At 62.7% G+C, this 115343-nt stretch carries 104 protein-coding genes, 2 tRNA genes, 1 pseudogene and 1 riboswitch (2 of these 108 running past the window's edge); of the genes and pseudogenes, 63 read left to right on the top strand and 44 right to left on the bottom strand.

What is annotated here, in order from left to right:
* Positions 1-245, top strand: the 3' portion of a protein-coding gene (locus GBB14_RS02980) for a cold-shock protein (RefSeq protein ID WP_151530450.1). 145 nt of this gene lie to the left of the window's left edge; the window shows 245 of its 390 coding nt (coding positions 146-390); the start codon falls outside the window, past its left edge; it ends in the stop codon at positions 243-245.
* Here the strand turns inward: GBB14_RS02980 and GBB14_RS02975 are convergent.
* Together GBB14_RS02975 and GBB14_RS02970 are read right to left on the bottom strand one after the other, a co-directional pair.
* A complete protein-coding gene (locus GBB14_RS02975) occupies positions 242-775 on the bottom strand; it encodes a DUF2771 domain-containing protein (RefSeq protein WP_151530449.1) in 534 nt (177 codons plus the stop codon). The two genes, GBB14_RS02980 and GBB14_RS02975, sit on opposite strands and share 4 nt — an antisense overlap.
* 11 nt (positions 776-786) lie before the next feature.
* Positions 787-1638 (bottom strand): glutaminyl-peptide cyclotransferase, encoded by an 852-nt coding sequence (locus GBB14_RS02970; RefSeq protein WP_192796235.1) that lies wholly within the window; start codon positions 1636-1638, stop codon positions 787-789.
* 197 nt (positions 1639-1835) lie between these two features.
* On the opposite strand from GBB14_RS02970, the gene GBB14_RS02965 reads away from it, so the two are divergent.
* Positions 1836-2477 carry a DUF3027 domain-containing protein gene (locus tag GBB14_RS02965; protein WP_370451584.1) on the top strand — a complete coding sequence of 214 codons (642 nt, stop codon included), beginning with the start codon at positions 1836-1838 and terminating at the stop codon, positions 2475-2477.
* A gap of 27 nt (positions 2478-2504) precedes the next feature.
* Here the strand turns inward: GBB14_RS02965 and GBB14_RS02960 are convergent, their stop codons facing one another.
* Positions 2505-3122: a hypothetical protein gene (locus tag GBB14_RS02960; RefSeq protein ID WP_151530447.1), complete on the bottom strand. Its 618-nt coding sequence runs from the start codon at positions 3120-3122 to the stop codon at positions 2505-2507.
* A gap of 540 nt (positions 3123-3662) precedes the next feature.
* Here GBB14_RS02960 and GBB14_RS02955 point away from each other — a divergent pair.
* From GBB14_RS02955 to GBB14_RS02945, 3 genes are read left to right on the top strand one after another with little or no spacing between them, the layout of a single operon-like run.
* Positions 3663-5156, top strand: a complete 1494-nt coding sequence (locus GBB14_RS02955; RefSeq protein ID WP_151530446.1) for an NCS2 family permease — start codon at positions 3663-3665, stop codon at positions 5154-5156.
* A 6-nt stretch (positions 5157-5162) separates the two neighbouring features.
* Positions 5163-5816, top strand: coding sequence for a LysE family translocator (locus tag GBB14_RS02950; RefSeq protein WP_151530445.1), 654 nt, complete (start codon positions 5163-5165; stop codon positions 5814-5816).
* 19 nt (positions 5817-5835) lie between these two features.
* A complete protein-coding gene (locus GBB14_RS02945; protein ID WP_151530444.1) occupies positions 5836-6684 on the top strand; it encodes an RNA methyltransferase in 849 nt (282 codons plus the stop codon).
* Here GBB14_RS02945 and GBB14_RS02940 read toward each other — a convergent pair.
* The 3 genes from GBB14_RS02940 to serC all read right to left on the bottom strand — a co-directional run bounded on the left by GBB14_RS02940 (position 6681) and on the right by serC (position 9869).
* Positions 6681-7694, bottom strand: a complete 1014-nt coding sequence (locus tag GBB14_RS02940) for a hypothetical protein (RefSeq protein ID WP_192796234.1) — start codon at positions 7692-7694, stop codon at positions 6681-6683. The two genes, GBB14_RS02945 and GBB14_RS02940, sit on opposite strands and share 4 nt — an antisense overlap.
* Positions 7695-7718: 24 nt before the next feature.
* A complete protein-coding gene (gene sepH / locus GBB14_RS02935) occupies positions 7719-8624 on the bottom strand; it encodes a septation protein SepH (RefSeq protein ID WP_151588404.1) in 906 nt (301 codons plus the stop codon).
* 129 nt (positions 8625-8753) lie between these two features.
* Positions 8754-9869, bottom strand: a complete 1116-nt coding sequence (serC, locus tag GBB14_RS02930) for a phosphoserine transaminase (RefSeq protein ID WP_151530010.1) — start codon at positions 9867-9869, stop codon at positions 8754-8756.
* A gap of 946 nt (positions 9870-10815) precedes the next feature.
* Here serC and GBB14_RS02925 point away from each other — a divergent pair.
* Both GBB14_RS02925 and fkpA read left to right on the top strand, forming a co-directional pair.
* Positions 10816-12117: a citrate synthase gene (locus tag GBB14_RS02925; protein WP_192796203.1), complete on the top strand. Its 1302-nt coding sequence runs from the start codon at positions 10816-10818 to the stop codon at positions 12115-12117.
* A 335-nt stretch (positions 12118-12452) separates the two neighbouring features.
* On the top strand, positions 12453-12812 hold the full coding sequence (gene fkpA, locus GBB14_RS02920) for an FKBP-type peptidyl-prolyl cis-trans isomerase FkpA (RefSeq protein WP_151530011.1): 360 nt from the start codon (positions 12453-12455) through the stop codon (positions 12810-12812).
* Positions 12813-12919: 107 nt separating this feature from the next.
* Here the strand turns inward: fkpA and GBB14_RS02915 are convergent, their stop codons facing one another.
* From GBB14_RS02915 to GBB14_RS02905, 3 genes are all read right to left on the bottom strand, one after another.
* The gene (locus GBB14_RS02915) at positions 12920-14455 is read right to left on the bottom strand and encodes a carboxyl transferase domain-containing protein (RefSeq protein ID WP_151530012.1); all 1536 of its coding nucleotides are present in this window, start codon (positions 14453-14455) and stop codon (positions 12920-12922) included.
* A gap of 282 nt (positions 14456-14737) precedes the next feature.
* Complete coding sequence (locus tag GBB14_RS02910; RefSeq protein ID WP_151530013.1) at positions 14738-15904, bottom strand: ABC transporter permease; 1167 nt, start codon at positions 15902-15904, stop codon at positions 14738-14740.
* Positions 15901-16818, bottom strand: a complete 918-nt coding sequence (locus GBB14_RS02905) for an ABC transporter ATP-binding protein (protein WP_151530014.1) — start codon at positions 16816-16818, stop codon at positions 15901-15903. Before GBB14_RS02905 ends, GBB14_RS02910 begins: the two co-directional genes overlap by 4 nt.
* Positions 16819-16980: 162 nt before the next feature.
* Here GBB14_RS02905 and GBB14_RS02900 point away from each other — a divergent pair, with 162 nt between their 5' ends.
* The 7 genes from GBB14_RS02900 to GBB14_RS02870 all read left to right on the top strand — a co-directional run bounded on the left by GBB14_RS02900 (position 16981) and on the right by GBB14_RS02870 (position 25439).
* A complete protein-coding gene (locus GBB14_RS02900; protein WP_151530015.1) occupies positions 16981-17829 on the top strand; it encodes an aldo/keto reductase in 849 nt (282 codons plus the stop codon).
* 101 nt (positions 17830-17930) lie between these two features.
* Positions 17931-20312: an HAD-IC family P-type ATPase gene (locus GBB14_RS02895; RefSeq protein ID WP_151530016.1), complete on the top strand. Its 2382-nt coding sequence runs from the start codon at positions 17931-17933 to the stop codon at positions 20310-20312.
* A gap of 365 nt (positions 20313-20677) precedes the next feature.
* The gene (locus GBB14_RS02890; protein WP_151530017.1) at positions 20678-21040 is read left to right on the top strand and encodes a DUF485 domain-containing protein; all 363 of its coding nucleotides are present in this window, start codon (positions 20678-20680) and stop codon (positions 21038-21040) included.
* Between the two features lie 15 nt (positions 21041-21055).
* On the top strand, positions 21056-22720 hold the full coding sequence (locus GBB14_RS02885; protein WP_151530018.1) for a cation acetate symporter: 1665 nt from the start codon (positions 21056-21058) through the stop codon (positions 22718-22720).
* 149 nt (positions 22721-22869) lie between these two features.
* A complete protein-coding gene (locus GBB14_RS02880) occupies positions 22870-23715 on the top strand; it encodes a hypothetical protein (RefSeq protein WP_151530019.1) in 846 nt (281 codons plus the stop codon).
* Positions 23716-23872: 157 nt separating this feature from the next.
* On the top strand, positions 23873-25231 hold the full coding sequence (locus GBB14_RS02875) for a cation:proton antiporter (RefSeq protein WP_151530020.1): 1359 nt from the start codon (positions 23873-23875) through the stop codon (positions 25229-25231).
* Positions 25232-25366: 135 nt separating this feature from the next.
* Positions 25367-25439, top strand: a tRNA-Arg gene (locus tag GBB14_RS02870).
* A gap of 113 nt (positions 25440-25552) precedes the next feature.
* Here GBB14_RS02870 and GBB14_RS02865 read toward each other — a convergent pair.
* Positions 25553-26371 (bottom strand): hypothetical protein, encoded by an 819-nt coding sequence (locus tag GBB14_RS02865; protein WP_151530021.1) that lies wholly within the window; start codon positions 26369-26371, stop codon positions 25553-25555.
* Positions 26372-26756: 385 nt separating this feature from the next.
* On the opposite strand from GBB14_RS02865, the gene GBB14_RS02860 reads away from it, so the two are divergent.
* Together GBB14_RS02860 and cobF are read left to right on the top strand one after the other, a co-directional pair.
* Entirely contained in the window at positions 26757-27038 is a 282-nt protein-coding gene (locus GBB14_RS02860; protein ID WP_151530022.1) for a hypothetical protein, read from the top strand.
* A gap of 14 nt (positions 27039-27052) precedes the next feature.
* Entirely contained in the window at positions 27053-27805 is a 753-nt protein-coding gene (gene cobF / locus GBB14_RS02855; protein ID WP_151530023.1) for a precorrin-6A synthase (deacetylating), read from the top strand.
* A gap of 75 nt (positions 27806-27880) precedes the next feature.
* Here cobF and GBB14_RS02850 read toward each other — a convergent pair whose 3' ends face one another.
* The 4 genes from GBB14_RS02850 to GBB14_RS02835 form a co-directional block, all read right to left on the bottom strand.
* On the bottom strand, positions 27881-28126 hold the full coding sequence (locus GBB14_RS02850; RefSeq protein ID WP_151530024.1) for a mycoredoxin: 246 nt from the start codon (positions 28124-28126) through the stop codon (positions 27881-27883).
* A 46-nt stretch (positions 28127-28172) separates the two neighbouring features.
* Positions 28173-28676 carry a dihydrofolate reductase gene (locus GBB14_RS02845; protein WP_151530025.1) on the bottom strand — a complete coding sequence of 168 codons (504 nt, stop codon included), beginning with the start codon at positions 28674-28676 and terminating at the stop codon, positions 28173-28175.
* A 24-nt stretch (positions 28677-28700) separates the two neighbouring features.
* The gene (locus tag GBB14_RS02840; protein ID WP_151530026.1) at positions 28701-29501 is read right to left on the bottom strand and encodes a thymidylate synthase; all 801 of its coding nucleotides are present in this window, start codon (positions 29499-29501) and stop codon (positions 28701-28703) included.
* Positions 29502-29606: 105 nt separating this feature from the next.
* Positions 29607-30365 carry a 3'(2'),5'-bisphosphate nucleotidase CysQ gene (locus GBB14_RS02835; protein ID WP_151530027.1) on the bottom strand — a complete coding sequence of 253 codons (759 nt, stop codon included), beginning with the start codon at positions 30363-30365 and terminating at the stop codon, positions 29607-29609.
* Between the two features lie 34 nt (positions 30366-30399).
* Here GBB14_RS02835 and GBB14_RS02830 point away from each other — a divergent pair, with 34 nt between their 5' ends.
* The gene (locus tag GBB14_RS02830) at positions 30400-35286 is read left to right on the top strand and encodes a DEAD/DEAH box helicase (RefSeq protein WP_151530028.1); all 4887 of its coding nucleotides are present in this window, start codon (positions 30400-30402) and stop codon (positions 35284-35286) included.
* A 112-nt stretch (positions 35287-35398) separates the two neighbouring features.
* Complete coding sequence (locus GBB14_RS02825; RefSeq protein WP_151530029.1) at positions 35399-36226, top strand: DNA-formamidopyrimidine glycosylase family protein; 828 nt, start codon at positions 35399-35401, stop codon at positions 36224-36226.
* Here GBB14_RS02825 and GBB14_RS02820 read toward each other — a convergent pair.
* The 4 genes from GBB14_RS02820 to GBB14_RS02805 all read right to left on the bottom strand — a co-directional run bounded on the left by GBB14_RS02820 (position 36223) and on the right by GBB14_RS02805 (position 42463).
* Positions 36223-37455, bottom strand: coding sequence for an MFS transporter (locus GBB14_RS02820; protein ID WP_192796204.1), 1233 nt, complete (start codon positions 37453-37455; stop codon positions 36223-36225). The two genes, GBB14_RS02825 and GBB14_RS02820, sit on opposite strands and share 4 nt — an antisense overlap.
* 168 nt (positions 37456-37623) lie before the next feature.
* Positions 37624-39264 (bottom strand): glucose-6-phosphate isomerase, encoded by a 1641-nt coding sequence (gene pgi / locus GBB14_RS02815; protein ID WP_192796247.1) that lies wholly within the window; start codon positions 39262-39264, stop codon positions 37624-37626.
* 257 nt (positions 39265-39521) lie between these two features.
* Positions 39522-40244 (bottom strand): DUF1707 domain-containing protein, encoded by a 723-nt coding sequence (locus GBB14_RS02810; RefSeq protein WP_151530032.1) that lies wholly within the window; start codon positions 40242-40244, stop codon positions 39522-39524.
* 170 nt (positions 40245-40414) lie between these two features.
* Positions 40415-42463 (bottom strand): fructose-specific PTS transporter subunit EIIC, encoded by a 2049-nt coding sequence (locus tag GBB14_RS02805; RefSeq protein WP_151530033.1) that lies wholly within the window; start codon positions 42461-42463, stop codon positions 40415-40417.
* Between the two features lie 238 nt (positions 42464-42701).
* On the opposite strand from GBB14_RS02805, the gene GBB14_RS02800 reads away from it, so the two are divergent.
* On the top strand, positions 42702-44183 hold the full coding sequence (locus tag GBB14_RS02800) for an NAD-dependent succinate-semialdehyde dehydrogenase (RefSeq protein ID WP_151530034.1): 1482 nt from the start codon (positions 42702-42704) through the stop codon (positions 44181-44183).
* 82 nt (positions 44184-44265) lie between these two features.
* On the opposite strand, the gene GBB14_RS02795 is transcribed toward GBB14_RS02800, so the two are convergent.
* Positions 44266-44565, bottom strand: coding sequence for a chorismate mutase (locus tag GBB14_RS02795; protein WP_151530035.1), 300 nt, complete (start codon positions 44563-44565; stop codon positions 44266-44268).
* A 134-nt stretch (positions 44566-44699) separates the two neighbouring features.
* Here GBB14_RS02795 and pcrA point away from each other — a divergent pair, with 134 nt between their 5' ends.
* Complete coding sequence (gene pcrA / locus GBB14_RS02790) at positions 44700-47195, top strand: DNA helicase PcrA (protein WP_225976671.1); 2496 nt, start codon at positions 44700-44702, stop codon at positions 47193-47195.
* Positions 47196-47308: 113 nt separating this feature from the next.
* Here the strand turns inward: pcrA and GBB14_RS02785 are convergent, their stop codons facing one another.
* Positions 47309-48025 (bottom strand): M23 family metallopeptidase, encoded by a 717-nt coding sequence (locus GBB14_RS02785; protein ID WP_151530036.1) that lies wholly within the window; start codon positions 48023-48025, stop codon positions 47309-47311.
* A gap of 468 nt (positions 48026-48493) precedes the next feature.
* Between GBB14_RS02785 and GBB14_RS02780 the strand changes: the two genes are divergently transcribed.
* The 4 genes from GBB14_RS02780 to GBB14_RS02765 all read left to right on the top strand — a co-directional run bounded on the left by GBB14_RS02780 (position 48494) and on the right by GBB14_RS02765 (position 53222).
* Complete coding sequence (locus GBB14_RS02780; protein WP_151530037.1) at positions 48494-50032, top strand: DUF6350 family protein; 1539 nt, start codon at positions 48494-48496, stop codon at positions 50030-50032.
* Between the two features lie 60 nt (positions 50033-50092).
* Positions 50093-50644: a phosphoribosylglycinamide formyltransferase gene (gene purN / locus GBB14_RS02775; RefSeq protein ID WP_151530124.1), complete on the top strand. Its 552-nt coding sequence runs from the start codon at positions 50093-50095 to the stop codon at positions 50642-50644.
* An 82-nt stretch (positions 50645-50726) separates the two neighbouring features.
* Positions 50727-52313, top strand: coding sequence for a bifunctional phosphoribosylaminoimidazolecarboxamide formyltransferase/IMP cyclohydrolase (gene purH / locus GBB14_RS02770; protein ID WP_151530038.1), 1587 nt, complete (start codon positions 50727-50729; stop codon positions 52311-52313).
* A 60-nt stretch (positions 52314-52373) separates the two neighbouring features.
* Entirely contained in the window at positions 52374-53222 is an 849-nt protein-coding gene (locus GBB14_RS02765; protein ID WP_151530039.1) for a CoA ester lyase, read from the top strand.
* Here the strand turns inward: GBB14_RS02765 and GBB14_RS02760 are convergent.
* The 6 genes from GBB14_RS02760 to rpmB form a co-directional block, all read right to left on the bottom strand.
* Positions 53219-53890: a TetR/AcrR family transcriptional regulator gene (locus GBB14_RS02760; RefSeq protein ID WP_151530040.1), complete on the bottom strand. Its 672-nt coding sequence runs from the start codon at positions 53888-53890 to the stop codon at positions 53219-53221. The genes GBB14_RS02765 and GBB14_RS02760 overlap by 4 nt on opposite strands.
* Positions 53890-54852: a putative nucleotidyltransferase substrate binding domain-containing protein gene (locus GBB14_RS02755; protein WP_192796206.1), complete on the bottom strand. Its 963-nt coding sequence runs from the start codon at positions 54850-54852 to the stop codon at positions 53890-53892. The genes GBB14_RS02760 and GBB14_RS02755 overlap by 1 nt, the downstream gene beginning before the upstream one ends.
* A 190-nt stretch (positions 54853-55042) precedes the next feature.
* Positions 55043-55288: a 30S ribosomal protein S18 gene (gene rpsR / locus GBB14_RS02750; protein WP_026161376.1), complete on the bottom strand. Its 246-nt coding sequence runs from the start codon at positions 55286-55288 to the stop codon at positions 55043-55045.
* Between the two features lie 13 nt (positions 55289-55301).
* Positions 55302-55607 carry a 30S ribosomal protein S14 gene (gene rpsN / locus GBB14_RS02745; protein ID WP_151530042.1) on the bottom strand — a complete coding sequence of 102 codons (306 nt, stop codon included), beginning with the start codon at positions 55605-55607 and terminating at the stop codon, positions 55302-55304.
* Positions 55608-55610: 3 nt separating this feature from the next.
* On the bottom strand, positions 55611-55775 hold the full coding sequence (gene rpmG / locus GBB14_RS02740; RefSeq protein WP_151530043.1) for a 50S ribosomal protein L33: 165 nt from the start codon (positions 55773-55775) through the stop codon (positions 55611-55613).
* A gap of 3 nt (positions 55776-55778) precedes the next feature.
* A complete protein-coding gene (rpmB, locus tag GBB14_RS02735; protein WP_151530044.1) occupies positions 55779-56015 on the bottom strand; it encodes a 50S ribosomal protein L28 in 237 nt (78 codons plus the stop codon).
* A 645-nt stretch (positions 56016-56660) separates the two neighbouring features.
* Between rpmB and GBB14_RS02730 the strand changes: the two genes are divergently transcribed.
* The 7 genes from GBB14_RS02730 (at position 56661) to GBB14_RS02700 (ending at position 62039) form a co-directional block, all read left to right on the top strand.
* Entirely contained in the window at positions 56661-56927 is a 267-nt protein-coding gene (locus tag GBB14_RS02730; protein ID WP_018019288.1) for a type B 50S ribosomal protein L31, read from the top strand.
* A 15-nt stretch (positions 56928-56942) separates the two neighbouring features.
* A complete protein-coding gene (gene rpmF / locus GBB14_RS02725) occupies positions 56943-57116 on the top strand; it encodes a 50S ribosomal protein L32 (protein ID WP_151530045.1) in 174 nt (57 codons plus the stop codon).
* A 288-nt stretch (positions 57117-57404) separates the two neighbouring features.
* The gene (locus tag GBB14_RS02720) at positions 57405-58097 is read left to right on the top strand and encodes a response regulator transcription factor (protein WP_151530046.1); all 693 of its coding nucleotides are present in this window, start codon (positions 57405-57407) and stop codon (positions 58095-58097) included.
* Positions 58094-59671 (top strand): HAMP domain-containing sensor histidine kinase, encoded by a 1578-nt coding sequence (locus GBB14_RS02715; RefSeq protein WP_225976670.1) that lies wholly within the window; start codon positions 58094-58096, stop codon positions 59669-59671. Before GBB14_RS02720 ends, GBB14_RS02715 begins: the two co-directional genes overlap by 4 nt.
* A gap of 95 nt (positions 59672-59766) precedes the next feature.
* Complete coding sequence (locus tag GBB14_RS02710) at positions 59767-61134, top strand: S1C family serine protease (RefSeq protein WP_151530047.1); 1368 nt, start codon at positions 59767-59769, stop codon at positions 61132-61134.
* Between the two features lie 45 nt (positions 61135-61179).
* Positions 61180-61779 carry a molybdenum cofactor biosynthesis protein B gene (locus GBB14_RS02705; protein ID WP_151530048.1) on the top strand — a complete coding sequence of 200 codons (600 nt, stop codon included), beginning with the start codon at positions 61180-61182 and terminating at the stop codon, positions 61777-61779.
* Positions 61779-62039, top strand: a complete 261-nt coding sequence (locus GBB14_RS02700) for a hypothetical protein (protein ID WP_151530049.1) — start codon at positions 61779-61781, stop codon at positions 62037-62039. The genes GBB14_RS02705 and GBB14_RS02700 overlap by 1 nt, the downstream gene beginning before the upstream one ends.
* Before the next feature lie 107 nt (positions 62040-62146).
* On the opposite strand, the gene mscL is transcribed toward GBB14_RS02700, so the two are convergent.
* From mscL to GBB14_RS02685, 3 genes are all read right to left on the bottom strand, one after another.
* On the bottom strand, positions 62147-62614 hold the full coding sequence (gene mscL, locus GBB14_RS02695; protein WP_151530050.1) for a large conductance mechanosensitive channel protein MscL: 468 nt from the start codon (positions 62612-62614) through the stop codon (positions 62147-62149).
* A gap of 255 nt (positions 62615-62869) precedes the next feature.
* A complete protein-coding gene (locus tag GBB14_RS02690) occupies positions 62870-63556 on the bottom strand; it encodes an SAF domain-containing protein (RefSeq protein ID WP_151530051.1) in 687 nt (228 codons plus the stop codon).
* Positions 63557-63624: 68 nt separating this feature from the next.
* Positions 63625-64227 (bottom strand): 5-formyltetrahydrofolate cyclo-ligase, encoded by a 603-nt coding sequence (locus GBB14_RS02685; RefSeq protein ID WP_151530052.1) that lies wholly within the window; start codon positions 64225-64227, stop codon positions 63625-63627.
* Between the two features lie 69 nt (positions 64228-64296).
* Between GBB14_RS02685 and GBB14_RS02680 the strand changes: the two genes are divergently transcribed.
* The 12 genes from GBB14_RS02680 (at position 64297) to GBB14_RS02620 (ending at position 74547) form a co-directional block, all read left to right on the top strand.
* Positions 64297-65223 carry a UTP--glucose-1-phosphate uridylyltransferase gene (locus tag GBB14_RS02680; RefSeq protein ID WP_151530053.1) on the top strand — a complete coding sequence of 309 codons (927 nt, stop codon included), beginning with the start codon at positions 64297-64299 and terminating at the stop codon, positions 65221-65223.
* Positions 65224-65303: 80 nt separating this feature from the next.
* Entirely contained in the window at positions 65304-66596 is a 1293-nt protein-coding gene (gene glp, locus GBB14_RS02675; protein WP_151530054.1) for a gephyrin-like molybdotransferase Glp, read from the top strand.
* A gap of 145 nt (positions 66597-66741) precedes the next feature.
* Positions 66742-67335, top strand: coding sequence for a GNAT family N-acetyltransferase (locus GBB14_RS02670; RefSeq protein ID WP_225976669.1), 594 nt, complete (start codon positions 66742-66744; stop codon positions 67333-67335).
* Positions 67336-67543: 208 nt separating this feature from the next.
* Positions 67544-68725 (top strand): gephyrin-like molybdotransferase receptor GlpR, encoded by a 1182-nt coding sequence (gene glpR, locus GBB14_RS02665; RefSeq protein WP_151530055.1) that lies wholly within the window; start codon positions 67544-67546, stop codon positions 68723-68725.
* Between the two features lie 34 nt (positions 68726-68759).
* A tRNA-Ala gene (locus tag GBB14_RS02660) sits at positions 68760-68832 on the top strand.
* 214 nt (positions 68833-69046) lie between these two features.
* Positions 69047-69331 carry a hypothetical protein gene (locus GBB14_RS02655; protein WP_151530056.1) on the top strand — a complete coding sequence of 95 codons (285 nt, stop codon included), beginning with the start codon at positions 69047-69049 and terminating at the stop codon, positions 69329-69331.
* 765 nt (positions 69332-70096) lie between these two features.
* Complete coding sequence (locus tag GBB14_RS02645) at positions 70097-71338, top strand: Na/Pi symporter (RefSeq protein WP_225976668.1); 1242 nt, start codon at positions 70097-70099, stop codon at positions 71336-71338.
* 11 nt (positions 71339-71349) lie between these two features.
* Positions 71350-71763 carry a hypothetical protein gene (locus GBB14_RS02640; protein ID WP_151588403.1) on the top strand — a complete coding sequence of 138 codons (414 nt, stop codon included), beginning with the start codon at positions 71350-71352 and terminating at the stop codon, positions 71761-71763.
* A gap of 320 nt (positions 71764-72083) precedes the next feature.
* Positions 72084-72470, top strand: a complete 387-nt coding sequence (locus tag GBB14_RS02635; RefSeq protein WP_151530059.1) for a hypothetical protein — start codon at positions 72084-72086, stop codon at positions 72468-72470.
* A 75-nt stretch (positions 72471-72545) separates the two neighbouring features.
* On the top strand, positions 72546-73325 hold the full coding sequence (locus tag GBB14_RS02630) for a fructosamine kinase family protein (RefSeq protein WP_151530060.1): 780 nt from the start codon (positions 72546-72548) through the stop codon (positions 73323-73325).
* A 107-nt stretch (positions 73326-73432) separates the two neighbouring features.
* Positions 73433-73837, top strand: coding sequence for a DoxX family protein (locus GBB14_RS02625; protein ID WP_151530061.1), 405 nt, complete (start codon positions 73433-73435; stop codon positions 73835-73837).
* On the top strand, positions 73834-74547 hold the full coding sequence (locus GBB14_RS02620) for a zf-HC2 domain-containing protein (RefSeq protein ID WP_225976667.1): 714 nt from the start codon (positions 73834-73836) through the stop codon (positions 74545-74547). Before GBB14_RS02625 ends, GBB14_RS02620 begins: the two co-directional genes overlap by 4 nt.
* Here the strand turns inward: GBB14_RS02620 and GBB14_RS02615 are convergent.
* Positions 74544-76214 (bottom strand): dolichyl-phosphate-mannose--protein mannosyltransferase, encoded by a 1671-nt coding sequence (locus GBB14_RS02615; RefSeq protein ID WP_151530062.1) that lies wholly within the window; start codon positions 76212-76214, stop codon positions 74544-74546. The genes GBB14_RS02620 and GBB14_RS02615 overlap by 4 nt on opposite strands.
* Positions 76215-76354: 140 nt before the next feature.
* On the opposite strand from GBB14_RS02615, the pseudogene rsmI reads away from it, so the two are divergent.
* From rsmI to GBB14_RS02590, 5 genes and pseudogenes are all read left to right on the top strand, one after another.
* Positions 76355-77230, top strand: a pseudogene (gene rsmI / locus GBB14_RS02610) (16S rRNA (cytidine(1402)-2'-O)-methyltransferase); the annotation flags it as partial.
* A 321-nt stretch (positions 77231-77551) separates the two neighbouring features.
* A complete protein-coding gene (locus tag GBB14_RS02605) occupies positions 77552-79432 on the top strand; it encodes a BCCT family transporter (RefSeq protein WP_151530064.1) in 1881 nt (626 codons plus the stop codon).
* Positions 79433-79555: 123 nt separating this feature from the next.
* Positions 79556-80818 carry an alpha/beta fold hydrolase gene (locus GBB14_RS02600; protein ID WP_151530065.1) on the top strand — a complete coding sequence of 421 codons (1263 nt, stop codon included), beginning with the start codon at positions 79556-79558 and terminating at the stop codon, positions 80816-80818.
* A gap of 95 nt (positions 80819-80913) precedes the next feature.
* Entirely contained in the window at positions 80914-82746 is a 1833-nt protein-coding gene (gene metG, locus GBB14_RS02595; protein ID WP_151530066.1) for a methionine--tRNA ligase, read from the top strand.
* A gap of 4 nt (positions 82747-82750) precedes the next feature.
* Positions 82751-83575 carry a TatD family hydrolase gene (locus GBB14_RS02590; protein ID WP_151530067.1) on the top strand — a complete coding sequence of 275 codons (825 nt, stop codon included), beginning with the start codon at positions 82751-82753 and terminating at the stop codon, positions 83573-83575.
* On the opposite strand, the gene GBB14_RS02585 is transcribed toward GBB14_RS02590, so the two are convergent.
* Positions 83560-84432 (bottom strand): HAD family hydrolase, encoded by an 873-nt coding sequence (locus GBB14_RS02585; RefSeq protein ID WP_151530068.1) that lies wholly within the window; start codon positions 84430-84432, stop codon positions 83560-83562. The genes GBB14_RS02590 and GBB14_RS02585 overlap by 16 nt on opposite strands.
* A gap of 458 nt (positions 84433-84890) precedes the next feature.
* Here GBB14_RS02585 and GBB14_RS02580 point away from each other — a divergent pair, with 458 nt between their 5' ends.
* The 7 genes from GBB14_RS02580 (at position 84891) to GBB14_RS02550 (ending at position 92544) form a co-directional block, all read left to right on the top strand.
* Positions 84891-86030 carry a resuscitation-promoting factor gene (locus GBB14_RS02580; protein WP_151530069.1) on the top strand — a complete coding sequence of 380 codons (1140 nt, stop codon included), beginning with the start codon at positions 84891-84893 and terminating at the stop codon, positions 86028-86030.
* A 143-nt stretch (positions 86031-86173) separates the two neighbouring features.
* On the top strand, positions 86174-87094 hold the full coding sequence (rsmA, locus tag GBB14_RS02575; protein ID WP_151530070.1) for a 16S rRNA (adenine(1518)-N(6)/adenine(1519)-N(6))-dimethyltransferase RsmA: 921 nt from the start codon (positions 86174-86176) through the stop codon (positions 87092-87094).
* Positions 87091-88038: a 4-(cytidine 5'-diphospho)-2-C-methyl-D-erythritol kinase gene (locus GBB14_RS02570; RefSeq protein ID WP_151530071.1), complete on the top strand. Its 948-nt coding sequence runs from the start codon at positions 87091-87093 to the stop codon at positions 88036-88038. Before rsmA ends, GBB14_RS02570 begins: the two co-directional genes overlap by 4 nt.
* A 64-nt stretch (positions 88039-88102) precedes the next feature.
* Positions 88103-89899 carry an ABC-F family ATP-binding cassette domain-containing protein gene (locus GBB14_RS02565; protein ID WP_151530072.1) on the top strand — a complete coding sequence of 599 codons (1797 nt, stop codon included), beginning with the start codon at positions 88103-88105 and terminating at the stop codon, positions 89897-89899.
* A gap of 41 nt (positions 89900-89940) precedes the next feature.
* Positions 89941-90267 (top strand): putative quinol monooxygenase, encoded by a 327-nt coding sequence (locus GBB14_RS02560; RefSeq protein WP_151530073.1) that lies wholly within the window; start codon positions 89941-89943, stop codon positions 90265-90267.
* A gap of 106 nt (positions 90268-90373) precedes the next feature.
* A complete protein-coding gene (ppk2, locus tag GBB14_RS02555; protein WP_151530074.1) occupies positions 90374-91276 on the top strand; it encodes a polyphosphate kinase 2 in 903 nt (300 codons plus the stop codon).
* A 179-nt stretch (positions 91277-91455) separates the two neighbouring features.
* Entirely contained in the window at positions 91456-92544 is a 1089-nt protein-coding gene (locus GBB14_RS02550) for a 3-hydroxyisobutyryl-CoA hydrolase (RefSeq protein ID WP_151530075.1), read from the top strand.
* Positions 92545-92653: 109 nt separating this feature from the next.
* Here GBB14_RS02550 and pnuC read toward each other — a convergent pair whose 3' ends face one another.
* Positions 92654-93361, bottom strand: a complete 708-nt coding sequence (gene pnuC / locus GBB14_RS02545) for a nicotinamide riboside transporter PnuC (protein WP_151530076.1) — start codon at positions 93359-93361, stop codon at positions 92654-92656.
* Between the two features lie 148 nt (positions 93362-93509).
* Positions 93510-93635: riboswitch (FMN riboswitch) on the bottom strand.
* A gap of 36 nt (positions 93636-93671) precedes the next feature.
* On the bottom strand, positions 93672-94775 hold the full coding sequence (locus GBB14_RS02540) for a hypothetical protein (protein WP_151588402.1): 1104 nt from the start codon (positions 94773-94775) through the stop codon (positions 93672-93674).
* Positions 94776-95219: 444 nt separating this feature from the next.
* Here GBB14_RS02540 and GBB14_RS02535 point away from each other — a divergent pair, with 444 nt between their 5' ends.
* Complete coding sequence (locus GBB14_RS02535; protein ID WP_151530078.1) at positions 95220-95603, top strand: DUF4282 domain-containing protein; 384 nt, start codon at positions 95220-95222, stop codon at positions 95601-95603.
* A 308-nt stretch (positions 95604-95911) separates the two neighbouring features.
* Here GBB14_RS02535 and GBB14_RS02530 read toward each other — a convergent pair whose 3' ends face one another.
* Positions 95912-97546, bottom strand: coding sequence for a peptide chain release factor 3 (locus GBB14_RS02530; protein ID WP_151530079.1), 1635 nt, complete (start codon positions 97544-97546; stop codon positions 95912-95914).
* On the opposite strand from GBB14_RS02530, the gene GBB14_RS02525 reads away from it, so the two are divergent.
* A complete protein-coding gene (locus tag GBB14_RS02525) occupies positions 97545-98495 on the top strand; it encodes a Sir2 family NAD-dependent protein deacetylase (protein ID WP_192796208.1) in 951 nt (316 codons plus the stop codon). The two genes, GBB14_RS02530 and GBB14_RS02525, sit on opposite strands and share 2 nt — an antisense overlap.
* Positions 98496-98528: 33 nt before the next feature.
* On the opposite strand, the gene GBB14_RS02520 is transcribed toward GBB14_RS02525, so the two are convergent.
* Together GBB14_RS02520 and GBB14_RS10565 are read right to left on the bottom strand one after the other, a co-directional pair.
* A complete protein-coding gene (locus GBB14_RS02520; protein WP_225976666.1) occupies positions 98529-99083 on the bottom strand; it encodes an excalibur calcium-binding domain-containing protein in 555 nt (184 codons plus the stop codon).
* 1157 nt (positions 99084-100240) lie between these two features.
* On the bottom strand, positions 100241-100381 hold the full coding sequence (locus GBB14_RS10565; RefSeq protein WP_192796209.1) for a hypothetical protein: 141 nt from the start codon (positions 100379-100381) through the stop codon (positions 100241-100243).
* A gap of 1534 nt (positions 100382-101915) precedes the next feature.
* Between GBB14_RS10565 and GBB14_RS02515 the strand changes: the two genes are divergently transcribed.
* Positions 101916-103304: an anaerobic C4-dicarboxylate transporter gene (locus tag GBB14_RS02515; RefSeq protein WP_151530081.1), complete on the top strand. Its 1389-nt coding sequence runs from the start codon at positions 101916-101918 to the stop codon at positions 103302-103304.
* Positions 103305-103320: 16 nt separating this feature from the next.
* On the opposite strand, the gene pth (GBB14_RS02510) is transcribed toward GBB14_RS02515, so the two are convergent.
* A complete protein-coding gene (gene pth, locus GBB14_RS02510; protein ID WP_225976665.1) occupies positions 103321-103986 on the bottom strand; it encodes an aminoacyl-tRNA hydrolase in 666 nt (221 codons plus the stop codon).
* A 31-nt stretch (positions 103987-104017) separates the two neighbouring features.
* On the opposite strand from pth (GBB14_RS02510), the gene GBB14_RS02505 reads away from it, so the two are divergent.
* The 3 genes from GBB14_RS02505 to GBB14_RS02495 all read left to right on the top strand — a co-directional run bounded on the left by GBB14_RS02505 (position 104018) and on the right by GBB14_RS02495 (position 106973).
* Entirely contained in the window at positions 104018-105019 is a 1002-nt protein-coding gene (locus GBB14_RS02505; RefSeq protein ID WP_151530083.1) for a nitronate monooxygenase, read from the top strand.
* Between the two features lie 131 nt (positions 105020-105150).
* On the top strand, positions 105151-105330 hold the full coding sequence (locus GBB14_RS02500; protein WP_151530084.1) for a hypothetical protein: 180 nt from the start codon (positions 105151-105153) through the stop codon (positions 105328-105330).
* A 188-nt stretch (positions 105331-105518) separates the two neighbouring features.
* Positions 105519-106973 (top strand): glyceraldehyde-3-phosphate dehydrogenase, encoded by a 1455-nt coding sequence (locus tag GBB14_RS02495; RefSeq protein ID WP_151530085.1) that lies wholly within the window; start codon positions 105519-105521, stop codon positions 106971-106973.
* Between the two features lie 100 nt (positions 106974-107073).
* Here the strand turns inward: GBB14_RS02495 and GBB14_RS02490 are convergent, their stop codons facing one another.
* The 4 genes from GBB14_RS02490 to GBB14_RS02475 form a co-directional block, all read right to left on the bottom strand.
* Positions 107074-108555: a sodium/glutamate symporter gene (locus GBB14_RS02490; protein WP_151530086.1), complete on the bottom strand. Its 1482-nt coding sequence runs from the start codon at positions 108553-108555 to the stop codon at positions 107074-107076.
* A 364-nt stretch (positions 108556-108919) separates the two neighbouring features.
* Positions 108920-109420: a thiol peroxidase gene (tpx, locus tag GBB14_RS02485; protein WP_151530087.1), complete on the bottom strand. Its 501-nt coding sequence runs from the start codon at positions 109418-109420 to the stop codon at positions 108920-108922.
* 22 nt (positions 109421-109442) lie between these two features.
* Positions 109443-110096 carry a response regulator transcription factor gene (locus tag GBB14_RS02480; protein WP_151530088.1) on the bottom strand — a complete coding sequence of 218 codons (654 nt, stop codon included), beginning with the start codon at positions 110094-110096 and terminating at the stop codon, positions 109443-109445.
* Positions 110093-110857 (bottom strand): sensor histidine kinase, encoded by a 765-nt coding sequence (locus GBB14_RS02475; RefSeq protein ID WP_151530089.1) that lies wholly within the window; start codon positions 110855-110857, stop codon positions 110093-110095. The genes GBB14_RS02480 and GBB14_RS02475 overlap by 4 nt, the downstream gene beginning before the upstream one ends.
* A 130-nt stretch (positions 110858-110987) precedes the next feature.
* Between GBB14_RS02475 and GBB14_RS02470 the strand changes: the two genes are divergently transcribed.
* Together GBB14_RS02470 and GBB14_RS02465 are read left to right on the top strand one after the other, a co-directional pair.
* The gene (locus GBB14_RS02470) at positions 110988-111734 is read left to right on the top strand and encodes an ABC transporter ATP-binding protein (RefSeq protein WP_151530090.1); all 747 of its coding nucleotides are present in this window, start codon (positions 110988-110990) and stop codon (positions 111732-111734) included.
* Positions 111731-113227: an FtsX-like permease family protein gene (locus GBB14_RS02465; protein ID WP_151530091.1), complete on the top strand. Its 1497-nt coding sequence runs from the start codon at positions 111731-111733 to the stop codon at positions 113225-113227. The genes GBB14_RS02470 and GBB14_RS02465 overlap by 4 nt, the downstream gene beginning before the upstream one ends.
* On the opposite strand, the gene pth (GBB14_RS02460) is transcribed toward GBB14_RS02465, so the two are convergent.
* The 3 genes from pth (GBB14_RS02460) to GBB14_RS02450 form a co-directional block, all read right to left on the bottom strand.
* Positions 113224-113766, bottom strand: coding sequence for an aminoacyl-tRNA hydrolase (gene pth, locus GBB14_RS02460; protein WP_151530092.1), 543 nt, complete (start codon positions 113764-113766; stop codon positions 113224-113226). The genes GBB14_RS02465 and pth (GBB14_RS02460) overlap by 4 nt on opposite strands.
* Before the next feature lie 66 nt (positions 113767-113832).
* Positions 113833-114828 carry a LacI family DNA-binding transcriptional regulator gene (locus GBB14_RS02455; RefSeq protein WP_151547681.1) on the bottom strand — a complete coding sequence of 332 codons (996 nt, stop codon included), beginning with the start codon at positions 114826-114828 and terminating at the stop codon, positions 113833-113835.
* Between the two features lie 99 nt (positions 114829-114927).
* Positions 114928-115343: the 3' portion of an RbsD/FucU family protein gene (locus tag GBB14_RS02450; protein ID WP_151530094.1), read on the bottom strand. It continues 13 nt past the right edge of the window; the window shows 416 of its 429 coding nt (coding positions 14-429); its start codon lies beyond the right edge, outside the window; its stop codon occupies positions 114928-114930.

Here is a 115343-nt window from a genome sequence, read left to right as displayed (position 1 = left end):
ATTTTGCCGCTGGTCGCCGCGGCCCCCAGGCGCTGCGGGTGAAGGTACTCGATAGCCCGCGCGCCCGCCGCCGGCCGAGCCGCACCTATTCGCCAGAGCAGCTCAACTCCATGATCTCCGATGCGATGACGGTCCTCGAAACCGAGGTACAGCCCGGGCTGACCGCCGGCCGCTACCCGGAGCGCAAAACCGGCCGCCAGATCGCGGCGATCCTGCGTGCCATCGCCAAGGAGCTCGATACCTAGGATTCAGGCTGGGTCGTGATGGACCATGTGACGTTGTAGGGGGTTTCTTCGCCGGCGTCATTGTGGCCGATGAGAACGGACTTCACCTCCACAACCACGAGGCGTGGTTGGTCGGTGGAGTCCTTTTCTTTGCTCTCTACCGAGCCGGGGATCTCCACCTCGGTGCGCTCATTGGCGGTGAAGTACTTCTCGTCGTTATAGGCCGGATCATCGTAGATGGTTAAGAGCGCCCAGTCGTGGTCGTGCACCACCTCGGGGATGGCGAGCGAGAGCGTGTCCTCGGGGCCCACCTCGATGGCGGCGATCTCACCCTCCTCCGGTTGCTCGCCTACTTCGGCGATCACATAGGGGGCGACCTCCACCGTGGTGTCATTAACGCTGGCATTAATCCGCACCGTCTCCGGCTCGGGATCGGGCCGGTTATTGAGCAGCTTCGTCAGCACCATGGTCACACCGAGAACGGCGAGCACCGCCACGATGAGGAGGAGCACGGTGCGGAATTGGGCACGACGTTGTTTGCGGGTAGCCATGGACATCGATTCTAGCTGTCGCGCCACTCCACCTCGTAGAGCACTGGCCAGTTCTTGCCAGTGAGATAGAAGCGCCCATTGTCTCCGGCGGCGATACCGTTGAGCACGGTATTGGGATCCTCGGGCGCGCGGGAATCCAGCGCGGAGGCGTCGATGCGCGCGAGCAGCTCGCCGTCGCGGGGGCTAAAGACCACAATCTCATCCGTGGTGAAAATATTGGCGTAGATGGCGGGCTGTCCATGAAACTCCGCGCACTCGAGCTCATTGAGGCGGGAGATGGGCTGGCCCTCGGCGTCGCGGATGGTGAAGTTGCCGAGGGATTGAAAGTCGGCAGTATTCATCGCGCGAATCGTGGCACTGCCATCGGAGAGGTAGAGCGGCCCCGTGCCATCAAACGCACATAGGCCCCACCCCTCGCCGTCATAGGTGAAGCGGGCGCGTTCTTCTAAGGTGTCGGGATCGCGCTGGAAGGCCACCCCGGCTTTCCACGTCAGCTGCCACACAGAGCCGTCGGCAAGGGTTGCTCCTTCCCCGAAGAAAGCGTCGTCAAGCGGCAAAGATGTCTGCTCCGCATAGGTCTCGCGATCGCGGTATTGGATGGTGGATTCCCCATTCAGCCCCGTAGAGAGCAGGAAGGAATCGCCGATCACCTGCAGGCCTTGGACGAAGGTGGGTGCAATATCGTGCGTGGCGAGCACCGTGGGTACCAAGGTAGGCACCTCGGGAGCGGCGGGGGTATCGACAGCGCTGCCGTTCTGGGAGACCGTGTAGGTCGGGCCCTTGTGCTCAGACGCGCATCCGCCGAGCGCACACGCTCCGAGGGCCGCGATGACAAGGGTAGATGTGAACGAAGCAAACCTCATACCTCGTATTCTGCACCACGTTGGGGATAATAGTAATCGTGACACAGTCAGACTCTTCCCGATCCTCGCGCCCATCCGCCCGTAGCGGCGCGCGGCGTCGCCGCCGCAGCCGTCGTCCCCGCGTTGCCGCCAGCGCCCCGAGCAGCACGAGCTCGAACGGCAGCACGCACGTGCTGTTGAGTTCACAGGCTCGCAGCATCGCACTCAGTGCCGCCGCTGAGATGGATGAGGGACCGGTGGGGCAGCATATCGGGGCGCAGCTTATCGACGACACACTGGCCGTGCATCGCTTCGGTGCAGAGGTGCCGGGCTATCGAGGCTGGCAATGGCATGTGAGTGTCACGGCCGCGCCCGGCTCGGACCATATCACCGTGAATGATGTCTCCCTCATCGCCGGCCGCAGCGCCCTGACCGCGCCCGAATGGGTGCCCTATTCCGAGCGCATCCGGCCCGGCGATCTGGACCCGGAGACGCAGCTGCCACTCGAGGAGGGCGATCCCCGCGTGGTGGACACCACCGACGAGGACGGCACCACTCATCTCGAGATCTCCGCGGCGGGGCTATCCGAGGCGCGGCAGCGCTGGGGGCGCGGGTCCTTTGGCCCGGGCAGCGAGTTTGCCCAAAAGGCGAGCCTAGAATGCGGCAGCTGTGCCTTCTACCTGCAGCTCCCCGAGGAGGTGGGGCGCAACTTCGGCGTGTGCGCCAATGAATACTCCGCCGATGGGCACGTGGTGCACACCGCCTATGGCTGCGGGGCGCATTCGCTGACCCCGCCGAAGGAACAGCTCGGCGCGCCGGTGGCCACGCCCTATGACGATGAAAAAGCCATCGAGCTCTAAGCCAGCGGCGCCGCGGGGCAGGTGACGCTAGACGGAATCTGCGGTGGCCCACAGCCAGCTATTGGCGTCTGCGACATCAATATGCGGCGAGCTGTGGGTGCGCGCCGTGCGGGTGGTGCCATATTCCATCCAGTGCTCCACCTTGCGCACCCCAGACAGCGAGTCCACGAACCACACTTCGCCGCGCCCCAAAAGATAGGGTGGCAGTCCTTTCACGTGAGGGTGCACCTCCACACCGAGGGAGATGAGATAGTCCAATACGGGTTCGCGCAGCACCGAGGCGTGCGAGCTCGGGTGGGTGGAAATATGCGCGGTGGCCCCGGTGATCACGATGATCGTGGCGAAAATGCCCTGCAGCACGCGGCCGTAACCGTCGCTGAGCAGCCCCTCATCGGCGCCCTCCTGCTGGAGCCGATCGAGGTGATGCTTCAGCCAAGGGTAATCCACCCCATAGCTGGCAGGGGCGCGGCGTTGATCGCGCAGCAGCTGGGTGGAGACGCAGATGTGATCGCTGGTGGGCACATCGGGGCGCAGCCGCACATTCCAATAGGAGCGTTCCGCCTCAATGAGGGGAAAGAAGCTGCCCTTGCCGGCACTACGGAGCCGGGCGCGGATGGCCTCATGATCGCTTGCACTGAGATGCATACCCAGACGGTTGAGGTGTTCCCCTAAATGTCGGACGCGCCCATCGACCTGCCTAAAACTAGTCCTGTACACCGCGGGTGACATGCTCCTTTGTGCTACTAGGGTGAACCGGTTTTCTCGCATGCGGCGTCGCACGCATCGCACGCGCGCGGCATCGACAGTTGGGCGCGGCGCACGGGGCTGACGTATGCGCACCCAGCCTCATCCGGGCGAGGGTGATGCGTGATAAACACCAGTGCTTTTTAGCTTAACCCACGGCGACGCCATCTTCGGTGCCGCTAGGTGGTGGCTCTGGGGCCGCTGCGGGCGGCGCTGCGGGGAGTTGTTTCTCCTTTAGCAAGCAGCTGAGAGTAACATAAACGCGGCTGTTGAAGAGCGGCGTCTAGCTACCCGCCTTCAACGCTGCTGTGCACGACACCACGTCGCCACGCGTGCTCGCCGCTGGAAAGTGCGCGCCGTTATCAACGGCCACCACTCACGGGGCAAAGCCGCGCTGAGGCGCCGTGCCAACGGAAAGCGCAACTTAAGAAAAGGCAGGCCATGACAGCCCCGCAACACTCTGAGGTCGCCGAGCAGAAGCCTCGCGCCGCCCGCGAGCCGAAAAACCGGCTCGATTCCTTCTTCTCTATTTCTCAACGCGGTTCGAGCGTGGGCACTGAGGTCCGCGCCGGCCTGGTCACCTTCTTGGCCATGGCCTATATCGTGCTGCTGAACCCGCTGATCCTCGGCGGTATCGAAGACCGCAACGGGGTATCCCTCGGGATCCCGCAGGTCGCCGCCGTCACCGCCCTCGCCGCGGGCGTGATGTCCATCGCCTTCGGCGTCTTCGCCCGCTATCCCTTCGGCATCGCCACCGGCCTCGGAATCAACACCCTGGTGGCCGTGACCCTCGTCTCCGCCGAGGGGCTGACCTGGCCGGAGGCCATGGGGCTGGTGGTGATCGACGGCATCATCATCGTGGTGCTCGCCGTCTCTGGCTTCCGCGTTGCCGTCTTCCGCGCCATCCCGCATTCGCTCAAAGCCGCGATGGGCGTGGGCATTGGCATGTTCATCGCCATGATTGGCCTGGTGGACGCCGGCTTCGTTCGCCGTATCCCCGATGCCGCGGGAACGACCGTGCCGGTGACCCTCGGCATCGACGGCTCGATTGCGTCTTGGCCCACCTTCGTCTTTGTCCTCGGCTTGCTCATCTGTGGCGTGCTGGTGGCGCGAAATGTGCGCGGCGGGCTGTTTATCGGCATCGTCTCCACCACGATCATCGCCATGATTGTGGAGTCTCTCACCGGCTCCGGCCCCTCATTCGTGGACGGCAAGCCCAATCCCACCGGCTGGTCGCTGGCCGTGCCCACCCTGCCGGAATCCATCGGCTCCACCCCGGATCTGTCCCTGGTGGGCGCCGTGGATCTCTTCGGCGCCTTCGCCCAGATTGGCGCGCTCTCGGCGTCCCTGCTGGTGTTCACCCTGGTGCTGGCGAACTTCTTCGACGCCATGGGCACCATGACGGCACTCGGCCGCCAAGCGGGCCTGAGCGATGAGAACGGCAACCTGCCCGATATGAAGCGGGCGCTGGTGGTGGAGGGCGTCGGCGCCGTCGTGGGCGGCGGCTGCTCCGCCTCCTCGAATACCGTCTACATCGACTCCGCCGCCGGTATCGCCGATGGCGCCCGCACCGGGCTGGCCAATGTGGTCACCGGCATCATGTTCCTGCTGGCGATGTTTCTTACCCCGCTCTATGAGGTCGTGCCGATCGAGGCCGCCGCGCCCGTGCTGGTGATCGTCGGCGCCCTGATGATGGGACAGATTCGCGAGATCGACTTCACCGAGTTCCATATCGCACTGCCGGCCTTCCTCACCATCGTGGCCATGCCCTTTACCTACTCGATCGCCAACGGCATTGGCGTGGGCTTTGTGGCCTATACCGCCATGGCCGTGGCCTCCGGCAGGGCTAAGCAGGTGCACTGGCTGCTGTGGCTGATCTCCGCGCTGTTCTTGGTCTACTTCGCCATCGATCCCATCCTGGCGGCCGTACACTAGCGGGTCATGCTTGGATCGCTTCTTCCCTTCTTGGTGGCCAACACCATCGGCATGGTCTCGCCGGGGCCGGACACGCTGCTGATCCTGCGCCTGGCGAGTCGCAGCCGGCAGCGGGCGCTGGCCGCAGCACTGGGTATTGTCACCGGCGCCACCTTCTGGACGGCTCTGACAGTCGCCGGCATGGCGCAGCTGCTGCAGCGCTTCCCCGATCTGCTCGAAGCGCTGCAGCTCGTGGGTGGCGGCTATCTCATGTATCTGGGCGCCACCATTGCCCGCGCCGGGTGGCTAGCACGTGGCACCGCGCCCCAGCCGCCCGAGCTCGTGGTAGCTCCGGTGAAGATGCGCCGCACCTATCTCACGGGGCTGGCCACCAACCTCTCCAACCCGAAGATTGTGCTCTTCATGGCCGCCGTGCTCAGCCAGTTTTTGCCGGTGGGCGCCAGCATGGGAGTGCAGCTCATCTACATCGGGGCGGTGGGGCTATCGGCCCTACTCTGGTTCCTCAGCATCGCCTTCGTGCTCTCCACGCCGCGAATCAGTCGCTCCATGCTGGGCTATAGTCCCCAGATCGATATGGTCTCCGGCACCGTCTTCGTGCTCATCGGTGCCAGCGTCGCCCTGCCGGCGCTGTATGAGCTGCTGACTATCGGCGGCGCCTAGGCCACTAGGATGGGACAGCGTGGCCATTTTTCTCGATTCCAGCGCAGATCCCCGTTTCGCTGACTACCGCGATCTCAATTCCTCCGACCGCCGCCCCGATGCGCGCGGCGGCAAGGGATTGGTGATCGCCGAAGGCAATCTCGTGAGCGAGCGGCTGCTGCATTCACGCTTCCCCGTGCGCTCCATTGTGGGCTTCGAGCCCAAGCTATCGAACTTCCTCGCTCTCCCCGGGGTACAGGAGGAGATCGCGCGCCGGGATATTCCGGTCTACGCCACCACCCGCGACACCCTCGCCGAGGTGGCGGGCTTTGATCTCCACCGCGGGCTATTGGCAGCCGCGGACCGGCCCGAGCCTCTGGCCGTGGAGCAGGTGATCGACAGCGCTCGCACCCTCGTCATCGCCGAGGGAGTGGGGGACCACGAAAATATCGGCTCCCTCTTCCGCAATGCTGCCGGGCTCGGTGTGGATGGGGTGCTCTTTGGCGCCGGCTGTGCCGATCCGCTCTACCGGCGCGTGGTGCGCGTCTCCATGGGACATGTGCTGCGCCTGCCCTTCGCTCATCTCGAGGGCGGCTACACCACGTGGCAGCGCAGCCTCGAGCAGGTGCGCGCGGCCGGATTCCACATTGTTTCGCTCACCCCCAACCCGGAGGCGGCGTTGCTCAAGGACGCCCTCGTGGACGAGACGGGCCAAGCCTATGAGAAGGTGGCGCTACTCATCGGCGCCGAGGGCCCGGGGCTGACAGAACACGCGATGCGCGCCACCGATATCCGTGCCCGTATTCCCATGGCTGCGGGCACGGACTCGCTCAACGTGGCCACCGCCGCAGCCGTGGCACTCTACGAGCGGGCCCGCAGCCTGTCTTAGGATTCGTCCTCGATGAGGGGACTATCGGAGGCCTCGGTATCCTCGGCCGGTGGCCGGGTGCGCTCATCGCGGCGTGGCGGCGGGGTGGACTCGATGTCGTGTGTCCGTCGCGTCGCCGTCGAGCGGGAGCGGGGCAGCTGCGATGTTCCGCTGCTGCGGGGCCGGTCGGTGTGGCGCAGTTTATCCGAGAGCTGTTCGCCCACCGTCCCGGCAACATCGCGCACCGTGGAGCCGGCCTTGCGCATCCACGACCAGCCAGAGCGCACGACCGCGCCCAGCTCTTCGCCGGTGGAGCGCTCCTCGGTCTGGGTGGAATCGAGAGCATAGTCGTCATAATCCCGATCGGCAGCGCCCAGCCCCAGCTTCGACGACGCCGCCGAGACAATATCGGCGATGCTGCGGGAGCTCGGCGGAGCGGGCTCCACCTTGGGCTCGGGCCGGCCATCGGTGGCATAGCCCACCACATTCACATCCGGCCCGCCCGTGTAGATGCCGAGCCACTCGCGGGTGGCTGCCGCCACCAGATCGATCGGCTCGAAGGGCAAAGCGATACCGCCCACGTTCTCGCTACGCTCGCCCGCCCAGAAGGGGCGTTCGAAGGGCTGGGGGATGCCCTCGTCCTCGTAGACGCGGTCGCGCCGGGCAGCAAACGCCCGGAGCAGTGTATCGCCGCGCCAGTAGGCGAAAGCGCCATAGCCGCGCTCGCGGCTATAAGCAGTGACGATCAGGTCTCGGGCCGGCAGCGAGGAGCGCAGAGCGGGGTCGATATCGGAGATCGTGCGCACATCGGGCAGATAGGTTTGTACCAGCGACAACCCGGGGAAGCCGGCGATATAAAACTCGTTTTCGGACACATCCGTGGAGCGGTTCAAGGAGAACTGCCCGATCGGGGTGATGGGCCAGCGGGGATTCATCTGGGCGAGGTATTTGCGGCCGAAGCCGCGATTCGCCCGAGGCTCGGTGGCGATGACCTCGGCGGGGGTATCGGTGTTGACGAAGAAAAACGTCACTACTGCGGGCCGCTCCATGGCGCCTTAGCTCCTCGGTCGTTTCGTATTCGAGCGCACACCCAAAAGGACGTCTTCCCAATGAGGTGTCTTGGCCTTGCGGCGGCGCCGCTTCGGGGCCTGCTCCTCCGGCGGGTGCTGCAAGAAATCCTCGCCCTCGCCGTCGCTGCTGCGCTCGGGGCCGCGGAACTCTTCGGCATCAGCGAAGTCGGCGGGATCATCGTAGTCCGCGTCCTCCTCCGTATCGCGCACCGAGCTCAGGGCGCGGTTGGGCTGCGAAAATTCCGGATTAATCAGCTCCGAGGCCAGCTGATTGCGCGCCACCGCGGTAGGCGAGGAGGTCATGTGATTGAGATAGGAGTACTCGGCCACATTGGTGCTGCGGCCTACCGTCCACGTCACGGTGATAATCCACTGCCCAGAGGGGTCGCGATAGGCGTCCCAGGCGGCGTCGCTGACATTGTTGCCGCGGGCCGCGAAGGCGGTGGCCAGCACTTCCCACAGGGTGAGTTTGGCGGGGCCATCATCGCGCACTGGGTGCGCCTGCTTGGACATCTCCGCGATCCGGCCGCGCTCGAGCAGCACGGGGTGCGCATAGGGCTCGATGCGGGATTCGGTGACATCATTTTCTTCCGCGAGCTGCGCTATCGTCGCCCCAGCGCGCACCCGTTCCTGAATTTCCCGCGGTCGCATGCGCAGCGGGGTAGTCAAACGGGGATCGACGCTTGTCGACGCCGACTCCTCGGGCGCCTCCGCTGGCGGGGCGGGAGCGGGAGCGGGAGGGGCAGCTGGGGTGGGCTCGGACGAGGAGAGGGCGTCGATAAGCTGTGTGCGCAGCTCATCGCTCACGGCCAAGAACACCTGTTCCTCGTCGAGGTGAAAAACGAGCGAGTTCCGATTGGACTCCGCTGCGTTGAGTTCTAGCTCGCGCATGCACGCTCCCTGCGTCGTTGTGGGACTAACTAACACGTCCAACCTTAATGGAAAACGCGCACGTGGTGGATCACTCACGTGCGCGTGTTCTCTAGCTTTATGCGCTGCTAGAGGGGATTAGTTGAGCGGCTAGCGGGCATCGAGGACATAATCGATGGCCTTGGTCAGCAGCGTGATGTCTGCCGAGTCGATGGCGGGGAACATGCCGATGCGCAGCTGATTGCGTCCCAGCTTGCGGTAGGGCTCCACATCCACGATGCCATTAGCGCGCAGCGTCTTTGCCAGCTGGGCGGCGTCCACACTCTCATCGAAGTCGATGGTGCCGACCACCAACGAGCGCTTCTCCGGGGTAGCGACATACGGGGTGGCTTCGGGGCGGGACTCGGCCCAGTCATAGAGGATGTGGGAGCTGGCGGTGGTGCGCGCCACCATGGCGTCCAAGCCGCCTTGTTCATTCATCCACTGCACCTGGTCGCGCAGCATGAGCAAGCTGGCCACGGCTGGGGTGTTATAGGTCTGGTTCTTGCGCGAATTGTTCACCGCGGTCTGCAGATTCAAAAAGGCGGGGATGAAGCGATCGGAGGCGTTGATCTTCTCGATGCGCTCCAGCGCGCGGGGGCTCATGGCGGCCAGCCACAGCCCGCCGTCGGAGGCGAAGCACTTCTGCGGGGAGAAGTAGTAGACATCGGCCTCGGCGATATCCACGGGCAAGCCGCCGGCGCCGGAGGTGGCGTCGATGGCAATGAGGGCGTCGGTATCGGGGCGGGTCACCGGCATCATCGCGCCAGTGGAGGTTTCGTTGTGTGCCCAGGCCAGCACGTCGACGCCGTCGATGGCCTGCACCTCCGGGGTATCGCCCGGCTCGGATTCCACGATGGCGGGCTGCTCCAGCCACGGCGCGGCCGCAGCAGCGGCGGCAAACTTGCCGGAGAACTCGCCGCAGGTGAAGTGTCCCGAGCGCTGTTCGATGAGGCCGAAGGTGGCGGCATCCCAGAAGGCGGTGGCGCCGCCGAGGGAGAGCACAATCTCATAGCCCTCCGGAAGGGAGAACAGCTCCGCCAAACCGGTGCGGACATCACCCACCACGTCCTTCACGCCGGGCTGGCGGTGGGACGTACCCACAATGCTGCTGCCGCCATCGACGATGGCGCGCAGTTGCTCGGGGCGCACCTTGGAGGGGCCACAGCCAAAACGGCCATCGGCGGGGATCAGTTCAGCGGGAAGAGTAGGAAAGGCCTCAGACATAAATATTTTGATCCTTAAATGACTGCCACGATGGGCACCGGGAAAACACAATAAAACTGCAGCGCGGGGCGCGCTCTGCCTGTTTAGATTAACCAACCAGTGACGGCGGCGGGCAGGGCTTTCACAAAAGGGGGTGACGTGCAGACACCTGTGGCGGGGGTGTTCTATCGGGCAGAGAACGAGGGGCACCCGATGCGCGCTCCCCACGGCCTGTAGTACGAGATCACGCTGCGCGGGGGTAGCGCTAGGGGGAGGCGTCGGTGGATGATTCAGCTGAGAAAAGGGGGGGTGCCGCATGCTAGGACGGCCATCTGCCCAGTACGGCGCGGGTGTGTCGGGGTGGCGGCGCGGCTGCTGCGAGGGAGAATTTGTTGTCCGCGTCACAGACGCTGGTAGACTGTTGCCGTCGGTGCAAGAAATAGCTGCTGAACAGCGGCTATGGGCCAGTACCGGACATGTGTGTCAGCGACGCTTCCCAATAGTGAGAGCGCTGCCCCCAGCTCTCTGCGGGGTCATAAATGCCGACCTAGCAGCGCCATGAGAGCAGCACGCCGGCCCAGGGGGAGTCCCTTGGGTGGCCCATGCGATTCGGGCGAGGCTATGGTCCTCGCCGCGGATGCGTGATTATGTGGGTCGATCCCCACGGCTGCTCGGTCTCTGCCCCTATGCGGAGGTGGGGCGGGTGTGAGGGATGGGCAAGCGCGGGCGCGCATGCAGTCAAAAACGTATAGTGTGACGTACAGGAGCACTTTCGGCCGTGGGTAGTAAAGCTCACGTGTCGATGTGGTCGCGGTCTCGCATGAGGCGGAGGATGCTCGGTTCCGAGCGTCGACAATTATCCGCACACGCCGAGCATCACTCTTTAACCTCCTAATATGAGGAGAGAGCCAGCGCCCATTATCGATCGCGGCCGGTGCGATATATCAACTTAATTGAAAGGGATACTGTGGCTACAGAAAACAAGGAAAAGGCCGTTCTTCACTACCCCGGTGGTGAATTCGAGATGGACATCATCAAGGCCACCGAGGGCAACGACGGTGTTGTTCTCGGTAAGATGCTGCAGGAGACCGGCCTGGTCACCTATGACCCGGGCTATGTGTCTACCGGTTCCACCGCCTCTGACATCACCTACATCGATGGCGCCGAGGGCATTCTGCGCTACCGCGGCTACGCCATCGAGGATCTGGCCGCCAAGGCCACCTTCAACGAGGTGTCCTACCTGCTGATTCACGGCGAGCTTCCCACCCGGGAGCAGCTGGCTAAGTTCAATGACGACATTCGTCACCACACCCTGCTGGACGAGGACTTCAAGGCGCAATTTAACGTCTTCCCGCGCAACGCCCACCCGATGGCAGTGCTGGCCTCCTCCCTTAACATCCTCTCCACCTATTACCAGGATGAGCTCGACCCGCTGAACGAGGATCACCTCGATAAGGCCACCGTGCGCCTCATGGCTAAGGTGCCGATGCTGGCTGCCTATGCTCACCGCGCCCGCCACGGTCAGCCGTATATGTACCCGGACAACTCGCTCAACGCCCGCGCTAACTTCCTGCGCATGATGTTCGGCTTCCCCACCGAGCCCTACGAGATCGACCCGCTCATGGTCAAGGCCCTGGATCAGCTGCTGATCCTGCACGCCGATCACGAGCAGAACTGCTCCACCTCCACCGTGCGTATGGTGGCCTCCGCGCAGTCCAATATGTTCGTCTCCGTGGCCGCTGGTATCAACGCTCTGTCCGGCCCGCTGCACGGCGGCGCCAACCAGGCTGTTCTCGAGATGCTCGATGACATCAAGGAGAACAATGGCGGCGACGCTACCGACTTCATGAACCGCGTGAAGAACAAGGAAAAGGGCGTCCGCCTGATGGGCTTCGGCCACCGCGTGTACAAGAACTACGACCCGCGCGCCGCCATCATCAAGGACACCGCCCACGAGCTGCTGGAGAAGACCGGCGGAGACGAGGCACTTGAGCTGGCCATGAAGCTGGAGGAGATCGCCCTCAACGACGATTACTTCATCTCCCGCAAGCTCTACCCGAACGTGGACTTCTACACCGGCCTCATCTACCGCGCCATGGGCTTCCCGACGGACTTCTTCACCGTCCTCTTCGCCATGGGCCGTCTGCCCGGCTGGATCGCCCAGTACCGCGAGCTCGTGGAGAACCCGGCCTCCAAGATCTACCGCCCGCGTCAGGTCTACACCGGCCAGCCGCTGCGTGAGTTCGTGCCCCGCTCTGAGCGCGGCTAATAACCCGCATTACCGCGCTATTTAAGCGCCAGTCACCGCCGTCCTTCACCCGAAGGGCGGCGGTTTCTCATGCTCGCGGGAGGGCGCCGCGGGGCGCCTCCACGGCAAGAAATTATTCGGGGTTGAGTTATTTCTTAGGTACACTGGGTGCGTAACCCAGCCCGAGAGGCTGCCATCAGGCGTGCGGTCATCCGCTCGCTGCTGGCATGCAAGCGGGGGCGAGGCCACTCATTGTGCGCGGCCTGCCGCCCCACCGCTCACGCGGGCACGCACCGTCGGGTGCGGCACGTGTGTCTGGGCGCGAGTGCACATACATATGTAACAGGAGTGAATTCATGGACAAGCCACAGATTGACGTTCAACAGGGGCCTGCACCTGAGGACATCGTGATCGAGGACCTCGTGGTCGGCGATGGCGAAGAGGCTCAGCCGGGCGGCCTGGTGGAGGTTCACTACGTGGGCGTCGATTTCGAGACCGGTGAGGAGTTCGACTCCTCGTGGGATCGTGGCCAGGCTATCGAATTTCCGCTGTCCGGCCTCATCGCCGGCTGGCAGGAGGGCATCCCCGGGATGAAGGTGGGCGGCCGTCGCCAGCTCACCATCCCGCCGGAGGCCGCCTATGGCCCCGCCGGTGGCGGTCACCCGCTCTCCGGCCGAACCTTGGTGTTCGTGATTGACCTGCTCTCTGTCGGCTAATCACCACCACGGCACGAAAGAGTACAACACCGCCGCGGATACTGTTCTCTCCTCGCGGGGCGAGAGTATCCGCGGCGGTGTTTATGTGCGATCGGGGTGCGCCGAGCTTAAGGCTGCATCTCGGCGAGCTTCTCATAGCCTTGGAAGCGGTGCTCGCGGCCGACCAGCTTCACGTTGTGCTCTAGGTTCCACAGCGTGTAATCGACCGCCTCCAAGATGCGGGTGATGAACTCCTCGGGGTTGTCGGCGGCGTCCCCGCCCGCAGCACCATCTGGCCCCTCGGGAACAATGCCGGAGACAATACCGGCGTTCATGAGACACACCGCGCTGACGTCCTGGGCATCCATCATCTCGGCCGCGTGGTGCACATCGCGGTAGATGATCGCCGAGGCTCCTTCGGGCGGCAGCGGGGAGAGCCAGCCATGCTCGGCGCTGATCACCGCATCAGAGGGCAGCATCGCCAGCGCGCCGCCGCCACAACCCTGGCCCAGAATCACGGACACCGTGGGCACGTCCACGCTGACCAGCTCATTCAAGGTTCGGGAGATGGAACCAGCCATACCCGCCTCCTCGGCTTCGCGGGAGAGCTCCGCGCCGGGAGTGTCGATGAAGGAAATCAAAGGAATATTGAGCTCATGCGCCAGCTGGATGCCGCGGCGGGCGAAGCGCAGCGCTGCGGGGCCGAGCTCGCTGACGGCGTGCGGCGGCTGGGCGTGCCGGTCTTGGCCCATGATCACCACGGGGCGGCCGCCGAGCGTGGCGATGCCTACCTGCACGGCAGGGGAGTGGCGGCCATCGCCGGTGCCATTGAGCTCGATATAGCTATCGGCGAGCACCGCGAGCACATCCCGCAGGCCGGGGCGATCGCTGCGGCGGGTAGCCACAATCGAATCCCAAGCCGAATGCTCCGGTTCATAGCCCTGCTCGGCGGTGATGAGATACTCCGGGCGGGCGGGGGCGTGCTGCTGCGGATCAGGGGTGAGGGTGGTGACGAGCTTGATCACGCTCGCGCGGAGCTCCGCGGGGTTAATCACGCCGTCGATCACGCCGTGGGTGGCGAGGTTCTCCCCAGTCTGCACCCCAGGCGGCATGGGCTTGCCGGTGGTCAGCTCGACCACGCGCGGGCCTAAGAAACCGAGGAGTGCCCCTGGCTCGGCGAAGGTGAGGTTACCGGCCGACCCCCAGGAGGCCATCACGCCGCCAGTGGTGGGATTGCGCAGATACACCAAGAAGGGCAGGTGCTTGTCCTTGTGGCGATACACAGCGGTGGTGATGGAGACCATCAAAGAGAATGCAGGGGTGCCTTCCTGCATGCGGGTGCCACCGGAGGAAGGGGAGATCAGTAGCGGCAGATTTTCCGCGGTGGCGCGGTGGATGCCGTCGATGATGCGGCGAGCCGTGGCGGCGCCGATCGAGCCGCCGAGGAAACGGAACTCTCCGAGCACGCAGGCCACGCGGTGACCGGCGACCCTGCCCTCCCCGATGATCACGGCCTCGTCTACCCCGGATTTCTCGCGGGCCCGCGCTAGCGAATCCTTATAGGCATCGTCGATATCGCCGTAGTTCGGCGTGGTGCCCCAATTCTGGAAAGAATCGGGATCGAGTACTTCATCAATCAGCTGCTGCGCGCTCGTATGTCCCATACTGGGTGAGCTTATCCGCACGCACCCCAAAGCGGGGTCCAATGAAGCAAAAAATCCTGCGCTAGGCCGCCGAGTTACACCCACGTGCGGGTGTGGTGGCAGCAGGCTGCGCGGGACTGCGATGGCAGCATCGAGGCTGTGCACGCAGTATCAGCGGGGCGCTGAGAGGGCCGTAGCTGGAGGCCACAATGATCACACCGCAAGGTGTGCCCGCCGCATGCGGACGACGCCGACCGCCACCGCGACGAGGCGGGGAGGTCGGCGTCGATAAGCGTGTGCCGGCTAGGCCGAACGCACGTTTTTGACTGCGCTGAGCCACGAGATGGCGCTGCCGGAGTGCAGCACCGAGTTGCGGTAGATCCGGGAGGTGAGCCAGCTGACGGCGAAGGTGGTGAGCACCAGCACTAGGGCACTGGCCGCCAGCTGCAGCGCGGAAAGGTTACCCGCGGCGTATTGCAGTGGGGCGAGGCCCACCGAGAAGGGCGGAATCCAGGTCGCGATCTCCATGAACGTGCTGTCCAGCTTGGAAAAGCCGAACATGGGGGTGTACGTCATAGCCAAGGCCAGCAGCAGCGCGGGTAGCTGGGCCGACTGGTAGTCCTCCATGCTCGATACCAGCGATCCTGCGGCGGCGTAGACCAGGCCGAAGAAGATGAAACCGAGGATGAAGAAGAGCACGAGAATGGGAATGATCGAGGGGTCGAAGTCGAGGTCATCCGTCAGCCCCGCGGCCCACACGGCGCCGATACCGGCGGAAAAGAGCACCGTGACCATGCCTAAGGCGACGAGCCCGATACCCAGCACCTTGCCCCAGAGGAAATCGAGGGGGCGCACCGTGGCCAGAATAATCTCGATGACGCGCGAGCTTTTTTCTTCCATCACGGCGGTGCCGATCATGGCGGCAAACATCAAAATAGCGAGGACGAGAAGAAAAACGCCTACGAGCGCGACCACTCGGTTACCCAAGGTGTCGGGATCGCCAAAAAATCCCGCGTCGCCGTCGCCGACCTGCACCGGGATGAGCTGGGTGGCGGCCATGGCTGCGGGGTCGATGCCTTGGGATTCTAAAAACGCCTCGGCGCGAGTGGCGTTGAGCTGCTCCAGCAGCCCGGTGGGAAGCTCCCCGGTGTAGAGCAGCTCCGAGCCGGACTCCGCGGGAACCACCACGGCATCAAGACGCGGGGCATTGTCCTCTTCATCGGAGGCCCGCAGTGCCTCCTCGGCGCTGGCGCGGTCAGGGATACTGGGATCTTCGCCCAACACGGCAACTACCGGAGAATCAGAGGCGGTGTCCTCATCGTCGGAATTGATATAACCCACAACTCCGCCCACCACCGAAATGGCGAGCATCAAGCCGAGCATGACCCACAGGCTCTTTGATTTCAGCAGTTTCGCTGCCTCGCGCCTGATCACGAGTCCGATCGTGGAGAAAGCGGAATAGGAATTCATTGCGACACAACCTCCTGGAAGAGCGCGGTGAGTGAGGGCAGGCGACGGCCAAAGTGGTGCACGGGGCCGGCGGCCAGCGCCGCACGGAGCAGCTCCTGATCATCGAAGCCGCCAGTGCTGTGTGTGGTCTCTTCGGAGATCGACAGCACAACCGTCTCATGGTGGCGTTCCACGAGCTCCACACCGGCGAGCCCCTCCCACCACGCGGTGGTGGACGGGCTGGTGATCTCATAGAGCACCGGCCCAGAATGCCGCAGCTCATCGACGCTACCTTGAGCCATCATGCGGCCACCGCTGATGATGCCCACGCGATCACACAAACGCTGCACCAGATCCAGCTGGTGCGAAGAAAACACCACCGGAATGCCCTGCTGGGCGCGTTCCCGCAGCGAGTTGGACATCACCTCAACGGCCACGGGGTCGAGGCCGCTAAAAGGCTCGTCGAGGATCAGCACCTGCGGATCAAAGACCAGCGCCGCGGCGAGCTGCACCCGCTGCTGATTACCCAAAGACAGCTGCTCCAATTTGTCCTTCGCGCGATCACTGAGACCCAGCCGCTCGAGCAGCTCGGCGGTATTGCGTTTGGCGGCGGCAGCATCGAGCCCGTGCAGTCGTGCGAAATAGTGCAGCTGCTCTGCCACCTTTTGCTTGGGGTAGAGCCCGCGTTCCTCGGGCATGTAGCCAAAGCTGCGGCGCAGGGCGTCGTCGACGGTCCGTGAACCCAAGCGCACCTCGCCAGAATCGGCGGTGAGCACGCCAAGAGCGATGCGCATCGTGGTGGTCTTGCCAGCGCCGTTGGAGCCGACAAAGCCGTAGATCTCGCCTGGGGCGACGGAAAAACTCATGTCCTGCAGCGCTACGACATCGCCATAGCGCTTGGTCAATCCATCTATGTGGAGTGTGGTGTCGTGCATACTCTGGTGTTCTTCCCTCATAGCCGTGGTGTGAACTCACGCATGGACATTTTTTCAACAATCACGTAGGTATACCTTAAATGACGGGTTGGAAACCTGCCATGGTGGACGACTAGGTAGTGGCTATAGCCCTTGGCGCGGGACAGGGGCACAATGGAAACTATGTCTACTTGCGTTCCCGCCATCACTCTCAACGACGCCACCCCTATCCCGCAGCTCGGTCTGGGCTTGTGGAAGATCGACCCGGATGAATGCGACACAGTCATCCGCACTGCTATCGAGGCAGGGTATCGCCACTTTGATTGTGCGGCGATCTATAAGAATGAGGAGGCGGTAGGTGCGGCCCTACGCGCAGCGATTGCCGCCGGTGATGTGGAACGCGATGAGCTCTTCGTGGTGTCGAAGGTGTGGAATAACCAGCAGGGCTTTGAGGAAACAGGGGAGGCCTTCAACCAAAGTCTGCAGCGACTCGGCCTCGACTATCTCGATATGTACATGGTGCACTGGCCCTGCGCCGATAAAGACACCTACCGCGCCAGCTTCGAGGCGATTGCCCAGCTCCAAGGGCTGGGGAGGGTACAGACCGTGGGCGTCTGCAACTTCTATGAGGAGACTCTCGACAGCATCATCGCCGATACCGGCATTACTCCCGCGATCAATCAGATCGAGCTCCACCCCGGGTTCTCGCAGCACCAGCTCGTGGACTATCACCACCACCACGGCATCGTTACTGAGTGCTGGTCGCCGCTGGGCCAGGGCGAGATCCTCAGTCATCCCATCTTGGGAGAGATCGCCGAGCACCATGGGGTCAGCCCTGCCCAGGTGGCGCTGCGCTGGAGCCTGCAGCAGGACCGCATCGTGATTCCGCGCTCGCGCACGCCCGAGCGGATTTGGGAGAATATCGATGTCTTCTCCTTCACCCTCAGCGGGGAGGAACTGCGGCGGATCACCGCCATGGATCAGGGCGAGGGCGCCGGCCGTGTGGGGCCCGATCCCCGCGAGTTCAGCTAAGCGCCTCCAGCTGGGCGCAGCTGGGAAAGCGCTGTGAATCCCCGTCTTGGGCCCTCACGCAGAGCAGTTACGCTGAGCACAGGGGGTAGACTACGGAGCTCATGGAGGTAGACACCACACGGGCAATCACTCCCGCCGCAGGCTTGACCTCGGCGCAGGTGGTCGAGCGGTGCGAGCGCGGCCAGGTGAACGTGACGCTGCGGCGCACCGGCCGGCGCACCCGCGACATTATTTATTCCAATGTGTTCACCCGGATCAACGCCATCCTCGGGGTGCTCTTCGTTATTGTGGCGACCACGGGTTCCTTTATTAATGGCGCCTTCGGTCTGCTCATTATCGCCAACTCGAGCATTGGCATCATTCAGGAGCTGCGGGCCAAGCGCACCTTGGACCGGCTGACGATCCTCGGCGAAGAGGATCCGAAGGTGATCCGCGATGGGGCCACGGCCGAGATCCCGCGCGATTCTATTGTGCTCGACGATCTCATCGATATTGGTGCCGGCGATCAGCTGGTGGTGGACGGCGTGGTGCGCAGCTCTGAGGGGCTGGAGATCAATGAATCGATGCTCACCGGCGAGTCCGAGCCGATCAAGAAATCCGTGGGCGATCCGCTCTACTCCGGTTCCTTTGTGGCCGCAGGCTTTGGCACCTTCCAGGCCACCGGCATCGGCGAGGATGCCTATGCCACCAAGCTGATACGCGACGCTGGGCGTTTCACCCTCACCGACTCCGAGCTGCAAAACGGGATCAACAAGATCCTGCGGATCATCACGTGGCTGCTTATTCCCACGGGGCTGCTCGCGATCTACACCCAGCTGGTGCGTACCGGCAATCCATTGCGCGAGTCCCTGCTGGCGATGGTGGCGGCGTTGGTGCCGATGGTGCCCGAGGGGCTCGTGCTGATGACCTCGATTGCCTTTGCCGTCGGCGTGGTGCGCTTAGGCAAGCGCCAAGCGCTGGTGAATGAGCTGCCCGCCATCGAAGGTTTGGCGCGGGTGGATGTGGTGTGCGCGGATAAAACCGGCACGCTCACGGAAAACCGCATGGGCTATACCGGCCTTGATGTGGTGGCGGATGCTAGACGACGCCGCCCCGCGGCCGAGTATGAGGCCACGATGCTCGCGATGGCCAAGGCCGATAAACGCCCCAATGACACCATGCAGGCCATCGCCGAGGCGCTGCAGCACTCCCGCGCCGACGCGCCGGGAGAGCCCAGCCCGCTGCCGCAGGTGAGTGAGCATATCGCTTTCGATTCCACCAAGAAGTACTCGGGTGTGGAGCTGGCCTCCGGCGAGTGCTGGCTGCTGGGAGCACCCGATGTGCTGGCTCCCGAGTCGCGCGCAGCCGATGAGCATATGCAGCTCGGCCAGCGCGTGCTCTTGCTCGGGAGGAAAACAGAGGCGGAGTTCGAGCCTCATGCCTTGGTGATTCTGGAGCAGGTGATTCGCCCCGAGGCCCGCGCCACCCTCGATTACTTCGCCAAAGAAAAGGTGCAGCTGAAGATCATCTCGGGCGATAACGCGGTATCGGTGGGGGCGGTGGCCCGGTCCCTGGGTATCTCGACCGAGGCAATCGATGCCCGCGAGCTTCCCACTGACCCCGAGGAGTTTCGGGCGGCCGTGGAGCGCGGCCGCGTGTTCGGCCGCGTGACTCCAGAGATGAAAAAGCAGATGGTGCTCGCGCTCAAGGAATCCGGGCACACGGTCGCGATGACGGGCGATGGCGTGAACGATGTGCTGGCGTTGAAGGAAGCCTCCATTGGTATCGCCATGGGGTCGGGATCGCCGGCGGCCCGCTCGGTGGCCCAGCTGGTATTGCTGGATAATCGCTTTTCCACGCTGCCGCATGTGGTGGCCGAGGGGCGCCGGGTGATTGGCAATATCGAGCGCGTGGCCAATCTCTTCCTCACAAAGACGGTCTACTCCGTAATCTTGGCGCTGGTCACCGGCATATTCGGCGTTGTGTACCCCTTCCAACCCATCCATGTGACCATGATCGGCTGGTTCACCATTGGTATTCCCGCCTTCATCCTCTCCCTGGCGCCCAACCACGAGCGCGCCCGGCCCGGCTTCGTAAGCCGAGTGCTGCGTCTGGCCATGCCCTCCGGGGTGGTCATCGGGCTCGGAGTGTCCTTGTGGTGGATGCTGATTTCTTCTTCGCCGCATGGCTCTGGGGTGGATCAGCACGAGGCCACCGCGGCGCTGGCCGCTCTGCTCATCATGGCCTGGTGGGTGCTCGTGGTGGTTTCACGCCCGCTGAACTGGTGGAAGATGCTGCTCATCGGGGTCTCCGGCTTGGCCTATGTGGCGCTTTTTGCCGTGCCCTTCAGCGCCCATATTTTGCTTCTCGACGCCCATCTCTCGCCACTATTCCTGCAATCCGTGGCGGTCGGCGTTGCTGGGGCCGTGCTGGTGGAGCTGCTGTGGCGGGTGAATCAGGCGGCCTCGCGGCGTGAGGCACAGCGTGATCGCGAGCGTCACTGACCTCCGGAACTCCAGAAAACCGGCTTAAGCTGAAGAAACATCACATTTACCTGAGGCTGTCGCGGCGCGGCAGCCTCTCTGTGTGCGCGTGAAAAGCTAGCGAAGCTCGCAATCTAAAGGTTCGCAAACTTAACAGAAGGATCCTGTCCGCCTTATCGGGGGTGGTGGTAGGACCTTTCTTGGTGCAGGTAATTCGGTAGTGGGGGCAGTGATTCAGCGCTCTGTAGATAAAAAATGATTCGTAGATCACACATTGCAATGTGAGCTAGGTAATTTGTTTGCTAGGGCGTTCAAATCTGAGAGAGCGCTGAAAGAAAGCATCGAGCTTCATCATCGCTTGCGCTAGACGCTAGATAGGAAAAAGCATGACTAATACTGCACCACCACCACCGGAGGCTCAACAGCCTCGGAGAAAGCACGAACCCACCGCGCAGGAGTTCCGCGAGATGCAGAAGAACCCGGAGTTTCAAGAGCTGCGCTCTACCTTCCGGTCCTTCGCTTTCCCCATGTCCGTAGCCTTCCTCGTGTGGTACGTCGCCTTTGTGCTGCTGGCCACCTATGCTCCCAGTCTCTTGGCCGTGAAGGTGTATGGAGCGGTGAATCTCGGCATCGTTCTCGGCGCACTTCAGTTCTTCACCACGTTCTTGATCACGTGGATCTACGTGCGCTACGCGAATAAGAACATCGAGCCGAAGGCCGCTCATATTCGTCAACTCATGGAAGGCTAAGGAGGCGAAGATTAAATGAACATCACTTATTTAGCGAGCGAGTCCAATCTCGCAGCAGAAGCAACTAGTACTGGCAACCCGATTCTGAACATCGGAATCTTCGCACTCTTCATCGTGGTCACCATGACCGTGGTGGTGAAGGCCGGTCGAACCACGAAGGAAGCCAGCGACTTCTACACCGGTGGCGCGAGCTTCTCCGGTACCCAGAATGGTCTCGCCATCGCCGGCGATTACCTCTCCGCCGCATCCTTCCTCGGTATCGTGGGCGCGATTGCGATCTCCGGCTACGACGGCTTCCTCTATTCCATCGGCTTCTTCGTGGCATGGCTGATCGCCCTGCTGCTGGTGGCCGAGCCACTGCGTAACACCGGCCGCTTCACCATGGCCGATGTGCTCTCTTTCCGTCTGCGTCAGCGCCCCGTGCGCCTCGCCGCGGCCTTCGGCACCATGTTCGTGTCGCTGTTTTATCTCATCGCTCAGATGGCAGGCGCCGGCTCTCTGGTGTCCGTCCTTCTCGATATCCATGACCCCACGGCCCAGGCCGTTGTGGTTGCCGTGGTGGGCATCATCATGATCGCCTACGTGCTTATCGGCGGTATGAAGGGCACCACCTACGTGCAGATGATTAAGGCCGTGCTGCTGGTGAGCGGCGTGGGCATCATGACGGTGCTCATCTTCTTCAACATCAAGGGCGGCCTGTCCGACCTCTTCGATTCCGCTGTTGCGGCCCACGCCAGCTCGGATCTTCTCGCCTCGAAGGGCTATGAAGCCAGCGCGATCTTGGATCCGGGTCTGAAGTACGGTGGCTCCATCACCACCAAGCTGGACTTCCTCTCCTTGGGCTTGGCGCTGGTGCTGGGTACCGCTGGTCTACCGCACGTGCTCATGCGCTTCTACACCGTGCCGACCGCACGGGAAGCTCGTAAGTCCGTGACCTGGGCTATCGTGCTCATCGGTTCCTTCTACCTGATGACTCTGGTGCTCGGCTACGCCGCTGCCGCACTGGTGGGCCCGGACCGGATCCTCAATGCCCCGGGTGGCGCCAATGCCGCCGCACCGCTGCTGGCGCTGGAGTTGGCTGGACCGCTGTTCATGGCAGCCATCGCCGCTGTGGCCTTCGCTACCGTGTTGGCTGTGGTCGCTGGTCTGGCTATTACCGCCTCCGCTTCGGTGGCGCACGACATCTATCACTCGGTGATCCGCAATGGTGAATCCACCGAGGCCGAGCAGGTGCGCGTCTCTCGTATCACCGTGGTGGTCATCGGTGCCCTGTCCATCGTGCTGGGTATCCTCGCGATGAACCAGAACGTGGCCTTCCTGGTCTCCCTGGCCTTCGCGGTCGCCGCCTCGGCGAACCTGCCGACCATTCTGTACTCGCTGTACTGGAAGCGCTTCAACACCGTGGGCGCCTGCGCCTCCATCTACACCGGTCTGATTGCTACGCTGGTACTGATCTTCTTCTCCCCAGCGGTCTCCGGTGCCCCGAGCGCAATGTTCCCCGATGCAGACTGGTCGTGGTTCCCGCTGACGAGCCCGGGTCTGGTCTCCATCCCGGCCGCCTTCCTTGCCGGCATCATCGGCACCTACTTGGGTAAGTCGGACAATATGGAAGACCTCCAGGCAGAGATGGAAGTTCGTTCCCTCACCGGTGTGGGCGTCGAAGCCCCAGTGGATCACTAAGATTCCTACCGCAGCCTCTGTGAAACGAGGCCTGCCGGCACACCGCTGATTTGCAGCCCCGCGCTGAGCACAGTCCGTGCTCGGTGTGGGGCTGTCGTCGTGTCAGCAGTATTTGTAGGTATGCGCTGGGGTTTCTTAGAATGGCCCCCATGTCGTCGACTTCCCACGGCTCACGCCCCGCATCGTGGTCTCGAGCGCTGGTGCTTGCACCAGCGTTCTTTCTCGTCGGCGCCCTCTTCCTGCTTCCCTCGGTGGGGGTGGCACGCAGCCCAGAGCCGCTGCACTATGCCACCGAGCCCACCGCTCCAGCTGCGCCTACGGCGCCTATCTATCGCTACCCCGTGGAGCCGGCGCCACTGCCGCTGGACAATGATGTCTTTGGCACCCATGCGGCCGGTTCGCAGGTGAGCTTCGTGCGGCTCTCCGATGGCGAGCACCACGGCACCGCCAATGAGCGCTTCGCGCGCCCCGCGCTCAGCCTGATCAAGCTCTACATCGCGGATTATGTGCTCGACCACGGTAGCGCCACGGAAAGAAAGCAGGCGCTGACCATGGTGCGCGATTCCAGCGATAGCATCGCCGCCGCGCTCTATGAGTCCTATCCGGAGGCCATCGACACAACCGCCACCCGCTATGACTTGCAGTCCACCCGCGCAAACTCCAAGTGGGGCTACAGCGTGACCTCCACCTATGACATGTGTTTCTTCCTCGCCCAGAAACTCGAGGAGGATCCGAACTCGCCGCTTCTGCGCGCCATGCGCACAGCGAAGCCGGTGGCCGCGGATGGCTATAAGCAGAACTTCGGCACCAGCACCCTCCCCGGTGCGGAGGGATCGAAGTGGGGATGGTCGAATAGCCGCACGCTACACTCCTCCGTTACCTTCGGTGCGGACTATGTGGCTGCCGCGGCCATTGCCGGCTCCGCCGAGGATCTCACCGACCTCGCCAACCAGCAGCTCGCGGAGCTCGTTCCCGAGCAATCCGCGGATACCTAGCAGGGCGGGGGAAAGGCAGGGGAAAGCGTCGATAAGCGAAAACCCCTGTCGGTTGTATATCCTGTGACATTCGCATGCGGATACCGCAGCCTATAGCCTTAGAGCTGTCGGCACGTCCGCGCATCACCGTTGAAGAAACAATTCTGGAGTAAAGCCCATGACCACAATCATTGTGTCGACGATGTGGATCACGCTCGCCGCACTGGCGTCGCAGTTCCTCGCGTTTACGACGAAGAACCACATCCCCGCCGTGGTGTTCATGTTGGGATTCGGCGTGATTATCGGTCCAGAGGTGCTGGAGTTCGCTGTCGACGATGGCGGCGTGAGCATGCTGCGTGAGCTTGGCCTCGGGCTGCTCTTCCTGCTCGCCGGCTGGGAGATCGATCCGAAAACGATGAAGGGGCGCACCGGCCGGTGGGCGCTGCGAACGTGGCTGATCAGCATCACCGTGGCGTTCGTGGTGGTCTACTTTATTGCACAACCCGAAAACCCGCTGTGGGCGGTTACGATCGCGATTGCGGTGTCCTCGACGGCGCTCGGCACGCTGCTGCCCATTCTGAAGTCCGTGGGCATGGACTCCTCCAAAGTGGGCAAAACCGTATTCGTGCACGGCGCAGTGGGCGAGATGGCCCCCATCTTCGCGATGTCGCTGCTGCTCTCGGCGCGTTCGATGGGCCTGACCCTGATCATTCTCCTCATCTTCATGACGATCGCGCTGATCACCGCCTTCATCCCGCGCACCGTGAAAACCCTGGTGCCGCGGGTGGGGTCGCTGATCCACGAGAGCGCCGGCAACACCTCGCAGACGGTGATGCGTTCGGTGATGGCTCTATTGACCATGCTCATGGCAGCGGCCGCGGTATTCGAGCTCGACGTGGTGCTTGGCGCCTTCTCCGCGGGTATCATCCTGCGCTCGCTGGTGCCGGAGAAATTCCACAAGACCGTGGAAGCCCGCCTCAACGTGATGGGCTATGGCTTCTTCATCCCCGTGTTCTTCATTACCTCCGGCATGGCCATCAATATCTCCGCTGTGGCCGGCCGGTGGTGGCTGATCTTCCTCTTCGTCGCCGTGATCCTCGTGGCCCGCGGTATCCCGGTGTTCCTCACCGAGGTGTTCACCGATACCGACTCCGGGTTGAAGGAGCCCCGCGACAAGGTGGAACTGGGGCTCTACGCGGCCACGGGTCTGCCCATCATCGTTGCCGTCACCGAGGTGGCCGCGCACCGCGATCTCATCGACGAAGAGCTCGCATCCATTCTGGTCTGTGCCGGCGCGATCACGGTGCTCGCCTTCCCGCTCGCCGCCTATCTGGTGCACCAGTACTGGCCGGAGATGGATTCCCCGAAGGAGCCGAAGGAACAAAAGACCAAGCGGGCCGCCGCCGAGGACGAGCACCGCGAATATCTTGAGTCCAAGAAGCAGCAGGAGGAAAAGGCCCGCCAGGGTGCTCCCGCCGCCCGCAAGCCGCAGTCCCGCACGGTCGCCGAGGAGGAAGTGACCATCGACACCGACTAGCCGCCGCCCGCTTATCGACGTATCACTGCTGCATAACCCCAAATTTCACCGCTAGCCCGCGGCTACGGTAGCCTAATCACGACACGCCCCACACGCTGTGGCCACCCCGCCAAAGAATGTGCGCGTCGTGTAGCAGCCCTAGTAGCTCAGTGGATAGAGCACGGCTCTCCTAAAGCCGGTGTCGGAGGTTCGATTCCTCTCTGGGGCACATAAAAACGGTGCCGCGCTTGGCACATGAGGGTCCTCTTTTCAGACCCTCAACGCACTATCCCCGATTCGGAAGAGGAATCGGGGATAGTGCTGTGTTTGGGGCTTCGCTAGCTAGTCGAACCTGCAGCGCAAGGCCCATCCTGGAGGGTTCGGATCGCTAGGCCACCAGCACTGGCTCGGGGAGACATCCTCGGTGATGTGTTCGCCATCCCTGCCGGCCAACCTGCTATCGGCCGAATCCTCGGGGGTCGAGCCGATGGCTACACGGTATGTCTGATCCTCCCGAGTCTTGCCTTCGCTGTAGGGGTAGGTGCCGCGCAGCACTGTGGGCTCGTCCAATTCCACATAGCGCACTCGGCCGGTGACTTGGGTTTTAAAGGGGTAGAGCTCCCCGTATTTCTCCAGGAACTCATTGCCCGAGAGATCGCGGATCACGCCGCTCACAGTCTGGGCTTCGTTGTCGTCTAACTCGGGGTATGCGGGCGCGCCCTCTTCACCGGCGGGCACCGTCTTGTCGTAGAGATACACGTGCGCATTATTGCCGCCGGTGCAGTGAACAATGTGCTCGCCACTGCACTTCATGGTGTAGGTGTCTCCGGTGACGAAGGAGTTGGCTTCCACGCTCACATCTGTGTTGCCCGTACGCACCCATTGGGCAGCGAAGGCATCGCGCACGCTTTTAGCAAAGAGCTCAGAGGTGTGGGGGCCCGCCTCATAGCGCAGGTAGGCATCTTCGGTGCGCGGTGTCGGCTCCGTATCAGCGCTAGTCTCGTCCGCGATTTCGGTTTCGATTTCGGTCACCGTGGTGGTGCTCGTGGAGCCGCTGGGCGCGGCATCATCCGCGCCGCCGCACCCTGCGAGCACCAGGGCCGCAGTTCCGAGAATGACTGTGATGGCTGCCCCTCTATTGAGGCGGGACGGAGAACGCACGTGTGCTCCCTTCGTGGCGACTACCTCGGACCAGCTCCCGCTGGGATTCTCAGGCCTATTTTAATCGCTGCCAGGTGCTCATTTCGGGAGAATAGGGCGCTAGTTCTCCCCGCTTAGTGGCTGTGTTGCCACCTCGATATAGCGCGGTAGCCGCTTGTGCCGCATGTTGGGCTGGACGCATTCTGGATTGCTAGGGCTGCCTGCGGGGTCCGTCGACAGCGGGGAAAACGCTGTTCCTGCGCACTTTTGGGGGTGAATATATCCTTGTCCCGGCACCCTGTACGGCCCATAGCGGGGGTGTATTGCACTAAAGACGCGCATAAGTACAAGCGAACGCCTACTGTTGTATGTATTCAGATTTTCTTGACTGTATAGGTAGGTTCCCATGTCTGCACGACCGACGTTTACCGACGTTCAGCGCCGCGATATTCGTGTGCACACTGTCATTGATCACGATGTTCCGGTTCTCGCCGTAGATCAGATTCTTGAGGATGGCTCCTCTAAGCGTCTCTTGCTGCTGAACAAGTTTGACTCTAAGCAGCTCGCCGCTGCGTGTGAGTTGTACCTGCAGCAGATTTTCTCGGCTTCCTTCTCCGAGCTGCACACCGGCTTGGACCCGCAGGAGATGGCTGATCTCTTCGGCTCCCACGACGAAGAAGACGAGTAAAGAGCACTGCCACCATGAACGACACACATATTTGTGTGATCGGGATAGGGGCCGGTAGCCCTGGGCATATCACTCAAGACGCAATCGCGGCGCTGGCTAGCGCAGATTGCGTCTTCAGTCTTGATAAGGGGGAGGACAAGGTGGAGCTTTTGGCCGTCCGTGAGCGCATTATTGCGGCTCACGCGCCGCAGGTGAAGCTCGTCGCTATCCCCGATCCGCCCCGCGCCCGTCATCCCGAGAACTACGCAGCAGAGGTACAACGCTGGCACCAGGCGCGCGCGCAGCGTATCGACGCTGCCTTGGGCGAGCATCTCCCCAACGGCGGAACAGCCGCCTTCCTCGTCTGGGGCGATCCCTCGCTCTATGATTCCACGCTGCGGATCTTGGACCGGCTGCACACACCCCATACCCGATCGATCTACCCAGGTATCACCGCTATTCAGGCCCTCACCGCGGCCCACGGGATGCTGCTGAACCGCATCGGTGAAGCCATCCACGTCACCACCGCCCGCAAGCTGCCAGAGACCAGCGAGGCAGACCGCGCGAACTGTGTGGTGATGCTCGATGGGGGAGCGGCCTGGATGGAGAACTACACGGAGAACACCGTGATATATTGGGGCGCGTATCTCTCCACGGACTGGCAGGTGCTGCGTCGCGGAAAGGTCTGCGAGATCGGTGCCGAGATTGCGGAGCTGAAAAAGCAGCTCCGCGCCGAACACGGTTGGATTATGGATATCTACCTGCTGCGTGAGGAGCCCGCCTCCTAATACAGGGCAGAGAACACAAAAAGGGGCTCTCACCAGATCACTGGTGGGAGCCCCTTGCTCGTGCTGAGTGGGTAGTTAGCTAAGCTCCTCGAGCTTCGCGCGCACCTCGGATGCAGCCGGGTTGGTGGCAGTAGAGCCATCGGAATACTTCACGGTGGGAACCACGCGGTTGCCATCGTTGACTGACTCCACCCACGCGGCGGCTTCGGTATCCTGCTCCACATCGATCTCATCGAAAGGAGTCTCGGTACGGTTCAAAGCCTTCTTCAGACGCTGACAAAAGGGGCACCACGACGTGGTGTACAAAGTTACGTTAGCCATAGCCTCCACTGTGCCACACCCGTGGCTCTCAGCGCACCCAGAAAACTCAAGCGCGCGGCTCGCGCCGGCGATAGCTGCGGAAGCAGTAGCGGGTGCCCGTGCGGGAGGTGTGCCAGTCGCTTTCTGAGACGAGTTCGACATTTGCGGGCAGCGTGGGCGCATATACGGCGGCGTCGCCGAGCTCGGCGGCGAGAGTGGCGTCGACAAGCGTCATCTCAATCCGCTCACAGCGATCAAGAAGAGCCTCGTAGATGCTGCCGCCGCCCATCACCCACAAGGTGTCGCACTCGGGCAGAGTATGCAGATCGGGCAGCACCTCGGCCCCAGCGGACCACGGCCCGGGCGCGCGGGTGGATACCACGAGATTGCGGCGGCCCGGCAGGGGGCGCACCGCCGGCGGCAGGGACTCCCAGGTGGCGCGCCCCATGAGCACGGGGTGGCCGGAGGTGATCTCCTTGAAATGCGCGAGATCCTCGGGAATATGCCACGGCATGGTGTGGCCATCGCCGATCACGCCGTCGCGGGTCTGCGCCCAGATAGCGCCGATCATCCACCTACTCCTTTCCCCAGCGGGCTAGACCGCCACCTGGCCACGAATAGCCGGGTGCGGATCGTATCCGGTGATTTCGATATCGGAGAAGTCATAGTCAAACATCGACTCCGCCTTGCGTAGCGATAACTGCGGGTAGGGGCGGGGTTCGCGTTCTAGCTGGGTGCGCACCTGCTCGAGGTGATTGGTGTAGATGTGGCAGTCGCCGCCAGTCCACACGAACTCGCCCACCTCGAGTCCCGCCTGCTGGGCGAACATGTGGGTGAGCAGGGAATAGGAGGCGATATTAAAGGGCACGCCGAGGAACATGTCGGCGCTGCGCTGATAGAGCTGGCAGGACAGCCGGCCCTCGGCCACATAGAGCTGGAAGAGCAGGTGGCAGGGCGGCAGGGCCATGGAATCGAGCTCCGAGACATTCCACGCGCTGACGATGGTGCGGCGGGAATCCGGGTTGGTGCGCAGCGTCTCGAGAGCGCGCGAGATCTGATCGATGTGCTGGCCATCGGGGGTGGGCCAGCTGCGCCACTGCACGCCGTAGATGGGGCCGAGATCGCCGTTCTCATCGGCCCACTCATCCCAGATGCTCACCCCGTGCTCGTGCAAGAAGCCCACATTGGAATCGCCGCGCAAGAACCACAGCAGCTCCCCAATGATGGATTTCATATGCACTTTTTTCGTGGTGATCAGCGGAAAGGACTCCGCCAGATTAAACCGCATCTGCTGGGCAAAAAGGCTGATCGTGCCCGTGCCCGTGCGGTCATCCTTGCGGGTTCCCTGCTGCAGAATAGTGCGCAGAAGATCTTCATAAGGCGTCTCGATACTCACAGACGCTAAGCATACCTAGGGCGGTAGACAACGCCGACGGGGAGCTAGAGAAAAAGACACACCCCGCGCGGCCTAAGAACGCCGGCGGCGCGGGGTGGGGCGGTGTTAGTAGGAGCCGTTCTCCTCGAGGTACTGCGCGGCGAGCTGCAGAATCTCATCCTTGACGTCCGGACGGCAGATCACCATGTCCGGCATGTAGGTGTCGCGGTTGTTGTAGGTGGGCTCGGAACCATCGAGGCGCGAGCAGTGCAGCCCCGCAGCCTTGGCCACACCCACCGGCGCGGCCGAGTCCCACTCGTACTGGCCGCCGGCGTGAATATAGGCGTCGGCATCGCCGAGCAGCACAGACATCGCCTTCGCGCCGGCAGAACCCATCGGGGTGATCGTGCAGTCCATCTTCTCGGCCACAAAGGTGCCTACCTTCGGCGGGCGGTTCTTCGACAGCACGATGTTGTAGGGGCGCGGGCCCATCACGGCCTTGACATCGGAGGAGTCGAAGACCACGCCCAGATCGGGCAGGCCTACGGCGGCGTGGATGGGGGTGCCGTTTTCCACTAGCGCGATGTGTACCGCCCAGTCCTGGCGGCCGGTGGCGAACTCCTTGGTGCCGTCGAGCGGATCGATGATCCACACGCGGTCCTTACCGAGACGGGCGGGGTTATCCGCGGCCTCTTCGGAGAGGACTCCATCCTCGGGGCGGTGCTGCTCGAGCACACGCGCGATCCAGTTCTGGGCAAGTTCATCGCCGGCATCGCCGAGGTTGCGGCCTCGCAGCACGCCGACATTACGGACGCCCTTGAGGATCTCTCCGGTTCCTTGGGCGAGACGGTGGGTCAAAATGGCATCATCAATGTGCGCAGTCATGCCCTTTAGCTTAATGGTTTGGTTTGATGGTTACATGACCGCTCAGATCCTGCAGAAGTTCCACCCAGTGGTGGCGCGCTGGTTTACTGATGTCTTCGCCGCTCCCACCGCCGTGCAGGCCGCCGCGTGGGAGTCCATTTCCGCAGGACACCATGCGCTCGTGGTGGCGCCCACCGGTTCGGGTAAAACACTTTCTGCCTTCTTATGGGCACTGAACACGCTGGTGAGCCAGCAGGATAGCGTCGATAAGCGCAGCGAAGACGCGCTGCCTCTGCAGGGGGTGCCCGCGCCGGGCCGGGTGGAGGTCAGCGAGACGGGCGTGCGCGTGCTCTATATCTCCCCGCTGAAGGCGCTGGGAGTGGACGTGCAGAACAATCTGCGGGCGCCCTTGACGGGAATTGAAACGACCGCCGAGCGCGACGGGGTGCGGCTGCACGGAGTGAGCGTGGGCGTGCGCTCGGGCGATACCCCGCAGGCCGAGCGGGCGCGGCAGGTACGTAACGCCCCGGATGTGTTAATCACCACGCCCGAGAGCCTGTATCTAATGCTCACCTCGAAGGCGGCGTCAATTCTCAGCGATGTCGAGACCGTCATCATCGACGAGATCCACGCCCTCGCCGGCACGAAACGCGGCAGCCATCTGGCGCTCTCCCTCGAGCGGCTGGAGGCCGTGAGCGAGCGCCCAGTGCAGCGCATCGGCTTATCGGCCACGGTGCGCCCCATCGCGACCGTCGCCCAGTTCCTCGGAGGCGACCGTGACGTGGATATTGTGGCACCGCACAGCAGCAAGGAATGGGATCTGAGCGTGCGGGTGCCGGTGCCCGATATGTCGGATCTGCCTGTGCCGGAGCGCGGCTCAAGCATCGGGGAGGCCACCATCGACGATCCCTTGGGGATCGCCTCTCCGCTTATCGACGATCACAGCCAGCGCAGCGACAACGATGAACAGTCCGCGCCGGGCCTGCCCAGCTTCGACGACGCCGCCGTGGAATCGGCCTTGCCGCAGCAGGGAAGCATTTGGCCCTTCATCGAGGAACAACTCTATGAGCAGGTGATGACCGCCCGCTCCACCTTGGTATTCGTCAATTCTCGGCGCAGCGCGGAGCGGCTGACCTCCCGCATTAATGAGCTCTATGCCGCCCAGCACCAGCCCGAGGCGCTCAGCGCCGCCCGCCGGCGTGATCCCGCCCAGTTGATGAAGTCCACGGATATCGCCGGTGAGGCCGAGGCGATCATCGCCCGCGCCCACCACGGTTCGGTGAGCAAGGATGAACGCGCCCACACCGAGGCGGCGTTGAAAAGCGGCGAGCTGCGCTGCGTGGTGGCCACCTCCTCGCTGGAACTCGGCATCGATATGGGCGCGGTGGATCTCGTGATCCAGGTGCAATCCCCGCCCTCTGTGGCCTCGGGGCTGCAGCGCGTCGGCCGGGCCGGGCACCGCGTCAACGCGGTATCCCGCGCCACCTTCTATCCCACGCATCGCAGCGATCTGGTGGACTCCGCCGTGGTGGTAGACAAGATGCGCGCCGGGTTTATCGAGGCGCTGAGCGTGCCGCAGAATCCCCTCGACGTGCTGGCACAGCAGACCATTGCGGTCACGGTAAACGGCGATATTCACGTGGATGAGTGGTATGAGATGGTGCGCCGCGCCTATCCCTATCACCATCTCGCCCGCACCGTCTTCGACTCCGTGGTGGATTTGGTCAGCGGGGTCTATCCCTCCACGGATTTCGCCGAGCTCAAACCGAGGGTGAACTTTGATCGCGTCAGCGGCCTGCTCTCCGCCCGGCAAGGGGCACAGCGGGTGGCGGTGACCAGCGGCGGCACCATTCCTGACCGCGGCATGTTTGGGGTGTTTTTGGCCGGCGGCGGCGAGCACGGGCCGCGGCGTGTGGGGGAGCTCGATGAGGAGATGGTCTACGAGTCCCGCGTGGGCGATGTATTCACCCTGGGAGCATCGAGCTGGCGCATCGAGGAGATCACCCGCGATCAGGTGCTGGTGACCCCCGCCCCCGGCCACACCGGCCGGCTGCCCTTCTGGGGCGGCGATAGCCCCGGCCGGCCCGCGGAGCTCGGGGTGATGATCGGCGAATTTCTGCGCCGCGTCGCCGATGACCCGCAGGTGCTGGAGAACTCGGATCTCGACCAGTGGGCCCGCGATAATGTGCGCGCGTTTGTGCTCGAGCAGCAGCAGGCCACCGGCATGGTTCCCGATGAACGCACACTGCTGGTGGAACGCTTCACAGACGAGCTCGGGGACTGGCGCGTGGTGCTGCACTCGCCCTACGGTCGCGGTGTCAATGCCGCGTGGGCGTTGGCCGTCGGGGCGCGCATCGCCGAGCACAGCGGCATCGACGCCCAGGCCGTGGCCGGCGATAACGGCATTGTGCTGCGCCTGCCCGCCATGGACACCGATCCCGGGCCGGAGCTTTTTCGCTTCGATAAGGACGAGATCAGCGATCTGGTCACCGAACAGGTGGGCAACTCGGCGCTCTTCGCCTCCCGCTTCCGCGAATGCGCGGCCCGGGCGTTGCTGCTGCCGCGCCGCAATCCCGGCAAGCGCGCCCCCTTGTGGCAGCAGCGTCAACGCGCCGCCCAGCTGCTCGACGTGGCCCGTAAATACCCCTCCTTTCCGATCATCTTGGAGACGGTGCGCGAATGCCTGCAGGATGTCTATGACCTCGACGCGCTCACCGCGTTAATGGGCGATATAGAGCAGCACCGGGTGCACATCGCCGAGGTCACCGTGGAGCAGCCCAGCCCCTTCGCCTCCTCGCTCATGTTCAACTACACCGGCGCGTTCATGTACGAAGGCGATACTCCACTCGCCGAGAAACGCGCCGCCGCTCTATCCCTCGACCCCGAGCTGCTGGCCAGCCTCCTCGGCACAGTGGAGCTGCGGGAGCTGCTGGATCAAGACATCATTTCCGAGGTCCACGCCCAGCTGCAGCACACCGCCGAGGGTTGGCGGGCTCGCACCCCCGATGCGCTTATCGACGTGCTCCGCGAAACCGGCCCCATCCCGCTGGCGGAGCTGCAGCACCACGCCGATTTCCCCGAGCCGTGGGCCCAGCTCGCCCGCAGCCAGCAGGTGATGGAGGTGCGCATCCAGGGGCAGGCCCATGCGGCGCTGGCGCTCGACGCCGCGCTATTGCGCGATGGCCTCGGCATCCCCGTCCCGCCTGGGATCGGCGCGGATCCGGACACCATCGACGACGCCCTCGATCAGCTGGTGCGCCGCTACGCCCGCAGCCGCGGCCCCTTCACCGCCCGGGAACTCGCCACAGCCTTAGGCATCGGGATCAGCGTGGCCGCCACTGCCGCCAGCCGCAATGGCGCGGTGGAAGGACGCTACCGCGCCGAGATCGAGGAGCGTGAATACGTCGATCGCGGGGTATTGAAAAAACTCCGCACCCGCACCCTGGCGAAGGTGCAGAGCCAGATCGAGCCGGTGAGCCAGCAGGCCTATGCCGCCTTCCTTCCCGAGTGGCATAACCTCGCCGCCTGCGGCGACTATCCGGCGCTGCGCGGCGCCGATGGCGTGTTCGCTGTGTGCGAGCAACTGGCAGGGGTGTTTCTTCCCGCCAGCGCCTGGGAGTCCCTCGTCTTTCCACTGCGGGTGAGCAACTACACCCCCACGGACCTCGACGAGCTCACCCAAAACGGCGAGGTCCTCGTGGTATGCCGCGGCCTCGCCGGCGCCCGCGACCCGTGGGTGAGCCTTACCCCCGCCGACTACGCACCACAACTGCTAGAGGAGGGTGCCGAGCACACCCTCTCCACCACGGAGACAGCGCTGCTACAGGCCCTCGACACCGGCGGTGCCTTCCTCTTCAGCGAACTCCAGAGCTACCTTGAGAGCTACACCGATGAACTCGGAGTGCCGCTGCCCCCAGCCGAGCACAGCCCCGAGGTGGTGCGCGATAGCTTATGGTCGCTGATGGAGAAAACACTGGTGAGCCCCGAGAGCTTCGCCCCGCTGCGGGCCCGGCTCGCCGGCACCTCTACGAAAGGCGCGACCGCGCACCGCGCCACCCGCCGCCCCAATCGTTCGCGCCTGCGCATGGGGCGCACCAGCTTCGCCCAGAGCGCCAACGCCCGGCGCGCCGGGCACGCCAGCCAGCCGGTGGATGTGCCGGGTCGTTTCTCCCGTGCCGTCCGGCCCGCTGATCCGATGGCGGAGGCCACGGCCCGCGCCGTGGCGCATGGCGAGGCGTGGCTGGATCGCTATGGGGTGGTCACCCGCGGCTCGATCCAGGCGGAAAATGTTCTCGGCGGTTTCGCGCTGGCCTATAAGGTGCTGCGTTCTTTTGCAGAAACCGGAAAGGCCACCCGCGGCTACATCATCGATGGTCTGGGTGGGGCGCAGTTTTCTACCGCTGCGGTGGTGGATCGCGTGCGCGCCACCCGGGAGGATGCCCTCTATCTTGTGGCTGCCGCGGATCCCGCCAATCCCTATGGGGCCGCCCTCGAGTGGCCGAGTAGTGGTTACTCGCGCGCGGCGGGGGCCATGGTGGTGCTGCGGGGCGGGGTCCTGTTGGGATATCTCAGCCGCGGCGGCAAGACCCTCCGGATTCCCGAGGAGGTGGCGGATGTGGAGTCCGCGCTGCGGGATATCGACGCCGCCGTGCAGCACGCCACCCAGCTGACCTCGGTGACACCCGTGGTGGTGGAAAAGATCAATGCGGTCTCGGTATGGGAGTCGCCGCTGCTGCCGGCGGTGCGCGCACTGGGGCTGAGCATCACGCCCAAGGGGGTGCGCGTCGGCTCCAGCCGCAGCAGCGCCGAGGAGACGAAGCGGCGGGGCAGGGGGTTGGCCGATGCCGTGGAGGCGGTGGACAAGAATGCTTTTCGACGCCCCTCTGCGGGCCCTGGGGGCGAGCGTCGAGGCCCCTTCGGAGCCGGCGGTCGGCGGCGCTAGGGGCACCGGTTTCACTGGCTGGGGTTGCTACACTGCCACGCAGCGCACTACGCATCCGAGGTGCCTAGTGGGGAGCCGTCGCCGCCGAGCGATACGAGGAAGAGAGCACAGCATGCCTGAGGGCGATTCAGTATTTCAGCTCAGCCGCCGCTTGCAGTTTATGACGGGGCGGAAGGTCGTGGGCTCCTCGCTGCGGGTGCCGCGCTGGGCCACCACCGATTTCAGCGGCTCGAACGTGCAGCAGGTGTGGCCCTATGGCAAGTATCTCTTCATGGATTTCGGCCACCAGATCCTGCAGACCCACCTGAAAATGGAGGGCACGTGGAGCATCACCCTCAGCGGGGATCGCTGGTCCAAGCCGGGCTGGAAAGCGCGGGTGGTGCTGCAGCTCGACGGCGCGCCCGAGTATCCCCGCCCCATCGAGGTGGTGGGCTTCGAGCTGGGACTGGTGCACGTCCTACGCAGCGCCGAGTACCCGCAGGCCATCGCGCATCTAGGGCCCGATGTGCTGGGGGAGAATTGGGATGAGGCTGAGGCCTGCGCGAGGATTCTGCGCCGCCCCGAGCGCGCCATCGGCGCGGCCCTGCTGGATCAACGCAATCTCGCGGGCGTGGGCAACGAGTACCGGGCCGAAATCTGCTACCTCGCCGGCCTCCATCCCGCCACGCCCGTGGCGGAGGTGGATGTGTCCACCGTGGTGCGCATAACCCGTCGCCTCATGTGGGCCAATCGCCTCGCCACCAAGCGAGTGAGCACAGGGATCAACCGGGTTGGCGAGACCACCTATGTGTTTGGCCGCTATGCCCGCCCCTGCCGCCGCTGTGGCAGCCGCATTGAGAAGGGCTTTCTTGGCGGGGTGGACCAGGGCGGCGATGCAGGAGAGCTGGAGCGTGTCATCTGGTGGTGCCCCCGCTGCCAGCCACTGCTGGGGGCGGATTAGGCGGCGTCGCCGAGCTGTTCCTCCACATAGGTGGGGCGGGTGGCGAAGAAGGCGCCGATAGCGACCAGCACCGTCGCGATCACGGTCATGCCCACGGGCACGATCCAGCTTGAGGTGGCGTCGTGAAGCGTGCCGAATAATAGCGGGCCCACGGCGGCGATGGTGTAGCCGCCGCCTTGGCCGAAACTCGACAGCGCGGTGGCGCCGGCGGTGGTGCGGGCGCGCAGGTTCACCAGTGTGAGTGCGGTGGGGAAGGACAGCGGCCCGATCCCAGACAGCGTAATCCACAGCCACGGCGCCGACATGGGGTTCAGCGCCATGCCCACATTGCCCACGATGAAGCAGAGCAGGAAAAGCGCCAGCACGGGGAAGGGATCGCGGAGGCGGGCGGCGATCCACGGTCCGGCGATAGAAAGCACGAGGCCCAAGCCGGACCAATACGAGAGCATCAGCGCGGCGAAGTGCACGCTGGCGCCGCCGTCCAGATACATCTGGGGGATGAAGAGCATATAGGAGAAGGTGGAGAAGCTCGTCATGCCGAACATCACCACCAGCCCGCGGCCCACGGCGGTGCGATGCACCGGCAGGGAGCTGCGCCGCGCGGCCGCCTGAGCAGCGGCGCGGCTACGGGCCAAGCCCCACAGCGGAGACCACGCGGCGGCGGCGATCAGCGCGGGTATGATCCACACGCCGAGCGCGAACTGCCAGCCCGCGACGCCACCGCGGCCATCGAGAGACTCGGCCAACGGCTCAGAGAGCAAGGGGGCGCTCATCATGCCGATCTGCATGCACACCATGTAGACGATCGATAGCTGCGGCACGCGCCGCGGGAAGAAGGCGCGAAGCGCCACCGGGATCACCGCGTTGGTGAGGCCGATGGCGAAGAGCGCGAAAAACGTTCCCGCCAGTAGCAGCAGGGTAGACGGCCCCAGCACGCGCAGTAGCTGGCCACAGGCCGTGGCGAGCATCGCGATACACAAGGTCTGCGCGGAGGTGAAGCGGCGCAACATACGCGGTGTGGACAACGCTGCCAGCGCGAAGGTGACGGTGGGGGCCATGCCGATAACACCGAGAATCACGCCGCTGAGGCCTAAGCTGGCGTCGATACGCGGCAGCAGCGGCGGCAGGGCGGTGACGAGGGCGCGAAGGTTGAGAGAGCTCAACACAATAGCCGTTGCAGCGATGAACGCTATCCGGCGATTCGGCTGGGATGTCGTGGTGTCAGTCACGGCAGACACACTACGCCAGTGCGTCACCGCGCGGGAATCTAGGCCCAGAGCGCATCCCACCTAGTGGTATATCGCCTGCGTGCTGCGGGTACTGAAGACACCGCTGCCCAGCGCGTGTGCAGCACGAGGCCGCACACGGGCTGGGCGAAAAGGCGGTGGGAGGAAGCGCTAGCGCTTGGAGCGGTAGAAGGCGATCAGGGCGTCGGTGGAGGCATCGCCCGAGTTGGGCTCCTGCTCACCGGACACGGCCGGGGCAAGGTCATTAGCCTGCTGCTTACCCAGCTCCACGCCCCACTGGTCAAAGGAGTTGATGTCCCAGATCACGCCTTGAGTGAACACGATGTGCTCGTAGAGCGCGATGAGGGCGCCAAGGGTGAAGGGGGTGAGCTCCTCCGCCAGAATGGTGGTGGTGGGGCGGTTACCCGGCATGAGCTTGTGGGTGATGAGCTCGGTGGGCACGCCTTCTTCGAGGAGCTCCTCATAGGTCTTGCCGAAGGCAAGGACCTTGGTCTGGGCGAAGAAGTTGCCCATGAGCAGATCGTGCATGGAGCCCTCGCCGCTGGCGGTGGGCAGGTCCTCCTTGGGGCGAGCGAAACCAATGAAGTCCGCCGGCACGATGCGGGTGCCCTGGTGCATCAGCTGATAGAAGGCGTGCTGGCCATTGGTGCCGGGCTCGCCCCAATAAATCTCGCCGGTGTTGGTGGTCACCGAGGTGCCGTCGTGGCGCACCGACTTGCCATTGGATTCCATGGTGAGCTGCTGCAGATAGGCGGGGAATCGGGAGAGATCCTCGGAGTAGGGCAGAACCGCGTGGGTTTCCGCGCCGAAGAAATCGGTGTACCACACGCCGAGCAGACCCATCAGGGCCGGCACGTTCTTCTCTAGCGGGGTGGTGCGGAAGTGGGTGTCCATGGCGTGGAAGCCCTCGAGGAAACGCATGAAGTCCATGGGCCCGATCACAGCCATGAGCGACAGACCAATGGCGGAATCCACCGAGTAGCGACCGCCTACCCAATCCCAGAAGCCGAACATGTTCTCCGTGTCGATACCGAACTCGGCGACCTTCTCGGCATTGGTAGACACGGCGACGAAGTGCTTGGCCACAGCCGACTCATCGCCATCGAACTTCTCCAGCAGCCAGCGCTTCGCGGCGTGGGCATTGGCCAAAGTCTCCTGGGTGGTGAAGGTCTTCGAGGCCACGATGAACAGGGTGGACTCCGGGTCCACCTTCTCGAGCACGGCGCTCATGTCCGCGGGGTCCACGTTGGAGACAAAGTAGGCGTCGATACCGGCGGTGGCGTAGGCGCGCAGTGCCTTGGTGGCCATCGCCGGGCCCAGATCCGAGCCGCCGATACCGATATTGACCACGGTCTTAATGGTGTGGCCGGTGTGGCCGAGCCACGAACCCGAGCGCAGCGCCTGCGCAAAGTCGCGCATCCGGCCGAGCACCTCGTGCACGTCCGCAGCCACGTCCTGGCCGTCGACCTCCAAGGAGTCCTCCACCGGCATGCGCAGCGCGGTGTGCAGCACGGCACGGTCTTCGGTGTTGTTGATGTGCGCACCGGAGAACATCTCCTCGATCTTCTCCGGCAGCCCTGCCTCGCGGGCTAGCTGCACCAGCAGCTCGCGGGCGTCATCATCAATCACGTTCTTGGACAGATCCACGTGCAGGTCAGCAGCAGAGAAGGTGAGTTTAGAGACGCGCTCGGCATCGCCGGCGAAGAGCTCGCGGAGGCTGGTTTCGCTCAGCTTATTGCGATGAGCGGACAGCTTGCTCCAGGTCTCAGTCTTGGTAATATCCATCGACACTTTTTCTCTAACGCTCCTTGATATATGGGATCTTGGGAAAGTGTGGGCGAGTCATGACAGGCCGGCAGCACTAAGCTCCGTGGTGCGGCTCATCGGCTCGCCACTCTAGGGGTAATGCTAGCGAGACTATGCCCGTTGTGCTGGGGTGTGTGGGACGTGTCAGCGCAAGCGCGCAGGTGGCGATTCTTAGCTGTGGTGAACGTCCCAACATAATCGGACATTCGGCTGGGGGAAACGTGGGAACCTAAAAACCACGTTTAGGGTTGTGCGTACTTATCTGGGGCGATAATGACATCGCAGCCGCTGAATAACACGAACCCGTTGATGGTGACAGACGGGGCGGAGGAGGGTAACTCGCTGGGGTCCACGCGGACGCCGTCTTTGACCTTTATTGTGCTATCGCCGAACAAGGTCACGGGGTTCATAATCACGCGCATGCCCTCGGGGACGATGATGTCGCAGCCGCCGAACATCACATTCAAGGTGATGGTGATGTTCTTCGATTCCAGCTGGGTGTGGCGCAAATCGAGGCTAGTGCCACTAAATAGCACGATGGCGTCATGGCGGGTGGCAAGGGTGCTGCCACCGGAAAAGGAGTTGGCGCCGAAGATGCTCAAAGAATATTTCGAGCCCGTCCCGCCCACGACGCGGCGAGTGATGCGGGCGATGGCGCGCTGCTGCTCCGGCCGTGGTGCCCACTGCTCTGTCGCGTACTGCGCAGAATCCGGGCGTGGCGAGAGAGATTGAGAGGGGGATGCAGCGGGCAGCTCTGGGGTGCCGCCGAGATCCTCGAGGAGCGGGCTGAGCTCGTCCATGAAACGACTGGTGGACGCAGCCGAGGAACGCTCATCGAACTCGGAATAGTCGAGCCGCCCATCCGCATAGGCGTGGGCGAGGTAGTCAAGGACACGGGAACGATCGTGGTCGCTTGCACGCAGTCGTGGCGGCTGTCGATCATGCGAGGAGGACTCGGAAGTCATAACTTCAGTGTAATCCAGTTTTTCCCGTTCAAGGGCGAAACAGGTGCGCCTTGCCGGTGCACTGAGACATGCCGGTGCACCATACACAGCAGCGCCGGCGACCGAGGAGAGTTTCGGTGGTCGCCGGCGCGGGGGAGAGGAGGTAGCTGCACGCTGGTGCGGGCGCGCCGCTAGTGCATGCAGCTGCGAATCACAGCCACCGCTTCTTCTGCCGTGGTGGCCTGCAGCAGCTGGGCGCGGATATCTTCGCGCATCGTGGCTCGGGCCAGCTTCGACAAAAACCGCAGGTGCTCTGTGCCGGCATCCTCGGGAGCGGCAATGAAAAAGATCATACGAACCCGATCCTCGGCATCCTCATCCCACTGCATCCCCGGCTCGGGAATACGGGCGAAAGCCAGGGTGGGACGCGCCACCGCAGAGCATCGAGCATGGGGGATAGCCACGTGATGCCCCACCGCGGTGGAGGCGTGGGCCTCGCGGGAACGAGCCGCATCGATGACCTGCCCGGGGTGAGTGATTCTGTCCTGCTCGCTCGCGGCGTGCACGAGAGTGCGCAGTACCCCCTCTTGGCTGCTGTCGGGGGCGAGGGTGTCGAGGGCAACCAAGGAGGCGGTGATGAGCTCCTCGGCCTCGGAGGCGGTGTCGGTGGCGGTCTCGGCGGCTGAGGCAGCAGCAGTGCCGGCTCCGGCGGTAGCCGCTCCCGCAGCGCCTGCGCCGGCTGTGGCGGGAGCCGGGGCGGCGGCAGTGTGCTCTGCAGGTGCGGCTGTCTCGACCGCAGGGGAGGTGTCCTGCTGTTGGCGTCGAGAAACGCCCACGAGCACGATTATCAGGCCAGTGGTGACGGCGATACCGGCGGCCAAGGCAATAAAGAATCCGAGGGTATTGTCCACCGCGCCGAGTATCGCCACAATGGGGCCGCCGTGCATCACGTTGTCCTCCACATGCAGCAGGCCGGCGACGGCACCGGCGACAGCGCCGCCGGCTACATTGGCGGGAATGACCTGTAGCGGGCGCGCGGCGGCCACGGGGATGGCGCCTTCGGTGATGCCGAAGAAGCCCATGAATAGCGCGGCGATGCCGGAGTCGCGCTCGGCGTTATTGAACCAGCTGCGGCGCAGCAGGGTGGCCAACCCGACCGCCAGCGGCGGCACCGCGATCGCCGCGGCCACCATGCCCATCGGGGCAGCGTTGCCACTGGCAATCATGCCGCCGCCGAAGAGGAAGGCTGTTTTATTAAAGGGTCCACCCATATCGAAGGCGATCATCGCTCCCAGAATGGCGCCGAGCACAATCACCGAGGCGCCTTCGAGCGAGGCCAACCATGTGGTCAGCGCCGCAAAGAGCGAGGAGATCGGTCCGCCCAGGACGTAGACAAAGAGCAGGCCCACGATGAGCGTGGTGGCGATGGGGATCACGATCACCGGCATGATCGCGGCACCATATTTACCCACCGGTATCTTCTTAACCGCTAGGGCCACATATCCGGAGAGAAAGCCGGTGATAATGCCGCCGATGAAGCCGGCGCCGGCATCGGAGTTATAGAGCGATCCCGTCACCGCAATCATGCCGGTGATAAAGCCGGGGGCGAGGCCTGGGCGGCCGGCGATACCGGAGGCGATATAGGCGGAGAGCACCGGCACCATCAAGCCAAAAGCGAGGGCGCCGATGGAGCTGAGCATGAACCAGAAGGAGTCCTCCGGAATGGCCAAGCCTTCGGGGCCGGGTTCGCCGCCCAGGGAGAGCGACACGGCGATGAGCAAACCGCCAGTGACCACGAAGGGCACCATGTGCGACACGCCATTCATCAGCGCTTGGTAGAGCTGGCGGCGCAGCGGCTCATCGCTGCTGGCGGTCTCGGTGCTGTCGTCCTGGGCGCCGCCGGCCGTCCACACTGGGGCAGACTGGGCGCGCTCGAGCACTGTGGCTGGATCCTTAATAGCGGCATCGACAGACGTGCTCAGTAGCCGCTTGCCGGTGAAGCGCTGCTTGTCGATCACCGTGTCTGCGGAGATCAGAATGGCGTCGGCGGCGTCGATCTCCTCGGCGCTAAAGGCGCCCTCGACCCCGACCGAGCCGTGTGTCTCCACGCGCAGCTCGATTCCCATCTCGTGCGCAGCGGCCTCGAGATTCTCGGCGGCCATGTAGGTGTGGGCAATTCCGGTGGGGCAGGCTGTGATGGCCAACACTCGTGGTGCGCCCCTATCGCGTGCATCTCTCATGAGACGTAGAATAACACCGGTTGAACGCCCCCTCGACAGGCGAATAGGGCTAGCTACTTCAGTGAGCAGAGGCTCTCTGCTCGCGCCGGCCTCTAGCTCAGTGGGCTGCGCAGCGGGTACGTGCTCCCGCCGCCACAGCTCCGCCCAAGCTGTGCAGCGCAACCCCCACCCCTAACTCTCACCAGCGCGGGCATTGTGATAGTGGCGCCATTTCTGGTTCGGGGGCATAGTGGTGGCTATGAGTATTGATCTAGACGCAGTCATTGCTGATTGCCCCACGCAGCTTTTTATTAATGGTGAATTTGTTGATGCCCGCTCCGGCGAGACCTTCGAGGTAGAAAATCCTTCGGATGGCAGTGTGCTGGCTACGGTGGCCAAGGCCGGCGAGGCGGACGCCGTGGCAGCACTGGATGCTGCCGTTGCGGTGCAGCAGGAGTGGGCGGCCACCGCCCCGCGCGAACGCGCCGAGATTCTGCGCCGCGCATTCGAGTTGCTCACTAAGCGTAGTGAGGAATTGGCCTACATCATGTCCGCCGAGCTGGGCCGCGCCCTCCCAGATTCTCGGGGCGAGGTCGCCTATGGCGCCGAGTTCTTCCGCTGGTTCGCCGAGGAGGCCGTCCGCATTAGTGGCGATTACCGCATCACTCCCGCTGGTGGTGGCCGCGTCATCACCATCCGGCAGCCGGTAGGGCCGGTGCTGGCCATCACCCCGTGGAACTTCCCGCTGTCGATGGGCACCCGCAAGATGGGGCCGGTGCTGGCCTCCGGGTGCACGATGGTGCTCAAGCCGGCCTCGAAGACCCCGCTGACCATGCTGTATTTGGCCCGCATTCTCAAGGAAGCGGGGCTGCCCGATGGCGTCATCAATATCATTCCCGGCTCCGGTTCGGCGGCGTCCTCGCTGCTGGAGGATCCTCGCCTGCGCAAGTTCACCTTCACCGGCTCCACCGAGGTGGGCCAGGCACTCCACGCGAAGGCCTCCGAGCACACCCTCGGTGCCAGCCTGGAGCTGGGCGGCAATGCCCCCTTCATCGTCTGTGAGGATGCTGATCTCGACAAGGCTGTGGAGGCCGTGAAGGTGGCGAAGATGCGCGGCGCCGGCCAGGTGTGCATCGCCGCGAACCGCTTCATCGTGCATGAGAAGCTATACGACGCCTTCTGCGAGCGCGTCACCGAGCTGATCGGCACCTACACCGTGGGGCGCGGCACCGATGAGGGCGTCACCGTGGGGCCGCTTTCTGGTGATGACCAAGTAGAAACCGTCTCCGAACTGGTCAATGACGCCATCGCTCAAGGCGCACGGGTGCTCGCCGGAGGCAGCGTCTACGAGCTGGACGAGAATCTCCCAGAGAAGGGCTCCTATTTCCCTCCAACCGTGCTGGCCGATGTGCCGCGCTCGGCGCGCATCGCCAGCGAGGAAATCTTCGGACCCGTGGTGGCAATCTATAAGGCCAGCTCCGATGCGGACGCCATCGAGTTCGCCAATGACACCCTCTTCGGCCTCGCAGGCTATGTATTCACCGAGAACCTCGAGCGCGCCCTCGGCGCGGGCGAGGCAATGCAGGTGGGCATGCTGGCCATCAACAAGGGCGCGATCTCTGATCCTTCCGCCCCCTTCGGTGGAGTGAAGCAGTCCGGTGTGGGCCGCGAAGGCGGTTTCGAAGGTATTGACGAGTATCTCGAAACCAAGCTCATGGCACTGCCGGAGGCCAGCCTCTAAAACCACCGCACACGGATCAAGGGCGGCGCACCCACATCATGAACTCATGGTGGGCTGCGCCGCCCTCGCGTCGGGAGAGAGGCTAGAGCTTGCCGCGGCCGAGGCGCAGCAGAATACCGGCGAGCTGCGGGCCCTCTTCGCCCAATTGCTCGCGGAACTCATTAATGATGGACACCTCGCGGGTATGGACGAGGCGAGTGCCGCCGGAGCCCATGCGGGTTTTCCCAATGGCCTGGGAGATGGCGGTGCGGCGCTGGATGGATTCGATAATGACCTTGTCGAGACGATCGATTTCCTTGCGATACTGCTGGATCTCGGCGTCAGAGAGCGGATCATCAGTGCCCGACGGCATGCGAATAGCAAAATCTTCAGCATCACTCATAGCAGTATTGTGCCACACCCCCACCACATCGCGGGGTATGCGCTGGGATAATGCCTGCGATTGCTGCGTCTATCGAACGCCTGGGTGAGCATCGCTGAGCAGTGTCCGAGCGAACGAGTAGTTTAGAAGACACTATGTCGAATTCTCCCTTTAGTCCGCGTAGCACCCAGTCCTCCGCCGTGTCTCCCGCCGCCCGCGTGGCGGCCTTTCCCGGCGCTGCCGAAGCGGCAGCATCGCGCCCGCCGCAGGCCCGCTCGGAAGCCATTGTCGAGGGGCTGAATCCGCAGCAGCGTGAGGCTGTGCTGCATAGCGGCTCGCCGCTGCTGATTGTGGCGGGCGCGGGCTCGGGCAAGACCGCGGTGCTGACCCGCCGTATCGCCTACCTGCTGGCGGAACGCGGCGTCGCTCCGTGGCAGGTGCTGGCTATTACCTTTACTAATAAGGCCGCCGCCGAGATGCGCGAGCGGGTGTTGGAGCTGGTGGGCCCGGCGGCGCAACAGATGTGGGTGTCTACCTTCCACTCCACCTGCGTGCGGATGCTGCGGCAAAATGCGCATCTGGTGCCGGGGCTGAATTCCAACTTCACCATTTATGACGCCGATGATTCCCGCCGCTTGATCGGCCTGGTGGCCAAGGACATGCAGCTCGACGCCAAGCGTTTCCCACCCCGCCAGGTGGCCAATGCCATCTCTGCGTGGAAAAACGAGCTGCTGCGCCCGGAGGAGGCGGCGGCCGCGGCGGAGCGGACGCATAACCCCTATGAGGAGACCCATGCCGCGGTGTATCGGGAATATAATCGCCGGCTGCGGCAGGCTAATGCCGTGGATTTCGATGATCTCATCTTCGAGATGGTCGCGATTCTGCGCCAGCACCCCGAGGTGGCCCAGCACTATCGTTCCCGTTTCCGCCACGTCCTCGTAGACGAGTACCAAGACACCAACCACGCCCAGTATGCGCTTGTCGCAGAACTCGTCGGCGCTGAGAGTGAGCACCCCTCCGAGTTGTGTGTGGTGGGCGATGCCGATCAGTCGATTTATGCCTTCCGCGGCGCCACCATCCGTAATATCGAGGAATTTGAGCGCGACTTCCCGCAGGCCCGCTCCGTGCTGCTGGAGCAGAACTATCGCTCCACGCAGAATATTCTGAGCGCGGCGAACGCGGTGATCTCCCAAAACGAGGGGCGCCGAGAGAAGAAGCTGTGGACCGCGGAGGGCAGCGGCCCGAAGATCATCGGCTATGTCGCCGATAATGAGCACGACGAGGCCTCCTATATCGCCGCGGAAATCAACCGCCTGCTCGATGAGGGACACAGCGCCGATGAGGTGGCGGTGATGTATAGAACCAACAATGCCTCACGTGCCCTCGAGGACGCGTTCATGCGCTGTGGTATCACCTATCGAGTGGTGGGTGGCACCCGGTTTTATGAGCGCAAAGAGATCCGCGATATCGTGGCCTACCTGCGCGTCTTGGATAATCCCGATGATGACGTGTCCATTCGGCGCATCATCAATACCCCGCGCCGCGGTATCGGCGATAGGGCGCTTGCCTTTGTGGATCTGCACGCCGCGAATAACCAGATCCCCTTTTCCCAGGCGCTTATCGACGCCGGCAATGGCATGATTGACCTGCTTGGCGGGCGCGGCCGCAATGCAATTGCCCGCTACAACGAGATGATGGACGGGCTGCGCGCCCGGATGGAGGAGATTGTCGCCGAGGAGGAAATCCCGGCTATTGGCGATATCATCTCCGAGGTTCTCGACGTCACCGGCTATAAGCATCAACTCGAGAAATCCAATGATCCCCAGGACGCGACCCGCTTGGATAATCTCAACGAGCTGGTGTCCGTCGCGCGCGAGTTCACCTCCGAAGTCATGAACCAGAAGGCCTATGCGGAGATGGACGGCGGCTCCCTCGAGGTAGAGGAGGGCGAGCCCGCGCCGGGTAGCCTCCAGGCTTTTCTTGAGCGCGTCTCCTTGGTGGCCGATGCCGATCAGCTGCCCGATGGCGACGAGGGTGTCGTGACGCTCATGACGCTGCACACCGCCAAGGGTTTGGAGTTTCCGATGGTCTTTCTCATCGGCTGGGAGGACGGGCAGTTCCCCCACATGCGTAGTCTCGGGGATCCGTCCGAACTCGCTGAGGAACGGCGTCTGGCCTATGTGGGTATTACCCGCGCGCGGCAGCGGCTCTTTCTCACCCGGGCCATGGTGCGTTCGGCATGGGGTAAGCCGATGAATAATCCGCCCTCGCGCTTCCTCAACGAGATCCCCTCTGAGCTGATCGAGTGGGAGCGAGAAGAACCACAGCCCAGCTCCGCGTGGGGCAGCGGCTCAGGAATGGGCGGCGGGTCGTGGTCCGGTTCGGGCTATGGCTCCGGTTCCAGCTATGGCTCGGGCTATGGCTCGCCGCAGCAATCGACATCGCGCCCCAGCAGCCCCGCGCCGAAGCGCCATCTGAATAAGAATCTCTCGCTGCAGGCAGGGGATAGGGTCAATCACGATAAATACGGCCTCGGAACCGTGGTGGCCGTGGAAGGGGTGGGGGTGCGTGCCACCGCCACCATCGACTTCGGTTCGAGCGGCACCGTTCGCCTGATGCTGCTCGGCGGCGTGCCCATGGAGAAGCTCTAAGGAGCATCCCTAGGGCGCGCCTACCTGGCGCCCCGGTCGCAGGACGACACACGAAATTAGCCCGCAGCGTGATCACACACGCTGCGGGTTGATGTCTATGTTCTAAAGATTATTTAGACGTGGATGCCGAGATTAGCCAACCACGGCACGGGATCGATGGGGCCGCCGCCACCGGGGTGGACCTCGAAGTGCAGGTGGGAGCCGGTGGAGAAACCACGGGAACCCATGCCGGCGATTCGCTGCCCAGCGGTCACCTTCTGGCCGACGGCGACCTCGACGGTCTCCATGTGGCCGTAGACGGTGATGGTGCCATCATCGTGCAGCACTCGCACCCAGTTGCCGAAACCGGAGGCCGGTCCGGCATCGATCACGGTGCCGTTCAGCACGGCGACGATGGAGGTGCCCACGGCATTGGCAATGTCGATGCCGTTGTGCATGGTGCCCCAGCGGGGGCCGAAGGGGGAGGTGAAGGTACCCTCGGCCGGCTTGGCGGCCTTCGGGGCGCGGGCCGCAGCGTCGGCGGCGAGGCGATCCTTGGTGAACTTCAGGGCGGTCTGCACCTGGTTGCTCAGGTCCTCCACAGGCTTGTACTCGGCGATAGCGAGGATCTGCGGCTGTGCATCAGGGATGATGGTCGCCGGATCGGCGGCCAGCTCAAAAGCGGCGGTCTCAGGCTGGGAATCCGCAGTGGTAGCGGCAACGGCGGCGCCACCGGCTCCCGCGATAGAGACGGAGCCAGTAGCAAAAGCCACTGCGGCGACGCGTCCCTTAGCGGTTGCGCTCATCGCAGTGGTGCGGTGCTTGGCGTGTGCCCGAGTCTGAGTCTGCATGAGCCTTCTTTCTGTGCCTAGCTAGTGTTCCGAGGGGAACCACGGATCTGGATTGTCGTGACGCTGCTGGATGCATACAGAAACTGTGGACACCCAGAAGGTACGGAATCGTTAGATCCTTAGAAGTGTACAAAAATGTAACCATCCCGTTATCAACAGGTAGTAACGCTAGCCTTTTATAACGAATTGGTCAAGCACAATCGAGCATGTTGTGAAAAATGTTTCTATACGTGACAACGGGGGAGAACGTTACAGACGTGACTCTGCCCTCCCACCCGTGAGGGGGGAGGCTCGGTGCTGGTGTCGCTTGACCTATCTTTCGCTGATTCATGGCAAAGTGGTCGTGTGAGTAAAACGACGTCGCCACAAAGCCATTCCTCGAGGAAAACGCGACAATCGAGGCGTGTCAAGGTTAGCGCCAGCACCGCCGAACGTCGCCAGCGCGCGGCTGATCAAGCGCCCGCTCCCGTGACGTGGCGGTCACGTCTGCTCCGCTTCGGTGGGGCCTCGGTGATCGCCAACGTGATTGTGCTCGCACTCTGCGTCGTGGTGGCGTTCGCCTCAATTCTCTTTAGTAATGAGCCTCTGGGGTACCTGCTGGACGCCACCGCCTATGTGTGGGCGGGGGCACACACGGCGGCGTTGTACGCTGAGACCGTCACATTCTCCGCGATGCCGCTTCTGGGGCCGGTGGTGGTGATCGCCGGAATGGCCGCCTTGATACGGCACAACGTGAATAAAAAGGTGAGCGTGGTCGACATCGCCTATCTCACCGGCGCCACCATGATCGTGCCGCTGCTATTTGCCGTGGCGATCTGGGCCGTGCTGCGTCCAGCCGAGTTCACCCTGCAGCTGCCCAACCTTCTGGGCCGTGTGCTCGCCATTCACCTGCTGGCCTTGATCTTTGGCATGGGCCCGCGCCTGTGGCGGGCATTGTGCAAGAAATACGGCGTCCCTAGCGAAGTGCTCAGCAGCTTCGACGCGGCAACGCGTTTCCATACCGCGATGGCCGCCGTCGCTGTGCTCGTCGTGGGCGTGAGCATCGCCGCCCACCATGCAGCGCTCGGCGAGATCCGCAGCGCCTTCGAGGGCAGCTCCGGCTTCCTCGGGGTGGTAGGGGTCTCTGTGCTCTACGCAGTCAATAGCGTGGTCGCTGCCATGGCGGTGCTCAGCGGGAGCGAGGCCCGCTTCGGTGAGGGGTTTGTGAGCCTTTTCGACGCCACCCTCGTGCCCATGCCCCCGCTGCCGCTGCTGACAGCGTGGCCGGCCTCGATCTGGGACTACGCTTGGCTGCTCCTGCTGGTGCCCATGCTCATTGCCCTCGAGATCGGCTGGCGCATCCCCGCCCGCGCCGAGCGTCCATGGCTGTGTGTGGCAATGTCCGCGCTCTGGACTGCCGCGATCGCCGCCGTGCTGGCATGGCTGCTGAGCGGCCAGGTGGGCCTCTACGGCTCTATCGGCGTGCATGTGCCTCTCTTCGCCGGTGTGAGTGCGGCGTGGATGCTCGTGCTCGGCATCGCCATGGTGGGCCTGGACCGCCTGCTGGCGTATCGCGCCGCCGCCGCGGTTCCGGAGGAATTCCGCGAGACCGACTCCGAGGAGAAGTACAGCGAAGAAACTGAGGAAGGCGAAGAGGACTTCGTCGGCGGTTTCGACGATGCGGAGCACAACGAAGACTACGAAGAACAGCTCACGGATATCCCGGCCATCGGCGAGCCTGCCGCCAGCCCTGTAGAGGAGCGCGCGGAACCGGACGAGACAGAGGAACCGGACGAGGAAGAGGCGCCGGACGTGACCTCGGAGACCACAGAGAGCGCTGCTGCGGAGGAGACTGTCGCCGCCGAGGACCACCCGCAGGATCCGGATCCGGCAGCCGCGGAGGATGACGCCGAGATGGCGTCGACAAGCGAAAGCACAGAAAGTGCGGATGAGAACAACCAAACGGGGGTAGAGGAGGCCGAAACTGAGCGATCGCACGGGGAAGAAGACAGTAGTGAACCGCGTTAGCGTTAGTATGTGTTCGTGACTTCACCCCATAGCACTACCCCGAGCACTGATCTGCAGCCCATGCGCATCGTCATTCTGGCATCGGGCTCCGGCACTCTCGCCCAGGCCATCATGGACGCCCAGGATGAGTCGTATCGCGTATGTGGACTGGTGGCGGATTGCGAATGCCAGGCCCTGGAGCGGGCCCGCACCGCTGGAGTGCAGGCAGAGCTCGTGCCCTTTCGTGGCGGCGCGGAGCGAGACCACTGGAACCGAGATCTGGCGCAGGCCGTAGCGGCGCTGCAGCCAGATTTTGTTGTTTCAGCGGGCTTTATGCGCATCCTCAGCCCCGAGTTTCTCGAGCGTTTCCCGCGGCGGGTCATTAATACCCACCCGGCGCTGCTGCCCGCATTCCCGGGCGCGCACGCGGTGCGGGATGCGCTGAACTACGGGGTGAAAGTCACCGGATCGACGGTTCATTACGTTGACGAGGGCGTGGACACCGGCGAGATCATCGAGCAACGCCCCGTTGCGGTGCACGCCGATGACACCGAAGCCAGCCTGCATGAGCGCATCAAAGTAGTAGAGCGGCAGGCCATCGTTGATGTGCTGCACACTCTGTCCCGCAGCTAGCCTGCGCCGCTACGGCAGGCGCTGCGCACCAGAGACCATTGTTGGCGAAAGACATACTGCGAAAGGTTAGGAACAAGCTCATATGAGCGAGGATCGCAAGACTATTAAGCGCGCATTGATCAGCGTGTATGACAAGACTGGGTTGGAGTCTCTCGCGCGTGATCTGCACGAGGCCGGCGTGGATATTGTCTCCACCGGCTCCACCGCTGCCCGCATTGAGGAGGCCGGGGTTCCCGTGACCCCCGTGGAGGCCATTACCGGCTTCCCCGAGTGTCTTGAGGGGCGGGTTAAGACGCTGCACCCGAAGGTGCACGCAGGCATCCTCGCCGACACCCGCAAGGACGATCACCTCTCCCAGCTCGAGGAGCTGGGCGTGGAGGCCTTCCAGCTGGTGGTGGTGAATCTCTACCCCTTCCGCGAAACCGTGGCCTCCGGCGCCGACTTCGACGCCTGCGTGGAGCAGATCGACATCGGCGGTCCCTCCATGGTGCGTGCCGCCGCGAAGAACCACCCCTCGGTGGCCGTGGTCACCTCGCCTGCGCATTACGACGCCATCTCCCAAGCGCTCTCCAGCGGCGGCTTTAGCCGGGCCGAGCGCACCGAGCTCGCCGCCGAGGCGTTCCGGCACACCGCTGCCTATGACGTGGCCGTGGCCACCTGGATGGGCGAGCAGCTGCACCAGCAGGACGATGCCGACAACACCTTCCGCGCATGGCGCGGCGCCAGCTATACCCTGCAGGAAACCCTGCGCTATGGCGAGAACCCGCACCAGAGCGCGGCCCTGTATCTCAACGACGCCGAGCACGAGGGACTGGCGCGCGCCACCCAGCTGCACGGTAAGCAGATGAGCTACAACAACTACACCGATGGCGACGCCGCCTGGCGCGCCGCCTGGGACCACGAGCGTCCCTGCGTGGCGATCATCAAGCACGCCAACCCCTGCGGCATCGCGGTATCGGAGGAGTCCATTGCGGAGGCACACCGCCGCGCCCACGCCTGCGATCCGATGTCTGCCTTCGGCGGCATCATTGCCGCCAACCGTGCCGTGTCTAAGGAGATGGCAGAAACCGTCTCCGGGATCTTCACCGAGGCGATTATCGCCCCCGGTTATGAGGACGGTGCGGTAGAGATCCTGCAGCAGAAGAAGAATATTCGTATCCTGCTCTGCCCCGCCCCCGAGCAGCAGCAGTATGAGACCCGCGAGATCTCCGGTGGTCTGCTCGTGCAGCAGCGCGATCGCCTCCAGGCCGAGGGCGACACCGCGGCCGGCTGGACCCTCGCCGCCGGTGAGGCCGTGGACGAGGACACCTTGGCCGATCTCGAGTTCGCATGGCGCTCGGTGCGCGCCACCAAGTCCAATGCCATCCTGCTCGCCCACGATGGCGCCACCGTGGGTGTGGGCATGGGTCAGGTCAATCGCGTGGACGCCGCCAAGCTCGCGGTCGAGCGCGCCAATACCCTGGCAGGGGAGCAGGAGCGCGCCCGCGGTGCGGTGGCTGCCTCCGATGCCTTCTTCCCCTTCGCCGATGGCTTCGAGGTGCTCTCTGAGGCTGGAGTTCGTGCCGTGGTGCAGCCCGGCGGCTCCATCCGCGATGATGAAGTGATCGAGGCAGCCACCAAGGCCGGCGTGACGATGTACTTCACCGGCGCCCGCCACTTCGCGCACTAAATCCGGCGCCGCGGGCAATAGGCCCTGCGAGTAGGACGGTGACAGCTAGACTGATCTGGCATGAGCACTTTCCATCTCGCAGGGCCCGCTTTGCTCTTCGCCCCCGTTAATCGCCCAGAGATCATCCCCAAGGCCGCCGCGCGGGCGGATATGGTGATCCTCGATCTCGAAGATGGTGCTGGGACGGTGGATCGGGCGAGTGCCTACGCCACAATTCGCGAGTCCGATCTCGACCCGGCACGCACCTTCGTGCGGGTGGTGGGCCCGCAGGATGAGCACCACGAGGATGATCTTCGCTGCGTCGCAGAGACGCCCTATCGTTCGGTGATTATTCCGAAGGTCACCGGCCCGCTGCCGGATTCCCCGTTGCTCGACGGACTCGATATTGTGCCGATCATTGAGCTGCCGGAGGCGCTGCTGCATACCGCCGAGATCGCCCGCGATGAGCGGGTGGTGGGCCTGTATTGGGGCGCTGATGATTTCACCATCGGCCTCGGCGGGGCGAGCTCGCGCCAGCAAGACGATGAGCCCCATCCGGGCCGCTATCGGGCGCCGCTGGACTATCTGCGCTCCCACACCCTTATTCACGCCGCAGCGGCGGGCAAGTTCGCCATCGACGCGGTGTATCAAGACTTCACGGATCTCGAGGGGCTCTACACAGAGGCGCTCGACTCGGCGCGCATGGGCTTTGCCGCCTATCCCTGTATCCATCCCAGCCAGGTGGAGACGGTGCGTCGCGCCTTTCACCCGAGTGCGGCACAGCTGGACTGGGCCCAGCGCATCGCGGCGGAAAGCCGCCGGCACCCGGGCGCCTTCTCCCTCGATGGGGAAATGGTGGATACCCCGCTGATTACCTTGGCGCATCGGCTGCTCGAGCGCAGCGGCGAGGCCGCGGAGAGCGCGGACTAGCTGGTCTGCACCTTGGTGATGAGCTCCAGTGCCGTTTCTTCGCGGCGCTCTGGCAGCTCGGCGTTGAGCACGGCCAGGGCGGCGTCGGCCAAGATCACCGTCGGCTCGGGCAGGCTATCGATCGCCAGTGGGAAGGGAATAGTGCCATCATTGGGGCGCATATCTACCACCGACTGGGCGATATGTCGGGGCAGGAAGGTGCGAGGATCATCGGGGCCGACGATCTCCGCGGCGAGGTCTCGGAAGATTTGGGAAAGATCCCCGCGCTGGCGGTGGAACTCCGTGAACTCTTCCGAGGCGGCCATCGGCAGCTGATAGAGCTTGCCCACATTCCATCGCGTGGACAGCAAATGCCGCGTCTCGGCGGCCACCTGGGCCCACAAGCGCATCTCGGGCGTGATATCCGAGGCGCCAAGCTCCGCGGCCACCACCATCGACGGTTCCACCGTGGACTTCAGCAGGGTGAGAAAGATATCCGACTTAGAAGGAAAGTGGTAGTACAGGCTCGCCTGGCGCATGCCCACCGCATCCGCGATCTCGTGGGTGGAGGTGGTGGAAAAACCTTTAGTGGTGAACAACTCGGCGGCGGCGTCGAGGATTTCCTCTCGGGCATTGTTGCCGCGCCGACGATCGCTATTTTTGCGGGGACGTCCTACTGCTCCGGCCATTATTTTCCCTCCTCGACGCTGTGCGCCTGATTATAGCGAGCCTCAACGGCTGCAAAGACATCCGATAGTAGTCGGGACGCTGCGCCAAAGGCGGAACGATCCAACTGCGGGAGCAGATCCCAGCGCATGACGTGCCCGCCAGCGCGGTCCGCCCAGCGGTGCAACTGGAGGGTAATCGCCGCCGTCCATGCCTCCCGAGCATAGGCGGCTTCGTGATGGCTGAGCACGCCCGCCACCTCCGCGGCGGCGATGCGGCGATCCGTTTCCGTCACGGTGCTGCCGGCGCGTATCGACGCCCACCGGGCCAGCTTGGCTAGCGGTACCACCAGCTCAGCGTGCATATCCACGACGCGGTCGCGTTTGGGTAGGCCATCGATGACTTCGATCGCCGGCGGGCGCACCTTCGCGGCGTGGCTGAGCAGCGGGGTGCTCAGCTCGGCATCGCTGGCCACCGCGGCCGCGAGTTCGGCGGCCACCCAGGTGCCGGCATCGGCGAAGAGCCCCATGGCTTCGCCATCGCCGCGCTCGACCGATGCGTGGATCCGGCGGATCCATTCCTGCTTATCCGCGGGGGTGAAGCTATCGGGGGTGGCGTGCACGGTCAGGCCGGCCGATTCGCAGAAGCGGGCGAGGGCGGCGTCGTCACTGCTCTGCCCCTCGCGGAGCACGCTGAGCCACTGCACACCCGAAGTGGGCAGGCCATGGCCGCGGCCGAAGGCGCCGGTGACCACGATGGTGGCGCCACCGCAGAGCTGCGACACCGCGGGGGAGTGCAGCACGGCCTGCACCACATCGGAGAACCACCGGGTGAGCGACCACGCATCTACCTTGTCCTCGTGGGAGATAGCGTTGCGCAGCAGAATATGGGATTCCTCGAGGATGTCACGAGCCATGGCGAGGCTGTGGCACTGGGGCGCTTGCTCGAGTAGTTGGCGGAGGGAGGGATGCAGTGAAGTGGGCACAGGTGGGCTTTCTTGTGCGAGGTGGACGGTTAGCACAAGACTACCAAGCCTGGAGATAAGCAAAAGGCGCATAGCTCCCGAATGTGGGAGATATGCGCCTTGTACTGCTGAAAACTCTTGCCGTGTCACGAATGCCAGCGGCAACAGTGCGCTGTCATCGCGTAAGCGATTAGAGTGCGTCCCAGTCGGCTTAGCGGCTGGTGAACGGCAGGAGGGCCATCTCGCGGGCGTTCTTCACAGCGGTAGCGACCTGGCGCTGCTGCTGCGGGGTGAGCCCGGTGACGCGGCGGGAACGGATCTTGCCGCGGTCAGAGATGAAGGTACGAAGAGTGTTGACTTCCTTGTAGTCAACCTTCTCGATACCCAGAGCCTTCAGAGGGTTCTTCTTGGGGCGGCGGGACTGTTCCATCCGCGCCTTCTTAAAATTACGCTTCATTGAAACTCCCTAATTACCAGCTGGACTTACGGACGCCCGGAAGCTCACCACGGTGAGCCATGCCGCGAACGCGGACACGGGACAGGCCGAACTTGCGGAGGTAGCCGCGGGGACGACCATCGTGGGCGTCGCGGTTACGCACGCGGACCGGGGAGGCGTCGCGGGGCTGACGGTTCAGCTCGTACTGCGCATCCAAACGGTCCTCGTCAGAGGTGTTCGGGTTCTTGATGATGGCCTTGAGCTCAGCGCGACGCTCCGCAAAGCGGGCGACGATTTCCTTGCGCTGCTCGTTCTTGGCGATCTTAGACTTCTTAGCCATAGATTATCGCTCCTCGCGGAATTCGACGTGCTTGCGGGCGATCGGATCATACTTCTTCAGCGTGATGCGATCGGGGTTATTGCGCTTGTTCTTCCGAGTCACATAGGTGTAGCCGGTGCCCTCGGTGGACTTCAGCTTGATGATCGGGCGGATGTCATTACGTGCCATAAGTTAGATCTTCTCCCCACGTGCGATGAGACGAGTAACAACGGCGTCGATACCATCGCGGTCGATGATCTTCAGGCCCTTGGTGGACACATTAAGAGTTACGGTACGACCCAAAGAAGGGGCGTAGAAACGACGACGCTGCACGTTGGGGCTCCAACGGCGGTTAGTGCGTCGGTGCGAGTGCGAGACGGACTTGCCGAAACTCGGCTTGCGTCCCGTTACCTGGCAAATAGCCGACATGGGTTTCCTTCTCCTAGCCGCCCACGTCTGACTCTTCTGGAGCCGCTGCTCGCACAAGGCCTTAAAAATAAAAAAGGCATCGGGGCGCGGCTCACAGCCACGTCGACGGGGCGTAAACGAATACTTCGACAACAGCAAGCGATAACAATACATGTTTTCGCGTGAAATCCCTAATCGCTTGCTCATTTACTGTCGTGCCGGCCACTGCTGGGGTGTGTGGGGTGGATGTGGCGCGCGGATTACATGTCATTACGCAGGAGGCTCTATATATCTAGAGCCCTGTGCGTGGCTTATCGACGCCACCCTTATCGCTGCCCCACCCCTAGGGCAGCACGGGGGCGTGGAGGTAGTGCGAGCTCGGGGGAGTTTTGCAGGAACAATGCCGGTGTGTAGGATGTTTCGAGTGCCATCGTGCACGCCTATGCGCGCTGCGCGCACTGCATGGGTGGTGGCGATGAGCGAACCGCGCTCAGCAGCACATAGTCATCTTTTCGGTGGCCGTGGCTGCCGCGCAGAACTGCACACCTAAAGAAACCCAACTCAGGCACGACGTGCGCCGCGGGTGGCCACTTATATCTTTTAAGGACTATGCCGGCGTGATGCGTGCGACCGACCTGAAGTTCAACCCTGAGGGAATCGAAGTTTATGAAGAAGGACATCCACCCTGACTACCACTGGGTAGTTTTCCAGGATGCTGGTACGGGCCACAAGTTCCTGACCCGCTCCACCGCCGGTAGCTCTCGCACCGTCGAGTGGGAGGACGGCAACGAGTACCCGCTTATCGTCGTTGACGTCACCAGCGAGTCTCACCCGTTCTGGACCGGCGCTCAGCGTGTCATGGACACCGCTGGTCGAGTCGAGAAGTTCCAACGTCGTTACGGCAACCGAGTTCGCCGCAACAAGAAGGCCTAAAGGAGGGAATACATCATGGCAGTACCAAAGCGTCGTATGTCGCGTGCCAACACTCGTTCCCGTCGCTCTCAGTGGAAGGCCAACAACGTGGCACTCCAGGAAGTCAAGATCGACGGCCAGACCTACCGCATTCCGAAGCGTCTGGTGAAGGCCGCCAAGCTCGGCCTGGTGGACCTCGAGCAGTTCTAAGCGCGAATAACACCTTGCACTTATCTCCGCTGGTGCGCCTGGCGCCCAGCTGGGATAATCACGAACCCATCGCCCCACGGCGGTGGGTTTTTGTCTATCCGCCACCCCGCCCACGGCACGACGCTGGGTAGTGGGGAAGGGGTGGCGGCCGTCTGTGTGGGGCGGTGGCGAGGCAGGTCACAGCAAAGCTGTGGGTTCGCTGTCAGCGGCTAAAAAGCTTTCTGTAAAGAGTCTAAAATTGGCGTCATCGTAGGTATGTTTGGCGATACATAGGGCACAATAGAGTTCATGAAAATTCTGGTAGTTGATGACGAACAAGCGGTACGCGAGTCGCTGCGCCGCTCCCTGACGTTCAATGGCTATGAGGTAGTCATGGGCGAGGATGGCCAAGACGCTCTGGACCTCACCGAACAGGAGCAGCCCGATCTGCTGATCTTGGACGTGATGATGCCGCGCGTCGATGGCCTCGAGGTGTGCCGCACCTTGCGCAGCCGTGGCGATGATCGTCCCATTCTGGTGCTCACCGCACGCGATGGTGTCTCGGACCGCGTGGCCGGGCTGGATGCGGGTGCCGATGACTACCTGCCCAAGCCTTTTGCACTCGAGGAGCTGCTGGCCAGGGTGCGTTCCCTGCTACGCCGCGCCGCCGCCGATGCCATCGGCCCGGAAACCACCGCCGATTTGGTCTATTCCGACCTGCGCCTGAACCCCGAAACCCGCGATGTGTTCCGCGGCCAGCGTCAGATAAGCCTCACCCGCACCGAGTTCGCGTTGCTTGAGCTACTGCTCTCTAGGGCGACGCATGTGCTCAGCCGTTCCGCGATCTTCGAGGAAGTATGGGGCTATGATTTCCCCACCTCCGGCAATGCACTCGAGGTGTATATCGGCTATCTGCGCCGCAAGACCGAGGCCGATGGCGAGCCGCGCCTGATTCACACGGTGAGGGGTGTCGGCTACGTGCTGCGTGAGACTGCACCGTGATTCTGCGGCAGTCCACATCAGTGCCCGAGGACGGTGATATCGCCGACTCGGGCACCGATGCTGAAATGGATAGGCGCCTCGGCGGGTGGAATCGCTCCCCGCTGCGGTGGCGTTTGTCTATGGTCGCGGCCTTTATGGTGGCCGTCGCCGTAGGAATCATGACCATCGCCGCCTACTGGACGGTATCGACCGCGATGACGAACTCGGTCGACCGTGAGCTCGAGAGCAAAGCGGAAACTCTGCTGTCGAAGAGCCTCGATCCGGTGTTTGTCTACAACCCGGAAGCCGAGATCCTGCGCTTTAAGAACTACAACCCCTCCATGCGCGTGGCGTATTTCCCGCCCGGCTCGCATTCTGGGGTGGGCGATCAGATTCAGCTTTTCGACGAAATCCGGGTGATTAATGGCGCCCAGCAGCTCAGCCGCCGCAATAACGGCGATGAGCGCGTGGTGGCGGTGCGCAATGACTATGGCGCTACGGTGATTCTGGCCCAAGACCTCGAAAACACCCACCGCATCATCACCAGCCTTGGACTGATGCTGCTCACCATTGGTGGCGTGGGCGTGCTCATCGCCATTGCCACCGGCATGGTGATTGCTCGCACCGGCCTGCGGCCTGTGGGCCGGCTACAGCAGGCCGTGGACTATGTGGCCCGCACGGACGATCTCCGCCCGATCCCCGTGGTCGGCGATGACGAGCTGGCGCAGCTCACCCGCTCCTTCAACGACATGCTGGCGGCCCTGCAGGCCTCCCGCATCCGCCAAGCGGAGCTAGTGGCCGATGCCGGGCACGAGCTGAAAACCCCCTTGACCTCGCTGCGCACCAATATCGAGCTGTTGATGATGGTTACCCGCAGCAATGGGGCGGCGATCAGCGAGGAGGACCGCAACGATCTCGAGCGCGATGTGGTGGCCCAGATCGAGGAGATGTCCACCCTCATTGGTGATCTCGTGGATTTGGCCCGCGAAGATGGCCCCCAACAAGTAGTGGAGCTGGTTGATCTCGCCGAGGTCATGGAGGAGTCGCTCTCCCGTGTGGAGCGGCGCCGCCCCGATGTGGTCTTTGAGATGCAGACCACCGACTGGTTCCTCTATGGTGATCCCTTCGCGCTGGGGCGCGCCACCTTGAACCTGATGGATAATGCGGCCAAGTGGTCGCCCTCCGATGGGGTGGTGCGCATCGCCATGAACCCGGTGCGGGAGGATCTGGTGGAGCTCACCTTCGCGGACTCCGGGCCGGGTATTCCGGTGGAAGATCGCGAGAAGGTGTTCCAGCGTTTCTACCGCTCGGTGCAATCGCGCTCCATGCCCGGCTCCGGGCTGGGGCTGGCTATCGTCAAGCAGGTGATCGAACGCCATGCCGGCACGATCGTCGCCGAGGAATCCGAGAGCGGCGGGGCGCTGATGCGCGTGCAGCTGCCGGGTGAGCCCAGCAATCCGGAGGCCCAAGACGAGGAGATGGAGCCGACGGAGGGCGACGTCGATAAGCGCGAGAGCCCCATGAAGGAATTTCCGCAGCAGGGCTCGCGCGAAGAAATCTTCGGCGCGCTGTGGGAACGTAACCGAGAAAACTAGGCGGCGGGCTTCCAAGGAAACTGACAGACAACTGTCAGTAAGCGCGATATTCTTCGCCAGTCATTCCCCACAATCAAGGTGAATAATAAGGATTTATGAACGAAGATAACACCACGCCCCGTCCCTCCGAGTCTCCCTCGTGGGGCCAGCAGAACGGATCAGAATCCACCGAGTCCGCGCAGGCTCATGGCGCCGAGTCCGGCTGGCAGTCCCCGAGCACCAACCCTTATGGCCGCTGGCAGGAACAACCTACCCAGCAATTCGGGCCGGCCGATCAGCCGGCGCCGCAGCAGGGCGCGCCCGCGCAGCCACAGCCGGGCGCCCAACAGCCGGGCTCCAACGCGGCGTCGGAGGGCGGATATAGCGATCCCGCCGCACCGCAGCAGAAACCGAAGCGCCAAGTCGGCTTTGTCACGGCGATGGCCATGATGCTTGTGGGCGCGGTCGCCGCCGGCAGCATCACCGGTCTGGTGGTGGCTAATTCCGGTACGGGTAGCTCGCCGCGCTCGGATCGGGTCAACGCGCTCGCCGAACAGCCCGTGGAGCGCACCGGCGCTGCTGCGGAGGGCAGCGTGGAAGACGTCGCCAGCCGGGTGCTGCCGGCCGTGGTATCGATTACCACCCAAACCGCGGAAGGTTCGGGCTCGGTGATCTCCGAAGACGGGCTCATCCTGACCAATAACCACGTGGTGGCTGGCAGTGAGAATTCCCCGATCGTCGTGACGATGCACGATGGCCAGCACTATCAGGCCGATTTCATCGCCGGCGATTCCGATACCGACGTGGCCGTGATTAAGCTGCGTAACGCCCGCAATCTCACCGTGATGACCTTCGGTAATTCCGATGATCTCAAGGTGGGCCAGCAGGTGGTGGCCGTCGGCTCGCCCCTCGGGCTCGAGGCCACGGTGACCAGCGGTATTGTCTCCGCCCTGAACCGCCCAATCCGAGCCGCAGGCAATCGCGCCGGCGAGTCCTCGCTTATCGACGCCATCCAAACGGACGCAGCGATCAACCCCGGCAACTCCGGTGGCCCGCTGGTGGACATGCAGGGCAACCTCGTGGGAATGAACTCGGTGATTGCCACCACCTCCACCGGGGGCGGCAGAAGCGCCGGTTCCATTGGTGTCGGCTTCGCTATTCCTTCCAACCAGACGCGCCGGCTGGCCAACCAGTTGGTGGAGACAGGCAAGGTGAAGCAGCCGATTATCGGTGCACGGGTATCGCGCAGCCCCTCGCCCTATGGCGCCGTGGTGGCCGAGGTGGAGCCGGGTAGCCCCGCCGAGGCCGCTGGAGTGAAGCCCGGAGATATTATTTCGCGGGTTGATGATCGCGCCATCGACAGTGCAGATGCGCTGATCACAGCGGTGCGCTCCCAAGAATTCGGGGCTACGATCAAGCTGGAGATTGTCGATGACAATGGCGAGAATCCGCAAATGGTCGAGGTTACGCTGCCGAACGAGTAGATTGATATCCAGCACTCGTAGATTCCCCGATCAGAAAAGGTCGACATGGTTGACGATAACTTCAACTCCGCAGCTGATCGAGCTGCGCAACGCCTCGCCGACATCGAGGAACCATCGGCAGAATTTCTGCAGGCCTCCGAACGGGAAGAAGTCGCTGGCCGGCGCACCGTGCACCACGCCCTCGTGGTGTTGGTGACCGACCACGTCATCGCCAGCGGCAAAGACACCGACCGCCTCGTGACCGAGCTGCTCGAAGAGGGCAACTATGCGGTCGACGCGGTCGTGTCGGTGCGTTCGGATGAATCCGCAATCCGTACCGCCATTGAAACCGCCGTGGTCGGTGGCGCCGATCTGGTGATCACCATCGGCGGTACCGGGGTGGGGCCGCGCGATAAGGCCCCAGAAGCCACCGAGGCAGTGCTGGATCTGAAACTCAACGGTGTCACCCAGGCGCTACGCTCCTCCGGGCTGGCCTGCGGCGCCGTGGATGCGTGCGTCTCCCGCGGCGTGGCTGGGGTGTCTGGCTCCACCGTGGTGGTTAATATCGCCCCGTCTCGGGCGGCGATTCGCGATGGCATGGCCACGCTCTTGCCGCTGGTGGATCACGTGATCGAGCAGCTGCAGAATTGGAGTGTAGAAGACTAGTGACACAACCCCCGTCGAGAAAATCGCGGCCGCGCCGCCGCGCCCGTCGCCTCTCCGATGCGGAGAATATTGATCGCAGCGTGGACTCGATTGACTTCTATCGCCGCATCACCGGAGCCGAAAATACACGCGGAGATCGCGACCGCACCGTCGATGTCGATAGCGACGGCGTGGTGGAAGAACGTGCTCCCATAGACGAAGATGGGCGGCTCAGCGCCGAGTTCTGGACGCAGAACCGCCCGCCGCATCACGGGGACTAGCGCCTAAGCGCAGAATAATCGCCGCCGCAGACTAGCACCATGAGGGTGCCAGGCTGGGGCGGCGTCGTGATAGAAGCAGTTGCGCAGAGGCGCAACACTCAAGTGCGTTAGTGCTTCTCCTTTGGAGAAGAGCTCTGCGTTTCGGCACTACCGTCGAGAGCTGCGGTGGGGGACGAGGCTTGAGCTCGGAGCAAATCGCGGATCTCGCCGAGTAGCTCTGCTTCCACAGAACTGGGAGCTTCCTCATCCTCAGTTACTCCCTTACGGGCGGCTTGCAGAGCTCGGAATCTGTTCATCGGAGCAACAAACAGGAAGTAAACTACGGCTGCCATAATCAGGAAGTTCAGTGCTGCCGTGATGAGTTTGCCCACATTTACTACGGTACCGGGCTTATCGTGGTCGAGTTGGAAGGCAAGACCTTGGACATCGGTGGAACCGAATAACGCCAGCACCGGTTCGATGATGTTATCAGAGAAGGCAGTAACTAAGGCCGTGAAAGCGGAGCCGATCACGACCGCCACAGCAAGATCGATCACATTACCCCGCAAGATGAAGTCGCGGAAACCCTTGAACATAGAAAGCGTCCTTAAAAATAAAGAGATGGAGTGGGCGAAAAGCACAGGTGTCAGGAAGCGTCACTGCATGCAGCAAAGGCAATAGACACAAGAACCCTTGGCGAGTGCCAGTTCCTACCGGCGTGCAGTACGTGGTGGGCGCTAGGGGACCGCCTTAAAGTCAAGGTTGTACTTTAGCCCAGTTTCCCATCCATCCGTTAAGTGGCCTGTTTTCCGCTACCGGTGGATATGAAGGCTCCGTGTGTTCCTCCTCTGCTAGGGAATCCCTGTGTTCTTTCGGGCGCGGGCTCCGGTGATCACGACAGTGAGGGGGCCGTGGAGTGCCGCAGCCGCCACCTGGTGCGCCTCTGGTTGGGAAAGCACCACCAGGATGGTGCCCGGCTGTGCGTCCGTATCCACTGGGTGGTGGGTCAGCGCCACTCGAGCGTGCTCCGCGATCGTGACCGTCTCCTCGCGGTTATCGGCCCATGTGAGAATGCTGATGCTATCGCCGTGCTGGAGCAAGCCGGCCACGGCGGGATCGGCCACGGTGATCGGCACCATCGTGGCATCGGGGATAGTCGGTGAGCCCGTGGCGAGCTGTGCTGTGAGCTCGGGTCCGAGTACCCGCGCCGGGTGCAGGATCTCCCCCGTGCGGAGTGCCGAGGCCGCCACTTGGCCGCTGACATCCTCCACCGCGGCATAGGCGCCCTCTGGGCGCAGCCGATCGGGCACGGAGATCACTATGAGATCGGCAGAGTCGATCTCCTCGCCGGCGGACACATCGCGGCTGAGTACCACCGCGGCGGGGTCGCTGCTGCGCAGAGGCGCCAGCGCAGATACGGCGGCCACCACGAGGCAAAGACCGGCGATACACCAGCGCAGCAGGCGGGCGCGATGATAGCTCGGGGTGTGGAGGGCTTGAGTAAAAGAACGTAATCGAGAATCAAGAGAGGAGCTCATATCTTCAATAGACGCAGCAGCGCTAGGAGCAGGTTCCCCATTCTCGCGGGGGGTGAGCTAGCGGAGTGCTATTCCACGCTGCGGATCGCCGAGGGAGTGATGATGATGTCCACGGGCGCGTCGTGATCCTCGGTAGGCAGCTGCGGCAGCAGGTTATCGTCGAAAAGCAACACAGCGGCGAGGGGGCGAAGCGCCGCGCGGGAGGCCAGCGCGCGATCGTAGTAGCCGCCACCTTTGCCTAAACGACACCCCTGCGGGGTAGCCGCCAGAGCGGGCACGAGCATGACGTCGAGCTCGCTCAATATACTGCTCGGGTGGCGCGGGCCGGTGGGCTCGGGGATGGAATAGGGGCCGGTGCGGGTGCGCTCGAAGCCGCGAAACTCCGCCCAGCTCAGTTGTCCTTGCGGCTCGGAAATGGGCAGATAGAGCTGTTCGAGGCAGGAGGTGAGAACTGGGACGAGCGCGTCGCCGCCTGGCTCGGTGGCCAGCGGCACATAGGCGGCGGCGCGTCGGGCACCAATGGACATCATGAGATTGGACACATGGGTGCACAGGGCTTCATTGGCTGCCTCGCGTGCGACGGTGCTCAGCGCGCGGCGTCGAGCGATCATCTCGCGGCGGATACGAGATTTCTCTGGGGCATGCTCGGTGGGGGAGGACTCTGCGCTCATAGCCCCAGCATAGGCACGCGGAGAGTCAAAGCATGGAAGTGAGGACAGAGGTAGGTAGTCTTAACAGTTATGACCGTGCCAATCGAGAATCACGAACACTCTGTTAAGACTGTGGTTGTGCCGGCTGCGGGTTTAGGCACCCGCTTCCTGCCCGCAACCAAACGCGTCCCTAAGGAACTCCTGCCGGTAGTGGACACCCCCGGTATCGAGTTAATCGCTGAAGAGGCCTCCCAGCTGGGCGCTTCTCGGTTGGCTATTATCACCGCGCCACAAAAATCCGATGTGCTCGCACATTTCGAGCCCTATCCCGAACTGGTGGACACGCTGCGCGAACGCGGCAAAATGGATCAGCTGCGCAAGGTGGAGCGTGCGGAAACCCTGATCGACGCCGTGCCTGTAGAGCAGGATCACCCCCTGGGCTTGGGCCATGCAGTGGGTTTGGCGGAGTCGGTCCTCGATGATGACGAAGATGTGGTGGCCGTGATGCTGCCCGACGACATCGTGATGCCCATGGGCGTGATGGCGGACATGGCGAAGGTCCGCGCGGAGAAGGGCGGTTCGGTTCTGTGCGCGTTCGAGGTGCCGCACGATGAAGTGTCGAACTATGGTGTCTTCGACGTCGAGGAGTGCGGCGAAGGCAGTGTGCGCAAGGTAGTGGGCATGGTGGAAAAGCCCGATGCTGATGAAGCGCCGTCGAACTTCGTGGCCACGGGCCGCTATTTGCTGGATCGTTCGATTTTTGATGCGCTGCGCCGCATTCCCCCGGGAAAGGGCGGGGAGCTGCAGCTCACCGATGCCATCGAGCTGCTGATTGAGCAAGGCCACCCCGTGCACATCGTGATTCACGAAGGCAAGCGCCATGATCTGGGTAACCCAGGCGGATTTATCCGGGCCTGCGTGGATTTTGGTCTCGACCACCCCGAGTACGGTCCCGGGCTCAAGCGCGCCATTAAAGAGATGCTTGCGGAGCGGGAATCTAAGAAACGACGCGGCTAGAATAATTCTTTACACAGCACGGGGCGGATAAGCCCTGCCGCGCTGGCCGTACACGCGATACCGAAGGAGTTAGTGAGCTTGTGAGATCGGTTGAGAAACAGCTCGAGCTAATAACCACGCTTGCGGCCACCCCGGAACCGGTGCGGATCGCTATCGCGGAAGCCCTCGGCATGATGTGTGCCGAAGAAATCAAGGCCACCAAGCCGCTGCCGGGCTTCCCGCAGGCCGCTATCGATGGCTATGCAGTGCGGGCCGTGGACGTTGGCGGCGAGCGCGGGCTCTCCCGACGCCCCGCACGCGGCGGCGAGGACGTGCCGGAGCTCGCCCCTGAGCCCGTGGCGGAAACATCCATGCCCGTGGTGGGCGAGGTCCCTGCCGGCTCCCAGCGCCCGCTGCGTCTCCAACCCAAACAAGCAGTGCGCGTGCACACCGGCGCACCCCTGCCTACGCTTGCCGACGCCGTGCTCCCGTTGGAGTGGTCCGATCGTGGATCGAAGCGCGTGGTGGCTACCCGGCCGGTACGCTCGGGCGAATTTGTGCGCGGCGTGGGCCAAGACATCCAGCCCGGAGACGTGGCCGTCGCCCCGGGGGTGACTCTCGCGCCCGCTCAGATCGGTTTGTTGGCGGCGGTGGGGCGCTCCAAGGTGCTGGTCTACCCGCGGCCGCGGGTATCGGTGATCTCCGTTGGCGCGGAGCTCGTTGATATCGACCGCGAACCAGGGCTCGGGCAGGTCTATGACATCAACTCCTATGCCCTCGCCGCCGCAGTAAAGGAAGCGGGCGCCGAGGTGCATCGTGTGGGTATCGCCGCGGGTGAACCACGCCGCTTGCGGGAGATTATTGAAGGCCAAACGCTGCGCTCGGAGCTAATTGTGATCTCTGGTGCTGTCGGCGGAGCCAGTTCCCGCACTATTCAGGACGTACTGCGAGAGCTCGGCGATATCGACACCACCCGTGTGGCCATGCACCCAGGTTCCGTGCAGGGCTTTGGTGTGCTCGGCGAGGAGCGCACGCCGGTATTTTTGACCCCCTCGAACCCGGTGAGCTCGCTGGTGATTTTCGAGACCTTCATCCGTCCGTGGATTCGCCGCAGCCTCGGCAAAACCAGTACGCAGCGTCGTTTCGTGCGGGCGCGAGCCCTCAACCACGTGGATTCCCGCCCGGGCCGCCGCGGCTTTGTGCGGGCGCGGCTGATGCGCGATGCCCAGACCCAGGACTATCTCGTCGAAGGCCTCGCTGGCGCCGGCGGTGCCCCGGCGCATCTGCTGGCTGGGTTGAGCGAAGCGAACGCCATTATTCGTATTCCGGAAGACGTCACCGAGATCCGCCCCGGAGATATTGTGGACGTGATCTTCCTCGCCCAAGGCCGCTAGGACAGACGCATCATTACTCCACGGCAGCTCAGTATTCGATCTCAACGACCACACGATCTCTATGTTCGGTTTGTTCACGCGCGTTCGACATAGCGTGCGGGCGCACGTGGCGCCCACTGGCTGTGAACCGCGGCCGACAATCGCTGTGCGCCTACCCGGAGGCGAGGAGCTGCGGCTTCGCCCCGTGACCTACAGCGATGGCCCACACTGGCGTGCCTTGCGCATCAAAGACCGCGAGTTTCTTGAGCCGGTCGAGCCAACGGTTGAGGGCACATGGGAGCAGGCGCACTCCGCCCGCGCGTGGAAGGACACCTTCCGCATATTGGAAGAGGCCGGCATGAACGGTGAAATCGTGCCCATGGTGATCGAACTCGATGGACGCTTTGTGGGGCAGGTGACTCTCGGCAATATTCAACGGGGCGCGCTGAGCGAGTGCTGGATTGGCTATTGGGTGGATAGCGACTACACCGGACGAGGAATCGCCACCGTGGCTTGTGCACTCGGAGTGGACTACGCCTTCGGCCACCTGCAGCTGAATAGGGTGACCGCCACCTACCTTCCCCACAATCCCGCCTCTGCTGCCGTGCTCGAGCATTGTGGTTTTAGCGAGGAAGGATATCTGCGCGAGGCATTGCATATCAACGGTCGTTGGCAGGACCATTGCCTCGTGGCGATCCTGCGCAACGACTATGCGGTGCCGGCGATAGAGCGTCTACGACGCCTCCACCGAGTGCTCTAAACAGTGCAGGCACGGAATAAATAATGAGCTGACTCGGCGTGGCTGTCTCAGCCGCAATAGCATTCACAACTAGTGTTAAGTACCGACAAGAGTGGGATCCCCTCTCCGCGCGCCGGTGATGACCGTGTGCACTCTGTGCGCACTCGCATCGTTGTGTGGTGCACCGATGATTCCCACGCTTATTCTCAGCTAGGAAGGTCCTCAAACAGTGTCAGGTACAGTCGCGATCGCCGTCATGGTGGTGGTGTGGCTTTTCGTTCTTGCACCTCTTGCACTCCGAGGTCAAAAGCCGATCCGTCGCACCAATAAGGCCTTCGATGAAACCCGCGTGGTCTACGAGGGTGGCTCCGGCGAGCTGCCTCGCGCCACCCGGCCCCGCTGGTCGCGTCGCGATATTCGTCCCGAAACCCCGCAGCCCGCTGTGGAGGCAGAGGAAATTGATCCCGAAGACATCCTGATTGATGACTCTCCTCGTCGCACCACCGTGGCCGCAGAGCCTGTGGTGGATGAAGTCGATGGCGACGTGGTGCGGGAGCTGGAGCCAGCACGCAACACCCAGGCGGATGCAGCGTCGGATAAGGCCACCTCCGACGAGAACACTTCCGATGCGGAGCTGACCACCAAAGACGAGGACGAGCAGGCACTAAGCGTCGACACTGTAGCAGCAGAGGATCCTGCCGCCGCGGAGTCCGTCTCCGAGGAGTCCGCTGCGGAGGCTGAGACGGATGAGGTTGAGCAAGACACTCCTGTGGCCGAAGACGCCTATGAGTTCGACAGCTCCTATACCGGCCCCTCCGATCTGCTCCACCCAGCAGCTCACTATGAGGACGCAGACGAGGTATCGGAGGCCGAAGCGCCTGCCGATGACACCGTTGAGCACGAGGTAGAAGCCACTGATGAGGATCGTGAGTTTGCTGCTTCTCGACGCGGCCGCGGCTGGTACGACCCGGAAGCCGACGCCAATCTCGCCCACGCTCGCTACCAGCGCCGTCAGCGCACCATGATCGGCCTGGGCGTGGCAATCCTTGTGGGCGTTGTGCTCGGCATCGTTGCTGGCGGCTGGGCTTGGCTGTGGAGCGTCGCGGCAGTGCTCTTGACCGTGCTCTACCTTTCTGCCCTGCGTAAACAAGTACGTGCCGAACAACAACTCCGCCAGCACCGACTGCGCCATCTGCGCCGCGCCCGCCTTGGCGTTCGCACGGACCAGGACGAAGAGATGGGTGTGCCCGAGCGCCTGCGCCATCCCGGCGCTGTGGTCCTCGACATGGACGATGAGAGCCCCGACTTCGAATACCTCGATACCAGGGATGTCAGCGCCGACTTCTACGACGATTACTACGATGAGTACGAAACGTCCTACAATGGCGGTCAGCCGCGTCGCGTAAGTTAGAGCACGTTCGCTCTCACCCGCTGCGACGCAGTATGGGGCTATAGCTCAGTTGGTAGAGCGTCGCGTTCGCAATGCGAAGGTCGGGAGTTCGATTCTCCTTGGCTCCACAGAATACATTTCCCCTAGTGGTTATCCACTAGGGGTTTTGTTGTGTTAAGGCTGGGTGAAGGCTTTTCGTGGTGGTGGATGAATCGACGGTAGAGCACGAGTATGCTGATCGCAGCCTACAGCCTAGGCCTGTGAATAAAGTGGTAGTCTCCGCGTCGTGTGGTAGCGCAGTCCTGCTCTAAGCTCAGCCGGGGTAGGGGAGAAGGGTATGTGATGGATATTCCGAAGTTTAATGATCAGAAAAGCGTGTACGACTACATTGTCTCGGTAGGTCCTCAGCTTCCTCCAGAGAAAATGGCTTGGGTTCAAGAGGAAGCAGATGACGGTGACTACACCTTCGCCGTGGAGGTTTATATGCAAATCGCTAGGGACTACGGCATGGACGACTACATCCCTTACACCGTGCGGGAAAACCTGCGGCTTTTCAAAGGAGACTACGATTTTCCCACGCTTGCTCAGGTGTTGTCTGTTGATCAGGACACTATGATGGTGCTTTAGTCCATCGCACTTGTACGCCACGTCCTTTTTTTTGGGGGGGGTTGGTGTTGGCTTCCTTTTTTTGGGGGGGGTGGTGTTGGCTTCCTAGGCGGGTGAAGCTGGCCTCGATTCCTTATGCGACTCTGAGTCCCGCAGTGCGTGGTTGTGGATCGACGGTAGGGCGGAGGCACACTGATCGCCGCCTCCCGAGGCTAGGAATTTTATTTTTGCCGGCCACGCGAGCGAGAGTATCTGGGAAGATGTCGCTTGCTGAGCATGCGAATTCAGTTCAGCTATCCGTTCACAGTGGCGCCAGCAACGACGGTTGTGCACCGCGTTGAAACAGAGATATCTGGCGCGAGGCCGCAAAAGAAGCTGGAAAGACACCCGAGAAGGCGTCAGCTGGGGGAGCTCACGGTTCTGCATACTGAACGGGAGTTCTTAGGGTACGCTTATTTGACTCATGGGTCGTGTGTTTGTCCCCGCATGGGGCGGAGAAGGTCGCCCAGTGTGTGAGTGTGAGCGGGCTTTTGCCACGTGAGCGGGGTGCGGGTTCAGAAAAGTTTAATGGCACGGGTGTGCTTTAAGGGGTAGGCAGAGCTGGCCGCGATGCGGGTGCGTCTAAGATCACAGAAAATTTATTTTCAGCCTTCTATCAGGTGCTTTATCCCCGACCCCGCCGGGTGTTCATCCTTTGTTCACCTTTGGTTCTTGAGGGCGTTATGTCGGTTGTTTCTACTCTGTGCAGATCCTCGTCCATGCTCAACACGGAGATATGTGAACTACATGCAGACCAAGAGTCGTGAACATACCGCTACGGAAACTCCCGAAGCGGTGCAGAGCGATGTCGCTATCCCGCGCAGTCCTCTCTCCTTCATTCCGCTGAAGGGGGCCGCAGCCAATGCCCGCGACTGGATTGGCGTGGTCCTCGGAATTTACGTGCTGATCACGGCCGTGAAGGTCATCGGCTCCGGTTTTAAAATTGCCACCGGTGATCAGGCGGAGGCTCTCTTCTCCTTTGCCTCCAACCCGATTGTGGCCTTGATGATTGGTCTTTTGGCCACTGCCTTGACCCAATCCTCCTCCACCACCACCTCCATCGTGGTTGGTCTTGTGGCCGGCGGATTGCCCATGGCAGTGGCTATTCCCATGCTGATGGGTGCCAATCTCGGAACCACCATGACCAATACCTTGGTCAGCTTGGGTATGGCGCGAGATAAGGATGCTTTCCGACGCGCCTTCGCCGCAGCCACCGTGCATGATTTCTTCAACCTGATGGCCGTGCTTATTCTGCTTCCGCTTGAGCTGATGTTCGGCATATTGGAGAAGAGCTCCAATTGGATGGCCACCCACACTGATGGTTCGGATGGCGGTATCGTTGCCGCAGTCTTCAGTGGTATCGGTTCCTTCGTCAAGACCATCACGACCCCGCTCGCGGACCTGTTCAAGAGTGGTGTTGGTGCTCTCGGCTTGAACGATGTGTGGACCGGCGGTCTGCTCATTGTGCTCGGTGTTGTGTTGATCCTCGCCGTGATTAACAACATCGGTAAGCTGCTCAAGGTGCTCATGGTGGGTAAGGCCAAGGATGTGCTGCACAACGCCATCGGACGTGGCCCCATCACCGGTATTTTCTCCGGCGCGCTCATGACGATCATGGTGCAGTCCTCCTCCACCACCACCTCTCTGGCAGTGCCGCTGGCTGGCTCCGGCACCTTCACGCTGCGACAGATTTACCCCTTTACTATCGGCGCCAATATCGGAACCACCATCACCGCGCTGATTGCCGCCTTCGGCTTCACTGGCGCGGAGGGCACCCTGGCTATGCAGGCCGCCTTCGTGCACTTGCTATTCAATGTGTTCGCCACCCTGATTATCTTCGGCCTTCCCTTCCTTCGCGGACTCCCTCCGCGGGGAGCGGAAATGCTGGCACGGGTCTCCGCAGAACGAAAGATTTGGGCTGTGGTGTGGACCGTGGGCGTGTTCCTCGTAGTCCCCTTCTTGCTGATCCTGGCTACTAATCTCTTCTAGGGAGTTGATTCATGTCCGAACATAGCGCGCCTGATCTGGAGTCCAGGCTCAAAGCCAAGCTCGCCGAAGCGGAAAAATATGCAGCAAGTATTCGCGAGGACATCGCTGCTCTCGTGAAGAAATCCGATGATCCTGACGATGTTGCGGAACGGAAGATGCAACACGAGGCAGTCAATCATCTCGACGAGTATGAACGGCAGACGCACGTGCACTGGCACACCGTGCTGGAGTTCCTAGAAGACGCTATTGCAGAGTTGCGCGCTGGCCACGAGGACGCGGATGCAGCGGCAGATGACCGCGAGGCGGCGTCGACAAGCGCCGCTAGTGGCGCTGAGAGCAGCACCGCGGAGAAGGCACCGTCGGTACAGACGGCGCCCCGCATCGATAGTGACACCGTTGACCATGACGATACGCACGAGCCCTGATACCTGAGGGAAACCCCAAGCGATGGACGAGCGCTTGGGGTTTGGCCGTTTAAGAGCCGGTGTAGGTGCGAGGAAACGACCACCTAGAGCGGCGGCGAAATAACACGATCGAGAGCGCGGTCCTGAATGCCTCGGCATAAGGACTGCTCATCAGGCACCAAGGGAGTATCCTTGGTTGCACCCCACTTTTCCCAGTGAATAAAAAACATCAAAGCAGGAACGAAACTGTGTAATCAGGGTTGGCGCTGGCACCATGCGCCGCACCGGCCTTCATTGCAGTGAGAGGTCACCTGCTCGGTGGCTGTGAGGAAGACGGATCCATGAGTGAACGAAGTGATACCGAACTGGAAGCTCGACTGGAAGTCAAACTTGCCGAGGCTGAGGAATATGTAAGCCGTTTGCGCAAGGAATTGGCGGAATTGCGCTCACGCAAGGCCCAAGCTCAGGCAGAGCGCGCAATAGTTGAGGCCGCCGAAGAAGAACTACGCGAGGCCGATCAGCATGCTGTTACTGATGAGCTCGACAAGTACATGCAGCGCACCGCCGTGCAGTGGCGTTCCGTGCTGGAGTTCTTAGAAGATTCAATCGCGGAACTGCGGCGGGATCGCGAGCGATCCAGCGAATCCAGCGAGGAGCCGCGGGTGTCCGCGGAAGATGCCTTGCTGAACTCTTTGCCGCCCAAGCCGTCCAAGGGGGAGACTGACTAGTCTCACTCGTGGCTTAACGGTGAGGCGGGGATAGCGCGCCACACCTCGGCCGTGCATCTTTGGCATGCTGGAGGCATGGACTCCTACGGAGACGATGTATTCATCAAAAGACCTAACGAGCACGGGGCGGCCCTCGCTGAAGCTGCCGGGCTGAGGTGGCTCAAAGAAGGCGCGCCCGCCGCAATCGTGGAGGTGCTCGATGCCTCAGAAACAGCCATCGTGACTGCCCGAGTCACCGAGATGCGCCCCACCGCAGAGGCAGCGTATGAGGCGGGCCGGCAGATCGCGTTCATGCACCGCGCTGGGGCAGCAGCGCATGGTGCACCACCCGCCCCAGGTGGCGAGGAGTTTCGGGGACAGAATTTCATCGGCACGCAACCCCAAGACTGCACGCCCTCTGAGCAGTGGGGCAGCTTCTACACTCAGCAGCGCGTGCAGCCCTTCGCCGAGACCGCGCGGCAGCAGGGAACGCTGTCCGAGCAGGACTATCACGACGTGCTCGCCGCCTGCCAGCGCATCGAAGCCAGTGACTATAACCCGCCGGTGGCTCGCATCCACGGCGACCTCTGGGCCGGTAACCTGCTTTTCTCGGAAGAAGGCCCCATCCTTATCGATCCCGCCGCGCACGGTGGCGCCGCACTGACTGATATAGCCATGTTGGCGCTATTCGGTGCCCCCTTCTTCGATCAGATCGTGCAGGGCTATCAGAGCATCTCTGCGCTCGAGGAGAACTGGCGGGATCTCATCCCGCTGCACCAGATGCACCCGCTCGCCGTCCACGCGGCCACCCACGGCCCGTCCTATGGCCGCGAACTGGGCGAGGCGGCACGCGCCGTGACGTCGCTAGGCCACTAAGGCGGATACGCCGCAGTGTCCGCGCCGCGAGGGCACAGCGGCGCGCTGTGATCGCGCGGCTTTATTGAGACGGTCGTGGCCGTGCTGGGGTGTTAGTCTTAGAAACCATGGATAGACCAGCAATGAGGGACGCAGCGCTGTTTCTCCTGCGCGCCGTGCTCGGCTTCCTCTTCATCGCCCATGGCTGGCAGAAGGTCGCGATCGACGGCATGGATGAGACCATCGGCAGCTTCAGTGCCATGCACGTGCCGCAGCCCAAGCTCTCCGCCTATATCACCATGATGGCAGAGCTCGCCTGCGGTGGCTTATTGGTGGTGGGTTTTCTCACCACCATCGCCGCGGCCGTATTAGCTCTGGTCATGGCTGGTGCCCTGTATTTCGTGCACCTCGACTCGGGCGTCTTTGTCGGCACGGGCGGGTTTGAATATGTGCTGCTGCTCATCACCGCGCTCATCATGGTGATCGTCTTTGGCTCGGGCCGGGCCAGTATCGACGGAGTGCTCACCAGATGATGGACTGCGCACAGGTCCAGGCGGCGCTATCTGCCCGTCTGGACGGCGAACCCACCGGCATCAATGATGACGCGCTCGATGCGCACCTGTCCCAGTGCAGCGACTGCCGGGCCTTTCTCAACGAAGCCGCGGCATTGAAGCGCAGCCTGAATTTTTGTGTTGCCGACGACTCCGATGGGGCGGGGGTGACCCCTCCCGATCTCTCTGAGATGATTCTCGCTGGGGTGGAGCCGCAGCGGCGTCGACAAGCATCGCGCCGCGCAATCGGGGTGGGCATCAGCCGGGTGCTGCTGGTGATCTGCGCGCTGGCGTTCTTGTTCTGGGGCATCCAACTCTTCGCCGCCGCCGCTTCCGTGCAACAGGCATGGGAGGCAAGCGAGCTTGATCCCTATCTCGCGCGGATGCTCGTCGAAGGCGCCACCGTGCGGTTTGCTCTGGCCTTCGGCCTCGTATGCGCGGTGTGGCGCTCCCGCATCGCGATGGGCCTCTTACCCGTCTACGGGGCGCTATTTACCTTCAGCCTCGGCTTTGGCGCTCGCGATATGGTGCTGGGCACGATCGATCGTGACAGCGTGTACTGGCTGCTACTGGTGGGGCTCAGCGCCGTGGTGCTGCTGTGCTACTGGCTTGCTGATCGAGGATTGGTGGCGCTGGAATTGGCGTGGCGGCAACTATCCGCCATGCCCATGCAGAGCACCGATCTCCGCTAACGCCAGCTGCGCAGCCACATGATGGTGAAGTAGTAGTCATCGCTGATCAGCATCCCGTAGAAGATGGGGGAGTAGAGGGCGAAGAACACCACCGTCGCAACGAGATAGCTCACGGCAAGCACGCTGCCCACATGCCAGGTGTGCAGCCGCAATCGCGCCATCGGATGCGAGCTGACCAGGGGATGCCGTCGCAGTGTGGTGCCTGCGCCCCACATCTGATTCAGGATCAACGCTAAGCCGATGATGATGAACGGGATGAGCGGCACGGCGTAGAAGAAATACATTTGGCGATCATAGGAGAAGAGCCACGGAACATAGCCGGCGCTGAAGCCGAGCAGCACCATGAGATAGGCGCCGCGGCCACGCAGGAAGAACTGCACGATCGCCCACACGAGAACGGGCACGGTGAGCCACCAAATTATCGGCGTGCCATAAAGAAAGACCATGCGTCGGCAGGTGGAATCGCCGCACGCGATATCGGTGTCGGAATAAAAGAGCACCGGCCGCAGGGCGGCCAACCAGCTCAGGGGCTTGGACTCCCACGGGTGCTCGTGGCCATTGGAGTTGGTGAGCGAGGAGTGGAAGCTCAGCATCTTGTCGTGGTAGTACACCCAGCTCGCCACGGTATCGGGAAGCGAGGCATACCATGCACCCTCCTCAATTTTTCCCTCCTCGGCGGCATGCCGGAAAGAGGAGGTCTCTGCGGCGAACCAGCCGCGCCAGCTGAAGATATAGCAGGCCACGGGGAGGATGACGAGGTAGACAAAGGCCTTCGGGGCATCGCGAAATAGTGTTCGGGTCACGGCCTTCTTATCGCCGGCTCCAGCACGCACCCACGCATCCCACCACACGGTGATGACGCCGAAGAAGGCCATGTAGTACAGCCCCGACCACTTCACGGACAGCGCTAAGCCAAAGAACAGCCCGCAGGCGAGCAGCCACGGGCGCAGCCCAAAGCGCAGCGGTGCCGGGCCGGGCTGAAGGGCCCGTGTGGTCACTTCTTCGCGGTCGCGGATAAAGGCGTAGCAGGCGCAGAGGACAAAGAACACTAGGTAGATGTCCAGCATGCCGAAGCGGGAAATAACTAAAAGGACGCCGTCACATAGCGCAATGATTCCGGCGAAGAGAGCCACGCGAGACGAGCGGGAGATACGGCGGGCGAGCAGCATAATGACGAGCACTAGGACGCTGCCGCAGAGGGCCGCCATCACGCGCCAGCCCAAGGGGGAATAGCCAAAGATCGCTTCGCTCAGCGCGGTGAGACGCTTGCCCAAGGGCGGGTGCACCACGAGTCCGTAGCCCGGGTTGGATTCGATTCCGCCGCCCGCGAGCAGCCCGAGCTGGCCGTGGATGCTGCGCAGTTGGTCATAGGCCTGGGGCACATAGTGCTTCTCATCGAATACCGGGGTGCCGCTGGCGGTGTGGGCGCTCAGGGCGATGAAGCGAGTGAAAAAAGACAGCGCCGCGATGATGACGAAGATGAGGGTGTCACAGCGGCGCCACACCAGCTCAGAGCTCAGCGAGCCGCCGCGCCAGGCACGTCCACGCACCGCGGTCGAGCCCATATGGGGTTCGCGATTGAGGAGCGGGGCCGCAGCACGAGGCCGGTCTGGGGAATCGGAGGGCGGCTCTACAGCGCCATGCGCACTCGCCGAAGCTGAACTCATGGCTACTTAGTCTAAATGTTGAGCCGGACACCGCTAAAGGGCGCTAAGGAGATTGCCGCGAACCCCTCTCGCTCGGTGCCGCCGCGTTCGGCAGAGTACGCCTTCCTCGGCGCGCGCGGGGATGTGAGAAGCTAGAGCTCATGAGCATCTCCTCCGCGCGTCACCCTGCACCACCGACCTATGCTGACTCGCTGCCTTGCGGGGTGATCATTGCGGCTACGCCCCTGGGCAATATCTACGATGCCTCGCCGCGCTTGGTCGCCGCCTTGGCGCAGGCAGACATTATCGCCGCCGAGGACACGCGTCGCACCCGCTCCCTCGCGGCGGCGCTGGGGGTAGAGATCAAGGGCAAAGTGATCTCTAATTTCGATCACAATGAAAGCGCGCGGGTGGAGGACTTGATTGCCGCCGCTGCGGCCCACTCGGTGCTGGTGGTCACCGACGCCGGCATGCCCGCGGTATCCGACCCCGGTTTTCCCCTCGTGCAGGCCGCTCACGATGCGGGCATAGCGGTGACCTGCCTGCCCGGCCCCTCGGCAGTACCCACCGCCTTGGCTCTGTCGGGTCTGCCGGTGGGCAAGTTTTGTTTCGATGGTTTCGCCCCGCGCAAGGCGGGCGCGCGCCGCACCTGGCTCGCTAGTTTGCGTACAGAAGAGCGGGCGGTGTGCTTCTTTGAATCCCCGCATCGCATCGCCGCAACCCTTCAGGAGGCCGCGGAGATTCTCGGCCCCGAGCGGCAGGCCGCGGTTTGTCGGGAGCTGACGAAGACCTATGAACAGGTCAAACGCGGCGGTCTGGCGGAGCTTGCCGACTGGGCGAGCAATGGTGTCAAGGGCGAGATTTCGGTGGTGATCGCCGGCGCAACCGGGGCGGCGGACACCTCAATGGAGGAGCTGGTAGCCCAGGCCGTGCAGCGCGTTGCCGCGGGAGAGCGCGTGAAAAACGTGACCAAGGAACTGGCTCAGCGCCATAAGGTGTCCAAAAACGAGCTCTATGATGCCGTGATCGCCGAGCGCGATGCGATGAAGGCTGCGCCCAGCGCCGCGGCTGAAGGCTCGGCTGCGGGTGCTAATAATGGGCTTGAGCCAACAACTGAGCGTGGATCATCCTCAGTCTGAGCGAATTGTTATCGTCTTGTGACATTTCGCTTATCGACGCTGTCCTTCAGGCATGGTCAAACTCACCCCTGAACAGGGGAAAAGCTGCCATCTGTGGAGCTTCTAAGCCAATGCTGAGCTAGCTCTGAGAAGAGGGGAGAACCCCTATGCTGCGAGTTTCTGCCCAGCGAAGCGCTCTCTCCTTTTGGCAATGAGGTGAATTTTCACCAAGCTAGAAGCATGAGCACTTCTGACCAGAATGACGCGGCAGGCACTCCTGCCGCAGACGAGACCGAAGGATCCGGTGCGGATGCCCACGCGGTAAACGCGTCGGCTACTACGGCCCCGAATTCCGCAGGGGCTGAACGCACCTCGGGAAGCACTGAGGACTCCAGCGGCACGACCGCCGCGGGCGAGTTCGCCTCACTTCTCGATTCCGAGGACGAATATAACTACAAAGAAGCCGCCGCCCAGTTTAATGACTACGGCGCTTATGAAGATAAAAATGCCCCACTGAGCTGGGGCATTATCATCCCCTCGATGGCTGTGGTGATCGCTATCGTGGTCTGGGGTCTGACCCTGCCCGATAGCTTCGCAGCTTTCGCTAATGATGCCTTCGCGCAAGTGATTGACAAGCTCGGCTGGGCCTTCGTGCTCTTCGGCACCGTGTTTGTTGCGTTCATCCTGTACGTGGCGCTGAGCAAGTTCGGCAATATCAACCTTGGCGCCGATGATGATGCGCCGGAGTTCTCTACGCCCAGCTGGATCGCGATGATGTTCGCGGCCGGTATGGGTATCGGCCTGATGTTCTTCGGTACGTCCGAGCCGCTGACCTTCTTCCGTAATGGTGTGCCCGGGCACCCGGACCACCAAGCCTCCTCGGCGTTTGCGTCCACGCTATTCCACTGGACCCTGCACCCGTGGGCGATCTATGCGATCGTGGGCCTGGCTATCGCCTATTCCACCTTCCGCCTTGGCCGGAAGCAGCTGCTGTCTTCGGCCTTTATTCCGTTGATCGGTGAGCGCGGTGCCAACGGCATCATCGGCAAGATGATCGACATCCTCGCGGTGATCGCGACCGTTTTCGGTACCGCCGCGTCTCTGGGTATCGGTGCGCTGCAGATCAAGTCCGGCCTGGATGCTTCTGGCGTGATCGAGGATCCGCAGAACTCCACCGTGGTGATGATCGTGCTGATCCTAACCGTCTGCTTCATCATTTCCGCAATGTCGGGTGTGGGCAAGGGCATTCAGTACATCTCCAACGCCAACATGGTGATGGCCGCGCTGCTCGCTATTTTCGTGTTCGCCATGGGGCCAACAGTCAACGTGCTCAACATGTTGCCCACCTCGGTGTCCTCCTACTTCTCCCAGTTCTTCGAGATGGCCGCCCGCACTGCCAACAACGGCAACCCCGAGGCCGCGGCATGGGTCTCCGGCTGGACCATCTTCTACTGGGCATGGTGGATCTCCTGGAGCCCCTTCGTGGGCATGTTCTTGGCTCGCATTTCTCGCGGCCGTACCGTGCGTGAGTTCATTCTCGGCGTGCTGCTGGTGCCCACCGCAGTCTCTGCTGTGTGGTTCTCGATCTTCGGTGGCACCGCCATCACCTTCGAGCAGCGCGGTGAATCCATCTGGGGTGACGGCGACAGCCAGCGTCAGCTCTTCGACTTGCTGCACCAGCTGCCGGGCGGCTTCATTGCCGGCTTCGTAGCGATGGTGCTGCTGTCCACCTTCTTCATCACCTCGGCGGACTCCGCCTCCACCGTGATGGGCTCGCTGAGCCAGAACGGCGCGATCGAGGCCAACCGCTTCGTCTCTGCCGCCTGGGGTATTCTCACCGCCGGCATCGGCCTGACCCTGCTGCTCATCGGCGATGGCGAGGACTCCCTGCAGAACCTGCAGAACGTCACCATTGTGGCTGCCTCGCCCTTCCTCGTGGTGATCATCCTGCTCATGGTTGCCCTGCATAAGGACCTGAGCAATGACAAGCTCTACTTGGATCACAAGGAGCAGCAGCGCTGGGCTATGAAGCTGGCCCGCGAGCGCCGCGTGTACAACGAGTGGAAGCAGGCGCAACAGCGCCGTTCCGAGGTGCGTCGCAAAGCGCGCAAGATGATCTAATCTTTTCGCCACTGGTTTCTGACCGCCTTCTCCTTAAAAAGGGGAGGGCGGTTTTCTGTGTGTCGTGGGCGGGTGCCTCGGGCTGGACGATGGTGTCCAGACATGTCAGTAGACTGTGGCTCTATGAGTCATACGATATCTACCCAGCACCTTGGTGAGCTGACTCTCAGCAACATCACCTTCACCCAGCCTTTGAGCGCCGACCCCGCAGACGAGCGCACCATCGACGTCTTCGCCCGCGTGGTCACAGCCCCGGGTGGCGAGGACAAGCCTTATCTGCTGTTCTTGCAAGGCGGCCCAGGAGTGGAAGCACCCCGCCCCTGTGCTCAGCCGGCCGAGCCCTCGTGGCTGCCCACGGCCCTCGAACGCTATCAAGTGGTGATGCTGGATCAGCGCGGCACCGGCCAGTCCAGCCCCGTCGATGAGCGCATTCTGGCCGACAATAGCGCCGCCGAGGTGGCCGAATACCTCACTCACTTGCGCGCCGATGGCATCGTCCGCGACGCGGAGGCCCTGCGCGAGATTCTCCAGGTGGATACCTGGTGCACCCTAGGGCAGTCCTTCGGTGGCTTCACCACCTTGCACTACCTCAGCACGCACCCCGAGTCGCTGGATACCTGCTATTTCACCGGCGGGTTGTCCGCGGTGGGTCACTCCGTGGATGAGGTGTATTCCGAATGCTATCGCCGGATGCGCCGCAACTCGGAGGAGTTCTATCGCCGCTTCCCCGAGCTGCGCGAGACCATGCGCCAGCTGCTCGAGGCGGCCCGTGCCGGGGAGATCGTGCTGCCCAATGGCGAGGTGGTCTCTGAGACTCGGCTGCGCTCGCTGGGGCACCTGCTCGGCTCCGATGACGGCTGGCTGAAGCTCTATCAGCTCCTGCAGCTGGATCCCCAGTCCAGCCAATTCACCTATGATTTTGCTGGCCTGCTGCCCTATGGGGGCCGCAACCCGCTCTACTATGTGCTGCACGAATCCTCCTACGCCGATGGCGGGGCCACCAACTGGGCGGCGCAACGCTGTCTGCCGCAGGAGTTCCGCGAGGATCCCACGCTCTTGCTCGGCGAGCATGTGTTCCAGGAGTGGTCCGAGACAATGCCCGCCTTCCAGCCGTGGGCGGAGGTGGCCGAGATCCTCGCCGCTCATGAGTGGCCCACGCTCTATGATGCCGAGGCGTTGCGGAACGCCGAGGTGCAGGGGGCAGCTGCGGTCTACGCCAATGACGTATTCGTGCCCCTGAACTTCTCCCTCGAGACCGGGGAGATGCTGGAGAATGTCGCACTCTATATCACCAGCGAATATGAGCATGGTGGATTGCGCACGAGCCAGAACGGGGCGGTGCTGCGGCATCTCTTCGAGCTCGCCGCGGGCCAGCGGGTGCGCTAAGTGCCGTGGCGGTGGGTGCGGGCGTGAGGGTGGCGTCGATAAGCGAATGACGCCTAAGTCTTAGACTTAGCTGTCTATCAATTATGCTCGTAGGCATGTCTGAATCTGTGCTCGTCTCAGTAGCTTGGCCCTACGCCAATGGCCCCCGCCACATCGGTCACGTGGCAGGGTTTGGCGTACCGTCCGATGTATTTGCGCGCTACCAGCGAATGCGTGGCCGCAACGTGTTGATGATTTCGGGAACGGACGAGCACGGCACGCCGCTACTTGTGCAGGCGGAGAAGGAGGGCGTGGCCGTCCAGGAGCTTGCTGATCGCTACAATCGCCAGATTGTGCAGGACCTCGCCGGGCTGGGGCTGACCTATGACCTGTTTACCCGCACCACCACCCGCAACCACTACGCCACGGTGCAGGAGCTCTTCCGTGGGCTCTATGACAACGGCTATATGGTCAAGGAAGTCACCCAGGGGGCAATTTCTCCCTCCACGGGACGCACCCTGCCCGACCGCTATATTGAGGGCACCTGCCCGATCTGCGGCTGCGATGGCGCCCGCGGCGATCAGTGCGATAACTGCGGTAACCAGCTGGACCCAGCGGATCTCATTGATCCGGTGTCCAAGCTCAACGGGGAAACCCCGGAGTTCCGCGAGACGGAGCACTTCTTCCTCGATCTTCCTGCCCTCGCCGAGGCGCTGGAGACGTGGCTGACCGAGCGCAAAGACTGGCGCCCGAATGTGCTGAAGTTCTCGATGAACCTGCTCAAGGACATCCGCCCGCGCGCCATGAGCCGCGATATCGACTGGGGTGTGCCCGTGCCCATCGAAGGCTGGGAAGAAAACAACGCCAAGAAGCTCTATGTGTGGTTCGACGCGGTGGTGGGGTATTTGTCCTCCTCCATCGAGTGGGCCTATCGCATCGGCGAGCCGGAGGCGTGGCGCGAGTTTTGGAATAACCCGGAGACTCGGTCCTATTACTTCATGGGCAAAGACAACATCACCTTCCACTCCCAGATCTGGCCGGCGGAGCTGCTAGGCTATCGCGGCCAGGGCTCGAAGGGCGGGGAGGCCGGCCCGCTCGGGGAGCTCGATCTGCCCACCGAGGTGGTCTCCTCGGAGTATTTGACGATGTCGGGCTCGAAGTTCTCCTCCTCCAAGGGAGTGGTGATCTATGTCAAGGACTTCCTCGAAGAGTTCGGCCCCGATCCGCTGCGGTATTTCATCGCCGTGGCCGGTCCGGAGAATAATGACACCGACTTCACCTGGGACGAGTTTGTGCGCCGCGTGAACAACGAGCTGGCCAATGGCTGGGGCAATCTGGTCAACCGCACCGTGTCCATGGCCTATAAGAACTTCGGCGAGATCCCCACCCCGGGCGAGCTCACCGCAGCCGAGCAGGCGCTCTTGGAGCAGGCCGAGCGGGCCTTCGTGGAGGCTGCGGAGAATCTTGAGCACTCCAAGTTCAAGGCCGCGATCAACCAGGTGATGCACATTGTGGGCGAGGCCAATGCCTATATCGCGGAGAATGAGCCGTGGAAGCTGGCGAAGGATGAGACCCAGCGGGAGCGCCTCGCCACCGTGCTGTGGACCGCGCTGCAGGTGGTATCCGACTGCAACACCATGCTCACTCCTTTCATCCCGCATACCGCCCAAAAGGTGCACGAGACCCTGGGCCGCGAGGGCGAGTGGGCCGCCACCCCGCAGGTGCGCGAGGTAGCCGACGATATGCCGGTGGAGCCGGTGGGCGTGGGCCTGCCGGAGAAGAACAAGACCTACCCGGTGATCATGGGCGACTACACCCAGCAGCAGGCCGCCTGGCAGCGCGTGGAGTGCGTGCCCGGCACGCCGCTGTCCAAGCCGAAGCCGCTGATCCAGAAGCTCGACCCGGCCCTGGCCGAGGAGGGGCCCTCCTGGGCCCCGGTGGCAGGCTAGAGCCATGGGTAAGAAGAAGCGACCTACGCCCACCCCGCTCGCCGGGACAACGGGGCTTATCGACGCCCACACCCACCTCACCTCCTGCCCCGATGATCCGGCCGCGGTGGTCGAGCGCGCCCGCGCTGCCGGGGTAGAGGCCATGGTGACCGTCGGCGATGGCCTGGCGGAAGCCGAGGCCGCCCTGGCTGTGGCACAGCAGCTCGATCGGGTGTGGGCGGCGTGTGCCATTCACCCCACACGGGCTCGTGAGCTTGACGACGCCGCCCGCGCCCGGCTGCGCGAACTGGCCGCCGATCCGCTGTGTGTCTCCATCGGTGAGACCGGGCTTGATACCTATTGGATCGGCAAGGAGGAATGGTGCGCCCCGCTGGAGGCGCAGGAGGAAGCGTTGCGCTTTCATATTGATCTCGCAGTGAGCAGCGGCAAGGCGCTGATGATTCATAATCGCGAGGCCGATGCGGAGTTGCTGCGGGTGCTCGATAGCTCCCCGCAGCCTAAGACGGTGATTCTGCACTGCTTTTCCTCGCCGCTGGAGGTCGCCCGCGAGGCCATTGAGCGCGGCTATGTGCTCTCCTTCGCCGGCAATGTCACCTTCAAACGCAATGAGGAATTACGCCAAGCGGCGGCCCTGGCGCCCATGGAGCAGATTCTTTATGAAACGGATGCGCCCTATATGACGCCCGAGCCTTTCCGCGGCGCCCGCAATGAGCCGGCCTTCATCGGCCACACCGCCCAGTGCATCGCCACGGCCCGCGGCATGGCGCTCGAGGAGTTCAGCGCCGCAGTGGCGGCGAATTTCCGGCGGGTATATCAGCTCGCGGACTGACCGTGGGCGTCGAGTAGCGTGCGGAGCACCTTCAACACGCCCTGCTCGCTATTGGAGGGCGCGATAAAGTCTGCGGTCTCGGCGATGCGCGGGTGCGCATTGGCCATGGCCACGGCGACCCCGGCCTGCTGGAGCAGCTCAAGATCGTTGAGATAGTCGCCGAAGGCTAAGGTCTGGTTGGGGGAGATCCCCAGCTGGGCGCAGAGTTCCCTTAGACCGTGACCCTTATCGGCCTCAGCCGCCATGATGTCGATCCAGTGCTTACCGGATACGGTCACCTGTGCCTGCTCGTAGAACTCAGACAGATGCGGGTAGATGCTCTCTTCCACCGAGTCGAAGCCGAATACCGCGATCTTGATGATCTCCTCTGGGTTGAGCTCGGCTACTGCATCCACGTGTTGCATCGATGCGTAGTAGCGCCGCGTCTGCTCTAGAAAGGCCTCATCACTGCGATCGACATAGGCCACCTCGGGGGTGCAGGCCACAATGCCGATATCGTGGCCGCGGCCGCGCAGCCGAGCGATTGTGTCCAGTACCTTGCCCACGATGTCTGGGGAGATCGTGCTGCTCGACACCGTGGTGTCATCGAGCACCACATTGGTGCCATTTTCTGCAATGAAGTTGCGTGGCGGGTTGTCTGCGGCGGGGTGGGCGAACTGCTCGCGCAGGGTGGCGTATTGCCGCCCCGAGGCAGGGGCAAAGCTGATACCAGCGCGGTTCAGGCGGTTGAGCAGCGGCCAGAACCCTTCTGGGATCATGTGATCATCGCCCAGCAGGGTGCCATCCATATCGGCGACGACAAGTGCGATGCTGTGCTCGCGGAGTAGGCCGGCGGGGATATCAGTGGGGCTGGGCATAACGTCCTTGTCTTAGGGGAGTATCGTTCCGGGCAGCGTTTCTTCCCTCATGTCTGCTCGCAGCGGAGCGCACGGGGAGAATCCTCATCCTAACGCGCGCCCACCCGGTGCAGCCCACATGCCTGAGCGCCGGCTGTGTCCAAGAACACTCCTAGATAGCGGGGGTGGCGGCACGGCCGTGCAGAGGGGGTTTTTCTTCGCCGCAGCAGTACAGCTGAGGGGGTAGGGGCGGGTGTGACGGCTGTGGTTTCTCTGAGGATAGGTGCCTCAGCTGCGTGGTCTGAAATATAAGACTCGCTCGCTCTAGGGGCTACATTCTCTAGACATCACAGAATTGTTACCGTACTGTTACATCCATTGCGCCAGTGGGGGAGAAACACCCTAATGTATCTCCCCGCCTGAGCGTCACGACACAACAACCACACGACACCTTAAGGGTGAAGGGAACACTGGCTTTCATGGGACACCGCACCAAGGCTCGCATTAACGGCACCGGCTCTAGCTCGACTCCGCTCCGTGTCGCCACCGGCGGCATGTTGGCCACCCTGCTGGTCGGTGGTGTGGTCTCCGCCAATGCGGTGAGCAAAAATGATGTCACCATTGATTTCAATGGTGAGACCATTAATCTCGCTACCGCGTCCGATACTGTCGGTGCCGCGCTGGATGAGGCCGATATTCCGGCCGTCGACCGCGATCTCGTGAGCCCCAGCCCGGAGAGCGCGATCACTGATGATCAGACGATCACTGTGCGTAGCGCCAGGCAGGTTGCGCTGGTGATTGACGGCGAGGAAAAGACCGTTGATTCCACTGCGCTGACTGTGGATGAGCTGCTGGCCGAGCTCGGCATGGTGGATCCCTCCGATCTCATCTCCCTCGACGGCACCACCGTGATTCCCCGCGACGGGCTCACTGTGGATGTGGTGAAGTCCAAGATCATCACCATTAACGATGGCGGTTCCGTGACCTATTCCAAGGTGGCCGAGCGCACCGTGGGGGATGTGCTCAAGGAGCGCGGCATCACCTTGGGCGATAAGGATGAGGTAAGCCCCGCCCTCGATACGCCGCTGAAGCGCGGAATGACCATCGACATCACCCGGGTGGAAGAAAAGGAAGTGACCGATACCGAGTCCTTCACCGCCGATCCGGTCTACGTCGATGATGCCAACCTGGAACAGGGCAGCGAAGTCGTGGAGCGCGAAGCCACCCCGGGCGAGCGAGAGATCACCCGCAAGGTCACCCTCGTCAATGGCAAGGAGGTGGCTTCGGTGACGATCAAGACGAAGGAACTGCGCCCCTCCACTCCCGCCACCATCAAGCGCGGCGTGAAGCCGGCAGCTCCGGCCGTGGCCGGCGGCAGCGTCTGGGATCAGCTCGCCCAGTGCGAGTCCGGTGGCAACTGGAGTATTAACACCGGTAATGGCTACTCCGGTGGCCTGCAGTTCGCCCCCTCCACCTGGCAGGCCTATGGCGGCGGCGAGTACGCCCCCACCGCCGGCCAGGCTACCCGCGAGCAGCAGATCGCCGTGGCCCAGCGGGTACAGGCCGCGCAGGGCTGGGGTGCATGGCCCGCCTGCACCGCCAAGCTGGGCATTCGCTAAGCACTCTGCTCACTCGGGCGGGCCGGCGAGTACCTGCTTGCGCCCGCTGTCTGCTGCGCCCACCCTCTGTGGTGGGCGCTTCGTGCTATCTCCGCCGCCTCGGTAGTGGGAGGTAATGGATCAGCCACTACACTGAAGAAACTATGACTACCGCACCGCCGCATGCCGAGGATGGGGGAGTGTCCCCGCAGGGTAGCGCCGTCCAGCTGCTCGGCCCGAAGGAGATTCGCGAGCTCGCCGAGAAACTCGATGTGAGCCCGACGAAGAAGCTGGGCCAGAACTTCCTGCACGATCCCAACACCGTCCGGATGATCATCGCTGCCGCCGAGATCACCGCCGCGGACGATGTGATCGAGATCGGCCCGGGGCTTGGTTCGCTTACTCTCGGATTGCTGGAGGTGGCCCGCTCGGTGACGGTCGTGGAGATCGATCCGCGGCTCGCCGGGGAGCTTCCGGCCACCGCCGCCGCCCGCGCCGGTGCCGCCGCATCCACCCTCAGCGTGCACAATCGCAATGCCTTGGAGTTCCAGCGCAGTGACTGCGCCGTGGCACCGACGGTATTGGCGGCTAACTTGCCCTATAACGTCTCCGTGCCGGTGCTCATGCACATCCTGGCGGAGTTTCCCTCCCTGCGGCGGGTACTGGTGATGGTGCAAAAAGAAGTGGCCGATCGGCTCGCCGCTGCGCCGGGCAGCAAAATCTATGGGGTGCCCAGTGTGAAAGCCGCCTACTACGGCCAGGTGCGCCGCGCCGGGCTGGTGGGCAAAAACGTGTTCTGGCCGGCCCCGAAGATCGACTCCGGGCTGGTGCGTATCGATTGCTATGAGCGCGAGAACATGCCCTGGCAGGCCAGCGCCGCGGAGGTATTTCCCATCGTGGATGCTGCCTTCGCCCAGCGCCGCAAAACCCTGCGCGCCGCACTCTCCGGGTACTTCGGCTCAGGCGAGCGCAGCGCGGCGATTCTTAGTCGCGCCGGCGTCGATCCCACTCTGCGCGGCGAACGCCTCGGGGTGCGAGAGTTCGTCGATATCGCCCTAGCCGCCCGAGAGGAGGCCGCGGAATGAACATAGCGAGCACCTCGGTGCGGGCCTGCGCCAAGATCAACCTCTTTCTCGGAGTAGGGGCGGCCCGCGAGGATGGGTTCCACGAGCTGACGAGCGTGTTTCAATCCCTGTCCAATCACAATGTGGTGCGGCTCAGCCCCGCTGCAGGGCTGGCGCGGTTGAGCGAGTATGTGGGCGCGGTGAGCGCCTCGGGCCTGGCCGCTAGCGCGGTGCCGCTCGACGCCAGCAATCTCGTGGTGGGCGCCGCCACCCGCTATCTGCAGGAGCTACGCAGACACCACCCAGAGATCACCCCGCCGGTGATAGATATCCACATCCACAAAGGTATCCCCACCGCTGGCGGCATGGCCGGCGGCTCCGCGGATGCTGCCGCCGTGTTGCATGCGCTCCAGGGCTACGCCCCCTTGCCGCAGGAGCGGGTGCTAGAGATCGCCGCCGAGCTCGGCTCGGATGTGCCCTTTAGCCTCGTAGGTGGCACGCAGCTGGGCACTGGCCGCGGGGAGCAGCTGGTGCCGATGCTCAGCCGCGGCACCTATCATGTGGCCCTGGGGATTCAGAAGCAGGGGCTGCGCACCCCCGAGGTATTTCGCAAGCTCGATGAGATGCGCCAGGCCGGCAAGGCCGGCGCGCCCAGCACAGACACCAGCGCTCTAGCTTCCGCTCTGCTCAGCAGCGATCCGGCCGCGGTGGCGCGGCAGCTACAGAATGACTTGCAGCCGGCGGCGCTGTCGTTGATGCCGGCGCTGCGGGCCACCCTCGCTGCCGGCGCAGCCGCGGGAGCACTCGCCGGTATCGTCTCCGGCTCGGGGCCCACCACGGCATTCCTATGCGAGAGCGCCGAGGCGGCCGAGGCCGTGGCTGAGGAGCTGCGCGATTCGGGCACCGTTTTCGATGCCTTCGCTGTACATACCGTGGCTCGCGGTATAGAAACACTCGGGTCTTAAGCCGGATATACCGTAGTTCGCCCACCTTTCGACGCCCACTAGTGAGAAGGACAGACCTGCCGACGTGGCTAATTTGATCAACCTAGAAAATGTCACCCAGAGCTTCGGGATGAAGACCCTGCTCGACTCCGTGAGCCTTGGCGTGCAATCGCACGATCGGATCGGCGTGGTGGGGCTGAATGGAGGCGGTAAAACCACCCTCATTGAGATCCTTTCTGGGCAACTCGACCCGGATTCGGGACGGGTCTCCCACAACAAGGAGCTGCGCCTTGCCGTCGTGACGCAGCGGGCCAAGCTGGACGATACCCGCACCGTGGGGGAGGTCGTGCTGGAGCAGCTGGGGCTAGAAACCTATGAGTGGGCCTCTAGTGCCAAGGTGCGTGACGTGCTCTCGGGCCTCGGGATCGTGGATCTCGGATTGGATACCCCAGTCTCTGCGCTCTCGGGCGGTGAACGTCGCCGCACTCACCTGGCTGCCGCGCTGGTGCGCGAGCTGGATCTGGTGGTGCTCGATGAGCCCACCAACCACTTGGACGTGGAAGGCGTGCGCTGGTTGGCCGATCATCTGCTCCAGCGCAACCTCGCGGTGGTGGTGGTCACCCACGATCGCTGGTTTCTCGACACCGTGGCCACCCACACCTGGGAGGTCCACGACGGCACCGTGGATGTGTATGAGGGAGGCTATAACGACTGGACCTTCGCTCGCGCCGAGCGCGCCCGCCAGGCGGATGCGATGGAACAGCGTCGCCGCAACCTCGCCCGCAAGGAACTGGCGTGGCTGCGTCGCGGGGCGCCGGCCCGCACCTCGAAACCGCGCTACCGGATTGAAGCCGCCGAGGCGCTAATCTCCGATGTGCCGGCCCCGCGCGACACCGTGGAGCTCATGGCCTTCTCCAAGCGCCGCCAAGGAAAAGTGGTCATTGAGCTCGAAGATGCCACGATCTCCACCCCCGATGGCCGGGTGCTGGTGCAGGATCTCACCTGGCGGCTCGCGCCGGGCGAGCGCATCGGCCTGGTCGGGGTGAATGGCTCGGGCAAAACCACCCTGCTGCGGGCCCTTGCGGGGGAGCATGCGCTTGATGCTGGGCGCCGCATCGAGGGCACAACGGTGCGGCTGGGTTGGCTGCGCCAAGAATTAGATGACCTCGATCCCGAGCGCCGCGTGCTTGATGCGGTGGAGGATGTGGCCAGCTATGTGGAACTCGGCAAAAAACAGCTCTCGGCCTCGCAGCTCGCGGAGCGCTTAGGCTTTTCCGCCAAACGCCAGCGCACCCCGATCAAGGATCTCTCTGGCGGCGAGCGGCGGCGGCTACAGCTGACCCGCGTGCTCATGGCGGAGCCGAATGTGCTGCTTCTCGACGAGCCGACCAACGATCTCGATATCGATACCCTGCAAGAACTGGAATCCTTATTGGACTCTTGGCCGGGCACCTTGGTGGTGATCTCCCACGATCGCTACTTGATTGAGCGCATCGCGGATTCCACGTGGGCGCTGTTCGGCGATGGTGCGCTCACCAACCTGCCGAGCGGAATCGAGCAGTATCTCGCTCGCCGCGATGAGATGACAGCGGCGGAAGGTTCGGGGCCACTGAATGTGGGCACGAAGGAGGCGTCGTCAAGCGAAAAGAAGATGGATCAGAAGCAGTGGCGGGAGCTGTCGAAGAAGCTGTCCGCCACCGAACGTAAGCTGGATAAGGTCCGCGCAGAGATCGATTCCCTCAATGAAAAAATGGCCGCCGCGGCGCAGGCGGTGGATCAGGAGGCGATGATCGAGCTGGACGCCAAGCTCAAGGATGCGGCAGCTCGCGCCGAGGAGCTGGAAATGCAGTGGCTAGAGTTGGGCGAGCAGATGGAAGCCTAGCGCTGGTGGCCGTGGGTGCGGATTTTTCGTAGGCTGGGGCCATGATCTTGATCAATGTGAAATTCACCGTCAAGGACGAGTACGTGGAGACCTTCCGCCAGGAAGTCGCCGAGTTCACCGAGGCCACCCGCGCCGAGGAGGGCAATCTCTTCTTTGAGTGGTACCGCTCCACCGACGAACCAAACAGCTACATCCTCATCGAGGGCTTCAAGGACGATGCCGCGGAGCCGCACGTCAACTCCGATCACTTCCAGAAGGCCTGCGTGGATATGCCGCGCCTGCTGGTGAAGACCCCGGAAATCATCAACACCCTCATCGAGGGCAAAACCGAGTGGGATAAGATGGCTGAATTCTCTGTGGAGGAGTAATAGCCGAAGCATATCGGCATACGGGGCCAGGACACACAGCGTGGACTGGCCCCTTAATGCTGAATAGGGTGATTTTTTCAGCGATTCTTCAGGTACTCTGGTGAGCATGAGCAAGAAGGACGCAAAGGATCTCACTGACCCGCCGAAGCTATCGAAAAAGGCCTATGAGGCAGAGCTGAAGCACCTCCAAGCCGAACTGGTAGACATGCAACAGTGGGTGGTGGAAACCGGTGCCCGCGTGGTGATCGTCATGGAAGGCCGCGACGCCGCCGGAAAGGGCTCCGCAATCAAGCGCATCACCCAGTACCTCAACCCGCGTACCTGCCGCATCGAGGCATTGCCCGCGCCGAACTCCCGCGAGCAGGGCCAGTGGTACTTCCAGCGCTATATTGAGCGCCTGCCCACCGCCGGTGAGATCGTGATCTTTGACCGTTCGTGGTACAACCGCGCCGGCGTGGAACGCGTGATGGGCTTTTGTACCTCCGCCGAGTACCGTCGCTTCCTGCACCAGGCCCCCATCTTCGAGCGGCTGCTGGTGGAAGACGGGATCATGCTGCGCAAATACTGGTTCTCCGTCTCTGATGAGGAGCAGGTGAAGCGCTTCCGCTCGCGCCGCAATGATCCGCTGCGCCGCTGGAAGCTCTCGCCGATGGATCTGCAGTCCATCACCCGCTGGGAGGACTACTCCCGCGCCAAGGATGAGATGTTCATCCACACCGACATCCCCTCCGCGCCGTGGTACACCGTGGAATCCGAGGATAAGAAGCGCTCCCGCATCAACGTGATCAGCCACCTGCTGTCCACGATTCCCTATGAGAAGATCGACCGCGAGCTGCCGGAGATCCCCGAGCGCCCAGAGTCGGAAACCAACTACGATCGACCACCGCGCTCTGATTTCCGCTATGTGCCAGATGTGGCCGCGAAGCTGGAAAAGCGCAAGCTCGAGGGCGGCTCGAAGAAGGACAAGAAGAGCAAGAAGTCGAAGAAGTCCAAGAAAGACAAGAAATAGCGCCCAGCGGCCGCAGTCTCACGCGCATTCTCCCTGTAACAGTGGGAGGGTGCGCGTTGTCTGTATCCTGCGCTAAAAGTACGCGGGAGACAAGAACCCGCAGCTGTGGGCCCTGTGGCCGTTGTCTAAGGTGAGTGTTCGCCGCCACATCATTTGGCATTTTGTGACACACTGTGTACATGACTACAGGAGATTCCACTACAGGCACCCAGGGTGCCGCAGCAGAGAAAACAGTAATCGCGGAGATTCGTGGCTCGGTCGGCTTCTTAGAGCTCAACCGCCCGAAGAGCCTCAACTCCCTCGACACAGAGATGTGTCAGATCATTCACGACGCCCTCGACGAGTGGCGCGAGGATGACGCCGTGTCCGGAGTGGTGATCTACTCCAATAATCCCAAGGCCTTCTGTGCCGGTGGCGATGTGCGGGTGATCCGCGAGGCTATCCTCGCTGGCCAGCCCGAGGTGGGGGATCACTTCTTAGACGTCGAGTACGCCATGAACGCGGCGGTGGTGGACTTCCCCAAGCCCTATATCGCCCTCATCGATGGCATCGTCATGGGCGGCGGCTTGGGTGTATCGGTGCACGGCAGCCGGCGCGTGGTATCGGAGCGCTCCTGGGCCTCCATGCCGGAGATGGCCATCGGCTTCTGCCCCGATGTGGGCGTCACCTACGCCTTCCAGCGCATGGTCAATGCCACCGGCTCCCACTCCTTCCCGCTGGCCAAGTTCCTCGTGCTCACCACTTGGCGGCTGAGCCCGCAGGACATGTTGTGGTCGGGTCTCGCCACCGACTATGTGCCCTCGGAGAAGTTCGAGCAGCTCCGCGAGGCGCTGGAATCGGCCGCTGACGCCGACGGCATGAACGCGGTGATCGATAGCTTCGCCGAGCCGCTTGAGGGCGAATCCCAGCTGGCCGAGCTCATGGAGCATATCGAGACGGTCTTTGATGCTGCCTCGTGGGAAGAGGTAGTGACACAGCTGCAGGAGTGCCCCAGCGAGGAGTTCCGGGACCTCGTCCGCGGCCACCTGGCCCAAGCCAACCCCGCGTCTTTGGTGGCCACCATGGAGCTGATGGATGCCAATGAGCGCGTGGAGAATGTGCAGGCGGCACTGGCCAATGAGTTCGCTGTGGGCAAGGTGCTGCGCGAGGACAAGAACTTTGTCGAGGGCGTGCGTGCCGTGCTGGTGGATAAGGGCCGCGATGCCGTCTTCGATCCGGCCACGACCGCCGAGGTGGATGTGGAGAAATACCGCGCTGCCGTGAAGTAGCCGCTACAGACGAACAACGCAGCCGACCGAGTGCGCATGAGCCTGGCCGGCTGCGTTTTCTTATGCGCTGGGCCGCTAACGGCCGCCACTGGCCGCCACCGGCCGCGGCTTAGGCTGCGCTGTGGCTGAGTTCTGCCTCGGTGGACGCCGCGCTGGTTTGGTTGCGGCGACGACGCTCCATACGGGACCATTCCACGAATCCCCACGCCACGAACCCGCCATAGGCGAGGTAGAGCACAGCCGAGGGGTAGTAGCCGGCGGCGAGCAGCAGCGGCACGCCGACGATGTCCACGCTGAGCCACAGCAGCCAAAATTCGATCCAGCCCTTGGCCATGCCAAAGGTGGCCAGAAGCGAGCCGGAGAAGATCCACGCATCCGCCCACGGCCCCCACGAGCCAAGCGCGGAGAAAATCTGGGCGCAGACGACGGTGCTGATCACCATGAAGGTGAGGATGGCGAGGCGTTGCCGTGGCGTGGCCCAGTGTGGCTCCACGGCGGCTTGGTCGGTGGAGCGATCCCGCTTGTTGAGGTTGCGCTGCCAGCCGTACCAGCCATAGGCGCTGACCACCAAGAACATCACTTGGCGGGCCGCTTGGCCATAAAGATCAAGATTCTGCGGTGTGTGGAACACGCCGCCGAGGAAGACGGTGAAGAGCAAAACATTGCCGATGATGCCCACCGGCCACGCCCATACGCGCCTTTTCAAACCAAAAATGGCGGAGCCAATGCCAAAAGCATTGCCTATGATTTCGCGCCACAGAATAGGGGCACCACCGATGATGACGGTGGCATCAAGAAGCTCGACTATAGGATTCATTCGCTGACCTACACGCTTTCATGTTTCGGTTGAGCAGAAAACAAATCCTCAGGTGAAACACAACATAGGTCAGCATCGCAGCCACTGCGCCCCGAGGCTACAGGCCACAGCAGGGTGGCAGTCTCGCATGGTGCGGCGCGCTCAGCGCCTAGGTTCTCTTCCATCCGGACTATTACCGTCGGTCCCGGAGTTTCACCGAGTCTGCTACAGCCGAAGCTGCGGCTCGTGGACTATCACCACCGGTGGGGAATTACGCCCCGCCCTGAGAACGTTTCTTACTATAGCGCGCGAGCGAGGGCGAGCACAGAAACTAGGTCGATGGAGGTTGGGGCGCGGGGGTAGTTCCATCGCCGCGAGGGCCACCCGAGAGATTCTGCGGACCCTGCGACACCGAGTCCTGCGACACCGAGTCCTGCGACACCGAGTCCTGCGGCGCTGGGTGCTGCGGCGGCATCCCAGGTGGTACCGCCGGCTGCGGCGGCATCGCCCCGCTGCGATAGAGCACACACCGCCGGGCGGTGTGGAGATCCCCAGTCAGCGCCGCGGACTGGGCACCTTCGGCGCGCAGAAGTGCAGGGATGCCGTTGGTGTGTGCCATCTGGACGATCGCCGGATGGGCGGTCGCGGAAGGATCGGTGACGGGCGGGTAGGCGGTTGGCACTTGCTGGGCGTCGCGCAGCACCTCGGCGAAGCTCATGCCGTGGCCATAATCCACCACGATGGACTCGCGGGTGCTTACTCCCACGATCTGCCCAGCCACCCGCAGCTCATAGCGGTCCGTGCCGCAGGGCCGATACTCGCATTCGAAAAGCCGAGCCAGCCCATCGATACTGCGATCCATGTCCGGTGAGGCCGGCATGAAGGCGCCGGCGTGAAAGAGGGTGCGGTGACAATCTGCGGCAGCGGCAGCGGGAACGGAAGCCATGATGGTGGCGCCATCGGCGGTGGGCAGATAGAGCACGGGGTCATTGGAAAAGAGGGTGCGTATTGCGGCCGCGAGTTCTTCTGCGGTGGCGAGGCTGCGATAGGCGCGTGGTGCAGCGGCGGCGTCGGCCTCAGTCTCGTCTGTGAGCAGCCGTGTTGCGGTCTCAAGATCCAGCCCTGGTGGCCGGGGCGCTACCCATTCGTGCTCGAGTTCGGGGATGGCGAACTCCTCGGCCGCCTCCGCGATACGCGAGTGTAGCCACTGCCACATACCAGTGGGCAGGATCCTGGCGAGGCGCTGGCCGGTGATCTCAGTGGGGCGGTGCCCAGAGAAACTGAGCCGGATCTGCACGTTCTCGCCGTCGGTATCGCCGGCCTCCACCGCAATCGCCGTGGATAGGGCGGGAAGGAAGGCGGCGTCGAGACAGGCTTGATGAAAGTAGCCGTCGGCGCGGAGTTCAGCAATGCTGCGAGGTGCGGGGATAGTCACAAGCCCGCATTCTACCTACCTTCCGCCTCCGAGCGGGATGCTTATCGACGCCACCCCGCCCCTCACCACCGCCGCGGTAGCAGAAGCACAGCCCCCGCGTGAGAGTGAAGGCGGCGGGAAATGATTGACCCACTGACTATGTTCGTTAGCCTAAGCGCGCGTATATATACGCCATGAACGGCAGTGTCGCGCCGCAGGCATTCATTCGATCTGAGAATCAGAGGGGATCATCCATCCATGAATAACCAGTATTCGCCCAACGACAACTAGGGCGAGCACAACCAGGGCGAGGAGAATCAGGGCGCGTTCTCGGCGGAGAACACCAACCAGCAGGCCAATCAGCAGCCTAACCAGCCCTTCGCCCAGCAGAGCACTCAGCAGGGCGCGGCCCCGTTCTACCCCTCCGCTGGGAACCAGCAGCCCAACGCCACCTAGCAGGGGCCGGTGGCTAGTTCAGACTCCACTGGCTTTCCGCAACTCAACGCCGTAGGGGCGGAGTCGAAGAACTTCCTGCAGGCGCTGTTTGATTTCAGCTTTTCGAGCTTCATCACCATCAAGTTCGCCAAGGCCATCCACCTGGTCAATATCGTTCTGGCGCTTCTGGGCTATGTGTTCTGGGTGTCTATCTGGCTGTTCTTGGCCTCGGATGTCGGCGACTCGGAAGTGGGCGCCATGGCGACTTTCTTCGCTATCATCGCTCTGCTCTTCGGCTGGATTCCGGCGCTGCTGCAAATCGTGGGCGTGCGCCTGGCACTAGAGATGAACATCGCCTTGGTGCGCACTGCTCAGAACACCTCTGCGCTGCGTGAAGCCACCGTGGGACGCTAAAGAAACGCATCCCGCACCGGGGGGGGGGCTGCGACTCTGGGTGTGCCCCGTCCAGCAGCGGCACCCAATCCTTGCTCGTTCCCTGCACGCACGGGGTATTATCGCAGGTAGAAAGAGTTCTACCGAGAATCAAGGAGTACCCCTATGTGCCGTCCTGTGCCGTGTCCCACCTGTGGTAAAACTACGTGGGCTGGGTGTGGTGAGCATATCGCCCAAGTAAAGGCGACGGTGCCGCCGGAGCAGTGGTGCGATGGTAAGCACGAGAGCCAGGCTCACTAGCGTCCCTGCACCCTAGCCTCGATGTCGAGCTAGTCCGCCACCAGCGGGAAGAGTTCGAACTCGGGGTGTTCCTTCTCAATGAAGCTCAGGCGCCACTTGTCGCCAAAGAGCGCGATGAGTTCGCCGTCGGTGCGGGTGAAGATCTCCACGCCGCGCTGCTTGTTCAGCTCGGGCGCGGTGGCGGCGGTGGTGCGTCGCGCCACCGAGTAGGGGACCGGCTCGGTGATGGTCTCCACGTTGTATTCCACATCCATGCGGGCCTGCATCACTTCGAACTGCATGGGGCCGACAGCAGCCATAATGGGGGCGGCGTCGCCACGGGCCTCGTTTTTCAGGATCTGCACCACGCCCTCGGAGTCCAGCTGTTCCAGCGCTTTGCGGAACTGCTTGTACTTGCCCAGGGTTTTCGCCCGCAGGGTGCGGAAGTGCTCGGGGGCGAACTGCGGCATGGGCGGGAATTGTACTTTCCGGCCGGCGTAGATGGTGTCACCCGGGGCGAGCGAGCCGGCGTTGACGAGGCCGACAATATCGCCGGGATAGGCGGTGTCCACAGTGTCGCGGGTGCGGCCGAAGACGGTGAGCGCGTACTTGGTGGAGAAGCTGCGCCCGGACTGGGCGTGGGTTACTTGCATGCCGCGGTCAAATTCGCCGGAGACCACGCGCATGAAGGCGAGGGTATCGCGGTGCTTGCGATCCATGCCGGCCTGAACCTTAAAGACCACGCCGGCGAAGTCGCTGTCCAGATCGCGGTGATCGTCGATGGCAGAGGTTGCGGCGGCCACCACGGCCGGGTCCGCGGAACAGGGCGCGGGCTGCGGCGCCAGAGCGCAGAGGGCGTCGAGGATCTGGTGCACACCGAAGTTGAGCATCGCCGAGGCGAAAATGGTGGGGGAGGTGGTGCAGTCGAGGAAGAGCTCGGGATCATGCACCGCGCCATCGGCGGCCATGAGTTCTACTTCCTCGGCAGCAGTTTCCCACGCCATCTCTTCCTTGGCGGCGGCCTCCTCGGGGCTGTAGTGCTCCTCGGGGGCAATGGTGGAGCCGCCGGCGGTGCGCAGGAAGTGAATGTATTCCTCCGCCTCGCCATCGGAGTTGATGCGGGCCAGGCCACGGAAATCACCGGCGGCACCCACCGGCCAGAACAGCGGGGTAGGCTGCAGCCCGATCTCGGAGACGATCTCATCCATCAATTCCAGCGGTTCTTTACCCACGCGGTCCCATTTGTTCACCACGGTCACAATGGGCAGACCGCGGGCCTTACACACGCGGAAGAGCTTGAGGGTTTGGGGCTCGAGGCCCTTGGCGCCGTCGATAAGCATCACCGCGGCATCCACGGCGGTGAGTACGCGGTAGGTGTCCTCAGAGAAGTCGGCGTGGCCGGGGGTGTCCACTAGGTTAATCATGTAGGGCTCGCCCTGGTGGCCTTCGGGCGCGTACTCGAATTGCAGAGCGGAGCTGGCGACAGAGATGCCGCGCTCCTTTTCCATATCCATCCAGTCGGAGACGGTGGCTTTGCGCCCAGCCTTGCCGTGCACCGCGCCGGCTTCGGCGATCATGTGCGCGTGCAGCGCCAACGCCTCGGTCAGGGTGGATTTACCGGCGTCGGGGTGTGCGATCACGGCGAAGGTTCTGCGGCGCGAGGCCTCGTCAACTACTCTGCTCATGGTGTTTCATCTTAACGCCTCGGTGTCTGAATCAATCGCTCGCACACATGCCTCCGCGGTGCGTTCGATTCAGCGCGTAGTGGATGAGACGGCTCCGCCCACCCCGCCTGCGGAGGCGGTGGCACAGATCGCGGAGCTCTTCGCCGGCGGGCGCGCCGCTGTGCTCACCGGCGCGGGGGTGTCGACGCCCTCTGGCATTCCGGATTATCGCGGGCCGCAGGGCTCGCTCGCCCGCTCGCGGCCGATGACCTATCAGGAGTTTCGCTATGATCGCGCCGCCCTGCACCGCTACTGGGCGCGGGCCTTTGTGGGGTGGCGGCACATGGCCGCAGCCCGGCCGAACTCGGTGCACTATCAGCTGGTGGAGCTAGAAGCTGCGGGCCTGATCACTGGGGTGATTACCCAAAACGTTGATGGCCTCCACCGCGCCGCCGGCAGCACAAGCCTGGTGGAACTCCACGGCGATCTCTCCCGCATCGAGTGCTTGAGCTGCGGTGAAATCATGCCACGAACGCTTATCGACGCTCGCCTGCAGGCCGCTAATCCTGGCTATATTGAGCGCGCCGAGGCCAGCCGCGGCGCGGTGAATCCCGATGGCGATGTGGCTCTTGCAGAGGAGATCGTCGGGAGTTTCCATCTCGTGGGCTGCCCCCACTGTGGGTCTCAGCTGCTCAAACCCCATGTGGTCTACTTCGGCGAACCGGTGAACCCGAAGCGGAAGGCGGCGGCCCATGCCCTAGTGGAGGAGGCCGATTTCCTGCTGGTGGCTGGCTCCTCTCTGGCGGTGATGAGCGGCTATCGTTTCGCCATCGAGGCGCAGCGCGCCGGGAAGCCGGTAGTGGTGATTAATGGCGGGCCCGGCCGAGCCGATACCCGCGCTGCGGTGTTATGGCGCAGCGATGTGCGGCAGGCCTTCGATGCGGTGATCGACGCCACCGGGTTGGCCTAGAGCCTCTACCTGCGTAGAGGCAGAGTGCTGCTGCTATTCGCAGGCGATGCCATCTCCCTCGCGGTCAAGCTTGGGACTGTATCCCGGATCGCCCTTGTACAGTGGCGCGGCGCCGGCTGCACGGGCTTCGGCACAGCTAGCGAACTGTGTAGCCGCCTGTGCGGGTTCGGGTTCTGGTGCGGGCGCGGACTCGCCGCGCTGGGCCATCATCTGAGAGGCACACTGCTCAGTCCATCCGGTGGTTTCATCGGTAAAGAAAGTCGTACCGGTTTCGTGCAGAGTGGGATCGCCACACTCGCGGATGGTCTTATTCATGACCGTCGGGACGGCGTTGCCGGGCGCTTCGGTGTATCCCACCACTGGATCGTCGGTAGCGACTGCCGGCGCCTCGCTGTGAGTAACCGAGGACTCCTGAGCGTTGGGCTCGGTGGTCTTGCTCGTGCTGGTGGAGCTGCTGCTGGTGGTGGAGCTAGAACTGGGGGTGTTCGCCACATCTTCACTGTCGCATGCACTGAGTCCAGTGAAGGCGATGAGGGCAGTGGCGCTGAGTGCAATGGTGCGGCGGGAACCGAGGTGAAGCAGGTACATGTGAGGCAGTGTCCTTAAGAGTGAGGGATGAGCAACACAATGGATGTAGACATCTCGAATATAGCCAAGCATTAACCACCAGCTACCGAGGCGAGTGTGGCGCAATTCACTCGCTGGGTGATGGCTGGCAGTCGGCGCGAGCGCGCGATGTCGATCCCGCACGGGCCCAGAAGTCCTCTCATCGACTTATGCGTCTGGTCCCAGACATCTGGGTCGATAAGCATCAAACAAGCAGTCATCTGCACGAAAAGCAGCAGCACAATGACCGTCGCTATCCAGAGTCGCACGTGTATCTCTCACGTGGTGTGTGTTGAACACGGCCATTTGTGATGGGACGATCCAGCACAGGGTCTTTTTCTGTATCAACGAGTTATAGTGTCGGGCGCTTTGCCCACTGGGCCATGAGTTCAGCTACGGTGGATCGGACTTGCACTGAGTCGATCCAATCGCCGTGCCGCAGCGCTTGTTGCTGTTCCTACAGTTAGTCCTCAGTATTCGCTCTTTGCGTAGAAAACTCTGAGTCCTCTATGTCGGCGTGATCGCTATAGCGTGGCGCCCATTGTGTCTCACCTGTCGTGGTGAAGAGCCTCTGAAAGCCATGATGCAGTGGCATTAACAGTTCTCTTTTCCCTTTGTAGCTGGAGTTGAGCCTTGCCGCACTCCAGGGAAGGCGGACCTCTCGTGTCTATAATTTGATCCCGCAGCATGGGTGCATGGGCCTTCCACGTCGGTGGCGATTACCCTGTGTCACGCAGGTCAATAAAGGTTAGATCCCCATAAGGCTCTTCGAAGTCAGCGAATCCGAAAGCGCCCAGCTCTGTGTCTTCAGGGACTTCGTATGTCCACGTCATGCTAGTACTCATGCCTGTCCCTAAGCTTTCGTCGCATTCGGGTTTATCGATAATTCGGTATAAATCGTCAATCGGGTCATAGTGCTGGTTATCGAGGTTGATGAAGGGCGTCTAGACCCCGACCTGCAGGTTGATCGCGAGGCTTTTGATCAGTGTTTTCAACTGTCGTTTTTGCCGACACGTATTCTCCTTGGCTGGAGGTCAGGTTTTCATTAGATTCGGTGCCGCGTCTGACTCCATCTGCGTAGACCTCGATGGAGTCAGACACGCTCACGCTATCAACAGATAAGGTGACGCCTAGTGCTTCTACGGGCTGGGGCGTGGGATGGAGGGGGCGCTCTGCTCTACGTCGCTGTCTTGTTCTACCGGTCCGGTTGGCTCGGGATAGCAGCTTGCGAGTAGTAGTGGCGACGCGGTGGTAGCGATGATGGCCGTGACTTTGTTCATGATGTGCTCCTTTCGTGGATGTCTCGCCATATCGCGAGTAGGCAGGTGGTGATGCCCGAGTTCACGGGCGATAACGCCTAGGTAGGGGAGGGCATGAAGCGTCTCGGTTTACGTTTCGGGGCTGTGGTCTTTGGGGTTCGTGCGGCCGCCATGTCTGTAGCCTGCTCGGCACAGATATCGCAATGCTCGATGCCCATGGGATGCTCCAACCGGTGCGTGGGCTAGATCATGTGCGAGGGCGCGGTGGTAGCTATCGGGGCGTGAGTCAGTCTGGAGACAGATTGTCTTCGCCTAGTGTTATCTCCAGTTCTTGGTGCCCCCGGTGTGAGTGGTGGCGGTGCCTTTAGGTCGGTGGCGGGCCCAAGCTGTTCATTAGCCGTTATGAACCATCACCGCCCCGCTCTGATCGTGTCCAAGGACCATTAATCACTTCTTTGACCACCGAAGCGACCGTACCGATACTGAGTAGTGTGGCTCCTGTCACTTATTCTAGAGGTTCGAAGAGCGCCAAACAGGCAGAAATTCCCAAGACACACAGCAATAGGACGATCGCGGCTATTCCAAGTCGCATACGCGCTTCCCACCGGGTGTGTTTGAACGCGTCCTCTGTGATACGGCGATCCAGTTCGGTGTCTTTGTGTGCATCATCTAGCATGCGCGTACCGGAGCTGGGGCGATTCGGTTGTATTCCATCGTTGATGGCGGGAGGAGGGACGGGCCCCAAAACTGACAATTGCGGAGGGGTGATCTGTTCTAGCCCTGGGAGCGATGGTTGATCTGTTGTTGGATGTTGCTGCCTACGTAATTGAAGGATATGGCTTTTCGAGTCCTCGAGCGCAGGTGTGCTTCTTGGGCTGTTTGGAACACTCGGTGGCTTTGCTGCATGTTGATCCTGCCCATGTCGTTGAGGGTGGTGCGGATCGTGTTTATGGTTCACACTCCACTTCTTTGTGTGGGGGGCATGTTTTTCTTGCAGGCGTGCGAGTTTGGTTGCGCTAGGCTCCGTATCCTATGAGCTGTTTACCGTCGAAGTCGATGTTTTCCTCCTCATGGAATGCGCTGCTATTAGCTGTCGCATTGTTCTAGGATGTCCGCACTATAAAGAGCTGGGGGGGGGAGACACTCGGGTAGGGCGGTCCGAACACCTCAGAGAGCAGATATGTTGTGGATGTCGATCGAGCGCTGACATAGGGCGCTACGAAAGTCCTCTCACTATTCTCTAGGGGCCGACACTGGCACGGCAGATAGTGAACGTTAACGCGGTTCTTTGATGGCCGCGGTAGTGGATTATGTGATCAGCCACATCGCCGGTGCCCCAAGCACTGAAGCCGGTCAGGATAGCGAGAGCGGTGGAGTAGCGAGTTCTCGGATGCGGGTAGACAACTCACGCCTAGACATCCTACCTTCTACTGGCCTAGCCTTGAGGTTGCGCTGTTATCTCACAGCTGAACCTTGAAAACGAGAGTGCACAGGTCTGATCGTGAGATTGAAGGTGCGTGTAGAAGCTGTTCATCCCCTAGTGAGAGGCAGTGTCATGCTTTCTGGGTTCCTTGATCCCACGTCCACTCTTGCGATCGTGTTGCAAGTCGCGATCATTCTCTTCTGTCTTCTTCTCGGCACTCGCTACGGCGGAATCGGGCTCGGCCTGATCTCTGGGCTCGGGCTGATGGTGCTGGTTTTCCTTTTTGGTTTGGTGCCTGGCGAGCCACCTGTATCGGTGATGCTCACGATTATCGCGGTGATTGGCTGCGCATCCACCTTGCAGCAGTCAAAGGGCTTGGATGTGATGATGCAATTCGCCGAGCGGCTGTTGCGCACCAAGCCGCACTTGATCACGATTCTTGCGCCGCTAACCACGTGGACACTCACAGTGCTGTGTGGCACCGGCCACGTCGTGTACACGATGTTTCCCATCATCGAAGACATCGCGGTGAAGAAGAAGATCCGTCCCGAGCGGCCCATGGCTGCGGCGTCCACTGCGGCGCAGATGGGTATCACCGCCTCGCCGGTCTCGGTGGCTACGGTATCTCTTGCCTCAATCTTGGCCGAGAAAGCTGGGGTGATCGATCAGGCTTTTTCCATCCCGCAAATCCTCTCGGTGGCGCTTCCGGCCTCTCTGAGCGGTGTGTTGCTGGCCGCGTTGTGGTCCACGCGTCGCGGCAAGGACCTCGATGATGATCCTGAGTTCCAGCAGCGGCTACAGGATCCCGAGTTCGCCGAGACGATGCGCAGCGGCAACACCTCGCTGCTTTCGCAGACCTTCAATACAAGCGCCTACCGTGCGGTGGCGGTGTTCTTCTCTGCGATTGCTGTGGTGGTGCTGTTGGGTGCCGTTGAGGGGCTACGGCCCAGTTTCCCCACCGAGGATGGGGTGATGAAACCGCTATCGATGAATCTCGTGATTCAGATGGTGATGCTGGTGGCCGGTGCTATCATCCTGCTGTGGTGCGAGGTGGATAAGACGAAGATCGCAAATACCACCGTGTTCAAAGCGGGTATGACGGCGGTGTTCTCCGTCTTCGGTGTGGCCTGGATGGCAGATACCTTCTTCAGTACTCACATCGACGCGCTCAAAGACGGCCTAGGCGATGTGGTGGCGTCCGCGCCGTGGACCTATGCCTTGGTGCTGCTCATTGTGTCCAAACTGGTCAACTCCCAAGCTGCGGCGTTGGTGGCTATCGCGCCTTTGGGCTTGAGCCTCGGGGTGGATCCGGTGCTCATCGTCGGCTTCTACGGGGCGGCCTACGGTTACTGGATCCTGCCCACCTATCCATCAGATCTGGCGTGCATCGGCTTTGATCGCACCGGCACCACTCGGATCGGGAAGTTCGTGATTAACCACTCCTTCCTCATCCCAGGTGCCATCAGTGTGGCTACCTCCTGTGTGGTGGGCTCGCTGCTTGCCCAACTCATCCTCGGATAGACGGCGGAGATCCACGCTAGCGCCGGTTGGTCGTATTCTGCGCGGCGCTGAGCGAGTCGGTGGCTGCCAACCAGGCCCCCTCGGCGGCTCGGGCAATGGCCTGCTCCATCTCTGGAGACGGATCGATAGGTCCCAGCACCCACACGGGGATGGCTACCGGTTCGCTCTGTGGCGGACGGCCGATACCGATGCGCACCCGCACATAGTCCCGGGTGCCCAAAGCGGCGCTGAGCGATTTCAGCCCGTTGTGGCCGTTTTCATTGCCGCCGCGTTTGATTTTTACCGTCCCAGCGGGAAGATCCAGCTCATCGTGGATCACGATCACGTGGTCGGCGTCCAGCTCGAGGTGGCGTTGGAGAGCCTCGATAGCCTCGCCCGAGTTATTCATATAGGTATGCGAGCGGGCCAGCACAATGCTGCGGCCCTCATGCTTCAGTGCGGCGATGCTTAAGGGGGCACCGGCGACCGGGGTGAGGATATCGCCGCGCTGCGCCAAGATGTCATCAAGAGCCATGTAGCCCACGTTGTGGCGGGTGGAGTCATAGTTATTACCGGGGTTGCCTAGTCCCAGAATCAGGTAATCGATGCGCTCGGGCAGGCTCGTGGTGGGGGTGGGAGTCCGCGAGCTGAGGCGAGCGAAGAAGGAGCGGAGGGAGTCGCTGAGGTTTTCAAATCCGTGCACGCATCGATTCTTGCACATAGGCTCAACGGCTATGAGTTACCTCCTGCACGATCGAACTATCACCCTCATTGCTGCGCCCATGGCGGGTGGGCCATCGACCCCACAGCTGGCGGCGTCGTTGTGGACTGCGGGTCACCTCGGCTTCCTCGCGGCGGGGCGCGCCAGTGCTGAGGCCTTGCGGGAGGATATGCGCACTGCCGCAAAGCTAGCCGGCGGGCTGAACGTGGGCGTCAATCTTTTCGCCCCGCACCCGCGGCCGCGCTATTTCGAGACCTACTCAGAAGAGCAGTGCGTCGCCGAGTTGGGCAGCCGTTGGAAGCCTGAGGTGGACTACAGCTTCGGCTGGGACGAGAAATTCGCGGCCGTGCTCGAGGCGAGGCCGCTGGTGGTGAGCTCCATGTTTGGCTGCTTTTCCGCAGCGGAGGTGCAGCAGGCCCGGGAGCGCGGGATTGAAACGTGGGTGAATGTGACCAGCCCCGACGAAGCCCGCCAAGCTCAGCTGGTGGGCGCGGATGCGGTGATCGTGCAGGCAGCCGCCGCCGGCGGCCACCGCGGCACGTGGAATCAGGAGGACGAGCCCACCACCATGAGCCTGCCGGAGCTATGTTCCGCCGTCGCGGCCGTCTGCGAGCTGCCGCTCATCGCCGCCGGCGGGCTGAGTACCCCAGAGGCTGTGGCGGATGCTCTGGCGCTCGATGGCGTGGTGGCGGTGTCCTGTGGCACTGCCTTCCTCTTAGCCGAGGAAGCCGGCACCTCCGAGAGCAATCGTGCGATTCTGCGCGAGGGCCAGCTGCGGACCGCTGCAACTCGCGCATTCACTGGGCGAGTGGCCCGTGGGGTGATAACTGGTGTGAACGAACACGCTGCGGTCACCATGCCGCCGGTGTTTCCGCATCTCGCTCCCGCCCCAGCGGGGCAGAAGGCGAGCCGAGCCTGGGCCTATTGCCTCGCCGGGAAAGGAGTGAACGACTGCCTCGAGGCCCCTGCCGCCGAGATCGTGCAGCAGCTGACATCCGCCGCCAGCCCCCGCTAAGACCGGCCACTTAGGTCAGCTACACTTTCACTAGTTAAGGCTACGGTAATCAGGCCGGCTGTCTGTGGATCGCGGGGACGCGGCGCGAGGTGGCGTCGATAAGCATCGATGAGCGCGAAGGAGGGGCAAGGATGAAGCTGGAGAAGGTTCGCCGCAATTTGGAGAAGGGCAAGACGAAGAAGAAGTGTTGCCGTTCTAAGAAGCGCTGCTGCTCGTGTCCGGTGGTGTGCCATCGGCTGCGCAAGGCCAATGCCTTGGATTTGGACGATAAGGCGCTGAAGAAGGCGATCGCCAAAGCGCGTAAGTGGTAGCGCGGATCACAGCCGAGTAGGGGGGTGGCTCACATCCGCGCGACCGGATGGGGGAGAACAGACATAAAACTCCCCCGAGAGGTGAGAAAGTGGGGTGAAAACGGCCCCCTGAAAACCACATCTTCGCTACCGTTTGAGGTGGACATTGAACCATTCACCCATCACTAGCGGAGGATAAGAACGTCACTATGACCGACGCCCACACCCCCAACCCCAGCGACTGGAGCAAGCGCATCGAGCTCGCGGAGCAGATGATCCCACTGATCGGCCGCCTACACCGCGAGAAGAATGTGGTTACCTCGATCTTCGGCCGTCTGCTGGTGAATCCGTCGGACATCGAGATCATCAAAATGCACCGCTATGCGCGCCGTGTGGTGGAGCGCGAGCTGCCTTTGGAAGACACCTTGCCCGTCTTCCAGACCTTGCTTGAGCTGGATCTCGGTACTGCCTCCATTGACGTGGCCCGCCTAGCCATCGGGCACAAAAAGCACGGTGGTGATTTGCGCGCCTATCTGGAGGAGCAGCTGGCGGATGTGATCGGTGATAAAGGCACCGATATGCAGCGCGATGTGGTGCTCTATGGCTTCGGCCGTATTGGTCGGCTGTTGGCCCGCATCCTTGTGGCCCGTGAGGCCCAGGGGCGTGGCACCCGCCTGCGCGCTGTGGTGGTGCGTAAGAAGTGTGCGGATGACATCGCCAAGCGCGCGTCGCTGCTGCGCCGCGACTCCATCCATGGCGCCTTCGAGGGATCGATCACCATCGATGAGGAGAAGGAAATCATCTGGGCCAATGGCACCCCCATCCAGATGATCTACGCCAATAGCCCCGAAGAGGTGGACTACACCGCCTACGGCATCAACGACGCCATCGTGGTGGACAACACCGGTGTGTGGCGTGACCGCCCCGGGCTGTCCCAGCACCTCAAGTCCAAGGGTGCATCCAAGGTGCTGCTCACCGCCCCGGGCAAGGGCGATATCAAAAACATCGTCTACGGCATCAACCACACCGATATCGAGGACTCGGACGAGGTGCTCTCCGCCGCGTCCTGCACCACCAATGCCATCACCCCGGTGCTCAAGGCCATCGACCACCGCTATGGGGTGGAGTTCGGTCACGTGGAGACCGTGCACTCCTTCACCAACGATCAAAACCTGATCGATAACTTCCACAAGGGCGAGCGCCGCGGCCGTGCCGCCACCTTGAACATGGTGCTCACCTCTACCGGCGCGGCGAAGGCCGTAGCGAAGGCCCTGCCTGAGCTCGAGGGCAAGCTCACCGGCAATGCCATTCGTGTGCCTACTCCGGATGTATCCATGGCGGTGCTGAACCTCACCATGAAGAAGGACGTGGATGCCGATGAGGTGAATAACTACCTGCGCACCGTGTCGCTGAAGTCCGAGCTGCGTCAACAGATCAACTACATCAAGTCCCCTGAGGTGGTGTCGAATGACTTCATCGGCTCCACCCACGCCGGCATCGTCGATGGTCTGGCCACCATCGCCACCGGCAATCACCTGGTGCTCTATGTGTGGTACGACAACGAGTTCGGCTACTCCAACCAGGTGATTCGCATCGTGGAGGAGATCGCCGGCACCCGTCCGCGCGTCTATCCTCCGCGTCGCGCGCTCTCTGAGCTGGACTAGCTCCGCAGAAACAAGCGCCCCACCTTCGGTTTCGGGTGGGGCGTTGTGGCGCTTATCGACGCTGACTCGGCGGGCTCTGCAGCTCGGCCGGCAACGGGGTTTAGACTGGCTCGGGCGAGGAGCCAGATTCTTGCTTGCGCTGTACCAGCTTCTCGGCGTGCGGGTCCTTGCTCTTCTTAGCCCAATAGAGCAAGCTCCACGCCACCGCGGCGATAAATAGCACCAGCATGGGGCCTAGAATCCAGCCGGGGCCGAATTGGTAGATGATCGGCACAGCGAGCGCAGTAATCACGCCGCCGCCGAAGAAGGGCTCGAATACCAGCTGCTTATAGCCGAAGGCCTCGAATGCGGGGCTTTCGCTATCGGGGTCGGCGATGCGCATGAGAATCAGGCCGGTAGCGGTGACACCCATGGACTGGCCGAAGTCGCCGATACCGCGCTCGAGCCAGTAGGAGGGGATGGTGCGCGGCACCAGCCACAGCAAGATGACGACGTTGATGATGATGCCGCCCACGCACAGCAGCACGAAGGGCCAGAAGTTATCGGCGATTGCCTGCAAGGAGATGGTGGCGAGTGCGGCCACGATGAGCATATCCAGCGCCAGGCCCTGCAGGCGCAGCATCATATTGGAATCCACCAGGTAGTCATAGCCGGTCTTATTCAGCAGGATCTGCACGATGATGCCGCCGATCATGGCGATCGGGAAGAGCGGCACATAGCGCAGCAGCTCGACTTTATCTGCCCACAGCATCTGCTCCACCCACTGCAGGAACTCGAGGATGCAGATACCGATGAGGATGGACAGCCCAATGAATGCGGCGTGCAGGGACAGTGGCTCGATAGAGGAGGGGCGAGAGGTCATCATCGCGGCGGTGTACTGCTCATCGCGGCGGAAGAGGCCACGCTGCTCTTCGAGAGAGCGGTCCTTGACCTCGGTGACGATGGTGGTGCGGCCGGTGCGGATAGCCCAGTTGATCACGCCCACGCCGATCACGATGCCGCCCACCAAGCCCACGGTGGCCACGGCCACGGCGAGATCGCCGCCCTCGGGGAAGCCCACCTCGTGGAAGACGTCGATCATGCCGGCGGCGGTGCCATGTCCGCCCTCAAAGCCGATTTCGATGAGCGCACCAGCCATGGGGGACATCCCAAACAGGGGAGCCAGCACCAGCATGGCGAGCAGCATGCCCACCACATACTGGCCGGAGGCGAAGGCCACGCCCACCGAGAGCTGCGGGCCGGCCAAGTGATAGACCTCTTTGGGCTTGGGCAGCTTCTGGCCCAAGAAGAGGGTGGCGAAGACGACAGAGATCAACAGCCCCGGCAGGGTCTTCCACACGCTGAGCATGTCCTCGCCAAAGAGGCCACCAGCCTGCAGATACTCTGTGGCGGTATTCTCGCCAAACCAGCTGGCGATCGTGCCCAGCACCTCGGGGCCGAGAAGCAGGGCGAGGGTGCCAGCAATGATAGAGCTGGGCAGGAAGAGGTTCTGCGTCCACCGAACGCGCATACGCACGACCTTGCCCACGAAGAGCACGACTAAGAGCACGACGAGCGCAAAGCCAATGGAGTTGGGGGTCATGGCTAGGGAGATCTCCTTTTCTATTTTCCGGGATGCACATGTGGCGCACCGCACACAACAGGGAAGTTATGAAGTACATTAGCCTGTGCTGTGCGGAATGAATAGAAAAGCTGACACGGCCCCGAGAATGCAGGGGTGTTGTCCCTGCAACGCCTCCGTTGACAAGGCCATTGCGATCCGCGTCGATGAGGGGATAGGCCCATGCAGTGCATGCTTTCCAGTCCGCGGCTGCGCCGCTATCGGTGAACACCGTGGCTACTGTGATCCCGTGCTCGGCGAAGCCGGAGACACAAGAACCCGCCTCATCCACGCACGATAGGCTGGAATAAGGCGGGTAGAAGCGGGCACTTCCCCGAAAGCGTGCTTAGCGCAGCGCCGCGAGAGCAGCCTCGTAGTCCGGTTCGGTGGCGATCTCCTCTACCAGCTGGGAGTGCAGCACGGTGCCCTCGCCATCTACGACGATCACGGCGCGAGCCAGCAGCTGGGCCAGCGGGCCATCGGTTTGCACCAGGCCGAGGTTATCGCCGAAGCCACGGCGGAAGTCCGAGGCCACCTGCACGTTCTCCAAGCCTTCGGCGCCGCAGAAGCGAGCCAAGGCGAAGGGCAGATCGCGGGAGACATTGACCACCACGGTGTTGTCCAGCCCCGCGGCGAGCTCATTGAACTGGCGCACGGAAGCGGCGCAGACGCCGGTATCTACCGAGGGGAAAATGTTGAGCACTACGCGGCGCCCAGCGAAATCAGCATTGGTGACAGTCTCGAGCGAGTCATTCGTCAGCGAGAACTCGCCGAGACGCGAGCCCACCTCGGGCAGCTCGCCGGAGACGGTGACGGGGTTTCCTTTAAAAGCGGTATGAAGAGTCATGTCTCCTTTGTACCCGAATACCTCAGACGCCGACGTCCGAGAGATAACGCAGCACCGCTTTGACGCGGCGGTTGTCCTCCTCGGGGGAGAGCCCCAGCTTCTGAAAAATCGCGGCAATATGTTTCGCCACCGCCGCGCCTGAGACCACGAGACGGCTCGCGATCTCCGGATTGGATAACCCCTGAGCCATCAGCGCCAGCACCTCACTTTCCCGGGCGGTGAGATCACTCATGCCCTGCTGGGAATGCACCATGGCCTGGGCTACCTGCGGATCAATCACCATGCCGCCGGCGGCCACCGTGCGCAGCGTTCGGATGAAATCAGCGACATGCCCCACCGAATCCTTCAGCACATAGCCGGTGCCGGCCGCACCACCGGCCATCTCCAGCACGGTGCGGGCATAGGCCGGCGCCACATACTGGGAACAGACCACGATGCCCAGCTCGGGGTAGCGCTGCCGCACCGCCACGGCCGCGTGCAGGCCGTCATCGCTCATCGACGGCGGCATGCGGACATCCGTGACCAATAGGCTGATCTCCGCGGAGTGGGCGTCGATAAGCGGCATGATCTCCTCGGCAGAGGAGCACTGCGCGAGCACATGAAAGCCCTGGCGTTCCAGCATGGCTGCCAAGGATTCGCGCAGCAGACCGGAATCATCGGCCAAGACAATATTCATAGCGAGCGATCCTTTCTCTCCGCAGTAGAGCTGAGGGTGCCGAGCACGATGCCGGACTCCCCGCGATGCAGCAGCAGCGGCACATCCGCCACCACCTGGGTGGGCCCGCCCGGCGGCGAGTTCACCTCCATCGTGCCCCCGAATGCCGCCAAACGTTCCTTGATACCGTGCAGGCCACCACCGGTGACGATATGGGCGCCACCCGGGCCGGTATCGAGCACCGAGATCCGCAGCTCGGAATCGAGCGTGATCAACACATCCACCCGCGCCTCGGGGGCGTATTTGCCGATATTGCTCAACGCTTCAGACACAAAGAAATACCCGCAGGCCAATACCCCTTCCGGCAGGGTGGGAAGTGGATGCGGGCAGGTCAGCGAGGAACGCAGCGGCATCGACTGCAGCAGCTCCTCCACCGCGGCCACTAAGCCGGCGTCGCTGAGCATGTGCGGATGAATCCCGCGCACCGTACTCCGCAAGGCCGCCAGCCCCTCATCAAGGTTGCGGTGGGCCTGCTCTAAAAGAGCACGCAGCTGCGGATTATTCTCCACTGCGGGATCCAGCTCGGCCTCGCCCAGTGCCATCGCCGCCGCGACGAAGGACTGCTGGGCACCATCGTGCAGGTCCCGCTCAATGCGCCGTCGCTCCACCTCATAGGCATCGACGATGGTGCGACGAGAATCAATGAGTTCGCGGATCTCCTCATCGCGCTCGCGTCGAGGCGCAGCGGCCCGGATGCGGAATCGAGAAAACAAACCTGCCATGGCTCCCATTCTAAAAGGGGTGGCGGCCGCCATCGCCGTGCTGGCGGCGGTGGGGGTAGTGCTAGGACTACGTGGAAAACTAGCCTCTAGGTTATTGGGAAAGACCAGCGTAGAGCCTTGAATGAGAGATATGACAACACACTCACTACTCAGCGTGCAGAACCTTTCAAAGAGCTTCGGCGCGGAACATGTCCTCCACGACATCTCCCTCGAGATCGGCGCCGGCGAGGCAGTGGCCGTCATGGGCCCCTCCGGCTCCGGTAAATCGACATTGCTGAACTGCCTCGCCGGGGTGCTGGTGCCGGATGCGGGATCGGTGATCTACAACCAGCGTGATATCACCACCATCAGCGACACCGAGCGTTCGCGCATCCGGCTGCACGATTTCGGCTTCGTATTCCAGGACGGCCAGCTCATCCCCGAGCTCAGCAACCGCGAAAACGTGGCCATGCCGCTACAGCTGCGGGGCAGCTCGCGTCGCGCGGCGCTGCGCCAGGCCGATGAACTGCTAGCGAAGCTGGGCATGAGCGGCCATGGCGGCAAGCTGCCCGGCAATATCTCCGGCGGGCAAGCCCAGCGCGTGGCCGTAGCCCGCGCCATCGCCGGCGAACCGACGATCATCTTCGCCGATGAGCCCACCGGTGCCCTCGACCAAGCCACCGGACATGAGGTGATGCAGCTACTCACCGCTTTAGTCGAGCGCAGCGGCTCCACCCTGCTCACGGTGACCCACGACAGCAACGTGGCGCAGTGGTGCGACCGGCTCATCGAGATCCGCGATGGGCGGGTACACACGGATCGGCCCATCGATGGCTCGCGTACCCGCACCGCCACCGCCCACGCGGCTTTGCGACGCAGCGCCGGGGAGGGGCAATGATGAACCCCACCACAGCCTCCTCCACGGCGCCCACCAGCGCCCCACAGCCGCAGCGGGTGTATCGTGGCGCGGCGAATCTGCGCTCGATTGCCTACCAGGTATTTTCCGCGCGCATGCGCCGGCGCGATGGCTCAGGGCTCTTGACGCTCTTGTCGGTCGCAGCGTTTACCGCGGTGACCGCAATCGTGATGATCGTGGCCTCCGGCACGTGGATGTTTGTCTATCGCGAACAGCACCCGCGCGAACTCGCGGTCCAAGCCATCGCTGCGGATTCGACGATGTCGACGCTCCTCGGGTTTTATGTATTCCTCGCTGGTTTCGCCTGCGCCCTGCTGATCTTCCCCGTACTCTCGCTTACCAGCTCAGCCACCCTGTTGGGGGCCCGGATGCGGGAACGCCGACTGGCCTGCTTCCGCCTGCTCGGGCTCTCCCGCGCGGAAGTCAATCGCATGGGCCTGATCGATACCCTCGTGCAGGCCGCGGTGGGTGTGGTGCTGGGCACGGGCGGAACATTGCTTCTGCTGCCATTCTTTCAGCGCCTGTCCTTTCAAGGAGACACGGTGCGCTATGAGGAAATCCTGGCGCCGTTGTGGCTTTATGCACTGCTCGATATTGCGCTGCTAGGTTTTGTCACACTCTCGGCCTGGTGGAGTTTGGTGCGGATCAATATTTCCCCCTTGGGAGTATCGCGCCGTTCCGCACCGCGGGCCCTGCGTTTTTGGCGGATCGCCGTGCTCCTCGTTGCCATAGGCTTGTTGCTGCTCACGCCCGCACCGCGGCTGAGTTCTGGTCCGGCCCAATACGCCAAATCTGTGCTGGTGATTGTGGTGTTCCTACTCAGCGTGGATGTGGTGATGCCGCTGGTGATGCAGCTGGCGTCGCGGCTATTCGCCCGAGCCCCGTGGCTGCTGGTCAGCTGGCCGGCCCGCCGGATAGCGCTGGAACCGGTAAAAGCCTGGCGACGCGTCTCCGGAGTGGCAGCCGTCTCGCTCATCGTGGCGGTGCTTGCCTCCGCACCCTTTCAGAACCCCAGCGACCCTAATATCCAAGACGCAGTCACGCAGATGTTTGTTGAGTTTGACAGGGACATCACGACCGGCGTGATATTCACCATCTCCTTCACCTTCATTTTGGCCGGTATTTCCGCGATGATGAATCAATGCTCCGCTGAGTTCGAACGCGCGCCCCAAACACTGGCGCTGCACAAGATGGGCGTGCCCAATCGCGTCGGGCTGGCTGTCTCGTGGCTCGAGATGCTCGGCCCCCTCGTGGGTACCTGTGTGATGACCTTCATCTTCGGTCGCATCCTCTTTTTGCCCTATTCCAGCTATCAGGAATTCACTGACACCGATCCCACCGTTTTCGAACACCCCGCCTCATGGATCGCTATTGTCGTTGCCGGTGTGGTGGTGATGGTGGTGGCACTGAGTGTGACTCTGCCGGTGCGCTCGCGAGTGCTCGCCGGGGCGAAACGGGTGCGCCGTGCCGACTAGCCAGTGACGCTCTGCTCGATCAGGTCGGCGGCATCGCTGCACACAAAGGGCAGCTCGCGGCGCTCACGGGTACTGAAGGGCTTGAGCACAAAGCTCGCCGGTGCCTGGGAGCCCGGCGGGCGCCCGATGCCCACCCGAATGCGCGGAAAGTCCTGAGTTCCCAACGCTTGGGCGATCGAGCGCAGCCCATTATGGCCGGCCATGCCGCCGCCCATCTTGTGCGCGACCTGGCCAAAATCGAGCTCCATATCGTCGTGCACCACCAGGATCTTGCTCGGGGGGAGCGAGAAGAAACGCGCCAAGACCTGTACCGGCCGGCCGCTGAGGTTCATCGCACACAGTGGCTTGGCCACGATGAGCCGCTGCTGGCCCAGGCGCAGCTCCGCGATCTGCGTGCCGGATTTTTTATGCATGCTAAAGCGTGACGACGCCATCCCGCGGCCCGCCAACTCATCGGCCACCATGAACCCGATGTTGTGGCGGGTCTCGGCGTATGTCGAGCCTGAGTTTCCCAGCCCAACCACGATAAAACTGTCCATGGTTCCTCACCCTAGTAGCAGCGCTACCGCCGCAGTTACGTGGCCTAGGATCACCTGCTGCGGGCTCTAGCCGAGCTCGGGCGCATCCTCCGGCAGCGATGAGGCGCGGGGAATGAAATGGGAGGGCAGCAGGAGCTTGCGGTGGGGCTTGCCCTCCATCAACCCAGCGAGTTCATCAATGACCACACCAGCGAGTTCGGCGAAGTCCTGGCGAATAGAGGAGAGGGGAGGAGTTAGGTAGGAACTGACTTCATCATCGTCAATCCCGATGAGCTTATAATCCTTCCCCGCGGTGAAGCCGTGCTCGGCGAAGGCGCGGGCACACCCGACCGCGATTTTGTCATTGCCACCAATGACGGCCTCGGGGAGGCCAACGTTGAGGATCTCCTGCGCGGCAGCGTAGCCATCGCAGGCGCCCCAGCCCTTGCCGCCAAAAAGCGAGAAGGAGTGCTTCTTCAGACGGCTATAGCGCTGATAGATGACCATACGTTCCCGAGCGTCGATATATTCCCGATCGCCGGTAATCATTGCCGTATCGGTCACGCCTTGGTCCCACAAATGGTCTAGGGCGGAGTGGAGACCGGAGACTTGGTCGATGCCGATGGTGGACATGCCCTCAATGCCGTGGTCGACCGAGCTAATCATCACCCCAGGCGAGCCCTTCCAATGCTCGAAGAGGGGCAGGAGGCTGCGATGTTGGAAGAGGATGACCGTCGCCAGCACTTGCCGGGAGCGCAAATAGTCAAGGGCGGATTGCGCCTCCGCGAAGTCGGCATTGGCCGAGGAGGAGGTGAGCACATGCCATCCCCGGTGTTTGGCATGGGCCTGCAGCTCGGCAAAGAGGGTGATCAAACCGTGAGACATAGTGCCTACAGAGAGGACACCAATGGATCGGGAGGAGCCGGAGGCAAGCATTTGGGCCGCTGCGTTGGGCCGGTAGTCGAGCTCGCGCATCGCGGCATAGACGCGTTCACGGGTGGCTGGTCGCACGGAAGAATGGTTATTTACCACTCGAGACACAGTTTGCGTGGATACCCCCGCTAACTGTGCCACATCCTGCATAACTGCCTTTTTACGCACGCCGGTAAGTGTACATGACGCCTAGGACACCCAAGAATGCGGGTGGCCTAGGCGCCATAGAGTCTGTCAAAATACGTGAACCTATTCTGGAATGACAACTCCCTTCGTGAGAATAATATTTCCGTAGAGAGCCGTGTCCGTGGTCGCAACAACTGCGAAACACTTCTTCACTTGCTCATAGAACTCGAATCGCTCAAAGTGCTTCACGGTATGGCCTGGATAGCTGCGTTCGGCGATCTCTGCGAATTCGCTCCATACAGGAGGCTCTGGATCGTCTCCCACAGTTTCCATGAGGCCGATCTGCCACGAATTATAGGGATCCAAGGGCATCAGCTCGAGGATTGCTTCCATCATGTCAGCCACTGTGTGTCCATCTGCGTGGATGACCGTGGAATTGAGGGTGTAGCCTGGGAAATTTCCATCTCCGATGACGATGCGATCGCCATGTCCCATGCGGGCCAGAGTGTAGAGGAGTTCCGGTGAAATCTTCTCCGGGA

The sequence above is a fragment of the Corynebacterium sp. 51B genome (genome assembly GCF_008930785.1).
GTDB lineage: Bacteria > Actinomycetota > Actinomycetes > Mycobacteriales > Mycobacteriaceae > Corynebacterium > Corynebacterium megadyptis.
This window is presented reverse-complemented; position numbering and strand designations above follow the sequence as displayed.

Bases quoted from the DNA above. Each gene is read 5' to 3' on its own strand.
- GBB14_RS02655 (WP_151530056.1), top strand. From the start codon at position 69,047: ATGGATATTCCGAAGTTTAATGATCAGAAAAGCGTGTACGACTACATT.
- GBB14_RS02580 (WP_151530069.1), top strand. From the start codon at position 84,891: ATGGGACACCGCACCAAGGCTCGCATTAACGGCACCGGCTCTAGCTCG.
- GBB14_RS02490 (WP_151530086.1), bottom strand. From the start codon at position 108,555: ATGACCCCCAACTCCATTGGCTTTGCGCTCGTCGTGCTCTTAGTCGTG.
- GBB14_RS02475 (WP_151530089.1), bottom strand. From the start codon at position 110,857: ATGGCAGGTTTGTTTTCTCGATTCCGCATCCGGGCCGCTGCGCCTCGA.
- tpx (WP_151530087.1), bottom strand. From the start codon at position 109,420: ATGACTCTTCATACCGCTTTTAAAGGAAACCCCGTCACCGTCTCCGGC.
- GBB14_RS02605 (WP_151530064.1), top strand. From the start codon at position 77,552: ATGAGCACTTCTGACCAGAATGACGCGGCAGGCACTCCTGCCGCAGAC.
- GBB14_RS02875 (WP_151530020.1), top strand. From the start codon at position 23,873: ATGACCACAATCATTGTGTCGACGATGTGGATCACGCTCGCCGCACTG.
- GBB14_RS02880 (WP_151530019.1), top strand. From the start codon at position 22,870: ATGTCGTCGACTTCCCACGGCTCACGCCCCGCATCGTGGTCTCGAGCG.
- GBB14_RS02520 (WP_225976666.1), bottom strand. From the start codon at position 99,083: ATGTACCTGCTTCACCTCGGTTCCCGCCGCACCATTGCACTCAGCGCC.
- GBB14_RS02525 (WP_192796208.1), top strand. From the start codon at position 97,545: ATGGTGTTTCATCTTAACGCCTCGGTGTCTGAATCAATCGCTCGCACA.
- GBB14_RS02760 (WP_151530040.1), bottom strand. From the start codon at position 53,890: ATGGCCGGAGCAGTAGGACGTCCCCGCAAAAATAGCGATCGTCGGCGC.
- GBB14_RS02955 (WP_151530446.1), top strand. From the start codon at position 3,663: ATGACAGCCCCGCAACACTCTGAGGTCGCCGAGCAGAAGCCTCGCGCC.
- GBB14_RS02885 (WP_151530018.1), top strand. From the start codon at position 21,056: ATGAACATCACTTATTTAGCGAGCGAGTCCAATCTCGCAGCAGAAGCA.
- GBB14_RS02710 (WP_151530047.1), top strand. From the start codon at position 59,767: ATGAACGAAGATAACACCACGCCCCGTCCCTCCGAGTCTCCCTCGTGG.
- metG (WP_151530066.1), top strand. From the start codon at position 80,914: ATGTCTGAATCTGTGCTCGTCTCAGTAGCTTGGCCCTACGCCAATGGC.
- GBB14_RS02470 (WP_151530090.1), top strand. From the start codon at position 110,988: ATGACAACACACTCACTACTCAGCGTGCAGAACCTTTCAAAGAGCTTC.
- GBB14_RS02550 (WP_151530075.1), top strand. From the start codon at position 91,456: ATGACTACAGGAGATTCCACTACAGGCACCCAGGGTGCCGCAGCAGAG.
- GBB14_RS02950 (WP_151530445.1), top strand. From the start codon at position 5,163: ATGCTTGGATCGCTTCTTCCCTTCTTGGTGGCCAACACCATCGGCATG.
- GBB14_RS10565 (WP_192796209.1), bottom strand. From the start codon at position 100,381: ATGAACAAAGTCACGGCCATCATCGCTACCACCGCGTCGCCACTACTA.
- GBB14_RS02905 (WP_151530014.1), bottom strand. From the start codon at position 16,818: ATGCACGACACCACACTCCACATAGATGGATTGACCAAGCGCTATGGC.
- GBB14_RS02730 (WP_018019288.1), top strand. From the start codon at position 56,661: ATGAAGAAGGACATCCACCCTGACTACCACTGGGTAGTTTTCCAGGAT.
- GBB14_RS02705 (WP_151530048.1), top strand. From the start codon at position 61,180: ATGGTTGACGATAACTTCAACTCCGCAGCTGATCGAGCTGCGCAACGC.
- GBB14_RS02530 (WP_151530079.1), bottom strand. From the start codon at position 97,546: ATGAGCAGAGTAGTTGACGAGGCCTCGCGCCGCAGAACCTTCGCCGTG.
- GBB14_RS02900 (WP_151530015.1), top strand. From the start codon at position 16,981: ATGTCTACTTGCGTTCCCGCCATCACTCTCAACGACGCCACCCCTATC.
- GBB14_RS02850 (WP_151530024.1), bottom strand. From the start codon at position 28,126: ATGGCTAACGTAACTTTGTACACCACGTCGTGGTGCCCCTTTTGTCAG.
- ppk2 (WP_151530074.1), top strand. From the start codon at position 90,374: ATGAGCAAGAAGGACGCAAAGGATCTCACTGACCCGCCGAAGCTATCG.
- purN (WP_151530124.1), top strand. From the start codon at position 50,093: ATGCGCATCGTCATTCTGGCATCGGGCTCCGGCACTCTCGCCCAGGCC.
- GBB14_RS02500 (WP_151530084.1), top strand. From the start codon at position 105,151: ATGAAGCTGGAGAAGGTTCGCCGCAATTTGGAGAAGGGCAAGACGAAG.
- rpsR (WP_026161376.1), bottom strand. From the start codon at position 55,288: ATGAAGCGTAATTTTAAGAAGGCGCGGATGGAACAGTCCCGCCGCCCC.
- GBB14_RS02585 (WP_151530068.1), bottom strand. From the start codon at position 84,432: ATGCCCAGCCCCACTGATATCCCCGCCGGCCTACTCCGCGAGCACAGC.
- GBB14_RS02635 (WP_151530059.1), top strand. From the start codon at position 72,084: ATGAGTGAACGAAGTGATACCGAACTGGAAGCTCGACTGGAAGTCAAA.
- GBB14_RS02505 (WP_151530083.1), top strand. From the start codon at position 104,018: ATGAGTTACCTCCTGCACGATCGAACTATCACCCTCATTGCTGCGCCC.
- serC (WP_151530010.1), bottom strand. From the start codon at position 9,869: ATGTCTGAGGCCTTTCCTACTCTTCCCGCTGAACTGATCCCCGCCGAT.
- GBB14_RS02625 (WP_151530061.1), top strand. From the start codon at position 73,433: ATGGATAGACCAGCAATGAGGGACGCAGCGCTGTTTCTCCTGCGCGCC.
- GBB14_RS02465 (WP_151530091.1), top strand. From the start codon at position 111,731: ATGATGAACCCCACCACAGCCTCCTCCACGGCGCCCACCAGCGCCCCA.
- rpmG (WP_151530043.1), bottom strand. From the start codon at position 55,775: ATGGCACGTAATGACATCCGCCCGATCATCAAGCTGAAGTCCACCGAG.
- GBB14_RS02615 (WP_151530062.1), bottom strand. From the start codon at position 76,214: ATGAGTTCAGCTTCGGCGAGTGCGCATGGCGCTGTAGAGCCGCCCTCC.
- sepH (WP_151588404.1), bottom strand. From the start codon at position 8,624: ATGCGCGAGCTAGAACTCAACGCAGCGGAGTCCAATCGGAACTCGCTC.
- rpmB (WP_151530044.1), bottom strand. From the start codon at position 56,015: ATGTCGGCTATTTGCCAGGTAACGGGACGCAAGCCGAGTTTCGGCAAG.
- GBB14_RS02970 (WP_192796235.1), bottom strand. From the start codon at position 1,638: ATGAGGTTTGCTTCGTTCACATCTACCCTTGTCATCGCGGCCCTCGGA.
- GBB14_RS02480 (WP_151530088.1), bottom strand. From the start codon at position 110,096: ATGAATATTGTCTTGGCCGATGATTCCGGTCTGCTGCGCGAATCCTTG.
- GBB14_RS02810 (WP_151530032.1), bottom strand. From the start codon at position 40,244: ATGACTTCCGAGTCCTCCTCGCATGATCGACAGCCGCCACGACTGCGT.
- pth (WP_151530092.1), bottom strand. From the start codon at position 113,766: ATGGACAGTTTTATCGTGGTTGGGCTGGGAAACTCAGGCTCGACATAC.
- GBB14_RS02600 (WP_151530065.1), top strand. From the start codon at position 79,556: ATGAGTCATACGATATCTACCCAGCACCTTGGTGAGCTGACTCTCAGC.
- GBB14_RS02515 (WP_151530081.1), top strand. From the start codon at position 101,916: ATGCTTTCTGGGTTCCTTGATCCCACGTCCACTCTTGCGATCGTGTTG.
- GBB14_RS02960 (WP_151530447.1), bottom strand. From the start codon at position 3,122: ATGCATCTCAGTGCAAGCGATCATGAGGCCATCCGCGCCCGGCTCCGT.
- GBB14_RS02640 (WP_151588403.1), top strand. From the start codon at position 71,350: ATGTCCGAACATAGCGCGCCTGATCTGGAGTCCAGGCTCAAAGCCAAG.
- GBB14_RS02645 (WP_225976668.1), top strand. From the start codon at position 70,097: ATGCAGACCAAGAGTCGTGAACATACCGCTACGGAAACTCCCGAAGCG.
- GBB14_RS02685 (WP_151530052.1), bottom strand. From the start codon at position 64,227: ATGAGCGCAGAGTCCTCCCCCACCGAGCATGCCCCAGAGAAATCTCGT.
- GBB14_RS02890 (WP_151530017.1), top strand. From the start codon at position 20,678: ATGACTAATACTGCACCACCACCACCGGAGGCTCAACAGCCTCGGAGA.
- pcrA (WP_225976671.1), top strand. From the start codon at position 44,700: ATGTCGAATTCTCCCTTTAGTCCGCGTAGCACCCAGTCCTCCGCCGTG.
- GBB14_RS02860 (WP_151530022.1), top strand. From the start codon at position 26,757: ATGTCTGCACGACCGACGTTTACCGACGTTCAGCGCCGCGATATTCGT.
- GBB14_RS02830 (WP_151530028.1), top strand. From the start codon at position 30,400: ATGACCGCTCAGATCCTGCAGAAGTTCCACCCAGTGGTGGCGCGCTGG.
- GBB14_RS02765 (WP_151530039.1), top strand. From the start codon at position 52,374: ATGAGCACTTTCCATCTCGCAGGGCCCGCTTTGCTCTTCGCCCCCGTT.
- GBB14_RS02620 (WP_225976667.1), top strand. From the start codon at position 73,834: ATGATGGACTGCGCACAGGTCCAGGCGGCGCTATCTGCCCGTCTGGAC.
- cobF (WP_151530023.1), top strand. From the start codon at position 27,053: ATGAACGACACACATATTTGTGTGATCGGGATAGGGGCCGGTAGCCCT.
- rsmA (WP_151530070.1), top strand. From the start codon at position 86,174: ATGACTACCGCACCGCCGCATGCCGAGGATGGGGGAGTGTCCCCGCAG.
- GBB14_RS02910 (WP_151530013.1), bottom strand. From the start codon at position 15,904: ATGAATTCCTATTCCGCTTTCTCCACGATCGGACTCGTGATCAGGCGC.
- GBB14_RS02800 (WP_151530034.1), top strand. From the start codon at position 42,702: ATGAGTATTGATCTAGACGCAGTCATTGCTGATTGCCCCACGCAGCTT.
- GBB14_RS02560 (WP_151530073.1), top strand. From the start codon at position 89,941: ATGATCTTGATCAATGTGAAATTCACCGTCAAGGACGAGTACGTGGAG.
- GBB14_RS02805 (WP_151530033.1), bottom strand. From the start codon at position 42,463: ATGAGAGATGCACGCGATAGGGGCGCACCACGAGTGTTGGCCATCACA.
- GBB14_RS02915 (WP_151530012.1), bottom strand. From the start codon at position 14,455: ATGGGACATACGAGCGCGCAGCAGCTGATTGATGAAGTACTCGATCCC.
- GBB14_RS02835 (WP_151530027.1), bottom strand. From the start codon at position 30,365: ATGACTGCGCACATTGATGATGCCATTTTGACCCACCGTCTCGCCCAA.
- mscL (WP_151530050.1), bottom strand. From the start codon at position 62,614: ATGTTCAAGGGTTTCCGCGACTTCATCTTGCGGGGTAATGTGATCGAT.
- rpmF (WP_151530045.1), top strand. From the start codon at position 56,943: ATGGCAGTACCAAAGCGTCGTATGTCGCGTGCCAACACTCGTTCCCGT.
- GBB14_RS02690 (WP_151530051.1), bottom strand. From the start codon at position 63,556: ATGAGCTCCTCTCTTGATTCTCGATTACGTTCTTTTACTCAAGCCCTC.
- GBB14_RS02590 (WP_151530067.1), top strand. From the start codon at position 82,751: ATGGGTAAGAAGAAGCGACCTACGCCCACCCCGCTCGCCGGGACAACG.
- GBB14_RS02825 (WP_151530029.1), top strand. From the start codon at position 35,399: ATGCCTGAGGGCGATTCAGTATTTCAGCTCAGCCGCCGCTTGCAGTTT.
- fkpA (WP_151530011.1), top strand. From the start codon at position 12,453: ATGGACAAGCCACAGATTGACGTTCAACAGGGGCCTGCACCTGAGGAC.
- GBB14_RS02785 (WP_151530036.1), bottom strand. From the start codon at position 48,025: ATGCAGACTCAGACTCGGGCACACGCCAAGCACCGCACCACTGCGATG.
- GBB14_RS02795 (WP_151530035.1), bottom strand. From the start codon at position 44,565: ATGAGTGATGCTGAAGATTTTGCTATTCGCATGCCGTCGGGCACTGAT.
- GBB14_RS02495 (WP_151530085.1), top strand. From the start codon at position 105,519: ATGACCGACGCCCACACCCCCAACCCCAGCGACTGGAGCAAGCGCATC.
- rpsN (WP_151530042.1), bottom strand. From the start codon at position 55,607: ATGGCTAAGAAGTCTAAGATCGCCAAGAACGAGCAGCGCAAGGAAATC.
- pnuC (WP_151530076.1), bottom strand. From the start codon at position 93,361: ATGAATCCTATAGTCGAGCTTCTTGATGCCACCGTCATCATCGGTGGT.
- GBB14_RS02845 (WP_151530025.1), bottom strand. From the start codon at position 28,676: ATGATCGGCGCTATCTGGGCGCAGACCCGCGACGGCGTGATCGGCGAT.
- GBB14_RS02895 (WP_151530016.1), top strand. From the start codon at position 17,931: ATGGAGGTAGACACCACACGGGCAATCACTCCCGCCGCAGGCTTGACC.
- GBB14_RS02570 (WP_151530071.1), top strand. From the start codon at position 87,091: ATGAACATAGCGAGCACCTCGGTGCGGGCCTGCGCCAAGATCAACCTC.
- GBB14_RS02680 (WP_151530053.1), top strand. From the start codon at position 64,297: ATGACCGTGCCAATCGAGAATCACGAACACTCTGTTAAGACTGTGGTT.
- GBB14_RS02455 (WP_151547681.1), bottom strand. From the start codon at position 114,828: ATGCAGGATGTGGCACAGTTAGCGGGGGTATCCACGCAAACTGTGTCT.
- GBB14_RS02630 (WP_151530060.1), top strand. From the start codon at position 72,546: ATGGACTCCTACGGAGACGATGTATTCATCAAAAGACCTAACGAGCAC.
- purH (WP_151530038.1), top strand. From the start codon at position 50,727: ATGAGCGAGGATCGCAAGACTATTAAGCGCGCATTGATCAGCGTGTAT.
- GBB14_RS02720 (WP_151530046.1), top strand. From the start codon at position 57,405: ATGAAAATTCTGGTAGTTGATGACGAACAAGCGGTACGCGAGTCGCTG.
- GBB14_RS02975 (WP_151530449.1), bottom strand. From the start codon at position 775: ATGGCTACCCGCAAACAACGTCGTGCCCAATTCCGCACCGTGCTCCTC.